The sequence below is a fragment of the Bradyrhizobium sp. LB14.3 genome (assembly GCF_040547985.1).
GTDB lineage: Bacteria > Pseudomonadota > Alphaproteobacteria > Rhizobiales > Xanthobacteraceae > Bradyrhizobium.
On sequence record NZ_JBEPQT010000002.1, the window covers coordinates 110,752 to 224,650 of the forward strand.

Below are 113,899 nucleotides of genomic sequence, written 5' to 3' on the forward strand. Positions count from 1 at the left end.
CGCACGCTGCCGGAGACGGTGTCGATGCCGATCGCGGCAATGGCAAAACCGATCGCGAGCGCCACGATGGTCTTGATCGGCGCCGCGCCGCCCATGCCGACGAAGCTCGCGAAGGCGAGGAAGTAGACCGCAAAATATTCCGCCGGCCCGAAGGCAAGCGCGACCTGCGCCACCCAGGATGCGAGGAAGGTGATCAGGATGACGCCGATCAGCGCACCGAACGCCGCCGAGCCGAAGGCGGTCGCGAGCGCCGTGGTCGGCCGGCCGTCGCGGGCCATCGGATAGCCGTCGAAGGTGGTCGCGACCGACGACGGCTCGCCCGGAATGTTGAACAGGATCGAGGTGACCGAGCCGCCGAACAGCGCGCCCCAGTACATGCTGGAGAGCAGGATAATCGCCGACACCGGCTGCATGCCGAAGGTCAGCGGCAGCAGCAGCGACACCCCATTCGGCGCACCAAGCCCTGGCAGCACGCCGACGAGAATACCGAGCAGCACGCCGACAACCATCAGCACCAGATGCGGCACTGTGATCGCGATGCTGAAGCCGTGAAGGAGTTCCCCAAAATTGTCCATCGGCCTCTCCGTCAGAAGCCAAGCGCCGCGGCGAGCGCGCCGTGCGGCAAGCTCACCTGGAACATGCGCTCGAACACGGCATAGAGCGCGAGCGCCGTTGCCGCCGCCATGGCCAGAGCACGCGGCACGGATTGGTACTTGGGGATCGCAAGCACTGCGAAGACATAGAGCGACGAGGCGACGTACATCCCGGCCAAGGGGATCGCGGCAACGAAAATCGCGGCCGGCACGAACAGGCCGGCAAGCCGGCGCAGCTCGATCGGCGTGATCGCGATGGGAACATTTGCGAGCGCCGTGGCCGGCAGAACGCCTCGCACCAGATTGTAGAGGCTTCCGAGCACGATGATGATTCCGGTCAGGAACGGGAACGTCCCGGCATCCACGCCCGCGCTGGACCAGCCGATGCCGTTGTCGAGGCTGGAAACAACGACGGCCACACCAAAGCTGCCGGTGAGGATGGCGGTCGCAAGTTCAAGCGCACGGCGTGAGATCATCGAGGGCTCCGGTCCGTCACGAGATGTCAGAACATCATTGCGGTGTCACCGCCTTACTTGACCAACCAGCCCTGCTCGCTCGCAACCAGCCTGACGCGCTCGAGGTCCTCCTTGATGAAATTGTCGAACTCGGTGCCGGTCAGGAACGTGTCGATCTGGGAGCTCTTCTCGATGTAGTCCTTCCAATCCAGCGTCGCCTGCACCTTCTTCATCAAGTCGATATAGAACGCGGCCTGGTCCGGAGTGACCTTGCCGGGCAACCACACCGTCCGCGGCTGCTCATATTGCTTGATGTCGAGGCCCTGTTCGACACAGGTCGGAACGTCGCCCCAGCCTTCGGTCGCGGTGATCTTCGCGCCCTGCGGCAGTCGCTTCGGACTGAAAACGCAAAGCGGGCGCTGCGTTCCACCGCGCCATTGCCCGAGGCTCTCGCTGGGATTGTTGACGTGGGAGTCGAGGTGTCCGCCGGCGAGCTGCACGGCAGCTTCGGCGCCGCTCTTGAACGGGATGTAGGTCATCTTGACATGACCTGCCTTCTCGATCATGCGGGTCAGCACCTCGTCGGTATCCTTCGACTGAGCGCCGCCCATCTTGAATTCGCCCGATGCGGCCGCCTTCAGATAGTCGCCCGTCGTCTTGAAAGGCGAGTCCTGCTTGACCCAGAGCAGGAACTCGTCCTGCGCCATCGCCGCGATCGGGGTGAGATCGGTGTAGTTGAAGGCGACCCTGGAGACGAGCGGCTGCTGCCAGGCATTCGACGTGCCGAAGATCACCTTGTAGGGATCGCCGGCGGACGCCTTGCCGTAGACATAGCCTTCCGCGCCGCTGCCACCGCCCTTGTTGACGACGACGATCGGCTGCTCCGTCAGCTTGTGCTTGGTGATGATGTTCTGCACGGCGCGCGCGAGATTGTCGGTGCCGCCGCCGGGCCCGGCGGTCGCCACGAACTCGATCGGCTTTTGCGGCTGCCAGGCCGAGAGCGCCGGCATCGTGCCGGCGAGCAGGGTTGCGGCTGCGGAGAGCAGAAATGTTGACGTCCGACCCATGATGTCCTCCAGCTGATTTTTGTCTTTTGTTCTTGTCGTTTTCGACGTCCGGTCAGGCGACGCGTTCCTCGCGTCTTCCTGCTGCCAGGACGATTGCGCCTTCTTGTTCGAGCGCTTCGATCTGCTTCTGGTCGAACCCGTGCTCGGCCAGCACCTCGCGCGTATGCTCACCGTAGACCGGCGCGCCCGTACGCACTTTGCCTGGGGTCTCCGAAAACTTGACGGGAAGACCGATCGTCATCACCGGACCGAGCGTGGAGTGCTCGACCTCGACGACCATCTCGCGCGCCAGCGTCTGCGGATCGCTGAGCGCCTCCAGCATGTCGTGCACGGGTCCGCACGGAACACCCTTCTCGTCCAGCGCCGCGAGCCAGTGCGCCCGCGTCTGGGTGCGGAAGCGCTCGCTCAGGACGGCTTCGAGTTCCTTCAAATGCGCCATGCGGTCGGCCCCGGTGACGAAGCGCGGATCGGCGGCGAGTTCACTCGCGCCGAGGGCCTCTAGCATCAACAGCCAGTGCTTCTTGTTGGCGCCGCCGACCACGAGCCAGCCGTCCGAGGCCTCGAACGCCTGATACGGCGCATTGAGCGGATGCGCAGAGCCCATCGCGCGCGGCGCGGTGCCCGCGGCCAGCGCAATGGTCGATTGCCAATAGGTCTGCACCAGCGCGGCCTCATAGAGCGAGGTCTCGACCCACTGCCCTTCGCCGGTCTTGAGGCGGTGCGTATACGCCGCGAGGATTCCCATGCTCGCGAGCAGGCCGGCGGTGATGTCGGACAGCGGCGGACCGCACTTCACGGGCGGACCGTCGGGACGTTCGCCGGTAAAGCTCATGATGCCGCTCATGGCCTGGGCGACCAGATCGAAGCCGCGGCGGTGCTTGTAAGGACCGGTACGGCCGAAGCCCGACAGCGAGCAATAGATCAGCGCCGGGAATTTTTCGTGCAGCGCCTCGTATCCGAAGCCGAGGCGCTCCATCGCGCCGGGCGCAAAGTTCTCGACCAGCACGTCGGCGTCCGCGATCAGCCGTCGCAGCACCGCTTTGCCGCCGTCGGTCTTGAGGTCCAGAACGATGCCGCGCTTGTTGCGGTTCATCATCAGGAAGGAGGCCGCCTCATCGCCGATCTTCGGCGGGACCGAATGGCGGGTATCGTCGCCGTTCGGCGATTTCTCGATCTTGATGACGTCGGCGCCCATGTCGGCCAGCATCAGGGTGCAGGTCGGCCCGGCCATGACATGGGTGAGATCGATGACCTTGAGGCCGGCAAGCGGCCCCGAACGGCGGGAATTGGATTGCGATCGATCGCTTTGCATCGGCCCGTCCTATTGGCCGCGCCATTGCGGCGCGCGCTTGGTGAGGAAAGCATCGAGCCCTTCGCGAAAATCCTGGCTCGTGTAGCACATCAGGATGAGGTCTTCGCCCTCGTCCCGCGTCAGCCGCCTTTGCAGGCGCGCCACGGCCTGCTTGGTCGCATTCAGCGTCAGCGGCGCATGACTGGCGACGAGCCGCGCGACCTCGTCGGCACGCCGGTCGAGCGCGGCAAGATCCTCGACGACCTCGCCGAGCAGCCCGACGCTTGCGGCCTCCGTGGCGTCAACGAGGCGCGCGGTGAAGATCAGATCCTTGACGCGCGCGGCGCCGATCAGCGCCGTGAGACGGCTGACATTGGACATCGACAGGCAATTGCCCAGTGTCCGGGCGATGGGAAAGCCGATTTTCGCGCTTCTGGTGCCGATGCGAAGGTCACAGGCCGCCGCAATGCCCGCACCGCCGCCGGTGCAGAACCCGTTGATCGCCGCGATCGTCGGCACCCGGCACGCCTCGAGCGTGGTCAGCACCCGATCGATCCGGTTCTCGTAGTCGATCGCGTCCTGCGGCGACTTGAACTCGCGGAACTGATTGATGTCGGTGCCCGAGGCAAACGCCTTGTCGCCGGCCCCGCGCAGCACCAGCACCTTGATCGCATGATCGTCATTGACCTCTTCGCAGATCGCGGCGAGCCGCTCGTACATCGCGAAGGTGAAGGCGTTGCGCGCCTGCGGTCGGTTGAAAGTGATCCGCCCGATGCCGTCCTGGCGCTCGAAAACGAGGTCTTCCGCCTCGACCTGCTGGTCCATTTCCTCATGTCCTTCTGTTTTTTACATTTTTGAATGCAAAATTATCGTTTTTCAAGCTAAAACTTGCAATACTGCGCATGTATCTTCGATTTTGCATTCAAATGGACCTGAGACCCATGCTTCATGAGGACGTCGTCGGCCGTATCCGCGCCATCCTGCTCGACGGCGAAATCCCGCCGGGCGCGCGGATTCCCGAGCGCGAGCTGTGCGAGCGGCTCGAGATTTCGCGCACACCGCTGCGCGAGGCGCTCAAGGTGCTCGCAGCCGAAGGGCTCGTGCAGCTCCTGCCCCATCGCGGCTCGCGCGCCGCGAAACTGACCGACAAGGACATGCGCGACCTGTTCGAGGTCTGCCAGGGTCTCGAGGCGCTCGCCGGCGAGCTCGCCTGCGAACGCATCACCGATGCCGAGATCGACGCGATCGCCGCCGCGCACGCGGACATGGTGCGGCATTATCGCGAGGGCGATTTGATCCAGTACTATCGCGGCAACCGCGCCATTCACGAAGGCATCGTCGCTGCGGCCGGAAACCCGGTGCTTGCGGGGCTGTATACGTCCGTGACCGCGCGCATCCGCCGCGCGCGCTATGTCACGCCGATGACGCCGCAGCGTTGGGCATTTGCCGTCAGCGAGCACGAGGCGATCCTGAACGCGCTGCAGCGGCGCGATGGCGCCGGCCTCTCGCACATCCTGCGTGCGCATCTGCGCCACAAGCGCGAAGAGGTCTTGCAGGCGGGCTTTGCAGAGACGGAAGGCAATGACCTCACGCTGAGAATAGCGTAAGACAGCGTTCGCGACCTAAAAAATCTTACCGTCCGATCGCATCGCGTGGTTAGACGACATAATCGCGACACAATCATTGATTGCATTGCGGCAGGCTTGACCGGATCGTGCTGACGACAAAAGTCAGCGACGAACGTCTTTTGTCGCGCGCCGGAATTGCACCGCCAACTGCGACAAGCCGCGATCATCCGCAAACCAATTCCACTTGCTAGCGTGTCTGAACCGGCGCAGCATCTCACCGCTGGCTTCAGGCCGACATAACGCGCGACAAATTCGCGCAGCTCAAAAGAATAAAGTGGAGGAAACGAATGACACTCAATGTCTCACGTCGATCCCTGCTGTCGCTTGGCGCCGGACTTGGCGCCAGCGCCATGTTCGGCAGCAGCGCGATGGCGCGCGCTCCCAAGCTCGGCACGCAAACGCCCTACTGGCACCGCTTCGTGCTCGGCGACGCAGAAGTCACCGTCGTCTCCGACGGACCGCTGCCGCTCGGCGATCCCTCCGGCACCTTCACCGGCGTTTCCAAGGAAGAGGTGAAGAAGATGCTGTCCGACAATTTCCTGTCGCCGGACAATGTCGTGCTGGAGCAGAACTCGCCGATCGTGAACACGGGCGACAAGCTCATCCTGTTCGATACCGGCATGGGCTCATCCAAGATGTTCGGCGCCACCACCGGCCGGCAGCAGAAGAGCATGACCGAGGCCGGCATCAAGCCTGGTGACATCGATGCGGTGGTCTGCTCGCATGCCCATATCGACCACATCGGGGGCATCGTGGACGACGGCGGCAAGCCGCTGTTTCCGAACGCGCAGATCTACATTTCGCAGACCGATTTCGACTTCTGGACCGACGAAAGCAAGCTGGGGAGTCCGGTCAAGGACTTCGTCGTTCACGCCCGCAAGAACCTGCTGCCGGTCCGTGACCGCATCGTGTTCTTCAAGGACGGCCAGGAATTCCTGCCCGGCATACAGGCGATCGCAGCGCCCGGTCACACCGTCGGCCACACCATCTTCATGGTCTCGTCGGCCGGCAAGTCCTTCGCCTTCCTCGGCGATCTCTCACATCATCCCGTGCTGCTGCTCGAGCGTCCCCGGATGGAATTTTCCTACGACACCGACCCGAAGCAGGCGGCCGAGTCGCGCGTGAAACTGCTGACTATGCTTGCGGCGAACAAGACGCCTGTGATGTCCTATCACTTCGCCTGGCCCGGCTATGGCCATGTCGCCAAGGCCGGTGAAGGCTTCCACTATTATCCCGAACCGATGCAGATGACGTTGTAGATCGTCGGATCAGGTTCGGGTGGCGCACGCGCCGCCCGGACCATCCGAACGATCACCGCCGTCCGGCCGACCGGCAAAGAACTGCAATTCGTGAGGCCTCCGGCGGCGTTGGCAAACGGGCATTTTGGGGCTGCTGAACTGCACTTACTAGTTGCAAATGAAGCTAATTTCACGCGGTTGTGTTTGGGAGCGTCAATGTCCCGCGAGAACGATGGTTTTGTCTTCCATCGTGACCTGCTCCAAGGGGTCCAGGACGTTGTCTATCGGGCCATCAACTTCTTTGTCACATGGGACAAACTGCCGACCCTGCTCGGAGCTGCCAATCTTTCGGCGTTCCGCGACCGGCTGCGGAAGCACAATCTGCACCATACCGGCTACGGCACGACATTGCCTGGCTGGAGCACGGGCAATGACCGGTGGCGCTCCGCCGACGGCTCCTTCAACAGCCTCGACCATCCGCGCATGGGGATGGCTGGTGCCCGGTTCGGACGCAATTTCGCGCTGCCGGAATGCGTGCCGGACAGCGTAGACGATCTGCTCGAACCCAATCCGCGCGTGATTTCGAAGGAATTGCTGGCGCGCGACGAATTTATTCCCGCGACCAGCCTCAATCTGCTGGCTGCGGCCTGGATCCAGTTCGAAACCCATAACTGGTTCAGCCACGGGGTGCCTGGGTCGGGAAGCGAGTTCAAAGTCCCGCTCAAGCCGGGCGACACTTGGCCCAAGGAGGAGCGGATCGACGGCTGCATGAAGATCCGTCGGACCGTTTGCGACGAGACGCCACGTGAACCATGGCTCGGCGCGATCCCCACGTTCCGCAACCTCAACTCGCACTGGTGGGACGCCGGACAGATCTACGGCAGCGACCGCGCGAGGCAGATGCAGATCCGTTCCGGGCTCGATGGAAAGATCACGGTCGGCGATGATGGGATGCTTCCAGCCGATCCAGTCCATCCGGGCGCCGATCTCACCGGCTTCAATGACAATTGGTGGGTCGGGCTCAGCCTGCTGCACAACCTCTTCGCACGCGAGCACAATATCATCTGCGACGGCTTGAAGACGCGGTATCCGACCTGGGATGACGAGGAGCTATTCCAGCGTGCGCGCCTGATCAACGCGGCCCTGATCGCCAAGATCCACACCGTCGAATGGACGCCAGGCATCCTCGGCCATCCTGCGCTGGACTTCAGCATGCACGCCAATTGGTCGGGGATACCGTATCGGGTGCTGCGCGCGGTGCTCGGCAAGAACAGCGAAGCCGCCTATGGCATCATCGGTTCTCCGACGGAGCAGCACAGCGCGCCCTACGCCATGACTGAGGAATTCACCGCCGTCTACCGCCTGCACCCGCTGATCCCGGACGACATGGATGTGCGGCGGCTCGAAGCCGCAGAGGTCGAACACTGCAAGCTGGTCGATATGCAGGGAGGCGTCTCCCGCAAGTTCATGGAGACGCACGGCTTCGCCAACCTGATGTACTCCTTCGGCACCGCTCATCCCGGCGCCATTCGCCTCCATAATTATCCCAACTTCCTGCGCCAGTTCACGAAAGACGGCCAGCCGTTGCTCGATGTGGCCGCGATCGATATCATGCGCGACCGCGAGCGCGGCGTGCCGCGCTACAACCGTTTCCGCGAGCTGGTCGGAAAGAAGCGGGTCAAGACATTCGAGGAAATCACCAGCATCCCCGGCGCGGCCAGGAAGATGCGCGCGATCTACAAGGGCGACGTCGATCGCGTTGATCTGATGGTCGGACTATTGGCCGAGGACCTGCCGGACGGTTTTGGCTTCAGCGATACCGCCTTCCGCATCTTCATACTGATGGCATCGCGGCGTCTCAAGAGCGACCGGTTTTTCACCGACGACTACCGGGCGGAAGTCTACACCAACTTCGGTCTGGACTGGATCCACAACAACGGAATGAAATCGGTCCTGCTGCGGCATGTGCCGCAACTCGGACCGGCGCTCGAGGGCGTAAACAACGCCTTTGCTCCCTGGCACGTGCTGCAAGGCTGAGCCATGGCCTTCATATTCAGCATCCGGGCCTCGTCCGCCTCGCATGGGTGTCAGCCGCCCTAGCACCCGAGCTTGTCGGCGATGCCGCCAAAATCCTTCGCGACGATGTCCCAATTGCCAGTCGCCTCGAAGTCGACTTTCTGGAGCGGACCGTATTCGGTCGGCCGCGCCACGAAGGCGGTCTTCAGACCATTCTTCTGCGCGGCGGCGAGATCGCCGTTGTGGGCGGCGACCATCATCACCTGCTCCGGCTTGAGGCACAGCAGGCACGCGGCGCCGAGATAGGCCTCAGAGTCGGGCTTGTAGTGCTCGAACAGTTCGGCCGACATGATGAGGTCCCAGGGAAGCCCTGCGAATTTCGCCATGTTGGTCAGCAGCGCGACATTGCCGTTCGACAGCGGCGAGATCACGAATTTCGACTTCAGCCGCGTCAGACCGGCGACGCTGTCGGGCCACGGGTGCAGGCGGTGCCAACCCTTGGTGAGGTGATCGAGATCGGCTTCGGTCAGGTCTTTGATCGAAAATTGCGCGACCAGCTTTTCGAGCGAGCGGCGATGCAGATCATCTAACATGACATAGCCGCGCTCGGGATGTTTGCGCACGTCGTCCATCGAGGCCATGTACATGCCGCGCCAGCCGTCGACCAACGCGGTCCAGTCGGCGGCGATGCCGCGGCCCTTCGCCCACCACATGAAATCGGTGATCAGGCTGGTGCGCCAGTCCACGACGGTGCCGAACACGTCGAACACCAGGGCTTTGACGGCGGTGAGGTCAGACATCGACGCTTCCCTGTGTATTGCTTGTTCTTGGTCATGCCGGGGCGCCGCGAGGCGCAGGCCCGGAATGACGGCCGCACGTTGTGACTTAGTCCAGGTGGAACTTCGCCAGCTCGCGGTGCTCGGCCTTGATGTAGCGCACGGTGCCGGTGACGGAGCGCATCACGACCGTCTCGGTCTCGATCACGCCATCCTTGCGGAATTTGACGCCCGAGAGCAGCGAGCCCGTGGTGACGCCGGTGGCGGCGAACAGGCAGTCGCCGCGGGCCATGTCCTCAATGCCGTAGATCATCTTGGGATCGTTGACGCCCATCTTGGCGGCACGCTCGCGCTTCTCGTCGGAGTCGAGGATGAGGCGGCACTGCATCTGGCCGCCGATGCAGCGCAGCGCCACGGCCGCGAGCACACCTTCCGGCGCACCGCCGGTGCCGAGATACATATCGACGCCGGTATTGTCGGGGTCGGCGCAATGGATCACGCCGGCGACATCGCCGTCCGTGATCAGACGCACGGCGGCACCCGTCGAGCGCACGCTCTCGATGATGCTGGCATGGCGCGGACGGTCGAGCACGAGAACGGTGATGCCGTCCGGCTGGACACCCTTGGCCTTGGCGAGGCGGCGGACGTTGTCAGCCGGCGTGGCATCGAGATCGACGACGCCCTTGGCGTAGCCGGGGCCGATCGCAAGCTTCTGCATGTAGACGTCGGGCGCGTGCAGCAGCGTGCCGCCGTCGGCCATTGCCATGGTGGCAATCGAGCCCGGCATGGCCTTGGCGCACAGCGTGGTGCCTTCGAGCGGGTCGACCGCGATGTCGACTTTCGGGCCGGCGTTCATGCCGACCTTCTCGCCGATGAAGAGCATCGGCGCCTCGTCGCGCTCACCCTCGCCGATCACGATGGTGCCTTCGATCGGCAGCTTGTTGAGCTCGCGCCGCATCGCGTCCACCGCGGCCTGGTCGGCAGCCTTCTCATTGCCGTGCCCGCGCAGACGCGCCGAAGACACCGCCGCCCGCTCCGTCACGCGCACGATCTCCAGCGTGAGAATCCGCTCGAGCAACGCTTGCGGCGGGACTGAAATATGGGTCGACATCGGCTAACTCCTTCGCAACAGTTTGGACGGAAATCTCCACCCGCATCAACTCGTAACACCCACAGTTCGTTCGAACCGTGTCATTGTTTAAGCATGCTCTTCCCGGAAAACCGCTTCACACTTTTCCGGAGCATGCCTAGTTCTTCTCGATCCGGATCACCTGCGGCCGTCCGCTGATCACCTTGTCGCGCTGCACGGCCGCGAGCGCGCGGCGCACGGCGTCCTCGTGCGTGGCATAGGTGATCAGGATGACGGGCACCGGGACCGCCTTGCCGTTTGCCGGCGCAGCGCCGCCATTGGGGTGGCGCTGCACGATCGACTCGATCGAAATCTTCTGCTCCGCGAGCCGGGTCGCGATCGCAGCCGCGGTGCCCGGGAAATCGCGTGCCAGAAGGCGGATGTAGTAGCCGCCCTCGTGGCGCTCCATCGGCGCCTTCTTGGTATCGCGCAGCTGCGAAATCGGCCGGCCGAACGGATTGGCGCGAATGCCGCGCGCGACATCGGCGACGTCGGCAACGACGGCGGATGCGGTCGCCGCGCCGCCGGCACCGGGGCCGACCAGCGTGATCGGCGGGATGCCCTCGCCGTCGATCGTGACCGCATTGGTGACACCCATCACTTGTGCGATCGAGGAGGATTTTGGAACCATGGTCGGATGCACGCGCTGTTCGATGCCCTTGGCGGTGCGAACCGCGACGCCGAGCAGCTTGAGCCGGTAACCGAGATCGTCAGCGGCACGGAGATCTTCCGGCGCGATGGAGGAGATGCCTTCGACATACACCGCGCTTTGAGCAACTTTCGTGCCGAAAGCGAGGCTGGCAAGAATAGCGAGTTTTTGCGCGGTGTCGTGGCCGTCGACATCGAAGGACGGATTGGCCTCGGCATAGCCGAGCCGCTGCGCATCCTTCAGGCATTCGGCGAACGACAGGCCCTCCTGCTCCATCCGGGTCAGGATGTAATTGCAGGTGCCGTTGAGGATGCCGTAGACGCGGTTGATGTCGGTTCCGGCAAGACCCTCGCGTAACGTTTTGATGACGGGGATCGCGGCGCCGACCGCTGCCTCGAAATTCAGCGCGCCGCCGTGCTTTTCAGCGGCTTTTGCCAGCTTGAGGCCGTGCTTGGCGAGCAGCGCCTTGTTGGCGGTGACGACGGACTTGCCGGCGCTGAGCGCGGCTTCGACCGCCGCCAGCGCGGGATCGCCGGAGCCGCCCATCAGCTCGACGAAGCAGTCGATGCCGGGATGCGTGGCGAGGGCAAGCGGATCCTTGACCCATTCGATGCCGCGCAGGTCGACGGCGCGCTTCTTGGCCTTCGAGCGCGCGGTGACGGCGACGACGCGGATGCCGCGTCCGCTGCGGCCCGCGAGCACGCGGGCCTGCGTTTCAATCAAACGGACAACTTCGGCGCCCACGGTGCCGAGCCCCGCTATGCCCACTTTCAGGGGTGCAACCATGATGCTTCAGAAAACCTGCGGAAGAGAACTTAACGCCGATTGGCGAGCGGAACGACGTTGTGCAACGTTTCGATGCCGCTTTCAAGGAAGCGGCGCACGCCGCGCGCGGCCTGCCTGATCCGTTGCTCGTTTTCCACCATGGCGATGCGGATATATCCTTCACCATGCTCGCCGAAGCCGACGCCGGGCGAGACCGCGACGCCGGATTTCTCCACCATCAGGGTCGCGAACTGCATGCTGCCGACGGTGCGGAAGGCTTCCGGCAGCGGCACCCAGGCGAACATCGAGGCCTCCGGCGGCGGGATCTCCCAGCCGGCACGGCCGAACGATTCCACCAGCGCGTCGCGCCGCTTGCGGTAAGTGTCGCGCATCTCCCTGATGCAATCGTCGGGGCCGTTCAGCGCGGCGGTCGCGGCGACCTGCACCGGCGTGAACGCGCCGTAGTCGAGATAGGATTTGACGCGCGCGAGCGCCGCGATCACGCGCTCATTGCCGACCGCAAAGCCCATGCGCCAGCCGGCCATCGAATAGGTCTTCGACATCGAGGTGAACTCGACGGTGACGTCCATCGCGCCGGGCACCTGCAGCACCGAGGGCGGTGGGTTGTTTTCGTCGAAATAGACCTCGGCGTAAGCAAGATCGGACAGGATCAGGATTTCGTGCTTCTTCGCAAACGCGACCAGGTCCTTGTAGAAGTCAAGGCTCGCGACATAGGCGGTCGGGTTCGACGGGTAACAGACGACCAGCGCCAGCGGCTTCGGAATCGAGTGGACGATCGCACGCTCCACCGCCTCGAAGAACTGCGGGGTTGGCTCCGAAGGCACCGAGCGGATCACGCCGCCCGCCATCAAAAAGCCGAAGGCGTGAATCGGATAGCTCGGGTTCGGGCAGAGGATGACGTCGCCGGGCGCAGTGATCGCCTGCGCCACGTTGGCAAAGCCCTCCTTGGAGCCGAGCGTCGCCACGACCTGGGTGTCGGGATTGAGCTTCACGCCAAAGCGGCGGGCGTAGTAGCCGGCCTGGGCCTTGCGCAAGCCGTTGATGCCACGAGAGGCCGAGTAGCGGTCGGTGCGCGGCTTGCCCAATGTCTCCTTCAGCTTCTCCAGCACGTGCGCTGGCGCCGGCAGGTCCGGATTGCCCATGCCGAGGTCGATGATGTCGGCGCCGGCATTCCGCGCGGCCGCCTTGGCCCGGTTCACCTGCTCGAACACGTAAGGCGGAAGGCGGCGGATGCGGTAAAATTCTTCCATGGCTCTCTCGGCTCCGGGCAACCGGTCAGGACAGAATCGACAGGCCATAACGACCATGCGAAAAGGCGCCCGCCTCGTTCACGAAAATCACTCAAAATCAAAAGCTTAGAGCAATCATCGACGGCGGTGGCTGAAGTCGTTCGCCCTGACTCTCGGCTGAACTGAGGTCTTTTAGCACGGCAAGGCGGAGGCGCCAGCGATTACCTTGCAGCGCCTTACTTCGCGTCCTTGCCGGCAACGGCCTGACGGTCGCGCGCGGCAGCGAGCTCGGCCTCGATCTTGGCGCGTTGGTCCGGCGGGATGACCGCCTGATCGCGATCCGGCGGCAGGTCGTGCACCGGCAGATAGCTGCCGGGCTCCCTGGGATGCGCTTGCGCATCGGCGGGCGTCATGTCCGCGAGCTGGCTCGAGCAGCCGCCCATGGCAAGCGCCGCCATCACCAGCGCGCCACAGATCAGCCGCGACTTTTGCAGGTCCCTCAACGCCAACACTTGGGAAATCCCCTACTCGTCCCAAAGCACGGCCCCGGCAACCTTACCGAGGTCCGCACCCAAGCTCAAACCATTGCTGCCCAAATGGCGCGAGCGAGAAAACAGCCCGGGACCACCAAGCCGAGCGGTGCGGCTCGATTGTGACGGAACCAAGAAAATTTGTCGCACTGCAACACATCTTCGAGAGTGTTTAACGCCAAACATGCGAGCTTCGCGGTGACGAATACGGAATGAATCGTTACTGTTCTGCTCATGAGCATGGCCACGACCGACACGCCCAAACCCGACACGAAGTTCGATGCGGAAGCCTTCGCGATGAATGTCGCGCGGGCGATGGAAAGCGGCGGCAAGGCGCTCGCTGCGTACCTCAAGCCCCGCGAGAGCGGCGAGGTGCAGGATCGTCCGCCGGCCGAGCTTACCGAGGTCGTCAAGACCTTCACCGCGGTCGCCGAATACTGGCTGTCGGATACATCACGCGCGTCCGATCTCCAGACCAGGCTCGCCAAGGACTATCTGGACCTCTGGGGCTCGGCGGCGCGCCGCATGGCTGGCCAGGACGTTCCGCCCGCGATCGCGCCCTCGCCGCGCGACAAGCGCTTTGCCGATCCGGAATGGAAGTCGAACCAGTTCTTCGATTTCGTGATGCAGCTCTATCTGCTCACGACCAAATTCGCGCATGAGCTGGTGCGCGACGCCGAGGGGCTCGATCCGCAGACCCGCCGCAAAGCGGAGTTCTACATCCAGCAGGTCACCAACGCGCTGTCGCCGTCCAACTTCGTGCTGACCAATCCGGAAGTGCTGCGCGCGACGGTGGCCAGCAACGGCGAAAATCTCGCGCGCGGCCTGAAGATGCTGGCCGAGGACATCGCAGCCGGCAAGGGCGTCCTGAAGATCCGACAGTCCAATCCGGACAATCTCGTCGTCGGCGTCAACATGGCGACGACGCCGGGCAAAGTGATCTACCAGAACGAGATGATGCAGCTGATCCAGTATTCTCCGACCACGGAGAATGTGCTGCGCACGCCGCTCCTGATCATCCCGCCCTGGATCAACAAGTTCTACATCCTCGATCTCAAGCCGGAGAAATCCTACATCAAGTGGTGCGTCGACCAGGGCGTCACCGTGTTCGTGATCTCATGGGTCAATCCCGACAAGCGGCTCGGCACCAAGAGCTGGGAAGACTACATGAAGGAAGGCCCGCTCACGGCGATGGACGTGATCGAGAAGGTCACTGGCGAGATGAAGGTGCACACCGCCGGCTATTGCGTCGGCGGCACCATGCTCGCGACGACGCTGGCCTGGCTCGCCGAGAAGCGCCGCCAGCGCGTGGCGTCCGCGACGTTCTTCGCGGCACAGGTCGACTTCACCCATGCGGGCGACCTTCTCGTGTTCGTCGACGAGGAGCAGATCGCTGCGCTGGAGCAGGACATGAAGGCGGCCGGCGTGCTCGAAGGGTCCAAGATGGCGATGGCCTTCAACATGCTGCGCTCCAACGATTTGATCTGGTCCTATGTCGTCAGCAATTACCTCAAAGGCCAGCAGCCGAGCGCGTTCGACCTGCTGCACTGGAATTCGGACGCCACGCGCATGACGGCGTCGAACCATTCCTACTATCTGCGCAATTGCTATCTGGAGAACCGGCTGTCGACCGGCACGATGGTGCTCGACAACACCCTGCTCGACCTCTCCAAGGTCATGGTGCCCGTCTACAATCTTGCCACCCGCGAAGACCACATCGCGCCGGCGGAATCGGTGCTGTACGGCTCGCAGTTCTTCGGCGGTCCGGTGAAATATGTGCTGTCCGGCTCGGGCCACATCGCCGGCGTCGTCAACCCGCCCGCCTCGAACAAGTACCAGTACTGGACCAACGACAACGTCAAGGACGTCAACGTCGCCGAGTGGATGAAAGGCGCGGTCGAGCACAAGGGCTCGTGGTGGCCGGACTGGCGCCAATGGCTTGGCACACTCGATCCCGCGGAGGTGCCGGCGCGCACGGTCGGCAGCGAAGCGCTGCCTCCGATCGAGGACGCCCCCGGCAGCTATGTCAGAGTTCGCGCATAGTGGAGAATTCTTTGCGCATGGCGCAATCTTGCGCGCTTGTATAAGCTCGCTCTCAACACAGCGACGACAGAGGGGACCGGGTTATGACGCGTGAACTGTTCTGGCTGACACTGACGGTGGTCCTGACCGGAATCCTCTGGATTCCCTACACCATCAACCGCTGCCAGATTCGCGGTCTCGGTGGCGCGATGGCCAATCCCTCGCGCGCCGACAAGCCGCAGTCGGAATGGGCGAACCGCCTGATGTTCGCGCATGACAATGCCGTCGAGAACCTCGTGCTGTTCGCACCGCTGGTGCTGATCCTGAACGCCATCGACTATTCCTCGAAATGGACGGTGCTTGCTTGCGCCGTCTATTTCTGGTCGCGCGTCGCGCATCTGATCGTCTATGCGCTCGGGATCCCGATCTTCCGCACGTTGGCCTTCACCGTCGGCTTCGTCGCACAGGCGGTGCTGGCGGTGGCGATCTTCAAGGCGGTTTGAGATCAGGCCCTGCTTTGAGATCAGGCCTTGCGAACGACGAGATGCAGCATGTTCGCCGGCGTCTCGTCAAAGCTCTGGATCACGTTCCTGTCCGACGACAGCGTGATCCATGGCCCCGCGGTGGCGTAGGCCGCCTCGAGCCATTCTGGCGACGCATAATTGTAATAGCGCCCCAGGCTGTCCCGGCCGTCGCCCTCGCCCATCTTGTAGCTGGCATAGAACACTCCTGACGGCCTGAGCGCGCGATGAATCCGCGCCAGGATGCCGGCGAGCTCGTCGCGCGGCACGTGCAGGAGACAGGCGCTGGCCCAGGCGCCGTCATAGGCCTCGTGCGCGTCAAGCTGGTCGAACCGCATCGCCTCGACGGGATGACCGAGCCGCCGCGACGCGATCTCGGCCATCTCAGGCGAGCCGTCGGTAGCGCGCACCGAAAAACCTTCGGCCAGCATCACCGCCGAATGATTGCCGGCACCACAGCCGAGTTCGAGGATCGAGCTACTGGGTTGCAGCAAAGCCAGAAAACCGCGCAGCCGCGTCGAGGGCGCCTTGGCCCATCCGGCATAAGACTCCGCGTTCTCCCGGTAGAACTGCAACGTTGTCTCATCCATGGCGTCACTCACTTCGGCAGGTCCTTAGCTAGACCAGCCTGCCTACTCTGCAAGCAGCCCCGGCATCAACCGGCGGTGTTGCGGAAGGGTGACATTGCGGCAAAAACAACCGGCGTCCCGGATTGCCTCTACAGGTTGTCACCCGTCCGCAGCTATATTCGCTCATCGCAATTGATTGATTCGGGGCAAACATGAACTGGAAGATGATATCCGCGCTCGGCGCGATCTCACTCGCAACCGTCGTGACCCAGGCCAACGCCGCTGATCTCGCCGCCCGCCCCTACACCAAGGCGCCGCCGATGATCGCTGCGGTCTACAATTGGAGCGGCTTCTACATTGGCGCCAACGGCGGCTATGGCACGTCGCACAAGTGCTGGGACCAGACGGTTGGTTTCTCCCCTGCAACTGCCGAGGGATGCCATGATGCGACGGGCGCCGTCGCTGGCGGCCAGATCGGCTATCGCTGGCAGAGCAGCGCCTTCGTGTTCGGTCTCGAAGCGCAGGGCGACTGGGCCGACCTCTCCGGCCGGAATACCAGCGCCGTGTTCGGCGTCGCGAACCGCACCCGCGTCGATGCCTTCGGCCTCTTCACCGGCCAGGTCGGCTACGCCTGGAACAACGCACTGCTTTACGCGAAGGGCGGCGCCGCCGTCACCCGCGATCGCTACCGCGGCATCGGTACGGGCGGTCTGGCCGGGGCCGAGTTCGACGGCGCCGACGAGACCCGCTGGGGCGGCACGGTCGGCGTCGGCATCGAATACGGCTTTGCGCCGAACTGGTCGGTCGGCCTCGAATACGACCATCTGTTCATGGGCCGGCGCGACGTTACCCTCACGGCCAACGGCGTGCTGGCGCCCGTCGGCACGTTCTCACGTACCGACCGCATCGGCCAGGACGTCGACTTGATCACCGCCCGCATCAACTACAGGTTCGGCGGACCGATCATCGCGAAGTACTGAGGCCTCCTGTCCCGGACGCGCGAAGCGCGAACCGGGACCCAGAAGCTGCAGCAAAGTAACAATGGGCCCCGGCTCTGCAGCGCACCGCCAAGAGGCGCTGCACTGCGTCCGGGGCACTACCGTGCCCTACTCCTCCGGCAGGCCCAGCATCAGCCGCATGTTCTGCACGGCGGCCCCCGAGGCGCCCTTGCCGAGATTGTCGAGCCGCGCGACCAGCACCGCCTGATGGTACTTGTCGCTGGCGAAGACGTAGAGCTCGAGCATGTTGGTCTCGTTGAGCGCTTCTGGCTCGAGTTTGCGGCCCTTGGTCGTCTCGTTCTGAAGCGGCATCACCGAAACATACTTCGAGCCGGCGTAACGCTTTGCCAGTGCGGCTTGCAGGTCCGCACCATCAGGCTTGCCGGGCAGCGTGTCGAGTTGAAGCGGCACCGAGACCAGCATGCCCTGCCGGTAGTTGCCGACCGACGGGATGAAGATCGGCCGTCGCGTCAGGTTCGAATAGAGCTGCATCTCCGGCAGATGTTTGTGCTCGAAGCCGAGGCCGTAGAGCTCGAAGGACGGCGCGCTGCCGTCTTCGAAGCTTGCGATCATCGACTTGCCGCCGCCGGAATAGCCGCTCACCGCATTGACGGTGACGGGATAATCCGAAGGCAACAGGCCGGCATCGACGATCGGCCGCAATAGCGCGATCGCGCCGGTCGGATAGCAACCGGGATTGGACACCTTCTTCGCCGCCTTGATCTTGCCGGCCTGGTCGGGTGTCAGCTCCGGAAAGCCATAGGCCCAGTCGGGCGCGACCCGATACGCGGTCGAGGCGTCCAGCACCTTCGGGCCCGACGGTCCCATGCTGTCGATGAGCGCGACGGTTTCCCTGGCGGCATCATCCGGCAGGCAGAGGATCACGAGATCCACCTCCTGCATCAGCGCCTTCTTCGCTGTGGGGTCCTTGCGCTTGTCGTCGGCGATCGTCTTCACCGCAACGTCGCTCTGGAGCTTCAGCCGCTCGTTGATGCCGAGGCCGGTGGTGCCCGAGCCGCCGTCGACGAAGACGGTGGCCGGCTTCTTCGTAGCGCCAGTGGTCGGTGCTTTCCTCGTTTCAGTCAGGCTCATGGCGCGCTCCTTTCGAGCATGTTCGTTTCGTTCGCGAAGGCTTCCGGCCTCACGTCCTGCATCAGTTGCGCGATCTCCCTGGCGTCGGCAGCGGGCTGCGCGCCGAGCGCATTGGCAATCGCCGCATAATCGGCGTCGGACTTGTGCTGGTTGAGCTTGAAGCTGCCTTCGACCACCTCAACCGTCATGACCAGCCCTACAATTCCCTTCTTCAACGCTTCCAGCCTGCCGGCCGTCATCTTGCCCGACGTCCACGGCGTCTTCGGCAACAGCCAGTTTTCGAACTTCTCACTGAGCGTGTCGATCTGCACCGCCAACTCGTCATCCGAAAGGAGCCGCACCGGCCCGCTCAGATGCACCGACTGGTAGAGCCAGGTTGGCACCTGATCCGGCGAGACGTACCAGTCCGGCGACACATAGGCATCGGGGCCGTTGACCGCGAGCAGCCAGGACGCCGCGTCGCCTGCCAGTTTTAGCATCGGATTGTGACGGGCGACATGAAAGGCGGCCTGCGGCGTGCCGTCAGCGGCATAAGTCAGGTAGAAAGGCAGCGGCGAGGCGACCGGCTTGTGGCCGTCGAAGGCGCACATGGTGCCGAAGCCGCGCTCGCCTGCGAATTTCAGGCTCGCGGTGCGGTCCTGCTTGAAAAAGGGTGGCGTGTACATCGTGGTCTCCTGCTGGCCTCCTTGGGGGCCGCCGGATCAGATCGCGCTGACAGGAGAAAGAATGCCGCGGATCGGATCCGGCGGCAAAGACGATGATCTCAAACGCGATCGACCGCCCAAACCGCAAGACTGCGGCGGCGGCGACGGGCGAACAGAATGGTCGCGGCGTTGATCATGGCGCGCGGCTATAAAGCCATATCCGGTTTTCGTCAAGGTTTTGGCGTCAGATCACCCGCCAGAGCCATTCCATGAACTTCGCAAGCACGTCGCCGAACAGAAGCAGCGCGGCCGACCAGACCAGCGCCGAGACGAAATTGGCGGCCTGGAAGCTCCAATAGGGCATCTCGAAGATGCCGGCTGCGAGCGGCACCGACGCACGCAACGGACCGAAGAAGCGGCCGATGAAGATGCTGGGCACGCCCCAGCTCCGCACGAAGGCCTCGCCCCTGGGCAGGAGTTCCGGATAGCGCGAGAGCGGCCACATCTGGGCGACCCGCTCCTTGTAGCGATAGCCGAACCAGTAGGAGACCCAGTCGCCCAGCGCCGCGCCGATGCCGCCGGCGATCCAGACTGGATAGAAGCTGATGCCGCTGGCGCCGATCAGCGCGCCGATCGCGACCAACGCGCCCCAGGCCGGGATCAAAAGCGAGATGAAGGCGAGCGACTCCCCGAAGGCCAGCAGGAACACGATCGGGGCCGCCCAGGCCTGGTGAGCACGCACGAAGTCGGCCAGTGCGTGCGCATAATGCTCCATTCCAGATCGCCTTCCCGCCCCACCTTGAGGTCTGCTCGATGAAAAAGACTGGTAAGCCAAGGGCTTGTGTGACATCAAGTCACAAATCCCGACCCAGATCGGGCGCAGACGTCAAATTGCCGGGAATTGGTGGGCCTGTGGCGTAAAATCGCTGGCATCGGCTGCCACGCGGACCGGCCAGCCGGCACGCGATGACCTTTTCAAACGAGCCGTGGCATAGTCGGCCTAACCGATTCGCCGCCTCCGCGGCCCTGAAAGCACATCAAGATTCATGTCCAAGCAGCTGAAACCGAAAGCCAAAGACGACTTTTTTGGCGGTGACGAGCCCAAATCCCGCGCGCCCGCCAAGGCAACCTCGCGTGCGAGCGGTGCGGAGGCCGACTACACCGCGGCCGATATCGAGGTGCTCGAAGGCCTGGAACCGGTGCGCCGGCGGCCCGGCATGTATATCGGCGGCACCGACGAGAAGGCGTTGCATCATCTCTTCGCCGAGGTCATCGACAATTCGATGGACGAGGCGCTGGCAGGGCATGCGACCTTCATCGGAGTCGATTTGAGCGCGGACGGCTTTTTGACCGTCATCGACAACGGGCGCGGCATCCCGATTGATCCGCATCCGAAGTTTCCGAAGAAGTCGGCGCTCGAAGTCATCATGTGCACGCTGCACTCGGGCGGCAAGTTCGACTCCAAGGTCTACGAGACCTCGGGCGGCCTGCACGGCGTCGGCATCTCCGTTGTGAACGCCCTCTCCTCGCTGCTCGAGGTCGAGGTCGCGCGCAGCCAGAAGCTCTATCGCATGACGTTCGAGCGCGGCCACCCGAAGGGCAAGCTCGAGGATCTCGGCAAGGTCAACAATCGCCGCGGCACGCGCGTGCGCTTCAAGCCCGACACCGACATCTTCGGCGCCAAGGCCGCGTTCAAGCCGCAGCGCCTGTTCAAGATGACGCGCTCGAAGGCGTATCTGTTCGGCGGCGTCGAGATCCGCTGGAACTGTGCGCCCGAACTGCTCAAGGGCGTCGAGGACGTGCCGGCGGAGGCGACGTTCCACTTCCCCGGTGGCCTCAAGGATTATCTGGCGGCTGCGATCCACGCCGACACGCTGGTGCATCCTGACGTCTTCTCCGGCAAATCGGGCCGCAACGGCGCGCATGGCGCCTGCGAATGGGCCGTGGCCTGGACCGCCGATGCCGACGGCTTCCTCTCCTCCTACACCAACACCGTGCCGACGCCGGACGGCGGCACGCACGAATCCGGCCTGCGCAGCGCGCTTCTGCGCGGCCTGAAGGATCACGCCGAGCGCGTCGGCCAGGGCAAGCGCGCGTCGTCCATTACGTCGGAAGACGTGATGGTGGGTGCAGCCGTGATGCTCTCGGTGTTCGTGCGCGAGCCTGAATTCCAGGGTCAGACCAAGGACCGTCTCGCCACAGCGGAAGCGCAGCGCATCGTCGAACAGGCGATGAAGGATCCGTTCGACCATTGGTTGTCGGGCAATCCGAATATGGCCAACAGGCTGCTCGACTTCGTGATCGACCGCGCCGAAGACCGGCTGCGGCGGCGCCAGGAAAAGGAAACCGCGCGCAAGACCGCCGGCAAGAAGCTTCGCCTGCCCGGCAAGCTCGCCGACTGCAGCGATGCGGGCTTGGACGGCTCAGAACTCTTCATCGTCGAGGGCGATTCGGCCGGCGGCAGCGCCAAGCAGGCGCGCGACCGCAAGACCCAGGCCGTGCTGCCGCTGCGCGGCAAGATCCTCAACGTCGCATCGGCCGGCAAGGACAAGCTGACGGCAAACACGCAGCTCGCCGATCTCGTGCAGGCGATCGGCTGCGGCATGCTTGCGCAGTATCGCGAAGAGGACCTGCGCTACCAGCGCATCATCATCATGACCGACGCCGACGTCGACGGCGCGCACATTGCCTCGCTGCTGATCACCTTCTTCTACCGGCAGATGCCGCGGCTGATCGACGAGGGCCACCTCTTCCTGGCCGTGCCGCCGCTCTACAAGCTGACCAACGGCACGAAGTCGATCTATGCCCGCGACGACGCGCACAAGGCGGCGTTGATCAAGAGCGAGTTCAGCGCCAACGCCAAAGTCGAGGTGAACCGCTTCAAAGGCCTCGGCGAGATGATGCCGGCGCAGCTCAAGGAAACAACCATGGATCCCGCCAAGCGCACCATGCTGAAGGTGGTCCTGCTTGCCGACGACCGCGACACCACGGCGGATTCGGTGGAGCGCCTGATGGGAACCAAGGCCGAGGCACGCTTCGCATTCATCTCGGACAAGGCCGAGTTCGCCAATGAGGAATTGCTGGACGTCTGACCCTCAGACGCTGCACGCTCCGCGTCCCCATCAAGAGCCCCGGCGTGATGCCGGGGCTCTTTTGCTTGTGGGGACGACAACCGCCCTTCCCCAACGATCCCGCCAACGATTCGCCTCGACTTCGTGATTCCGGCGCCGCAAGCCGACTCAGCCAACGACTCAGCGGGCCAAGGCTGATGCAGGATTGCCTCGATTTCGGACAAAGCCAGATTTGCTAACCAAAAGTTACCGGGATCAGAAACTCGGAAATTGACGTAACGCACTGGAAATGTAGCATTATTTCAAGCTTCAGCGACGGTGCTTGGATTCCCTGCCGTGAGGCGTTTCCCGGCGACTGTGCCTGTCCTGCAACAGCATTTCGACGGGAAGCGTCTATAGTCCGGGCATCAGATCACTCGGACTTCAGTGCGCTCGCGCCTGCCAGACAGACCAAAGCTTGGGGATTTAAAATGAAGAAGATTTTGCTCGCACTGACCGCGGTTGCCGCGATGACCGGTTCGGCCTCGGCCGCTGACCTTGCTGCCCGTCCCTACGTGAAGGCCCCGATGCCGGCGCCCGTCGCCAACTGGACCGGCTTCTACATCTTCGGCGGCGGCGGCGGCGGCATCTCGGCCTCCGACCAGCACGTGCAGACCACGGTTGGCGCAATTCCCCTGACGATCGATCAGCGCCAGGGTGGCTCGGGTTGGTTCGGCACCGTCGGTCTCGGCTACGACTGGCAGTTCAGCGGCACCTGGGTCGCCGGCGTGTTCGCTGACGGTCAGTTTGGCAGCATCCGCGCCACCATCCAGGATCCGATTCTTGGCGTCACCGGCAACCAGAAGCTGGAAGACTCCTGGGCCGCCGGTATCCGCCTCGGCTATCTGGTCGCTCCGAACGTTCTCTCCTACGTCAACGGCGGTTACTCCGGAGCTCACTTCGGCCAGACCAACTTCATGACGCTGGCCGGCGTTCCCGCTGGTGTCCATCTCAATAGCTACAACCGCAACGGCTGGTTCATCGGCGGTGGCGTCGAGAACAACCTGAACATCTTCGGCATCCAGTCGCCCGGCTGGTTCATGAAGACCGAGTATCGTTCGGCCTTCTACAATGCGAAGACCCAGGACACCCTCACCGACGTTGGTAATCTTCCGATCGGCACCAGCATCCGCGCCAACAGCTGGAACCAGACGATCTCGACCTCGCTGGTCTACCGCTTCAACTGGACCGGTCCGCTCGTCGCCAAGTACTGATCTGATCTAACCTTTCAGACGTCAAAGCCCCGGCATCGCCCGGGGCTTTTTCGTTTTGCGGTAGCTGCTGATGCCTGCTTTCAGCGATCGGTGCCCGTCTCGGGTTGTAGCCGCATCGCCCCTGGACAATCTTGCGTACGGACATGCATCCTCGCTGCGGCCTGCATCAACAGCCATTGTATCCGAACCACAGCTACGGCTAGTCTTCCGGCAAGTTTTCGGGCCGCGGCAATCGTTCATGCCGCGTCGCGACAGAAGCCGACCAACGGGGAGGAATGCATGCGCAGATTTCTGCTGATCGCAGGCCTGTTTGCTCTCGCCGTCGGGCTGCTCTGGATCGGACAGGGCACGGGCACCATCGCCTGGCCGCGATCGAGCTTCATGGTCAACCAGTTGCGATGGGCCGGCTATGGCGCAGCCATGGCCGGCTTCGGGCTGGTGCTGATCTGGCAGAGCAACCAATAGAAGAAACCAGGGAATAGCAGCATGACATCCAGTCGTTTCGATCTCCGCGGCAAGGTCGCGATTGTCACGGGAGGCAATGGCGGCATCGGGCTCGGCATGGCCCGCGGCCTCGCCGATGCCGGCGCCAACATCGCCGTGGTCGGACGCAACGAAACCAAATCCGCCGCCGCCGTCGCCGATCTCAGTCAGCGCGGCGTGAAGGCGATCTCGGTTCCCACCGACGTCACCGACAAGGCGGCAGTCGCGGCGATGATCGATCGCGTCGTCGGGGATCTCGGCCGCATCGACATCCTCATCAACAATGCCGGCATGAGCATCCGCAAGCCGCCGCACGAGCTCGAGCTCGACGAGTGGAACAAGGTGATCGACACCAACCTCACCAGCGCCTTCGTGTGCTCGAAGCTGGCCTATCCGGCGCTGAAGGCGTCCGGCAACGGCAAGGTGATCAACATCGGCTCGATGATGTCGATCTTCGGCGCGAGCTTCGCCGCGGCCTATGCAGCGAGCAAGGGCGGCATCGTGCAGTACACGCGCGCCTGCGCCAATGCATGGGCGCCCGACAACATCCAGGTCAACGCCATCCTGCCGGGCTGGATCGACACCGACCTGACCCGCGGTGCGCGGCAGCAGGTCTCGGGGTTGCACGAACGGGTGCTGGCACGCACGCCTGCGGGGCGTTGGGGCGACATCGACGACTTCGCCGGCATCACCGTGTTCCTGGCCTCCTCCGCCTCGAACTTCGTCACCGGCACCGCGATCCCCGTCGACGGCGGGTTCTCGGTGATGGCGTAGGCCTTACGCGAAAAACCTGCACACGAAAAAAGAAGCCCCGGACAATGCCGGGGCTTTTAAATTTGGGCAGTGATCGTCTTTTATAGTTGCTTGGTCGTTCGTTGACGCACTCAGTAACGCGCGATGACCGGCGCGTCGAACTTGTAGCTCGCGCGCACGACGGCCCACTGGATGTCGCGCGGCTTGGCGTCGAAGCTGTAATTGCCCGAGGTGCCGCCAAGTTGATAGGTCTGGCTGGCGAAGGCTGCGTAATTGTACTCGAGGCCGACGATCCAGTTGCGGGTGATGCCGTATTCCCAGCCGGCACCGACGGTCCAGCCATTGGCCCAGTGGGTCTGACCGCCGGAGCCGGTGGCCGGGCCGACCGTGTCGGTGACCGACAGACGGTTGTTCACGCCGGCATAGCCGCCCTTGATGTAGAACAAATTATTCTGCACGGCGAAGCCCGCACGGGCGACGACGGTCGCGAGCACGTTGGCGCGCCAGGAGAACACATCGTCACCCGCACCGAACGCGGTGTTCAAGAACGAGCCCTTGTTGTCCAGGCCGGAGATCGTGCCCTCCATGCCGAACACGTAGTTGTTGGCTTGCCAATTGTAGCCGATCTGGGCGCCGCCCAGGACGCCCGAGTTACGTTGACGGTAGCCCTGGCCCGGCACCAGATCGCCGAACGGCGCGCCGATTCCGTTGTTGACGAACTGCTCGTTGGTCCATGCGCCGCCGACGTGGCCGCCGACATAGAAGCCGGTCCAGTTGAACATCGACTCCATATAAGCCGGCGCCTTCGTGTAGCGCGCGCCGAGATCGGCGGCGGAAGCAGCACCGGTCGAAACCAGAGCGGTCGTGCAGGCGAAGGCGGCAATCAATTTGTTACGCATGGTACACCCCGTGTCCTTTGATGGGTGCACGCTCACACGCAGTTCTTACTCAAATTTGAATCAAGAAAGTTAAGACGCCGGATTGGCAAGCAGCGCGGCTTGAATCCGTTTTCGCTGTTGCACGCTGGCAACGCATCGGGCGCGATTTAACGCGACATTATCCCTACCGCGTCCTTGCTCTATGGTGCCGGCGCCGCCTTCGACCGGACGTGCTCGGGCCGGACGCCAAGCGCCAGCAGGCGCGCCGGAATGCCCTGGAGCCACGGCAGCGCGGTGATGAGGCGCACGATCAGCGGCACTTTCAGCGGCCGATCGCCGCCCTGCAAAGCGCCGCTGATGATGTTATTCTGCACGATCATCTGCATTTGCTGCGTCATCTTCACCGGGAATTCGCGGCGACGGCGCACGGCGTCGAGCTCGTCCTCCGACGGGCAGCCGTGCTGCATCTTGTCCGCCAGCAGGTTTGCGGTCGCGACTGCATCCTGCACGGCGAGATTGACGCCGACGCCGCCGACCGGCGACATCGCGTGCGCGGCATCGCCGATGAGAAGCAGGCCCGGTCGCGTCCAGCGCGTCAGGCGGTTGATCGCGACGGTGAGCAGCTTGAGATCGTCGAAGCTCTTGACGTCGGCAATGCCACTTTTCAGGATCGGCGCCATGCAAACGACATCGTCGCGCAGCGCCTGCAATCCCCTCGCCTTCACCGCGTCGTATTGTCCCTTGGCGATGACATAGGCACATTGCCAGTAGTCGCCCCGGTCAAAGGTGATCATCATCTTGCCGCGCTCGACGCGCGCGAACAGGTTCTCGCTCTCGTCCGCCTTGCGGCCGACGCGGAACCACAGCACATCCATTGGCGCGCCGATCTCCTCGACCTCGAGACCGGCCCGCTCGCGCACGGTCGAATGCCGGCCGTCACAGGCAATCGTGAGATCGGCTTCGATGTCCACGATGCCGTCCGGCGTCTTCGCCCGCACGCCGGTGATCGTCTCGCCGCGGCGGATCAGGTCGACGGCTTCCGTGTTCATCATCACCTTCAGCGAGCCGAAGCGCTTGCCGGCCTCGCGGAGGAAATTGAGAAAATCCCATTGCGGCATGAAGGCGATGAAGGGGTACTTGGTGCGGAGGCGGCTGAGATCGGCGATACGAACGGGCGTACCGCCGAACAGGCCGTCCATCTTCTGCAAGCGCTGGTGCGGTAACTTCAGGAAGCCGTCGATCAGGCCGAGTTCGTCCATCACCTGGAGCGTCGAGGGATGCACGGTGTCGCCGCGGAAGTCGCGGAAGAAATCCGCGTGCTTCTCCAGCACCACGACATCGATGCCGGCGCGCCCCAGGAGATAGCCGAGCATCATGCCGGCAGGGCCGCCGCCGACGATGCAACAGCGCACTTTTGCAGTGGAACCTTGCGGAGCCTGTGACGCATCTGGCTTCACGACGGGTCCCTCGTTTCTGACTTAAGTTTTCTGTGCGATGCAGCAAACAAGATTCATTTGCCGCAATTGCGAATGGCCGTTAGCGTCGCCACACATTACGATTGATTTCAGGAAAGTGCAGTGCGGACTATCCTTATCGTGCTCGGCGTCTGGATCTTGATCAACGCGCTCATCGTCCTGATCATGATTCCGCCGCGCAAGCCGCGGAAGTCGGGTCCGCGGCAGACGGGCGCGCTTGCGCCGGTGCCGATCGACCAGAACGGCCATCCGTTCGAGGAGCAGGAAAAGCCCCTGCTGCGGCACGTCATCATCTCGATTGCGATGGGCGCGTTCTTCTCGCTGGCTCCGCCCTTGATCGAAGCTGTCGATTCCGTCAAGCGCTTCATCAGGAAGCGCCGCGGGTAGCGTAAGCGGCGCCTACGCCCGCGTCATCAATTGTTGCTGCGGTTAGCACTGCGGAAGCTCTTGATCTCCGACACGCTGCCGTCGCGATAGGTCAGCTCCACCGAGATGAACTGCGTTGCCGGCGCGAGCTTCATGTAAAGCGGCATGCCGGCGCTGATCGCGCTGGGATCGCGCAGGTCGCAGCCCGGCATCTTCAACACCTGATTCGGAACGGCGGTGTCGATGCCGATGCGCACCTCGCGGATGGCGCAGCGGTAGGACACGAGGTGCGTGTAGTACACCAGCAGCCCGTTGAACTCGCGGAATGACAGCCAGCTCGTCGCGGTCATGTCGAGGATCTTGCGCTGGTCCCGGATCAGCGCGGCCTCGGGATCGAACCTGATCGGGAACGGCCCCTGCATGTCGCCGGACTGGTCGACATAGCGGATCTCGATGGTGCCGGCCACAGCGTCCGGCGGCAATTCGATCGACGGGTTCGGCATCCTCTTGCGCGTGCGCGGGTCGAGCGTATCGATGAAGCCGGTTTCGCGGAAATCGGCGTTGCCGGCCATGCGCCAGGAAATGCCGAGGGTCGGATCGGCGAAGGAGAACACGACGCTCCAGCCGCCATTGTGCCGCGAGAAGCTCGCGATCGGCGCGTTGGTGGTCTCCTCCTTCGGCACGCGCGGCACCGACACCGGTGGCAGCGCCGCGAGCTTCTGCGCCGGCGGATCGGGGCGCGCCGCAGCGGCGGCCGTGTCGTTGGCGACGCCGCTAAGGAAGACGTCGTCGACCATCTGATCGAAATAGACCGGTACCTGCCTGTGCTTGACGGTATCGGCCATCTCGCTGACCAGACGGCGCGTCCGCTGCGCCACCTGCACCAGGTTCTCGCCGGGCTGGAGCAGCTCCTTGGCGAAGGTGCGCGTGAACACCGAATTGGGATTGGCGTCGTCGTTGGAGAGGCGGTCGAGCGCGGTCTGGCGCGGGCCTGCGGAGAATACCGAGAACACGCCTTCGGGCAGCTGCACCATCGGGGCAAGCCCGCCACCACCGGAGACGGCGCGGGTGCCCTTGCGCTCGAACGGGTTGTTGCGGCAGGCGTCGAACACCAGGATCGAGGTTCGCGCCTTCTTGTTCTGGAGGCGCTCGACGATGCGGTCGGCCAGGATGGATGCGTCACGCACCAGCTCTTCCTGCCCTTCCGTCGCCGCCGGCACGTCGGTCGGCAGCAGATAGTTCTGGCCGGCGATCTCGAAGCCGTGGCCGGCATAGAAGAAGAACGCGGTGTCGCCGGGCTCGATCGCCCGATCGAACGCGAGCAGCGTCTCGGAAAATTGCTGCCGGCTCTGGTTCTCGGCGACCATCACCGAGAAGCCGAGTTGTTTCAGCGTGTCACCCATGGTGCGGGCGTCGTTGACCGCCTTGAGCAGCTTTGGAACGTTCCTGTAGTCGTTGTTGCCGACGACGAGCGCGACGCGCTTCTCGGCATAGGCGGGAAGCGCGAAGCCGCTGAGGCCGGCCGCGAGACCAAGCAATGCCAGAATTCTGAAAAGCTGACGCGTCATCGAAAATCCTTCAAGAACGGCCCACGCCGGCTCCCTCGAACGACGGTTCATTGGAACCCCGCCGTTGATGTGATAGTCGGCCCAGCCATACCACCGGTTCAACAGCCCTGAGGACTCAGGTTCCGTGTTCTGGCTATAGTCGACTCCGCCGAAATCTGCTTTTTCTTAGGCAATTCTTGTGGGCAATTCCGCTGGAAGCGAGGGGCAGCCGTGTATCACTGGTGCACCGACGAGGTCGAGCCGCACGACCGCTTCGACTATTGGCGCGAAGTGCGCGCCAAGGGCCTGTTCGGCGTCACCGCCGAACTCGAGCGCGAACGCCGCGCGGACTTCTTCGGCGAATTCTCGCTGCGCCAGCTTGGCGGCGGCGGTCTCGTCGAACTGAAGGCCTTGCACTACACGGTCGAGCGCAGCACGTCCGACATCGCCCACGCGCCCGGTGACAGCATCTGCGTCTATCAGCAGCTCGGCAGCGGCGGCTGGTTCGGCGGCATGCGTGGCAGCGACTTCGCGATCGCCAATGGCAGCTTCGCCACCAGCCATACCGACCTGCCCTATCGCACTGCGCCGCTGGGCGCAGGAGGCTTCCACCTGCGGATCCTGAAGATCCCTCTGAGCGGCCTCGCCAGGCAGGACAAGCGCATGCGCGAGCTTGCGCCCCGGACGTTCGACGATCGCAGCCTTGCGCCCCTGCTCGGCGCCTGCTTCGCAGATCTCGGCGAGGCCGCCGCTGACGATGATAGCGCCGCCGATGCGGCTTCCCTCGTCCAGGCTTTGGCCCATCTGGCGCTGATCGAGCGCGGCATCGTGCGGCCCGGCAGCCGCCTCGGGCAGGCCGCGCTGCGGACAGCCCGGCTCTCGCAGGCACGGCGCCTGATCGCGCGTCACCTGCAGGACCCGGATCTGACGCCGATGATGGTCGCCGACCTGCTCGGCATCTCCGTACGTCACCTGCACATGCTGTTCGAAAGCGCGACGAAGAGTTTTTCGCAAACCGTGACGGACGAGCGCCTGAAACACAGCCGCCGCCTGATGCGCGAAGCCCCGGACCGGCTCATCGCCGACATCGCGGCCTCCTGCGGCTTCGACAGCCTCGCGACCTATTATCGGGTCTTCAACGCCGCTTACGGGATGGCCCCCGGCGACTTCCGCGCCCAAGGTCCCGAGCGGCGCTAGCCGACGTTTGGACAGATCCGGCTGACCGCTGGATTGGGCGGAAAACCGCGGTCGCGCCCGCTATTTGGGCGAAAACCTCCGGTTTTTTAGGGCCTTCCCGCGGCTGCTCCATTGACTTTGGCTGATTCCCGCCTATGTTCCGGACGACGCGGCTCGGTATCGAAGAGCGATTCCTGAGCCTGGCGCTTTGTTCGCGTGAGTCAGCACCCCCAGCTTCTTTGAGAGCGCGCCGTTTCGGGGTGGAACGCGACAGCCTTAATCACCCTCGATTCCGAACGGCGGTTTCGACCAGAGGCTCAATGTCCTTTTCAGATCTCGGACTATCCGAAAAAGTCCTCGCCGCAGTCGCGGCTACCGGTTACACCACCCCGACCCCCATTCAGGAACAGGCGATCCCTCACGTCCTTGCTCGCAAGGACGTGCTCGGCATCGCCCAGACCGGCACCGGCAAGACCGCGGCGTTCGTGCTGCCGATGCTCACCATCCTCGAAAAGGGTCGCGCCCGGGCGCGCATGCCGCGCACCCTGATCCTTGAGCCAACCCGCGAGCTCGCGGCGCAGGTGAAGGAAAACTTCGACCGCTACGGCGCGGGCCAGAAACTCAACGTCGCCCTGCTGATCGGCGGCGTTTCCTTCGGCGACCAGGATGCCAAGTTGACGCGCGGCGTCGACGTGCTGATCGCCACTCCCGGCCGCCTGCTCGACCATACCGAGCGCGGTGGCCTGCTGCTCACCGGCGTCGAGCTGCTCGTCATCGACGAAGCCGACCGCATGCTGGACATGGGCTTCATTCCCGACATCGAGCGCGTCTGCAAGCTCGTCCCGTTCACGCGGCAGACCCTGTTCTTCACCGCGACCATGCCGCCGGAGATTCGGCGCATCACCGAAGCCTTCCTGCACAATCCGCAGAAGGTGGAGGTGTCGAAGCCCGCCACCACCGCCGTCACCGTTACGCAGTGTCAGGTCCCGGCCGGGCGCGAGGTGCATGAGAAGCGCGAGCTGCTTCGCCGACTGCTGCGCGAGGCCAAGGATCTCCAGAACGCGATCATCTTCTGCAATCGCAAGCGCGAGGTCGCCGTCGTTCACAAATCGCTGCAAAAGCACGGCTTCAGCGTCGGCGCGCTGCACGGCGACATGGACCAGTCGGCCCGCACGGCGGCGCTCGAACAGTTCCGCAAGGGCGAGCTGCCCCTCCTGGTCGCATCCGACGTCGCCGCCCGCGGCCTCGACATTCCAGAGGTCAGCCACGTCTTCAATTTCGACGTCCCCCACCATCCCGACGACTATGTTCACCGTGTCGGCCGCACCGGCCGCGCAGGCCGGTCCGGCATGGCGATCTCGCTCGTCACGCCGCTTGACCAGAAGTCGATGGTGGCGATCGAGAAGCTGATCGGCCAGAGCATTCCACGCGCCGAAGGCGATTACGAAGTCCGCACCGATGCTTCCGACGCGGGCGAGCGTCCGCGCGAGCAGCGCGGCCGTGAACGTTCACGCGGCGGACGCGGCAAGCCGCAGCGCGGTCGTGATCGTGAGCGCAGCCACGAGCCGCGCGAACCGCGTGGCGAGGCACAGCCTTCAGCCGAAGCACGGCCCGCTCCCGAGGCAAGGCCCGCTTCCGAAGCAAGGCCCGCACGCGAGGCAAGGCCTCCGCGTGAAGCAAGACTTCCGCGTGAAGCCAAGCCATCATCCGAGCCGCGTGACGGCGCGCGTCAGCAGGCCAATCCGTCGCATGTGCCGTCGATCGGCCGTCCCGAGCCGCGCCGCCAACGCGAGGCCGACAGCGAGCCGGGCGATCACTCGCATCTGCCGGCATTTCTGCTGCGGCCGGTTCGCTCCCCCGCCGGAGCCTGAAGCGCGATGCGCTCCAGGTTTCGGTTGAGATAAAGCTGGCGCGCAATTTTTTGGATGCATTCGGGGACGTATATTTACGGGGCCTTCACGATCGTCCGTTAGCCTACGAACATAATTTAAGAATTTCTGCGGTCGACGGCGCGCCGATCGCTGTGGGGTATGTTTCGTGGTCAAGGTGCTCGACGAACACGAACGCACGATGGCGTTCGCCGAGGTAGCGCTCGGTCAAATCCGATCGCTGCGGCAGACGGCAATTCCCCGCAATTACGAGATCTGGTACGTCTACGCCACCGGCTACAACGCGCCGCTCAACAAGATCATCAACGAGACGCTGGCGCGGAGCGGCAAGCTGACCGAAGCCGATCTCGAGCAGATCTACGAGACCTACCTCTCTCACATCAAGACCACCGACCGCATCGACAAGGTCGGCGCGCGCGTCATCGGCGAGATCGACGACGTCATGAAGGTTCTCGGCGACGCACTCGGGATGTCCGGCTCCTATGACGCCAGCCTGTCGGGCGCGACCGAACAGCTGTCATCGGCAAAGAGCCGCGAGCAGATCAAGTCGATCGTCGAGACGCTGTTGCGTTCGACCAGTGAAATGCGCGAGATCAACAAGGCGCTGGAAGGCCGGCTGACCCTGTCGAAGAGCGAGATCAGCAACCTCCAGCAGAGCCTGGAGGCGATCCGTGCCGAGAGCCTGACCGACCCGCTGACGGGGCTCGGCAACCGCAAATATTTCGATCGCATGATCGGCATGGCCGTGCAAAGCGCACTCGCCTCCGGCGAGCCGCTGTCGCTGCTGCTGGTCGACATCGATCATTTCAAGTCGTTCAACGATTCCTACGGACATCTCACCGGCGACCAGGTACTGCGGCTCGTCGGCCTGTCCCTGAAACAGACCATCAAGGGCCAGGACATCACCGCGCGCTATGGCGGCGAGGAATTTGCGGTCGTGCTGCCCAACACTGCGCTGCGCCAGGCCCTCACCGTGGCCGATCACATCCGCCGCGCGGTGATGGCGAAGGAATTGAAGAAGAAGTCCACCGGCGAAATCCTCGGCCGCGTCACCATCTCCGTCGGCGTCTCCATGCTCAAGCAGGGCGACGACACCGAGGCGCTGATCGAACGGGCGGATGCCTGCCTCTATGCCGCCAAGCGCAACGGCCGCAACCGCGTGATCTGCGAGGCCGATCCGGAATTCGCGGTCGAGACGCACAACCGGGTGGCGTGACGCCGAAGCCGCGCGCCGCCACCCGCGCTTGACATTCCGACCTGACCAACGACATTTTCCTCATCGCCTGACTGCGAGCACCGAGGATTTGTCGTATTGCCCAACCCGCATGATTTTCACACACCGCAGCCGTCCTACACGAAAGACGAACTGCTGAGATCGAGCGAAGGCGGCTATTTCGGCCCTGGCAACGCGCAATTGCCGGCACCGCCGATGCTGATGATGGATCGCATCACGGAGATCAGCCTAGACGGCGGCGGGTTTGGCAAAGGCCATATCGTCGGCGAACTCGACATCACGCCAGCCCATTGGTTCTTCGATTGCCACTTTCGCGGCGACGCCATGATGCCGGCTTCCCTGGGACTGGACGCAATGTGGCAGATGATCGGCTATTGGCTGGGATGGTCGGGCTCGGCGGGCAAGGGCCGCGCCATCGGCGTCGGCGAGGTGGAGTTCATGGGATCCATCACACCGGACACACGATGCGTGCGCTATGAGGTCACCATGCGCCAGGTGAGGCGCGGCAGGCTGGTTCTGGGATTTGCCGACGGTCGCGTGCTTGCCGACGGCGTCTGTGTCTTCACGGCCAAGGATATGAGGGTTGGCCTGACGAAGGCCGCGGATTGATCCTCAAGCCCTTCGCTTGGCGCGCTTGCGAACCGGGCTGTTCTTGCCCGCTTTCCTCGCCGCTTTCGCGGGCTTGGCGACCTTCTTCGCCGGCTGGTTCGCTGGCTTCTTGACCGCCTTCTTCGCCTTCGGCCGCTTCTTCACCTTGGCGCGCTGGGCGGCGGCGAGCGCCGCCTTCGCCCATTGCGCAAGCTCCGCGGAATCATCGAACAGGCGGGCCGGCAACTCCCAATAGGAGTTCACCAGCACGGTCTTGGCGCGGGTCGAATACTGGAACGGCTTTGAGCCTTCGGCCTCAAAGTCCGGGATGGTCATCTCGTCGGCGCGGAAAAAAAGGCCGGCGCGCAAGGCCAGTGCGAAGTTGATGCCGTCGGCGGAGATGCCGTAGCCGGAAAACATTCTTCGGATGGCGACGGGGCCGAAATCGGCGAACAGGTCGATCAGGAATTCGCGGTCCATGGCGGGCTCTCTCGTGCCCCGGACGCAGCGCAGCGTGAAACGGTGCGCTGCTGAGCCGGGGGCCCAGTCGTCTTGTACTGGTGACCATAGCGTGGGTCCCGGCTCTGCGCAGCAGCGCAAGCGCGCTGCAGCGCGTCCGGGACACGAGAGCAACGTGAGAAGACTACCCGTCGATCGTCGCCGGGCGCAGCTCGACCGATTCGCCGCAGCCGCAGGCGGAGATCTGGTTGGGGTTGTTGAAGACGAACTGGGCCTGCATCTTGTCGGCCTTGTAGTCCATCTCGGTGCCGAGCAGGAACAGCACGGCCTTGGGATCGACCAGGATCTTGACGCCCTTGTCCTCGACGACTTCGTCGGTCGGACGGACGTCATGGGCGTATTCGACCGTGTAGGACTGGCCGGCGCAGCCGCCGTTCTTGACGCCGACGCGCAGGCCCACGATCTCGGAATCGGCGCGCTGGGTCAGCTCGCTGATGCGCTGGGCGGCAGCGTCCGTCAGCCGCATCACCTGCGGGCGGGGCCGCCTCGGCTTTGGAGTGGATGCTGGTGTCGAGCCTGACGATATCTGTGTCATGTCAGTGATGTGGTCCGTTGCCGAGCGAATTCAATACCAAGGATCTAACAAGGATCTAAAGCCAAGGTTACGCGTCACCACATATTGAGCACGAGGCGGGCCTCGTCGCTCATACGTTCCGGCGTCCAGGCCGGCTCCCAGATCACCTTGACGTCGACCACGCCGACGCCGGGGACGCTGGCAACCGCGTTCTCGACCATGGTCGGCAGCTCGCCGGCGGCCGGACAGTTCGGCGTCGTCAGCGTCATCTGGACGTCGACCGAGCGATCGTCCTTGATCTCGACCTTGTAGATCAGGCCGAGTTCGTAGATGTCGGCCGGGATTTCCGGATCGAACACGGTCTTGAGCCCGGCGATGATCTCGGTGGTCAAACGTTCGGTCTCCTCAGGCGGCAGTGCCGACCGGGTTTCCATCGGATTGGCTTTGATTTCGGCCGTGTCACTCATGCGAACAAATCCCGCGCCTTCAACAGCGCCTGTGCCAGATGATCGACTTCTTCCCGCGTATTATACATGCCGAACGACGCCCGGCATGTGGCCGTGACGTTGAACCGCTCTAAAAGCGGCATCACGCAATGGGTGCCGGCGCGCACCGCGATGCCCTGGCGATCGATCACGGTGGCGACGTCATGGGCGTGCGCGCCTTTCATCTCGAAGGAGATCACCGGGCCCTTGTCGCGCGCGGTGCCGATCAGCCGCAGCGAGTTGATCTCGCGCAGCTTCTCCTGGGCGTAGGTGACGAGATCGTGCTCGTGCGCGGCGATGCGCTCCTTGCCGATCGAATTGACGTAGTCGATGGCGGTACCAAGTCCGACGGCCTCGACGATCGCGGGCGTGCCTGCCTCGAATTTGTGCGGGGGATCGCCGTAGGTGACGACGTCGCGCGAGACCTCGCGGATCATCTCGCCGCCGCCGTTAAACGGCCGCATCGCGACGAGGTGGTCGTACTTGGCCCAGAGCACGCCGATGCCGGTCGGACCATAGACCTTGTGGCCCGTGAAGACATAGAAGTCGCAGCCGATGTCCTGGACATCGACCGGCAGATGCACGGCGCCCTGGCTGCCGTCGACCAGCACGGGAATGCCGAGGGCGTGAGCGATCTTCACGACCTCCTTGACCGGGACGATGGTGCCGAGCGCGTTCGACATCTGCGTGATCGCGACCAGCTTGGTCTTCGCCGTCAAGAGCTTCTCGAACTCGTCGATGAGGAAATTGCCCTCGTCGTCGACCGGCGCCCATTTGATCACGGCACCATAGCGTTCCCTGAGGAAATGCCAGGGCACGATGTTGGAGTGGTGCTCCATGATCGAGATGACGATCTCGTCGCCGGCTTTGATATTGGGCTCGCCCCAGGACGAGGCGACGAGGTTGATCGCCTCGGTCGCATTGCGGGTGAAGATCACTTCCTCAGTCCGCGGCGCATTGATGAACTGCGCCACCTTGGTGCGGCCGCCCTCGTAAGCCTCGGTCGCGGCGTTGGCGAGGTAATGCAGGCCGCGATGCACGTTGGCGTATTCGGACGTATAGGCCTGCGTCATGCGGTCGAGCACGGCGCTCGGCTTCTGCGCCGAGGCGGCGTTGTCGAGATAGACCAGCGGCTTGCCATAGATCTGCATGGCCAGCGCCGGAAAATCCTGGCGCACGCGCGCAACGTCAAAGGCACCGTTCTTGACTGCGGGATGCGTGCTCATTGGCGCCGCTCCAGCCAGCGCTCGGCAATGCCGATCACATGCTCGCGCAGATTATCATCGGCGATCTGCTCGATCGCCTCGCCGACGAAAGCCTGGATCAGCAGCGCCTGGGCCTGCTTCTCCGGCAGGCCGCGCGCCTTCAGATAGAACAAGAGATTGTCGTCAAGCGCGCCGGCGGTGGCGCCGTGACCGCAGGAGACGTCGTCAGCGAAGATCTCGAGCTCGGGCTTGTTGTCGGCTTCCGCCTCGTCCGAGAGCAGCAGCGCACGGATCATCATTTTGCCGTCGGTCTTCTGCGCATCGGGACGGACGATGATACGCCCCTGGAACACCGAGTGCGCACGGTCGTCGATCACGGCGCGAAAAACTTCGCGGCTGAAGCAGTTCGGCACGGCATGGTCGACGACCAGCGTGGTGTCGCCATGTTCGGTCTTCTGCAACAGGTTCACGCCGTTGACCGAGAGCTCGCTGCCCTCGCCCGCCAGCGTGACGAAGCCCTGGAGCCGGCTGACCGCAGCACCGGTGGTCATGTTGAAGAAATTGAGCTTTGTATTCGCACCAACAGTGACGAATTGCGAGGTGATGTTCACCGCATCCGGCGAATCGTCCATCAGGCGGATATGCGCGAGGTCGGTGTTGTCGCCGACCGAGAGGATGACGGCATCGTTGATCTGGTAGGCCTTGGCGCCGGCCGCGACAAAGCTCTCGATGATGGTGGCGCGAGCGCCCTTCCCGACCGCGACCTGCGAGCGGGTGAATACCGATGCCGAAGCAGCGGTCGCGATGTGAATGATCTGGATCGGCGCGGACAGCTGCGCGCCGTCGGCGATATCAAGCACGACACCGTCGGTCGCCATCGCCGCGTTCAGCGCGATCACCGCATCGGTGACCGCGGTCTTCAACAGACCGGAATCCTTCTCCAGCGTCTCCCGCAATGTCTTGAAGCCCGCCTCGGAGGCGAGCGCCTTGACGTCGGAGAGATCGGGCGCGAACACGCCGTCGACCAGCACCAGCTTGCGGGCGCCGGCGATCGCATGCGCTTTCACCGCGTCCGCGGCGCGCTTCAACGCAGCCGCATCGGGCGGAGCCGCAAGCGGAAGCACCTCGCCGACCAGCGCACGCAGATCGGTGTACTTCCATTCCTCGATTCGGCGGTGCGGCAGGCCGAGACGCTCATAGGTCTCGAACGCCTCGCGGCGCACCGCGATCACAGAAGGCGAACCCGGCAGGCGGCCTTCGGCGCGGGCGAACAGATCGCTCACCGCGCGGCCGTTTCCGGTCTTTGCCACAGCAACGTTCATCTCAAACAATCCTTACGCGGCGTCCTCGAACTGGGCGTAGCCGGACGCTTCCAGCTCCAGCGCCAGTTCCTTGCCGCCGCTCTTCACGACACGGCCCTTCGACATCACATGCACGATATCGGGCACGATGTAGTTGAGCAGCCGCTGATAATGGGTGATGACGACCATCGCGCGCTTGGGCGAGTGCAGCGCGTTGACGCCGTCGGCTGCGATGCGCAGCGCGTCGATGTCGAGGCCTGAATCCATCTCGTCGAGGATGCACAGGCTCGGCTCGAACAGCGCCATCTGCAGCACCTCGTTGCGCTTCTTCTCGCCGCCGGAGAAGCCGACATTGACGCCGCGCTTGAGCATGTCCTGCGGGATGTTGAGCGACTTCGAGACCTCGCGGACTTTCTTGAGAAAGTCAGGCGTCGAATATTCGCTCTCGCCGCGCGCCTTGCGTTGCGCATTCAGCGCCGTGCGCAGGAAATTCATGGTGGCGACGCCGGGAATCTCGACCGGATACTGGAACGCCAGGAACACGCCCTTGGCGGCGCGCTCGTTGGGGGCCATCGCGAGCAGGTCTTCGCCCTTGAACAGTATCTCGCCGTCGGTGACCTCGTAACCGGGCTTGCCGGCGATGACGTGGGACAGCGTCGACTTGCCGGAGCCGTTCGGCCCCATGATCGCGTGGATCTCGCCCTCGTTCACGGTCAGCGTCAGCCCGTGGAGGATCTCACGCTCCTCGACACGAACCTTGAGGTCTTTCACTTCAAGCAAAGCCATCTTGGTGTCCAGTTTATTCAAATGATGCAAAGGGCGCGCGATGCGCACCGCGAGGGTCGGAGTTAGCCGACCGATCCTTCGAGCGAGATCGAGATCAGCTTCTGCGCTTCCACCGCGAATTCCATCGGCAGCTGCTGAAGCACGTCCTTGACGAAACCGTTGACGACGAGGCCAACCGCCTCCTCCTGCGTGAGGCCGCGCTGGATGCAATAGAACAGCACGTCCTCGGAGATCTTCGATGTGGTGGCCTCGTGCTCGAACGTCGCCGACGAGTTCTTGGCTTCGATGTACGGCACGGTGTGCGCGCCGCATTTGTCGCCGATCAACAGGGAATCGCAGGCGGTGAAGTTGCGCGCGCCGGTCGCCTTGCGATGCGCGGTAACGAGGCCGCGATAGGTGTTCTGCGACTTGCCGGCCGCGATGCCCTTGGAGATGATGCGGCTCGACGTGTTCTTGCCGAGATGGATCATCTTGGTGCCGCTGTCGACCTGCTGATAGCCGTTCGAGATCGCGATCGAATAGAATTCACCACGGGAGTTGTCGCCGCGCAGGATGCAGCTCGGGTACTTCCAGGTGATCGCCGAACCGGTCTCGACCTGGGTCCACGAGATCTTGGAATTGTTGCCGCGGCAGTCACCACGCTTGGTGACGAAATTGTAGATGCCGCCCTTGCCTTCCGAATTGCCCGGGTACCAGTTCTGCACCGTCGAATATTTGATCTCGGCGTCGTCATGCGTGACGAGCTCGACCACGGCCGCGTGAAGCTGGTTCTCGTCGCGCTGCGGCGCAGTGCAGCCTTCGAGATAGGAGACGTAGGAGCCCTTGTCGGCGATGATCAGCGTGCGCTCGAACTGGCCGGTGTTGCGCTCGTTGATGCGGAAGTAAGTGGATAGCTCCATCGGGCAACGGACGCCCGGCGGCACATAGACGAACGAGCCGTCCGAAAACACCGCCGAGTTCAGCGTCGCGTAGAAATTGTCCGACGTCGGCACCACGGAGCCGAGATATTTCTGCACCAGCCCGGGATGCTCGCGGATCGCCTCCGAGATCGGCATGAAGATCACGCCGGCCTTCTTCAGCTCAGCCTGGAACGTAGTCGCAACCGACACCGAATCGAAGACCGCGTCGACCGCGATCTTGCGCCTGTTAGGATCCTGATCGCCGGGCTTGGGCTCGACGCCTTCGAGCATCGCGACTTCACGCAGGGGAATGCCGAGCTTCTCGTAGGTCTTCAGAATCTCCGGATCGATCTCGTCGAGCGAACTGATCGTCTTCTTCGGCTTCGGCGCCGAATAGTAATAGAGGTCCTGGAAGTCGATCTTGGGATAGTCGACGCGCGCCCAGGTCGGCTCGGTCATGGTCAGCCAGCGCCGATAGGCCTCAAGCCGCCACTGGAGCATCCAGGCGGGTTCGTTCTTCTTCTCGGAGATGAACTTGACGGTCTCTTCCGACAGCCCCTTTGGGGCCTTGTCGGACTCGATCAGGGTCTCAAACCCATAACGATACTGATCGACGTCGATGCGCTTCACGCGCTCGACCGTCTCTTGCACGGCTGGCATTCTATCCTCCGCTCGCGGTTTCAAGGACCGCGGTGGATCATCAAACTCGGACGACTATTACGATGTTTCTTGGCGAGACGCACGCGCTTAGAACCGTTCAAGCTGTGTTTCGTCGCTTATCCCTTAAGTAGGGTATTACCGAGCTTTCGCCAAGCCTCTAACGCCCTGTTGATGTCATCCGGTCCCGTAGACCAGCCCAGACTGAGACGCACCGCTCCCTGGGCGATGGCAGCATCATACCCCATTGCCGACAGCACGTGAGACGGCTGCACCTTGCCCGAGGAACAGGCTGAGCCCGAGGATACCGCCACGCCTTCCAGGTCGAAGCCGATCACCGCGGTCTCGGCCTTCAGGCCGGGGGCCGTGAAGAGAACGGTATTTGGCAGCCGCTCAACGTCGTTTGAGAAGACGATCGCGCCCGTGACCCTGCGGATGCCATTTTCCAAGCGATCCCTGAGGGTTACCATCCGCTCCGCATCCTCCGGCAAAGCCTGAAGGGCGATCCTCACCGCTGCTCCGAAGCCGGCAATGCCGGCGACATTCTCGGTTCCCGCGCGCCGGTTGAGCTCCTGCCCGCCACCCCGCAGCACCGGTTCCAGTCCGGCCACTCCGTCGGCCACGACCAGCGCGCCGACGCCCTTGGGGCCGCCGATCTTGTGCGCAGAAAAGGTCGCAAGATCCGTACCGATAGCCTTGATATCAAAAGGGATTTTTCCAAGGGCCTGGATTGCATCGACATGCAGGAGACCCCTCGCCTCGTGAACGATCGCCGCGGCCTCCGCGACCGGCTGGAGCGCGCCCGTCTCGTTGTTGGCCGCCATGATGGAAACCAGCGCTGGCGGGCCGTCGCTGAGCAGCCCCTTCAAATGGTCGAGGTCGATCACGCCGGACCGCATGACCGGGATCTGACCGATCTCACCGGCCGGGAACCGTCCGCCTGCCAGCACCGAAGCATGTTCTATGGCCGAGACCAGCAGGCGCTCGACGGGCCGGCCAGACGGCCCCCGCAGGCCCGGCGACAGCGCCAGCGCGTTGGCTTCGGTTCCCGCGGAGGTGAAGACGACGTTCCGCGGCAGCGCACCTACGGCAGCCGCAAGCGTGGCACGCGCATCCTCGACCAACCGCCGCGCCTCCCGCCCCTCGGCATGGACCGAAGATGGATTGCCGATCAGTTCGTAGGCTGCGAGCATTGCGCTTCGCGCCTCTGCGCGGAGCGGCGTGGTCGCATTCCAGTCGAGGTAAATACGGCTCGGCATGAAGTATTATATTACCATGCGGGTGGGTTGCTTCGCCCGCGCTGGTACCCGACATGGGGCCCCATGGCGCACTTGGCAATCTCGATTCCGAATCCCCATCGCGCGATGGCTCCGCCATGACGCGCTAACACCTTGAGCTCATTGGGCGATGTTCAAGATGCTTGCTTTTTGACCCTCGCCTCATGCTAGAACGCGCGCGTCAGTTCACCGCGCGCCGCTCGCGCATCATCCGAGGGCGCCCCGCTCCATACTTCCATTCGCGCTTCCGTCGGCGTCGCTGCCGATGAGGCTACAATCGGTTGATTGCTGAAGAGCGTCTTCAAGAGATCAATCAAGAGATCATCCATGCCCGAAGTTATTTTCACCGGCCCTGCTGGCCGTCTCGAAGGCCGCTATCACCCGGCCAAGCAGAAGAACGCACCGATCGCGATGGTCCTGCATCCGCACCCGCAGTTTCACGGCACGATGAATCATCAGATCATCTACCAGTGCTACTACGCGTTCGCGCATCGCGGCTTCTCGGTGCTGCGCTTCAACTTCCGTGGCGTCGGCCGCAGCCAGGGCTCGTTCGACCACGGCACCGGCGAGTTGTCGGATGCGGCCGCCGCGCTCGACTGGGCGCAGACCATCAATCCCGAAGCGCGCGCCTGCTGGGTTGCCGGCTTCTCCTTCGGCGCCTGGATCGGCATGCAGCTCCTGATGCGCCGCCCCGAGGTCGAGGGCTTCATCTCGATCGCGCCGCCCGCCAACCTCTATGACTTCTCGTTCCTCGCGCCCTGCCCGTCCTCGGGCCTGATCGTGCATGGCGAGAAGGACGCGGTGGTTCCGCCCAAGGACGTCAACACGCTGGTTGAGAAGCTGAAGACGCAGAAGGGCATCGTGATCGACCAACAGGTCATCCCCGGCGCCAACCATTTCTTCGACGCCAAGCTCGAGCCGCTGATGGAAACCATCACCGCCTATCTCGACATGCGCCTCGCCAACGTCCGCTAAGGCGCGCGGCTCAAGCCAGCTTGAGCGCGACGATTCCCATCAAGACGAGCGCGATGCCCGCAAGCTTCATCGCGCTCAAGGTCTCGCCGAACAGCACGACGCCCATGATAACGGTGCCGGATGCGCCGATGCCGGTCCAGACCGAATAGGCGACGCCGACCTCGAGCACCTTCAGGGCGCGCCCGAGCAGGACAACGAAGGCTGCGAGCAGCACGAGCGAGACGATGCTCCAGCCAACGCGCGTGTAGCCCTCCGCATATTTCATCGAGATCGCCCAGCCGACGTCCAGCACGCCGGCGATTACCAGCATGAGCCATGCCAATGACGATGACATAGGCGTGCGCTCAGGCCGCAAGCTTGAGCAGATGCGCGTCATGACGCACAAGGAAGGCGCGCAGCAATTGCGGATAGTCGGCGCCGACCGCGGTGCGAACGCTCGGACGGCTCGCCAGCGCGGCGCGCCACGCCCTCACCTTCGGCAGATCCTTGAAGATGCCGAGTTCGGTCAGCTCATCGAACACGTCGAAATAACGGAAGACGGGTGCGAACACCGCATCGACGAGGCTGAACGCATTGCCGGCGAAGAACGGGCCTGCGCCTAGCGCGGCCTCGACACGCGCGAACTTTGTCACGAGCGCCCGGCGTTTGGCTTCGAATGTTGCCGGATCGGTCGTCGTCTCCAGACCCCAGAGGTCACCGAGGGTCGCTGAACCGAACTCCATCCACGCACGATGCTCAGCGCGCGTCAGTGCCTCCGCCGGATGCAACGCGACGCCGCCTTGCGTCTCCTCGATGTACTCGCAGATCACATTGCTTTCGAACAGCGCGACCTCGCCCTTGTCGGTCGTCACGACCAGCACCGGCACCTTGCCGAGCGGCGACAGCTTCAAGAACCAGTCGGGCTTGTTGGCGAGATCGATATCGACCCGCTCGAACGGCACGCCCTTCTCTTTCAGCGCAATCACCGCGCGCTGCACGTAGGGACAAAGCGTGTGGCTGATCAGTTTGAGCGAAGCGGTCATGGCAACGATCCCGGCAGTTGAATGCAATGGCATCCAAGATAGATGCATTTGCATGCACCCGTCAAGTTCAATGCATTTGCATCAACGGGCGCTGATCTCAGGCTTGGGGATCAGGGCCGCGCGATCACCCCGCCGGTCATCGGCATCGGCACACCGGTGGTAGCCGGATAGGACAGCGGCAAGCCCTTCAAACCGCGCGCGGCGAGGAAGCCGAAGGCCTGCGCCTCGATGGCGTCGGAAGCCCAGCCGAGCGTCTCGGCGGCCTCGACAGTCGCGGACCCGACACGCTCCCGCAGCATCTGGAGCATGGTCCGGTTGCGGGCGCCGCCGCCGCAGACGATCCAGCTCCGCGGCCTGCGTGGCAGCAGGGGGATGACGCGGGCGATCGCCGCGGCGGTGAAAGCGGTCAGCGTCGCCGCGCCGTCGGCCGGCACCACCTCGCCGAGCTTCAGCGCGGCAAAGGCGTTACGGTCGAGCGATTTCGGCGGCGGGCTTGCGAAGAACGGCAGCTCCAGCGCCCGCGCGATCCAGGCTTCATCCACCTTGCCGAGCGCGGCGAACTTTCCTTCGGCGTCGAACGCCTGGTTCATGGTGCGGTACATGAAATCGTCGAGCAGCGCGTTGCCGGGCCCGGTATCGCAGGCCATCAACGTATCGTTGCCGTCGATATAGGTGATGTTGGAGACGCCGCCGATATTGACCACCACGATCGGCCCCTCACGGTCCAGCGAGTTGGCGAGCGCCCGGTGATAGACCGGCACGAATGGCGCGCCCTGGCCGCCGGCCTCGACATCGGCGGCGCGGAAATCATGCATCACGGGAATATGGATTGCCCTGGCCAGCGCCGGCGCATCGCCGATCTGCACCGTCAGCCGCTTCTCGGGGCGGTGCAGCACGGTCTGGCCGTGGAATCCGACGATGTCGATGTCTTCCGGTTTCATCCGGTTCTGGGCGATAAAGGCGGCCACTGCCTCGGCGTGCACGAGCGTCACCGCGCGCTCGGCCTCGGCCAGAATTCCCGGCCGGGCATCGCGTTGCGCCAGGTGCACGGCCTCGCTCAGCGCCTGGCGCAGCAAATTGCGCTCCGCCGGGCTATAGGGCCGGTAGCCGGACGGCCCGAACGCCTTCACTTGCTTTCCGTCGGTTTCGATCAGCGCAACATCCACCCCGTCCAGCGAGGTGCCGCTCATCAAACCAAGTGCCGTCAACATCATGGATCAGCGTCCTCAAGAGAACCCCTCCGGCATGCCGATCTTGTGCCTGAGGGACACATCTTATAATGCCACAGGCCAAAGTGGCGGGCGGCAATCGAGTTCCCAAGTAGATCCTTAAATTGCCCCCAAAACAGTAAACCAAGAATCGTCAGGCACGCCGACAAATGACTGCATTCAAATCGGATTTCCTCAATACCCTGCAGGAACGTGGATTCATCCACCAGTGCTCCGATTTTGAGGGGCTGGACGCGCTCGCGGCCAAGGGCGAGGCGACGGCTTATGTCGGCTACGATTGCACCGCCCCCTCCCTGCACATCGGCAACTACCTGACCATGATGATGCTGCACTGGCTGCAGCAGTCCGGCAACAAGCCGATCACGCTGATGGGCGGCGGCACCACCATGGTCGGCGACCCCTCCGGCAAGGACGAGACGCGTGCGATCCGCACCGTCGCCGAGATCGAGGCCAACAAAGCCTCGATCCGCGGCGTGTTCGCAAAGGTGCTGCGCTATGGCGACGGCAAGAGCGACGCCATCATGCTCGACAACGCCGAGTGGCTGACCAAGCTCAACTGGATCGAGATGCTGCGCGACGTTGGCCGGCACTTCTCGGTCAACCGTATGCTGACGATGGACTCCGTGCGGCTCCGCCTCGAGCGCGAGCAGGAGATGAGCTTCATCGAATTCAACTACATGATCTGCCAGGCTTACGATTACGTCGAGCTCGCCAGACGCACCGGCTGCAGCTTGCAGATGGGCGGCTCGGACCAGTGGGGCAACATCATCATGGGCGTCGATCTCGGCCGCCGGATGGGCACCCACCAACTGTACGCGCTGACGACGCCGCTGCTCACGACGGCGTCGGGCGCCAAGATGGGCAAGACCGCGCAAGGCGCGGTCTGGCTCAACGCCGACCAGTTCTCGCCGTATGATTTCTGGCAGTACTGGCGCAACACCGAGGATGCCGACGTCGGCAAATTCCTGAAACTGTTCACGACGCTGCCGATCAGCGAGATCAGGAAGCTCGAGGCGCTCGGCGGCTCCGAGATCAACGAGGCCAAGAAGGTGCTCGCCACCGAGGCGACCGCGCTCTTGCATGGCCGCGACGCAGCGAACGAGGCGGCTGAGACCGCGCGCCGCACCTTCGAGGAAGGCGCGCTGTCCGAGAGCCTGCCGACCGTGGAAATTCCGCGCGGCGAGTTCGATGCCGGCCTCGGCGTGCTCAACGCCTTCGTCAAGGCGGGCCTCGTTGCCTCCAACGGCGAAGCACGGCGCCAGATCAAGGGCGGCGGCCTGCGCGTGAATGACGAGCCCGTCACCGACGAAAAGATGGCGCTCTCAGTGGCCAACCTGACGCCGGAGGGCGTGGTCAAGCTGTCGTTCGGCAAGAAGAAGCACATCCTCATCAGGCCTGCATAGGCGTATGAGCTTTTCGCTGCTTGTCAGGGCGCGCCGAAGCGCGCTCCCTGATCGGCAATGAACCAGAACACGCCCAGGGAACGGTCCAAGGAACAGTCCAAGGAACAGTCCAAGCAAGCGACCAGGGAACGCGTCACAGCGACGCCGCAGGGCGTCGCGCGCACCGCGCTGGTGGTGCTCGCGCTCTGCTTCACGCTCGCCGTGCTCGGCCGCGGCCTCAGCGAAAGCTTTACCGTCTTCCTGAAGCCGATCTCGGAAAACTTCGGCTGGGATCGCGCCCAAGTCGTCTCGATCTATTCGCTGACCTGGCTCGTCAGCGGACTGACTGCACCGCTGGTCGGGCGCCTGTTCGATCATTCCGGACCGCGCATCGTCTATGCACTCGGTCTCTTGCTGCTCGGCTCGGCCTTCCTGATCGCAAGCCATGCGCAGTCGCTCTGGCAATTCCAGCTCTCGATTGGATTGTGCGTCGGCATCGGCGTCGCCTTCATCGGCAACGTGCCGAACTCGATTCTGCTGGGCCGCTGGTTCGGCCCAAAACTGCCGACCGCGATGGCGGTCGTCTATTCGGCCATGGGTGGCGGCGTGCTGGCGCTGCTGCCGGCTTCGCAGCTTTTGATCGATCATCTCGGCTGGCGCGAAACCTACCAGCTGTTCGGCTTCGTCACGCTCGGCCTGCTGGTGCCGCTCATGCTGCTGCCATGGCGGCTGTTCGCCTCAGGCTCGCCGCATATCGCGAAGAAGACCGATCCGGATTTCGTCGATCACGGCTGGACGCTTCCGAGCGCAATGCGCCATCACGCCTTCTGGGCGCTGTTCTCGACATTCTTCTTCACTGCCGTCGGCATGTATGCGATCGCCGCGCAGATCGTGGCCTATCTGATCGATGCCGGCTTTCCGCCGCTCCAGGCCGCGACCGCCTGGGGCTTTTCCGGCGTCGTGCTGGTGTTCGGCATGCTCGGCGTCTCCGCGCTCGACGGGCTGATCGGGCGTAGGCCGTCGGTGCTGCTGAGCTACGCGATCTCGATCCTCGGCATCTTCCTGTTGTGGCTGTTGCAGTACACCCCCAACATCATTGTGCTCTCCGGTTTCGTCGTCTGCTTCGGCAGCATGATGGGCTCGCGTGGACCGCTGATCACGGCAACCGCGATGAAGATTTTTCGGGGTAAGCGTGTCGGCACCATCTTCGGCACGATCTCGATCGGCAGCGGCCTCGGTTCGGCGTTCGGCTCCTGGAGCGGCGGCCTGATCCATGACGTTACCCATGGCTACAACGCGCTGCTCGCTTTCGCACTTGCGAGCGTGGTGCTCGGGATGATCCCGTTCCTGGTCGTACCCGCCTTGCGGCGGTAGGTCTCCTCGACGTAACCTGCATCCCTCGATGTCACCGGGAAATTACGTACGACTCACGAGGCCACGCGTGAAAAAAAATTCGGCGCAACCGGAGTGAAGCGGCAAACTGCGGTGTTTTGTCCTACATGACGAAAATGTCAGCGCGGAATCGATCCCGGGTGGCTTGCGAGGCGGAACTGAATCCGCTCCAAGTCGCGCATTGGATGGAGGGACAAACCCATGAACTTTCCCTATCTCACTCGCTTTCAACCGGTTCTCTTGAGCCTGTTTCGCTTCGTCACCGGTCTCTTGCTGTTCCAGTACGGGATCGCCAAACTGTTCAAGTTTCCGGTGCTGCCCTACTTCGCGAACATCCCGCCGATCATCTACGCGGCCGGTACGATCGAGCTCGTGCTTGGCGCGCTCTTGATGCTCGGCCTGTTCACCCGCCTCGCGGCATTCATTCTCTCGGGTGAAATGGCGTTCGCCTACTTCATGGGCCACATGCTCAAGGGCGAAACGCCGGTGTTCCTGCCGCTGCTCAATGGCGGCACCGCGGCGATCCTGTTCTGCTTCGCCTGCCTCTACCTCTCGGCAGCCGGCGGCGGATCGGTCAGCGTCGATGCGGCAATAGGCAAGGAAAGCGATTCGACCAGCGGCGCATTCGCACGGCGCTAAGGCTCCTAGTTATCTCGCAAGCAAGTCGGTACCGGCGGATTTGCCGGTGCCGGCTCAGCGCGTCCCCAGCACGTTCCAGATGAGAACGAGGGCCGCCACGAGCAGTAAGGACATGATGATGCGGTGAACGAATCGATTCATCGGCCGTCCTGCCAAGCTCGATCACCACCAAAGTCTGAGAACGATATCCTTCCGCAAAAATACGGGTGCACGGCGATGCATGGCGTTTTGCCTGCACGCTTGCGCATAAGGTTGCGCAGCGGCTGTCCCGCAGCGGGTCGAGGCATAGCTATGTTCATGAATGGTAAGAACTTCATGCTACTGATGCGAGCAATAACAACCATTTCGTAGAGGCTGCGATGAAGCTGCTGAGCCATCTGAAGATCCGCACCAAGCTTACCAGCATGGTCTGCCTCGCGGCTCTCACAATCACGGCCATCATCGCGGTATCGGCCTTCCTCAGCAAGAGCCGCATGATGGAAGACCGGGTCCAGCAGATGAAGACAGCGGTCGACATCCTCTACACCCTTGCCCAGTCGGTCCAGGACGACGTCACCGCCGGCAAGCTGACGCAGGCCGAAGCGAAGGCCCAGTTCCACATGCGCGGACGGCGCATGACATTCAACGGTAACCAGGGCTACCCGGTGGTCTATAACGCCGATACCTCGATCCTGGTGAACGGCGCGAACCAGCAGCTCGAAGGCAAGATCACGGGTGCAAAGGACTCCAACGGTGTCCTCATCGCAGATGCGATCATAAGTGCCGGCAACCAGACTGCTCAGGGCGGCGTAACCTCATATCTCTACCCCCGCCCCGGCCAGACGGAGCCCGTCCGCAAGACCGTTTTCACGCGCAAGTTTGCGCCCTGGAACGCGACGATCAGCTACGGCCTCTATGTCGACGACATCGACGCCGACGTCCGCGCGCTGACGCTCGAGCTTGCCGGGATCGGCGTTGGCCTGATGCTGCTGATGGCGACCCTGTCCTGGCTGATCGCCCGCGACGTGCTGAGCGCGCTCGACCGCCAGAAGACCCGCATGCAGGAGATTTCCGAAGGCGCCATCGACAAGCCAGTCGAGGAAACCGGTCGCGGCGACGAGATCGGCCGCATGGCCGAGACCCTCGAAGTGCTCAGGCAGACCGCGCTGACAGCGCGTAACCTGGAGGCCGAGCAGGTCGCCACCAAGACCCGCAGCGAGCAGGAGAAGCGCGATGCGCTGATCTCGCTTGCCGACCGGTTCGATGCCTCCGTCGGCCAGCTCGTCGGCCTGATGGCCTCGGGCTCCGGCGAACTGGAGGTCACCGCCAAGTCGATGTCATCGACCGCGGAAGGCACCAACCGCCGCGCCGCCGTGGTCGGCTCGGCCGCCACCGAAGCCAGCCAGCGCGTTCAGACGGTCGCGGCCGCCGCCGAAGAACTCTCCTCCTCCATCACCGAGATCAGCCGTCAGGTCGCGCAATCCGCCGAGGTCACCGGCCGCGCCGTGGACAGCGCACGCCGCACCGACACCATCGTGCGCGCCCTCTCCGATGGTGCCCAGCAAATCGAGCATGTCGCCGAGCTGATCTCCAGCATCGCGGCGCAGACCAATCTGCTCGCGCTCAACGCCACCATCGAGGCCGCGCGCGCCGGTGAAGCCGGCCGCGGCTTTGCCGTCGTCGCCTCCGAGGTGAAATCGCTGGCGAGCCAGACCGCGGAAGCGACCCGCGAGATCGGTGACAAGATCGCGCAGATCCAGGGCGCGACCAAGGAGGCCGTGGACGCCATCGGCGGCATCACCGCCACCATCGAGGAAGTCAGCCGGATCGCGACCTCGATCGGGGCCGCGATCGAGGAGCAAGGCGCCGCCACCGCCGAGATCGCCCGCAGCGTTTCGCAGACCGCGGAGGCGACCCAGGAAGTCACCACCAATATCGGCGGCGTCAGCACGGCAGCGAACGAGACCGGCAATGCCGCAGGCATGGTGCTCGCAGCCGCCTCGAACCTCTCCAAGCAGGCCGAGCAGCTCTCCGGCGAAGTCGGGACGTTCCTGGCCGGCGTGCGCGCGGCGTAGGCTGACTCGGCGGTGGCCCGACCTGATCGCACTCGGCGAATCAGCCCAGCGCGCTATCGCCGCGCGATGCTGCAGCCGCTCGATAGTTGACGCGGCGATCCGGTCGAACCATCGTGCGACTGCGAGGGGAATTCCTCGAACGGCGTGTTCTGCTTGCCGGTGTTGAACTCGAATATCTTGCGGAACACGCCCGGCACCATGGCCGAGACCGGATTGACGCGCATCACGGGCGCCGCCGGCGTGCCGACGACCTCGTAGGTCACGCCGATCAGTCCCTCTTTATCGCCACCACCCAGGAACAGCCCGAGTACCGGAATCTGTCCGAACATGTTGTTCAACCCGTACATCGGCACGAAGGTGCCGCTCATACACACCTGGTTGCCGGGAAAGTCGATCGAGCCCTCGATGGTGGCGCCGACCATCGGACCCTTGACCACGCCGTCGCGGATCGTGAGCGCGCCGCTCTGCCGCGTGAACTCCGCGCGCAACGCCGTGAAGGCCACGCCGCTCTGCGCGCCGTTGGCAGCGCCCGCCGCGACGCGATCGAGCTGTTCCATTCCCTTGACCGTGAAGTCGCGCACGTTGATCAGGCCTTCCCTTGTCGTAGGCTCTGACGTCGGCGGCTCCATCGCCACCACCATCTGGCCGCCGAAGACCTTGTTGGTGGTGTCGGTGAAGCGCAGGAAGCTGCCGGCATCGTTGGTCTGGAGATAGATCACCTCACGGTTGCCCTGGGCGCGGCCGCCGCGCAAATCGGCCGCCACGGGCGTGTCTTTTCCGATCCTGCCGCTCAGCGTGAAGGCTTTGACCGCGCCGCTGCGGCGCGACATCTTGGCGTCGACGCTGCGCATCGCCTCGCCGTTGAAACCCATGACGGCGCCGAGCTTCACGTCGATGTCGAAATCGACGTTCTTTGTCTTGCTCTTGGCATCGTCCTTGGAATTGCCTGAGATCGCCGACTTCAGGAAGCCGCGGCCGTCGAATACGTCGCCGCGCATCGTGCCCTTGATCACGCCGTCCTGGCCTCGCTCCACCTTCAGCGACGCCTTGTCGCCGTCGGACGGGGCGTAGGTCGGGAAGTTCGCGTTCATGAGGTCGCCGCTGGCATCGACCTCAAGCGCCCCCTTGATCGAGGCGCCGCCGCCTTCGACGACGATGTCCTCCAGACGCGTCGATTGCGCCGTCGGCACCACCTTGAAGCTGGCCTTTCCCGATTTGCCCGGCAACTTGACCCAGCCGGGCAGGATGTTGTCGAGCCTGACCGAGGTCAGGTCGGCCTCGACGCCGAGCTTCGTCGTCTGGTCGGGCCCTCCTGCGATCTTGCCCGACAGCTTGATCGGCAGCGATCCGCTGACGGCGGGGCTCAGATCGAATCCGAGGCGCGCGCGGCCCGCATCGTCGAGCGTGGCCTGCAATTTGACGTCCGCATCGCCCTCAGCCGGCTTGCGGTAGTCGAGCGAGGCCGCCTGTCCGTTGATCTTGACGTCGCCCTTGACCTGATAGCCCTGGTTGTTCGCGACGATCTTGAGGTTGTTGGCTTCCAGCTTCTGGTTCATGACCAGCTTGTCGGCAGCAAAACCGTTGAGATCGGCGGTGACGGTATAGGTGGTGTCGGCCTTGGTCAGCTCGCCCTTGACCGGCAGGCCCAGCTGGATGTTCGCCGAGAACGTCCCTTTGCTGGTGTTGGGATCGATGGCGGTCGACGACAGATCGCTCAGGCGATCATTGGAAAGCATTTCGGCGGCCGCAGGCACCGGGCCATCGGCACGGAACCTGGTCCGCGACGGCGACGGCTTGGGAACCATATCAGGCACCTCGAACACGAAGTCGGAAATCGTGATCTTGCGGCCCGCCGGGGTATCGGCAATGCCCTGCCCGATATTCACGGTCGCGGTGCGCCCGGTCACGCGCGCCTTCAAATCGGCATCGTGCACCACCGGCATGCCATCCACGGGGCGAACCGCGACACCGCTTGCAACGATATTGACCGACAGGCCGTCGTCGGGAATGGGTGGACCCCTGCGCGGAAGATTCTTGACCGGCGAATTGACGCCGATCTCGATGCGCTGCAGCGTGCCACGCTCGATCCGCTCGACCACCCATTCGCGCAATTCGGGAACGACAAGCGTCGGCCACATCCGCTTGAGCGCGGAGGCCGACATCGGCGTTCCCGCAAAACCCAATGTCAGCCTTGGCTCGCCCGAATAGTCGATCGCACCGGTGCCGGCGACGCCGATCTCTCCGTTGGAGATATCGGCCTGCGTCAACAGCAGCCTTTTGTGGTCGGTGTCGAAGCGGAAGCCGATCGCAATCCGGTTGAAGACCAGCGGCGGCTCGTTGTCGATGCCGCCCAGCAGGATCGAACCGCCGCTGAAGCCGAGCTGCCAGTCATTGATGGTGCCGTTGGGCGGCTCGAGATGGGCCAGAAGGGTCAGGCGGTTCGCGCCCGACAGAATCTTGAACGGCGCGACCAGCACCCGCCGGTTCGAATCCCACTCGACATTGATCTCGGCCGAGTCGATCGCCATCGGATAGTCGGGCGTGTCGGTGTCGATGATGTTGCCCGCGCCGATCGCAATCTTGCCGCGGAAGAATGTCGGCACGCCGTCGCGGCCGAGCTCGCCCTTGAGCTCGCCGGTCAGCGGCAGGTCGGCGGTATAGGTGAGGTCCTTCACCCGCAACGCCAGCAGGATGTTGGCGGTCGAGACCTTGTCGGCGCGGATATCGACCGAGCGCACGCCATTCTCGGCGGGGCCGATCGTGGCACGCAGCGACCACGGACGCGCGCCCTCCTCGCCGAGGCTGAGCGCGACGCCGCCACGGCTCGGCCGGCGCAGGCTGAGCGTGATGTTCTCAAACGTCCATTTGCTGCCGCGCTGCTGATCGTCAACGACCAGATTGCCGTTCTTCAGGCCGATCTCGTTGAGGTTCTGGCCGTCGAGGCCGGTCATGCTCAGACTGTCGAGCCAGTCGAGACCCTGAAGAATCCCACTCGGGGGCGTGGCCTGGGCAACGGCTTGCGATGCGTCCGGGCTCGCAGGCACTGTTGCGAATGGCGGCGGTGGGCCACCGTTGCGCGGGAATGTCGGTGGCAGGCCCGCGTCCTTCTTGGAGGCGACGCCGGTTGCGAGCGGCTTTGCCGTGTCGCCGGCCGACACTGTGACGGTGCCGTCGGGCGCGATCCGGATCGCGAGCTCGGCATCGACGAGGTTGAGGCTTTCGGCGCGCAGGCGTCCCATCAGCAGACCCGCACCCGACAGCCTCACCTCAGCCTTCGGCGCGGTGGCGACAATGGCGTGATCCTGGTCGCGCACGACGATGTCACGGATACGCACGGCGATGCGGATCCGCCCGGTCCGCTCGATCTGCGTGCCGCCGACCTCAACCGTGTTGCCGTGGCCTATATTGTCCTCGATCGCCGCGGCGAGCCACGGCGTCGCAATGTCCAGATTGATGGGACCGGCGCCGAGCCGCCACCACAGCGCGCCGAAACAGCCGACGAAGATGACGGCCAGGGCACCGACGACCACGGCCGTACGCTTTAGCCAGCGCCCACCACCCAGCCAGCGGCGCAACCTCCCAAACCCGTCACCGAAACGATGGAAGCCCGAACTGGAACGCGACAACAGCCGGCGCGCCCGATGGCCCGCCGCCGCTTCCTGATCAGAATCCCAATCGGCGTCGTCCCATTGCTGCGACTCTTGTTGGCCGCCGCGCCGATCCAAATCCCGATTGTAGTCCTGGGGCGACGTATTCCTTGCCATTGCCTCTCGATACAGGCGCCCGTCGTGGGATTGAGCGCCGCCAGGACCGCAGCCGTCGACCGGAAGCGAAGCTCCCTGCGCCGGCATTGCCGCCATACCTCGAATGTTCCTGCTGTTCGTCATTTCGCCCCGGGAGCGCGTTCAACGAGCAGTGGGGTGGTGCGTGTAATTCCTTGTAACCAGACTCCGGCGTCGTCAAACTCGCCTACCTGAGGGCGCGATTCCGGCACACCGGACGAAGGCTGTAATACCGCTTTGGTTGACCCGCCGAAAGCGACGAAAGGAAGGCGTATGTCCCAGAAATCCCGAAAGAAATCGTCCAAAACGCCCTCCGGCAGTTCGACGGCTAAAAAGGCGCCCCTGAAAACGCGGGCCGCGACTCAAACAAAGTCCGCGAAAACACAGCGGACACCGGCGAGCAAATCAACTGGAACGATAGCAAAAGCAGCATCGCATAAGGCCGCATCGAAGCGGTTAAATTCTTCTAAATCCGCCTCCGCGCCCGGAACGGCGGCAAAGGCCGCCTTGGCCGAGGGCCAGAAGGCTCCCGCCTTCCGCCTGCCCCGCGACGGCGGCGGTGTCGTTGCGCTATCGGATTATGCCGGCCAGAAGCTCGTCCTGTTCTTCTATCCCCGCGCCGACACGCCGGGCTGCACCAGGGAGGCCATCGACTTCACCCGGCTGACCGGCGCCTTCGCCACGGCTGGCACGGCGGTGCTTGGTATCTCCGCCGATCCGTTAAAGGCCCAGGAGAAGTTTCGCGACAAGCACGGTCTCGACGTCCCCCTTATCTCGGATGAGAAGCATGAGATGTTGGAGGCCTACGGCGTCTGGGGCGAAAAATCGATGTATGGCAAGACCTTCCTGGGAGTTCTTCGCACCACGATATTGCTCGGCGCCGACGGCAAGGTCGCCAAGGTCTGGCGTAATGTCCGGGTCGACGGCCACGCCGACGAGGTGCTGGAAGCGGCAAGAAGCCTTTAACCAATCCTTTAAATTCAAGGGGTTCCATTTCCGGAAAATTAACCATGACCGGCCCAGATTGCTGCGGCAATTAAGCCGTACGGACTCATCCGACCGGCGCGGGAGTGCCGATGTCGAAAAGTTCTGCCCAATATTCGCAGTACACCCAACATCACCCGCACGACCACGGACGGTCTTTCAACCGCCGTCCTGCCGCGACGGCGGCGGCCGCGATTCCCCTTCCGGACACTGACGACGCCTACACCATCGTGCATCACGGCAAGCAGGTTCGCCTGGGGCCTGTGGTGTTCTGGATCGTGGTCGGCACCGTCGTGCTGCTCGGGCTCTGGTCGGCCGCAACCGCGACCTATTTCGCCTTCCGCGACGACGTCCTCACCCGGCTGATCGCCCGGCAAGCCGAGATGCAATACGCCTATGAGGACCGCATCACCGAGCTGCGCGCCAAGGTCGACCGCACCACCAGCCGGCAGCTGCTCGACCAGGAGCAGTTCGACCAGAAGCTCGACCAGATCATGAAGCGCCAGACGGCGCTGGAGTCCCGGGCGACGGCGCTTGGCGCCATGCCCGACGTGACGGGATCGATTCCCCGGTCCACCCCGCAGCGTGGCGAGGCGAGCCAGGCGACGCAGGCCACGCCAAAGCCCTCGCCGATCAGCGACACCGTGATCTTCGTGGCGCCGCCGGATCGCGAAGCGCGGCTCGAATCGCGCGCGCCGACCCTCGCGGCTCCGCCGGTCAATCAATTCGCCAAGAACCAGGGGTTCGACAACGTCGTCGTCCGGCTCACGACCTCGCTTGACCAGGTCGAGCGTCGCCAGATGGCGGCGCTCAGCGCCGTCGAGGAGGGCATGGATTCACGCATGCGGCGGATGCGCGGCGTCGTCAGCGACCTCGGCCTGAACCTCGCAAATCTCGAAGCCGCCGTGCCGCGCACGGCGATGGGCGGGCCTTTTGTACCCGTAAAACTCACGGCCAGTTCAGGGCCGTTCGAGAAGCAGCTCTCTCGCATCAACATCACTCGCGCCGAGATGGACCGGCTCAATCGCACGCTCGCCCTCGTGCCCTATCGCAAGCCCGTCATCGGCGAGGTCGAGTTCACCTCCGGCTTCGGCGTGCGCAGCGATCCGTTTCTCGGCCGGCCCGCGATGCACACCGGGCTCGACTTCCGTGCCGCGACCGGCGATCCCGTTCGCGTCACCGCCAACGGCAAGGTCGTCTCGGCCGGCTGGTCCGGCGGCTACGGCCGCATGATCGAGGTCGATCACGGCAATGGACTTGCGACCCGCTACGGCCATCTCTCGGAGATCAACGTCAGGGTCGGCGAGATCGTGAAGATCGGTCAGGTCGTCGGTCTCGTCGGATCGACCGGCCGTTCCACCGGCCCGCATTTGCACTACGAAACCCGTATCGACGGCGAAGCGGTCGATCCGCAGAAGTTTTTGCGCGCCGGTGTGCGGCTGAGCGCCGGCTAGACCTGCGCTTCTCGCTTTGGGCGCACGCGCTTAGCTCTGGCCGCCAGCCCTGACTATTGACTGCGCTCGTGGCCGACTTCGCCAGTGATGACGTCGCCGAACAACTCCCAAGCCTGCCCGTTGAAGCGCATCAGCTGCATCTGCTCGATCGGGAAATAGTCATCGGCCGAGGTGTTGACCAGGATGCCGGGCAGCATCAGATCGGTGTGAAAATCCTTCAGGCTGGTGGCCTGCTTCATGACGTTGTCACGTGTGAGGTTGTCGCCGCACTGCTTCAGCACCTGCGCCATCGCCTCGGCCTGGACGTAGCCGTAAACGTTGTTGGCATTGGCCTTGTCGCCGTCAGGGTAATATTTGTCCATGAACTCGCGCCATTTGACCACCGCAGGATCCTTGTCCCAGGTCGGATCGGTCGGGTCCTTGAGATAGACGGTCGAGATGATGTCCTTGGAATAGTCGAGCCCGGCGGGCTTGAGCACCGAGGCGACCGAGGTCGCGGTGTTGGCGAGGAAGAATTTTGGCTTCCAGCCAAGTTCGCCGACCTTGCGGATCGCCTGCGCGGAGCCTTTGGGCGCAGCCCAGGAAAAGAAGATGTCGGCGCCTGAATCATGCAAGGCGACGATCTGCGAGTCGATCGAGGGATCGCTGACCTCATAGGATTTGTCTGCGATGATCATGTTGGCCTTGTCGCCAAGCCCGTCCTTCAGGCCCTTGAACTGGTCCTTGCCGGCATCGTCGTTCTGCCAGAACACCGCAATCTTGCTGTTGGGGAATTTGTCGCGGATGTACTTTGCGTAGATCCGCCCTTCGCTTTGGTAGTTCGGCTGGAATCCCATGGTCCACGGGAAATTCTTGGGATCGCCGAACTTGGTGCCTCCGGAGGCGACGAAGAGCTGCGGCACTTTCTTGGAATTCATATATTTCATGATCGCGGAGTTCGAAGGCGTGCCAAGCGGCTGGAAGATCAGCAACACCTCGTCGCTCTCGACCAGCTTGCGCGCCTGCTCGATCGCCTTCGGCGGCGAATAGGCGTCGTCATAGCTGATGAAATTGATCTTGCGGCCGTTGATGCCGCCCTGGTCGTTGACCATCTTGAAGAATGCGGCCTCGGTCTTGCCGATCACGCCATAGGATGACGCCGGCCCGCTATAGGGCATGATGTTGCCGAGCTTGATTTCGGTGTCGGTGGCGCCGGGATCGTATTTCTTCTGCGCCAGCGCCGGTGTCGTGACCAACACTCCGGCAGCAAAAATGGCGAGGGCAACAAGGTTTTCGCGACGACCCGGCATCGTTCTCTCCCCTATTTTGTAGTCTTGTTTTGCCGGGAGTGTCGCAAGCGGACTTGCCGCTGGCAAGCGCTTCGATTTTCCGCGACGTGAAACGACGATCCGGAACTTACGTGACGCGCCGCAGTAGATTTAGAACGCGTCCGTCGATCACCAGCAACGCGCTGCCGATGACGATGGCGCCCGCGATCTCACGCATGGAGATCGGCTCGCCCAGCACAAGCCATCCCAGAAGGACGGCGGTGACGGGAATGAGCAGCGTCACCAGCATCACATTGGTCGCGCCCGAGCGCCGCAGGATCTGGAAGAAGACGATATAGGCGAGCGCCGTCGACAGGCCGGCAAGGCCAAGCACCGCGAGCCAAATCGTCACGCCCGGCATCGGGAGACGCCACGGCTGCTCCATTGCGCCGGCGACGATCGCCATCATCACCGTGGAAGCCATCAGCTGAAATGCTGCCGTCCCCAGCGGGGCTGCGTCCTTCAACAACCGCCGCGCCGCCAGCGCCGCAAAGCCATAGCTGAAGGCGCCGCCGAGGCAGAGCAGGATGCCGAGCCCCTGCCCTGCCCGTGTTTCAACGCCCCATCCGCGCAGGATGATCACGCCGGAGAGGCCCAGCGCCACGCCGGCGACGCGGCGCAGCTGTAAGGCCTCTTCGCCTGCCGCCGCCATCACGATCACCGTGAACAGCGGCGTGGTGGCATTCAGGATCGACGCCAGGCCGCTCGGGATGAAAGTCTGTCCGATCACGATCAACGAGAACGGGATGACGTTATTGAGGAATCCAATCGCAACGAACGGCTTCCAGCCCGCCATGCCCTTGGGAAAACGGATTCCCTGGAGGCGCAGCAGCGGCAGCAGAATGGCCGCGCCCAGCCCGACACGCAAAAACACCAATGTCAGCGGCGGCAACTCCCGCAACGCCGCACCGTTGAAGAAGAACGAGCCGCCCCAGAGGACCGAGAGAAGCGCGAGCAGCGACCAGTCCCGCGCGTCGATCCGGTTGTCGTTTGGGGGCATGGCGTCTCATCTCGGCGGCCGAGCTTGCCGCCTAGGACAGCACATCGAACAGCGCCACCCGATTTCCGATGAAGCACCGGTTTACGAAGCCGATGCTCTAACGGAGCGAACGTGCCTACCGATGTCGATGTGATCCGCTATGACGGCTTCTTCGGCCGCGACACCAGCTCGATCATCTTGCCTTCATCGTCATCCGGCATCGCAGCTTTTGCCTGCGCGTAGGACTCGACCGCAGCGCGCGAGACCAGTGGCTTGTCGGCCAGCAGGCTCTCGGCGAGCTTCACGGCGTAGGCGGCGTCCTTGTGCCGCAGCGCCGCCGTGAACGTCGCGCCGCTGAAATCGCGGGCGACCATGCGCTTGGAGTGGCGCTGCACCTGCGGGCTTGCGGCGACGCCGGCCTGGATCGATTCCAGCACCAGATTCATGTCGAGCCCCGCCTGCTCGGCGATGGCGAGGCCTTCGGCGAGACCGACGATCTGGATGGCCCCCATCAGATTATTGACGAGCTTGTAGACGGTGCCGGTGCCGACCGCGCCGAAATGGCGGATGGTCGAGCCGATCGGTTCGAGATAGGGCCGCGCGCGTTCGAGATCGGCAGCGTCAGCGCCAACCAGCAGCGTCAGCTTTCCGCTCGCTGCGGCATCCGGCAACCCCGTCACGGGGCAGTCGATATAGATGAGCCCGCGCGCGTTGAGTTCGCGGCCCATCTCGCGGGCGTGGTCATAGGAAACGGTGGAGCATTCGATCGCGATGGTGCCGGCCTTCGCGGTCTTGGCCGCGCCCTTCGGGCCGAGCCAGACTGCGCGCGAGGCTTCGTCGTCGGCGACCATGGTCACCACCGCGTCCGCATCGATCGCGGCGTCCTCAGGCGAGGTCGCCCAGAGCGCGCCGCGCGCGATCAGGTCTTCCGCCTTCGCCTTGCTGCGATTCCACAGCGTCACCGTAAAACCGGCATCGAGATAGCGGCCGGCCATGCCGTGGCCCATCCGTCCAAGCCCGATGAAAGCGATCCGGGGCATCAGTCGACGTCCTCGATGTCAGCGCCCGTGGTGCCGAAGGCGCGCTGCGCCAGCGTCGCGGCCATGAAGTCGTCGAGATCGCCGCCGAGCACGCCGGAGGTGTCGGAGGTCTGCACACCCGTGCGCAGATCCTTCACCATCTGGTAGGGCTGCAGCACATAGGAGCGGATCTGGTGGCCCCAGCCGATATCGGTTTTGGCGGCCTGGTCGGCGGCGGCTTTCTCTTCGCGCCTCTTCAGCTCGATCTGGTAAAGCCGTGCGCGCAACATGTCCCAGGCCTGCGCCTTGTTCTTGTGCTGGGAGCGGCCGGCCTGACAGACCACCGCAACGCCGGTCGGAATATGCGTCAACCGCACCGCGGATTCGGTCTTGTTGACGTGCTGGCCGCCGGCGCCGCCCGAGCGCATGGTGTCGACGCGGACGTCGGATTCCTTGATGTCGATCTTGATGCTGTCGTCGATCACCGGAAACACAGCGACCGACGAGAACGAGGTGTGCCGCCGCGCGTTGGAATCGAATGGCGAGATGCGCACCAGGCGATGCACGCCGGCCTCGGTCTTGAGCCAGCCATAGGCATTGCGGCCGGAGACCTGGATCGTTGCCGACTTGATGCCGGCCTCTTCGCCGTCGGACTCTTCCATGACCTCGACCTTGAAGCCGTGGGTCTCCGCCCAGCGCGTGTACATGCGCAGCAGCATCTGCGCCCAGTCCTGGCTCTCGGTGCCGCCGGCGCCGGCATGAACCTCGAGATAGGAATCGAAGCCGTCGGCTTCGCCCGACAGCAGCGCCTCGAGCTCGCGCCGCGCCACTTCCTTCTTGAGGTTCTTCAGCGCAGCTTCGGCTTCCTTGACGACGCCCTCATCGCCCTCGGCTTCGCCGAGCTCGATCATGCCGATGTCGTCTTCGAGTTCCTGCATGACCTTGCCGATGCCCGAGAGCGAATCCTCAAGCGAGGTCCGCTCCTGCATCAGCTTCTGGGCCTTCTGGGGATCGTTCCAGAGATTGGGATCTTCTGCGAGCTTGTTCAGCTCAGCGAGGCGCGCCGTCGATTTCTCGACGTCAAAGATGCCTCCTCAGCAGCCCGACTGACTGCTTGATCTCTTCTACCAACCGTTCGATTTCGGCGCGCATATGGTTCTCTGGTCTCGCGGAATTAGTCCCGCGCGTAATTGAGATCGGGATGTAGCGGCGGCGGCTGCAAAGCGCAACCGCCGCCGCGAAGAACGTCCGTCTTGTCCTAAGTCTTAGTACAGTCCGCCGGTGCCCGGCCGCATGAAGAAGCCGGAATCCGGCTGCTGCTGCTGCGACGCCGGCATGCGGCCGTCGGCATCGGCCACGCCGATGACCGAGTAGTTGTCCGGCGGCGCCGTACCCGGCTTGAAGGCTTCGAGGATGGTTCCGCCGGTCTCGCCCGGGCCGGCGCGCATGCCGGTCTTGGAGACGACGCGCACCAGCTTGATGCCGGCCGGCACCTTGAACGGAACTGCGGGCTTGTCGGCGAGCGCGAGCTGGAGGAAGTCGCGCGCGATAGGGGCTGCGAGATGGCCGCCGGTCGCGGCGTTACCCTTGCCGAGCGGACGCGGCTTGTCGTAGCCCATGTAGATCGCGACGGCGACGTCGGGCGAGAAGCCGACGAACCACGCGTCCTTGGCCTCGTTGGTGGTGCCGGTCTTTCCGGCGATCGGCTTGCCGACCGCCTTGACCACGGTCGCGGTACCGGCCTGGACCACACCTTCCATCAGTTCGGTGATTTGATAGGCGGTCATGGAATCCAGCACCTGCTCGCGCCGGTCGATCAGTTGCGGCTCGTTCTGGTTCTTCCAGCCGCCCGGCGCGTCGCAGCCACGGCATTCGCGCTGGTCGTGCTTGAAGATGGTGTGGCCATAGCGGTCCTGGATGCGGTCGATCAGGGTCGGCTTCACCCGGCGGCCACCATTGGCGAGCATCGAATAGGCCGTGACCATGCGCATCGCCGTGGTCTCGCCGGCGCCGAGCGCGTAGGACAGATAATTCGGCAGCTCGTCATAGACGCCGAAGCGCCGGGCATATTCGCCGATCAGGGGCATGCCGATGTCCTGCGCGAGGCGCACCGTCACCGTGTTGAGCGACTGCCGCAACGCGTTGCGCAGCGTCACCGGTCCCTGGAACTTGCCCGAGGAGAAGTTTTCAGGCCGCCAGACGCCGGCGCCCTGGCCCTGGTCGATTTCGATGGGCGCGTCGAGCACGACAGTCGAGGGCGTGTAGCCGTTGTCGAGCGCGGCCGAATAGACGATCGGCTTGAACGACGAACCGGGCTGCCGATAGGCCTGCGTGGCGCGGTTGAACTGGCTCTGGTCGAACGAGAAGCCGCCGACCATCGCCAGCACGCGTCCGGTCCAGGGGTCCATCACCACCATCGCGCCGGACACTTCGGGAATCTGACGCAGCCGGTACTGGCCCTCGACGGGCTGGCCGTCCTTGTACAGTGGATCGGCATAGATCACGTCGCCGGACTGGAGCACCTGCGACACCGCGCTCGCCGCCCTGCCCTTCGCAGCCCCGGTGGCCGCCTTTGCCCATTTGATGCCGTCGAGCGTGATGAGGCCGGTCTCGCGCTGCTTGCTCACAGCGCCGCCGAGCTCACGGCTCGGCTGGAAGCCAATGCGCGCCGACTGGTCGCTGGTCTCCAGCACCACCGCCATGCGCCATGGCGAGATGTCGGAGAGCGATTTGATCTCGGCGAGCTTCACGCCCCAATCGCCCGAAATATCGAGCTTGCTCATGGCGCCGCGATAGCCCTGCTGTTCGTCATAGTTCACGAGGCCGGAGACCATGGTCTTGCGCGCCATGACTTGAATCTTTGGATCGAGCGTGGTCCGAACAGAGAGGCCGCCCTCGTAGAGCTTCTTCTCGCCATAGCGCTCGAAAATGTCGCGGCGGACTTCCTCGGCGAAATATTCGCCGGCGAAGGTGTGGGCACCGTTGGAACGATTGGTGACGGCCAGCGGCTCCTTGCGGGCCTTCTCGGCGTCGGCCTGCTTGATCCAGCCGTTTTCCAGCAGACGGTCGATCACGTAGTTGCGGCGCTCGATGGCGCGGTCGCGGTTGCGAACCGGATGCAGCGTCGCGGGCATCTTCGGCAGCGCCGCGAGATAGGACGCTTCCGCCACCGTCAGCTCGTTCACCGACTTGTCGAAATAGACCAGCGACGCGGCCGCGATGCCGTAGGCGCCGAGGCCGAGATAGATCTCATTCAGATACAGTTCGAGGATCTTGTCCTTCGAGTAGGTCTTCTCGATCCGCATCGCCAGCAAGGCTTCCTTGATCTTGCGGGCAAAGGAGACCTCGTTGGTCAGAAGGAAGTTCTTGGCGACCTGCTGGGTAATCGTGGAAGCGCCCTGCGGACGGCGGTTGGAGCCGTAGTTCTGGATGTAGGCCACGCCGGCGCGCGCCATGCCGGTGTAGTCGATGCCGCCATGCTCGTAGAAATTCTTGTCCTCGGCCGCGAGGAACGCGTTGATCACGAGCTTCGGCACCGCCTGGATCGGCAGATAAAGCCGCCGCTCCTTGGCGTATTCGCCGAGCAGCGAGCCGTCGGTCGCGTGCACGCGGGTCATCACCGGCGGCTCGTAGTCCTGGAGCTGAGAGTAGTCCGGCAAGTCCTTGGAGAAATGCCAGATCAGGCCTGCGACGGCACCGACACCGACCAGGAACAACACCGTTCCCGCGGCGAACAGGAAGCCCATGAACCGCACCAGCAAGCGCATTATCTGTTTATCCGTTCAAACTCTGGATCAGCCCAGTATCAGCCCCTTGGCACCCAAAACTGGCGCCAACCTCACGTCGCGAATTCACCGGCCTTACTCGATACTATCCGTGCCGGATCCAAGACGCTTGCCGAGCGGGATTCTCGCCGATTCCGGAACCCCCTGCGGCGTTTTTATAAAGCGCCCGCTGTGGCCAAACTAGGGCTTTTGCGGCGGGACGGAAAATCCCCTCTCAATTCGACGACCCCCGGGTCGTCAATTTGACGATCCCGCGATGGCCATGCGCTTGGCCAGGAACCCGTCGATCGCCTGCGCCATCGAGCCCACGGCGCGCGACCGCCATCCCTCGGAGACCAGATGCTCGAGGTCGCCCTTGTTGGAGACGTAACCGATCTCGACCAGCACCGACGGCACATCGGGCGCCTTCAGCACGCGGAAGCCGGCCGACTTCAGGGGGTGCTTGTGCATCCGCACCGTCGACTTCATTTCGCCCATCAAGAGGCGGGCAAAGCGGCTTGAAAATGTACGCGTTTCCCGCTGGGTAAGATCAATCAGGATGTCGGCAACATCGGTCGGCTCCTCCGCAAGGTTGAAGCCGGCGATGGCGTCCGCCCGGTTTTCCGCGTCCGCCAGCCGCTGCGCCTCGGCGTCGGAGGCCTTGTCCGACAGCGTGTAGATCGTGGCGCCCTGCGCATCGCCTTCGGCACGCGGCAGCGCGTCCGCATGGATAGAGACGAACAGCGCCGCCTTGAGAGCGCGGGCGACTTTGACCCGGTCGTTAAGCGGGATGAAGGTGTCGTCGTCCCGCGTCATCACCACGCGATATTTGCCGGTCTTTTCCAGCCGCTCGCGCAGCGCCAGCCCAAACGCCAGCACCAGGTTCTTCTCGCTCTCGCCGCTCGACTGCGTGCCGTTGTCGATGCCGCCATGGCCGGGATCGATCACGACCACCGCACGGCCATCGGCCTTCTGCTGCCCTGACTCAGGGGGGATGGATCCGGGAACCGTTGCGGGCGGCGGATCGGCAATTGCGGGCCGCAACTCGGGACGGTTTTCCGGAGCGAGCGACGGCACGAAGGCGGCGCGATCGACCTCCTCCAGTTCGAGCACCAGCCGGGCTGGTTGACCGTTGGCGGCCTCCACCACATAGGAATTGGCGATCTTGGCCGGGCCCGCCAGGTCGAACACGATTCGCGAGCCGCCGGGCATTACCAGCCCGTAGCGGAAAGCCTTGACCAGTCCCCGTCCCCCGGCCCCGGTGCCCGCGGGGAGTTGAAAATTGACCTGGGGGACGTCGACCACCACCCGATACGGGTCAGCCAACGTGATGGCGCGGAAGGTAACGGTCTGGTCGATGTCGAGGATAAAGCGAGTCTGCTTGCCGTCACCGGCCAGCCGGGCGGCCGAGGCGATTGGGAAATTCGCTGATGCAACAGAGGATTGGGGCTGGCTTTCCGCCGCCTTCAGGCGCGAGGAATCAGCACACGGCAATGCCGCGGCGCAGAGCAGCGCGCATCCCAGCAAAAACCTTTGATTTGCGCGGCTCGCCACCGATTCCGTGCCTCCGAGCAGCCTCTTTAACGCAATAGAACCACAGGGTTAAACGATCCTTAATGACGGGCACGCGAAACTCGCTGACTGTGACCGCCGTGCGACGCTCCTTGCACGGATGACCCAATCCACGTATGTACGGAATGCTGACGGCCGATATTTCCGGTTGTGTCGCATTCAGCCTCCCGGTGCAGCGCCGGAACTCTCAAGGTTTGGGAATTCCAGCGTTTTTCCGTTCCCCTCAAGTCCAGCGCGGTGCGCGGCAGCGAGGTGGGGCGGGGCAAGCCCCGGCGGCGGACGGTCCCCGGTTACCACCACGTTTCCGGGACGGTTCTGACAGCGGCGCAACCCGTTACCCGGTCCCTTAATCTCAAGGGAGCGGTTCGTATACCCCAAGGCGAGCGCGCTCGCGCCATGCCTGGCCAGCAGCAACTGATTGAGGGGCGGCCCCGCCGCCCAATGTTTCATACGGGCCGACGCTTGATGCGCCAGACTGTGCCGACCAATTCTGAAGGACCATTCGCGACGCTGCGGAGTAACAATCCCGCGCGCCGCTTCGGTCCTTCGGCTTCCGGTTCGGCAAGGCGCGAGAGACGGCGTTTCGGCCTTCCCCTCACCCCCGAATCAGGTGGACCGTCGCGTCACCCGGCAGCGCTGATGGCGCCCACGGTGAATCGCGCCCGCCGCCGCCGAGAGTTAAGACATGCCCAACAAGATGTTGATCGATGCCACCCACCCGGAAGAGACCCGGGTCGTCGTGGTCCGCGGCAATCGCGTCGAAGAGTTTGATTTTGAGACCGCACAACGCAAGCAACTGCGCGGGAACATCTACCTCGCCAAGGTCACGAGGGTCGAACCCTCGCTCCAGGCCGCCTTCATCGAATATGGCGGCAACCGCCACGGCTTCCTCGCCTTCAGCGAAATCCATCCCGATTACTACCAGATCCCGGTTGCCGACCGGCAGGCGCTGATCGAAGCCGAGGAGCAGGCCCACCGCGAGGCCGAGGAAGAGAGCGAGAACCGTTCCCACGGCCGCCGCCGCTCGCGCCACCGCAACTCCCGCCGCCGGAGCCAGGGCGAACGCGTCCGCAGCGACGTCGTCGAAGGCGCCGATCCCGCAGCCCAGCCGCTCCAGGGCGAGGCCCTGCCCGAGGGCGCTTCGCACGAGGGCGAGCACCTGCACGCCGGCGCGGAGCATCACGGCGAGCACGAAGGCCACGATCATCACGATCATGACCACGAAGGGCATGATCACGACCACGATCATCATGCCCATGGTGACGATCATCACGCCCATGACCATGACGACCATGGTCATCACGGCGAACACGATCATCACGACCATGATCATGACGACGAGACGCCGGCGCCTGTTGCGGCGATCGGCGCCGAGCCCGTGGTCGCCACCGAGGCCGTTGCCGAGCAGCAGGCGGCTGCCTTCGAAGCACACGCCGACAATCTCGCCGAGGCCGTAACGTCAGCCGCCGAACCGGCCGACGCCGTGTACGCCGCCGGCGCGAGCACCGAGGCTCCGCATCGCCAATCCGAAGCGATGGACGACGACGAAGACGAAGACGACGAGGAAGCCGAAGAGGACGTCGTTGAATCCGTCGGCGGCGACGATGTGCTGGAGGAAGTGCCGGAGCGCACCTTCCGTCCGCGCCGCCAGTACAAGATCCAGGAAGTCATCAAGCGCCGCCAGGTGATGCTGGTGCAGGTCGTCAAGGAAGAGCGCGGCAACAAGGGCGCGGCGCTGACGACCTACCTCTCGCTCGCCGGCCGCTACGCCGTATTGATGCCGAACACCGCGCGCGGCGGCGGCATCAGCCGCAAGATCACCAGCGCGCAGGACCGTTCGCGCCTGAAGGAAGTGGTGCAGGATCTCGACGTGCCCGAGGGCATGGGAATCATTCTGCGCACGGCGGGTGCCGCCCGCACCAAGCCCGAGATCAAGCGCGATTTCGAGTACCTGATCCGGATGTGGGAGACGGTGCGCGACATGACGCTGAAGTCGCAGGCCCCCACCCTCGTCTACGAGGAAGGCTCGCTGATCAAGCGCTCGCTGCGCGACCTCTACAACAAGGAGATCGACGAGATCTCAGTTGCCGGTGAATCCGGTTACCGCGAAGCGCGCGACTTCATGAAGATGCTGATGCCCGCCAATGTGAGCGCGGTGAGGCAGTATCGCGACGGCCAGCCGTTGTTCTCGCGCATGGGCGTCGAAAGCCAGCTCGACGCGATGTTCTCGCCGACCGTGCAGCTGCGCTCCGGCGGCTACATCGTGATCAACCAGACCGAAGCGCTGGTTTCGATCGACGTCAACTCCGGACGCTCGACGCGCGAGCATCATATTGAGGACACCGCGCTCAAGACCAATCTCGAGGCCTCCGAAGAGGTCGCGCGTCAGCTTCGGCTGCGCGACCTCGCCGGCCTGATCGTCATCGACTTCATCGACATGGACGAGAAGCGCAACAATCGCGCGGTCGAACGCAAGCTGTCCGATTGCCTCCGGCAGGACCGCGCGCGCATCCAGGTCGGACGCATCTCGCATTTCGGCCTGCTCGAGATGTCGCGCCAGCGCATCCGCGCCAGCGTGCTGGAATCCTCGACCGATCCCTGCACGCATTGCGGTGGCACGGGCCATGTGCGCTCGGTGTCCTCGGTTGCGCTCCAGTTGCTGCGCGGCCTCGAAGAGATCCTGATGAAGGGCGCGACCCACAATCTCGTGGTCCGTACCCGCACCGACGTCGCGCTCTACGTGCTGAACCACAAGCGCGGCCATCTGCGCGACCTCGAGAACGGCTTCAAGGTCACGTTATCGGTCATCGCCGACGCGAGCGTCAGCGGGCCACAGGCCTATGTCATCGACCGCGGCGAGCAGGTGCATACGCTGGAAGCGGCCAAGGCTCTGCTGGCGGCGCAGGCGGCCGCAAGCCCGCCGCCCCTGGTCGAAGAGGCCTATGACGACGAGGAGTTCGATCCGGAGACCGAATCCGAGGTCGAGACCGAGGAGACCGAAGGTCTCGTCGAAGAGCAAACCGCAGGCGACGCCGCGTCCGAGCAGGACAGCCAGCGCCGCAAGCGTCGCCGTCGCCGCCGCGGCCGCGGTGGCCAGCGCGACGAGGAGACGCGCGAGGATGGCGCTCCCGCTGTTGCCGAGACGGCCGTAGCGGCCGGCGAAGGCGAAGAGGAAGTCGAGGCCGAGCAGGACGGCGAGGAAGGCGAGGAGCAGGCAGCCCGTGGCGAGCAACAGGCCAGCGCCGACCGCCGCCGCCGGCGTGGTCGCCGTGGCGGACGACGCCGGCGCGGTCCTGGCGAGGAAGGTCTCGCCGGCTCCATTGGCGACGAACTCGCCGCCAATGCGCCGTCGGAAGCGACCGACGCGGTTGCGGATTTCGACGGTTTTGGCGGCGAGGCTGCGCCCTCGATCGCGCAGGCCGAGCACACCTCGGAGCCGCAGGTCACCCAGCCAGAGCCGCGCGCCGAGGCACGGATCGCCCAGCCTGAGCCGGCTCCTGCTGCCGCGGACGAAGAGCACGCCGACGACAAGGCCGCACGACGCCGTTCTACGGTTCGGGAAAAAGTGAGCTTCGGGTCAAGCAGCCCGAGTGAGCCGGCACCGGTTGCGCAGGCGGCCGAGCCGGTTGCCCCGCCGGCTCCGGAGCCCGCGCCGGAAGCAGAAAGTCAAACATCGTCCGCACCGCGTCGCGCCGGTTGGTGGTCGCGCCGCTTCGGCGGCGGCGAATAAAGCGAACAAAACTGTTGAAACCGCCCGGCCAAACCGGGCGGTTTCGATTTGGCGAGGTCATTCCGATGCAAAGCGCGATCGTACTTGGCGGCGGCATGATCGGCGTTAGCGCGGCACTGCGCCTCCAGCAGCGCGGCTGGTCCGTTACGCTGGTGGATCGCAGGGAGCCGGGCCGCGAAACCAGCTACGGCAATGCCGGGATGATCCAGGCGGAAGCGGTCCGCCCCTATCCGATGCCGCGCGACATCGCCTCGCTCCTGAAGATCGCCACGGGCCGCACCAACGACGTGCGCTACAGCTTGTCGTCGCTTCATCTCCATATCGAGCCCCTGCTCCGTTACTGGTGGCATTCGGCGCCGAAGCGGCATCGCGAGGCGACCGACGCCTGGGCGCGGCTGATCGCCTACGCGACGGTGGAGCACGACATCCTCATCCGCGAAGCCCATGCCGACAATCTGATCCGCCGGGCGGGATACCGCCATCTGCATCGCGACGCTGCATCGTTCGATCTCGCCGTCAAATCGGCGGAAGAAGACCAGCGCGAATTCGGCGTGAGGTTTCGTGCGCTCTCGGGCGCCGAGCTCGCCAAGGCCGAACCGGTCCTGCGCGACGATTTGCCCGGTGCGATCCATTGGCTCGACACCTGGACCGTGTCAGATCCCGGCGCGCTGGTCACGGCCTATGCCGAACTGTTCGAGCGCCTCGGCGGCAGCATCGTGCTCGGTGATGCCCAGAGCTTGCAGCAGACCGCCACCGGCTGGTCGGTCGATACGGATCAGGGACGCATCGATGCCGCCCACGCCGTCGTGACGCTCGGGCCGTGGTCGCCCGATCTGCTGCACAAATTCGGTTATCGCATTCCGCTGGTCCGCAAGCGCGGCTACCACATGCATTACAGCGGCGGCGCGTCGCTCGATCTGCCGCTGGTCGACAAGGCCGGTGGCTACGCCATGGGTCCGATGGCCAAGGGCATCCGCATCACCACCGGCGCGGAGCTGACCGGCCTGGACGCGCTCGCAACGCCCGTGCAGCTCGCCAGCGCCGAAGCCTCCGCGCGCGAGCTGATCGACCTCGGCAGGCGCGTCGAGCCCGATCCGTGGTTCGGCACCCGCCCCTGCACGCCCGACATGCTGCCGGTGCTCGGGCCTGCCCCACGCCATCCCGGCCTCTGGATGAACTTTGGCCACGGCCACCAGGGTTTTACGCTGGGCCCCGCAACCGGACGATTGCTCGCCGAAATGATGAGCGGCGAAACGCCGGCGATTGATCCGACGCCTTACCGGCCGGAGCGGTTCTAACCTTCGGTGCTCGCGGCGAGGACCGCGAGCCGGCCGTCCCATTCGCGTGGGACGCGCTGACGGAACAGCCGCATGGTCGGATACCAGGGGCTGTCCTCGTCAGTCGACGTGCCCCGCGAGCAGCTTTTTGATCCGCTCGGCATCTTCGGGTGCCGCCGGGTTGTAGACGATCATGCTGAGATCGGAGCGGCCCTCGACATTGAAGCTCGAATATTCGAACGACATGGTGCCGTGAACGGGGTGCCGCAGCCGCTTGGTGCCGTCGCCATGATGGCGTACGTCGTTGTCGCGCCACAGCGCCGCGAATTCCGGACTGGTGCGGCAGAGCTCATCGACGAAATCGGCGACATGCGAGACCGCGCCCGCCCGCGCGGCATCGGCCCTGAACGCTGCCACCACGAACCGCGCCACGCTGTCCCAGTCATGATTGGCTGCGCGCACCCGAGGATCGCAGAAGATGAAGCGCAGGATGTTGCGCTGTCCCGGCGGGATCGCGCCGTAGTCGGTCAGCACCACGCTTGCGGCACGATTCCATGCGACGACATCCCAGGTCGCGGTCCGCACCAGCGCCGGGCTGACTTCGAGTGCATCGAGCACGCGCTGCAGCCGCGGCGAGACGCCTTCGCGCGCCTGGTAACGCACCTCAGGCGGTCGGCCGAGGCCGATCAGGAACAGATGCTCGCGCTCGACATCGGTCAGCATCAGAGCACGCGCGATGCGGTCGAGCACGTCGGCTGACGGCGCGCCGCCGCGGCCCTGCTCCAGCCATGTGTACCAGGTCGGGCTGATATTGGCGCGCTGAGCCACCTCCTCGCGGCGCAGCCCGGGCGTACGCCTGCGGCTGCCGGCGAACCCGAACGCGGCGGCATCGAGCCGGGTGCGGCGGTCTTTGAGGTAGGTCCCCAAAAGGTTCTCAGCTGTCGCGGTCTCGCTCATCCTGTTAGCTCTTATACCCTGATAATCTCACTACTTTACCCGGATAATCCTAACGCAGATGGTCGTCTCCACCAACCTCTCAAAGGCTTCTGGAGATTTACTCATGCGTGTTTTCGTCACCGGCGCCACCGGCTTCGTCGGCTCCGCCGCGGTTCGGGACCTGATCGCCGCCGGCCATCGCGTTACCGGCCTTGCCCGCAGCGACACCGGCGCAGCCGCCCTCGCCGCGATGGGCGCCGAGGTCCATCGCGGGTCGCTGGAGGACCATGCGTCCCTGCGCAGCGGCGCCGCTGCTTCGGACGGCGTCCTGCACCTCGGCTTCAACCACGACTTCTCGAAGTTTCTGGACAATTGCGAGCTCGACCGCCGCGCGATCCTGGCGATCGGCGAGGAGCTCAAGGGCTCTGATCGTCCGCTCATCGTCACCTCCGGCGTCGCGCTGCTCGCCCCCGGCCGCCTCGCGACCGAGGACGACGAGTCCGCGCACGGCTTTCCACGCCGGTCGGAATCGACTGCGTTGTCGCTGGCCGGCGTCCGCGCAGCCGTGGTTCGTCTTCCGCCGTCCACCCATGGCGAGGGCGATCACGGCTTCGTCCCGATCCTGATCAACCTTGCGCGCCAGAAAGGCGTGTCAGCCTATGTCGGCGACGGTAGCAACCGCTGGCCCGCCGCGCATCGCTTCGATGCCGCGCGCGTCTATCGGCTGGCGCTGGAGCAAGGCGCAACCACGAAGCACTATCACGCGATCGCGGAGGAAGGCGTGCCGTTCAAGGCGATTGCGGAGGTGATCGGCCGACGGCTCGGCGTGCCCGTCGTGTCCAAATCGCCGGAGGAAGCGGCCGCGCATTTCGGCTGGTTCGCACAGTTCGTGGGCGTCGACGTTCCGACCTCGAGCGCGAAGACGCGTGCTGCTCTCGGCTGGATGCCGAAAGAAAAAGGGCTGATCGAGGATCTCGACCAGCCCTCTTATTTCGCGGCCTGACGGCGCAGCTAGCGCCGTCACAGGCAACCAGCAAATCAGTCCGTCGTGACAGCCGTTTCCATGTCGGTCGGATCGATCTGCCTGGCGAGGTTGGCGTTGAGCTTGTCGCGATCGAGTTCGCCCTCCCACCAGGCGACGATCACGCAGGCCACGCCGTTGCCGCACAGATTGGTCAGCGCGCGGCACTCGCTCATGAACTTGTCGATGCCGAGCACGATCGCCATGCCCGGCACGAGGCGCGGATCGACCACGGCGAGCGTTGCCGCCAGCGTGATGAAGCCCGCGCCGGTGATACCGGAGGCCCCCTTCGAGGTCAGCATCGCCACCACCAGGATGGTCAGCTGCTGGCCGAAGGTGAGATCGAAGCCCAGCGCCTGCGCGATGAACAGCGTCGCCAGCGTCATGTAGATGTTGGTGCCGTCGAGATTGAACGAATAGCCCGTGGGCACCACGAGGCCGACCACCGACTTCGAGCAGCCGAGGCGCTCGAGCTTTTCCATCAAGGACGGCAACGCGCTTTCCGAGGACGAGGTGCCGAGCACAATCAGCAGCTCGTCCTTGATGTAGGCGAGGAACTTGAAGATGGAGAAGCCGGCGAAGCGCGCGATGGTACCGAGCACGACGAACACGAACAGCGCCGCGGTCAGGTAGAACGTCGCGATCAGGCCGAGCAGGTTGAGGATCGCCCCGGTGCCGAACTTGCCGATGGTGTAGGCCATCGCGCCGAAGGCACCGATCGGCGCCGCGCGCATCACGATGGAGATGACTCCGAACACCGCATGCGCGGCGTCGTCGATGAAGCTGCGGATGGTGTGACCGCGCTCGCCGAGCCCCATGATGGCGAAGCCGAACAGCACCGAGAACAGCAGCACCTGCAGGATCTCGCCTTGCGCGAAGGCGCCGACGACGGTGTCCGGAATGATATGCAGCACGAAGTCGACCGACCTCTGGCCTTCGGCCTGCTTGGCGTAGTTGGCGACGGCCTGCGCGTTGGCCGCGGCGCTGCCGAAGCCCGCACCCGGCTTCACCAGATTGCCGATGATAAGTCCGATCACCAGCGCGAAGGTCGAGACGATCTCGAAATAGACCAGCGCCTTGACGCCGATGCGGCCGACCTTCTTGGCGTCCTGGATATGCGCGATGCCCGAGACAACGGTGCAGAAGATGATCGGCGCGATCACCATCTTGATCAGTTTGATGAAGCCGTCGCCGAGCGCCTTGACCCATTCGTTGGTGGCGATTGACGGCCAAAGCCAGCCGACGAGGGCGCCGAGCACGATCGCGATCAGCACCTGGACATAGAGAACCTTGTACCACGGCTTGGCGGCGGGCGGCACGACCGGCGCCCCCGCCATCGTTGTCGTCGTCATGTTTCACTCCCCCTCAACTCAGAGCCAGCCAAGATCAACTTGGCCGGCCCTGTCAATTGGAACTGCTCGCTATTGCGCGTATTACCGGCGATCGACGACCCGGCGTATCGCCGGCATCAACGTCGCGCCAAGCGCGTTCTTGACCAGCGAGGCCGCAACGAACGGCAGCAGGCCGACCTGCCACGCCTTCGCGGCGCCCAGGCCGAGGCCGAAGGCCAGCCAGCCAAAGCCCGCGGCCAGAATGAGGATGTGGCCCACGGCCATGGCCGCAAACAGCAGCACCACGCTGCGGTCCCAACCGCGCTCGGCGAGCCAGCCGGTGACGAAGGCAGCGCCAATGAAGCCGAACAAATAGCCCGCGGTCGGGCCGACCAGCGGTGCAATTCCACCGACCGGACCGGCGAATACCGGCAGGCCCATCGCCCCCTCAGCGAGGTAGGCAACCATGGTTGCGCTGCCAAGCCGCCAGCCATAGGCGGCACCGATCATCAACACGACCAGCGTCTGCAATGTCATGGGCACGTAAGGCAGCGGCAGGTTCACCTTGGCGGACAGCGCCATCAAGCCGGTGCCGAGCGCAATCAGCACGAGCGCGCGAAGTGCGCCGACGGCTTCACCCGGCCGGGTCGGCCACATCAATGCGGCGAGAGAAGAATGAGAAGTGGCGGTGGACGGGACGGAACGGTCAGACAAAATTGAACTCCGGAGGCTGTCGAAGAAGGCTGTCGAAAACTCGCGGCTATTTAAGCCAGTGAGCGATCCGGTCAACTGCTTCCCGCATCTCCTCTGCCGAACGCGCATAAGAGAGGCGTATGAATGAACGACCGTGGATGGGATCGAAGTCGAGGCCTGGCGTGACCGCGACGTGCGCCTGCTCCAGCATCTGCTTGGCGAACTCGAAACTGTCGGAGGTGAAGTCCGAGACGTTCGCATAGAGATAGAATGCGCCGTCGGCCGGCAGAAACCTGGTCAGGCCGGCCTTGGGCAATCCCTCGATCAGGATGCGCCGGTTTTCCTGATAGCCGTGCTTGATCTCCTCCATCTCGGCCGCGCCGTCGAAGGCAGCCTCGGCCGCGATCTGCGACAGCGACGGCACCGAGATCGACAAGTTCTGCTGGAGACGCTCGATCGGCCGCACCAGAATTTCGGGCACGACCATCCAGCCAACGCGCCAGCCCGTCATGCAAAAATACTTCGAGAACGAGTTGATCACGAGTGCGTGGTCCGACAGCGCTGCCGCCGTCACCGCGGGAAACGCATAGTCGAGCCCGTGATAGATCTCATCCGAGATGAAACGGATGCCCGCGTCTTGCGCCGCCGCGATCAGGCCAGCGAGCGCCTCGCGGGACATCATCGTCCCGGTCGGTTTGGCGGGGCTGCCGACCAGCACACCCTTCAGCGGCGCCTTGCGGTGGGCGGCCAGCAACGCCTCGCCGGTCAGCGCATGGCGCGTCTCGTTCGTGGTCTCGATCAGCACCGGCTCGCAGCCGAGCGCGGTGAGGATATGACGGTATGGCGGATAGCCCGGCACCGTCACGGCGACGCGGTCGCCGGGCTCGAACATCGCCAGGAAAGCCAGAATGAACCCGCCGGAGGAGCCAGTGGTCACCACGACCCGCTCGGGGCTGACGTCACAGCCATAGGCGTCGCGATAGTGTCGCGCGATGCGCTCGCGCAGGCTGGGGATGCCGAGCGCGGAGGTATAATCGATCCGACCCGCCTCGAGCGCCGCATGGGCGGCCGCAATCGCGGTCTTCGGCGCGCCGGCGGCGGGCTGGCCGACCTCCATGTGGATGACGTGGCCCCCGGCCGCCTCGATTCGGGCCGCCGCGGCCATGACGTCCATGACCATGAACGGGGGAACATCGCTGCGGCGGGAGGGCTCGAGCCACTGCCCCAACCGGTTCCTCAATGTCGCATCGTTCATCGATTTCTGCTATTCGCTGGCGGACTGGTCCGTCCGGTCCGGGAACGGGGCGCTTGCGCCCCAGACTGGCCGCATTGTACGGCTCATAAGGGGTAAGGCGCACAAGGGCATATCGCGTATCCGGTCCGCCGCCAATCGACAAAACCAATCACGAAGCTCCTTGACCAAGAATGCTTGACCAAGACTGCTTGACCGAGACTGCTTGACCGAGACTGCTTGACCAAGACTGCTTGAACAAGTCCGTTTGACCCAGACCGCTTGATGTTGCTCCAGATCGCATTGCGCAAGAAAGCCACCGTTCTCACCGCCCTCGTCACGGCGGCTGCGATTGCGCTGCTGCCGTTGCCGGCCGCGCAGGCGCAGATGAAGGGGCCGCCGGTGCTGCGCGACACCGAGACCGAGCAGCTCCTGCGCGAATACACGCGCCCGATCCTGCGCGTCGCCGGTCTGGAGAAGCAGAACATCCAGATGGTGATCGTCAACGAGGGCTCGTTCAACGCGTTCGTCGCCGATGGTCGCCGCATCTTCGTCAATTACGGTGCGATCCTTCAGTCGGAGACGCCGAACCAGATCATCGGCGTGCTCGCGCATGAGACCGGGCATCTGGCCGGCGGCCATCTGTCCAAGCTGCGCGAGCAGCTCGCCAACGCCCAGACCCAGATGATCATCGCGATGCTGCTCGGCGCCGGTGCGATGGTCGCAGGCAGCACACGCGGCAGCGGTAGCGCCGGCAACAATGGGCTGGCCAATGCCGGCGCGGCGGCGATCGCCGGACCGCAGGAGATGATCCGCCGTACGCTGCTGTCCTATCAGCGTCAGCAGGAGGAGAACGCCGACCGCGCCGGCGTGAAATTCCTGACTGCGACCCAGCAGTCGCCGAAGGGCATGTACGAGACCTTCAAGCGCTTCACCAGCGAGAGCCTGTTCGCGGCACGCGGCACCGATCCCTATCTCCAGTCGCACCCGATGCCCGCCGAGCGAGTCGCTGCACTCCAGCAATTCGCCAGCGCCAGCCCCTATTGGGACAAGAAGGACGATCCCGCGCTCCAGCTCCGCCACGACATGGTGCGCGCCAAGATCTCCGCCTTCATGGAGCGGCCCGAGACGGTCTACCGCCGCTATCCCCAGACGAACGACAGCATGCCGGCGCGCTATGCCCGCGCCATCAGCACCTATCTCCACGGGGATTTGCGCAGCGCGCTCGCCCAGATCGACGCATTGATCCAGGTCCAGCCCAACAATGCGTATTTTTACGAGGTGCGCGGCCAGGCCCTGCTGGAGGGTGGCAAGCCGGCCGAGGCGATCCCCGCCCTGCGCAAGGCTGTCGCACTCTCGAACAACGCGCCCCTCATCGAGATGTTACTTGGGCAGGCGCTGGTTGGGTCCGATAATAAGGCCTACACCGATGACGCCGTTCGGATTCTCAGGAGCGCGGTGGCACGGGAACCGGAGGCCCAGCTCGGCTACATGCAGCTCGCGATGGCCTATGGCCGGAAGGGAGACTATGCCGAGGCGGATCTCGCGTCGGCACAGGCCGCTTATCTGCGCGGCGACAACAAGACCGCCCGCGAGCTTGCGACGCGCGCGAAAACCCGTTTCGCCGTCGGCACGCCCGGATGGGTCAAGGCCGACGACATCGTGGCGTCAAAACCGTCGCGCAACTAAATCGACCAAGCTACGCCTTGCACCACCACGACACGACACCGAGCTTAAGTCAGCCGGGACGTTTTCCGAAACCTGCTTTGGATAAGAGGATTTACCTATGCCTTCGCTGCGCCTGCTTGCTCCCGCGCTGTTCGCGCTCGCCCTGTTCGGCGCGGCCGCGCCCGCGTCGGCCGACAGCTTCTCCGATGCCCAGCGCGCCGACATCGAGGCGATCATCAAGAACTACCTCGTCACTCATCCCGAGGTGCTCGAGGAGGCGATGACCGAGCTCACCAAGCGCCAGGCCACGGCCGAGACGCAGAAGCACGAGGCCAGCATCGCGCAGAATTCCGATGCGATTTTCAACTCGCCGCGCCAGGTCGTGCTCGGCAACAAGGACGGCGACGTCACCTTCGTCGAATTCTTCGACTACAATTGCGGCTACTGCAAGCGCGCCATGGGCGACATGCTCGACCTCATGAAGGCCGATCCGAAGCTGAAGGTCGTGCTGAAGGAGTTTCCGGTGCTGAGCCAGGGCTCGGTCGAAGCAGCCCAGGTCGCGGTCGCGGTGCGCATGCAGGATCCCTCCGGCAAGAAATATCTCGATTTCCATCAGAAGCTGCTCGGCGGCCGTGGCGCGGCCGACAAGGCGCGCGCGCTTCAGGCGGCCAAGGAAGCCGGTCTCGACACCGCCAAGATCGAGAAGGACATCGGCAGCGCCGAGGTGCGCACCACCATCGAGGAGAACTTCAAGCTCGCGGAAGCGATGGGCATGAACGGCACGCCGAGCTATGTGATCGGCAAGCAGATCGTGGTCGGCGCCATCGGTGTCGAGGGCCTCAAGGAAAAGATCGGCATTGCCCGCTGCGGCAAGGCGACTTGCTGAGCGCGCATTTACAACGACACGATGAGAAAAGGCCGGCTGATGAGCCGGCCTTTTTTTGTTTGCACTGCTTTCATCGCGAACGTGGCGCGAATCCGACGTACGCATTCATCTCGCGTTTAGGAAACAATTGCCGCGGAACCCCCGATGTTCCGGAACAACTCAAATCTCCTTTCGTTGTCGGCGCGGGCAATGACGCAAAGAGACACGTGAGGAGAATTCCATGTCTAACCGCTTTATGATCTCGGTTGCCGCGCTCGCGCTGGTCGCGGGCACCGGTCTGGCAAACGCACAGGGCACCACGAACCGCGACAGCGGTGGCGGCGCCGGTGGTGCGCAGATGCAGCATTCGCAGCCTTCCGGCGGCGCCGCCGAGCGCGGCGGTTCGATGGGCCGCGAGTCGACCCAGGAGAAGGGCACCGTTGGCCAGACCGGCGGCTCCAGCAGCATGAAGTCCGGCACGTCCGCGGAGGAGAAGTCCTCGGGTGCGACCAAGGACGAGCATTCGGGCCGCGAGATGAACAAGAACGCGGCTGAGGACAAGGCCGGCGCTACCAAGGGCCAGCGCACCGACGAACGCGCGCAGGACAAGTCCCAGCAGGACAAGTCCAAGAGCACGATGGACAAATCGCAGACCGACAAATCCCAGATGGACAAGTCCAAGAGCACGGAGACGGACACCAAGAGCGGCAACATGAACGCCCAGACCAAGGGCGCGGAGACCAAGGGCGCGGACAGCAAGTCGCAGACCACGACCGGTAACGCCTCCGCCACCGCCTCCGCACCGCCTCCCGAGAAGCGGAGCCAGATCTCGACGGCGATCAAGTCGACCAAGATCGAAGAGACCACGAACGTCAACTTCAATATTTCGGTCGGCACGGCCGTCCCGGCGTCCGTCCGATTCCACCCGCTGCCGCCCCAGATCGTGGAAATCTATCCGGAATGGCGCGGCTATGATGTGATCTTCGTGCACGGCCAATACGTCATCGTCCGTCCCCAGACGCGCGAGATCGTGTACATCATCGAAGGCTAAGCCACTTCGCTGAAGCCCAAAATGAGCCCTTGCCGAGCGATCGGCAGGGGCTTCTGCTCTATTGGGTGGCTTCTGCCCATGGGCCCTCCCGGCAGCCATGCTTTGGACTGGTTAACAAGCAATTTCCGTAGCTTCCGCACAGGTTTTTGCACCCCGGATGAGGTATCTGAAGCCCCCTGGGAGGTCCTTCAAGGCTTCCCCTCACGCGCTTTGTTACCTATAACCCCCGCCACGCCGAAGCACCTCTTGCGGGATTGGAATGGCCGAACCAGCAATCGACACGATCCTTGTTCTGAACGGGCCGAACCTCAACATGTTGGGGACGCGGGAGCCCGAGAAGTATGGCCATGCGACGCTGGCCGACGTCGAGGCGCTGTGCCGGGAGACGGCGGCGACGTTCGGCCTCAAGGCCGACTGCCGGCAGTCCAACCGCGAAGGTGAGCTGATCGACTTCATCCACGAGGCGCATGGGCGCAAGATGAAGGGTATCATCATCAATGCCGGCGGCTATTCACACACCTCGATCGCGCTGCACGACGCGCTGCTCGCGGTGCAGATCCCGACGGTCGAAGTGCACGTGACCAACATCCACGCCCGCGAGAGCTTCCGTCACCACTCCTACACCGCGCGCGCGGCCTTCGCCTCGCTCTGCGGTTTCGGCATCGAGGGCTACCGCCTCGCCATCCAGGGCCTTGCCGCCAAGCTCGGCATCACGCCCAAAGCCTGACGCTCCCTCTTCACACAGAACATTCGGATCAAACAACATGGCGCGCCAGCCAGACGACAAAGCAGCCGCAAAGTTTTCCAGCGAGGATTCCGCCCTCGTCCGCGAGCTCGCTTTGCTGCTCGATGAGACCAGCCTCACCGAAATCGAGATCGAGCGTTCCGGCCTGCGCCTGCGCGTCGCCCGCAACGTCAGCGTTGCTGCGACCATGCCGATGCAGATGGCAGCCGCCCCCGCCGCCCTCCAGGCGGCCGCAGCTGTCGCCGCGCCAGCCGCTGCCGACCTGTCGAAGCATCCCGGCGCCGTGACCTCGCCGATGGTCGGCACCGCCTATTGGGCGCCGGAGCCCGGCGCCAAGCCGTTCATCGAGGTCGGCAGCAAGGTCGCGGTCGGCCAGACGCTGCTGATCATCGAAGCCATGAAGACCATGAACCAGATCCCCTCGCCGCGCGCCGGCACGGTGACGCAGATCGTGATCGAAGACGGCCAGCCGGTCGAGTACGGCGAGCCGCTCGTCATCATTGAGTGACGGTCGAGGCCAACAGAGCCCTCGCCGCTTCCCGCGCGCCAGTCCCTTAAGGACACCATGTTCGACAAGATCCTCATAGCCAATCGCGGCGAGATCGCCCTTCGCATCCTGCGCGCCTGCAAGGAGCTCGGGATCGCGACCGTCGCCGTGCACTCCACCGCCGATGCCGATGCCATGCATGTGCGCCTGTCGGACGAGAGCGTGTGCATCGGGCCACCGGCGTCCAAGGACAGCTACCTCAACGTGCCCGCACTGCTCGCGGCCTGCGAGATCACCGGCGCCGATGCCGTGCATCCCGGCTACGGTTTCCTCTCGGAGAACGCGCGCTTCGCGGAGATCCTCTCCGAGCATAATCTGCATTTCATCGGCCCGAAGGCCGAGCACATCCGCCTGATGGGCGACAAGATCGAAGCCAAGAGGACTGCCAGGAAGCTCGGCATTCCCGTGGTGCCCGGTTCCGACGGAGGCGTCGGCCCCAACGACGACGCGATGGCAATCGCCAGGAAGATCGGCTTCCCGGTGCTCGTGAAGGCCGCAGCCGGCGGCGGCGGCCGCGGCATGAAGGTGGCGCAGAGCGAGGGCGACCTTCAGATGGCGCTGTCGACGGCCGCCAACGAGGCCAAATCCGCCTTTGGCGATGCCTCCGTCTACCTCGAAAAATATCTCCAGAAGCCGCGTCACATCGAAATCCAGATCCTCGGCGACGGCCGCGGCGGCGCGATTCATCTCGGCGAACGCGACTGCTCGCTGCAGCGGCGCCACCAGAAGGTCTGGGAGGAAGGCCCCTCGCCCGTGCTGGCCGCGGCCGCGCGCGCCAAGATCGGCGAGACCTGCGCCAAGGCGATGCGCGAGATGAAATATCTCGGCGTCGGCACCATCGAATTCCTGTTCGAGGACGGCGAGTTCTACTTCATCGAGATGAACACCCGCATCCAGGTCGAGCATCCCGTCACCGAGAGCATTACCGACATCGACCTCGTGCTCGAGCAGATCCGCATCGCCGCCGGCGGCGACCTGCCGGCGAGGCAGGAAGAGGTCCAGGTCATCGGCCACGCGATCGAGTGCCGCATCAACGCCGAGAATCCGCAGACCTTCCGTCCTTCGCCCGGCCGCATCACGCAATATCACCCACCCGGGGGGCTCGGTGTGCGCATCGATTCCGCGGTCTATCAGGGCTACACGATCCCGCCTTATTACGACTCGCTCGTCGGCAAGCTGATCGTGCACGGCAAGACCCGCGGCGAGTGCCTGATGCGACTGCGCCGGGCGCTGGACGAGATGGTGGTCGAGGGCATCGAGACCACCCTGCCGCTGTTCCGCGCGCTGGTCCGCGAAGACGACATCATCAACGGCGACTACCACATCCATTGGCTGGAACAGTATCTCGCCGGCAAGACGGAACCCGGCCGGCAATAATCCGCCTCCCATGGAACCCTTTCCCCCCGATCGCGTTCTGGTCGGCGGGGACAGTTCCGAGGGGGCGTTTTGAATTCCGCTAAACCTGATCAGGCGAGACCGTCGTGATCGCTGAAGCGCAGCGACGGCGTGCATTTTGGCAGATCCTGCTGTTCTCGGCGGGCCTTGTGGTGCTGACCGTGATCAGCGCCGGCTCGGTCTACCTCGTCAACAAGGCGAGAGACGACAGCAAATGGGTGGTTCACACCATCGAGGCGGAGAACCAGATCAACACGCTCCTGCTGGAAATCCGGCGCGCCGAGAGCGCAGCCCGTGGCTACCTTCTGACGCAAGCGGCGGATTTCCAGGCCGACCATGACAAGGCCGTGGCAGCAATCATCCCGGCGCTCGACAAGCTCACGCGCCTGACGGGCGACAATCCGGCGCAACGCGAAAGCATCGAGAGGCTGAGCGCGGCGATCGAGACCCGGCTCGGCCAGTTCGTGCAGGAGATGGATTTCGTCCGCCAGGGTGAGCCCGAGAAGGCCGCAGCGCTGGTCCGCAAGCTCGCCTCCACCGACGCCACGGCCGCGATCGCCAACGTCGCGTCGGAAATGATTTTGGAAGAAGAACGGCTGTTCCGGCTCCGAACGGTCAACTCGGACCGCAGCCAGTCCCTCGCCGCGTCGATGACCGGCATTGGCTCCGGCCTCGTCGTGCTGCTGGCCCTGATCTCGATCTGGCTGGTGCGGCGCTCGGCCCGCGCCCGTGACGACGCCGAGGCGCGCCTGCGCGATGCCAATGTCAATCTGGAGACCATCGTCGACGAACGCACGGCCGATCTGCGCGAAGCCAACAACGAGATCCAGCGCTTTGCCTATATCGTCAGCCACGATCTGCGCTCGCCACTCGTCAACATCATGGGCTTCACCAGCGAACTCGAAGAACTCGGCGGCGACATTTTCCGCCGTATCGGCGGCCTCACCCATGTTCCGGCCAACGGGCCGCCGCTGACTGGTGGCGAGATCGCGCTCGAAGGCCCCGACAAGCAGCTTTCAGCGGATTTCTCCGAAGCGCTGAGCTTCATCAAGTCGTCGATCGCCAAGATGGACCGCCTGATCTCGGCGATCCTCAATCTCACCCGCGAGGGCCGGCGTGAGTTCCAGCCGGAAAAGATCGACACGCGCAGGCTGATCGAAGCGATCGTGTCGACGCTGGCGCATCAGGCCGCCGAAGCACAGGCCGAGATCCACATCGCGTCCCTGCCGGATCTGGTCAGCGACCGCCTCGCGCTGGAGCAGATCTTCTCCAATCTGATCGACAACGCCATCAAATATCTCAAGCCCGGCGTCCCCGGCGAGATCAGAATCCGCGGGCGTACCAAGCTCGGCTACGCTATCTTCGAGATCAGCGATAACGGCCGCGGGATTGATCCGAAGGATCACCAGCGGATATTCGACCTGTTTCGCCGCGCGGGAACCCAGGACAAGCCCGGTCAGGGCATCGGTCTCGCGCATGTGCGTGCACTTGTGCGTCGCCTTGGCGGCACCATGTCGGTATCATCGGAACTGAATACGGGCAGTAGCTTCACCATCACGCTGCCCATCTCCTGGAACGCCAGCAACCGGAACGCGGATCAATGACTCAACCCGTCAGCATCATCATGATCGAGGACGACGAGGGACATGCGCGACTGATCGAGCGGAACATCCGCCGCTCCGGCGTCAACAACGAGATCATCTCCTTCGCCAACGGTACGGACGCGGTGAAGCACCTATTCGGGGCCGACGGCAGCGGGCTCGTGCAGAAGGGCAATGCACTCCTGATCTTGCTCGATCTCAACCTCCCCGACATGACCGGGATCGACATCCTGAAGCAGATCAAGGAGAACAAATATCTGAAGGCCTCGCCCGTGGTGGTGCTGACCACCACCGACGATTCCCAGGAAATCAAGCGCTGCTACGAGCTCGGCTGCAACGTTTACATCACCAAGCCCGTGAACTACGAGAATTTCGCCAATGCCATCCGGCAGCTCGGCTTGTTCTTCTCGGTCATCCAGGTCCCGTCCGCCGCCTCATGAACCAGCGCACGCCAACACTGCTCTACATCGACGACGACGGCGCGCTGGCGCGCCTGGTCGATCGCGGCCTGACACGGCGCGGCTACAAGGTCCTTCATGCCGCAAGCGGTGAGGAAGGCCTCGAGCTCATCCGCCGCGCGGGGACGACCGGCGGCATCGACGTCGTCGCGCTCGACCAGTACATGCCCGGCCTCGACGGGCTGGAGACGCTGGAGCAGATCATGGCGATCCCCGGCGCACCCCCCGTGGTGTTCGTCACGGCCTCGCAGGATTCCAGCATCGCGGTGACGGCGCTGAAGGCGGGCGCGGCCGATTATCTCGTCAAGGACGTCAAGGGCGACTTCATCCCCCTGCTTCACGTCGCGGCCGAGGGCGCGCTGCGCCAGGCCGAATTGCAGAAGGCGCGCGAGGAGGCCGAAGCCGAGATCCATGCCTCGCGCGACCGCTACGCAGCGCTGGCCGCCGAACGCGAACTGCTGCTGCGCGAGGTCAACCACCGCGTCGGCAACTCGCTCCAGATCATCGCCTCGCTGCTGCATCTACAGGCAAGCTCCGCCGCGCAGGACGAGGTCAAGGCGGCGTTGACCAATGCGATGGGCCGCGTCGCCGCGGTCGCGCAGGTGCACCGCCGCCTCTACACCTCGCAAGACCTGAAGAGCGTGGTGCTGAACCAGTATCTGGACTCGCTGCTCGAGGATCTCCGCCGCTCGGCCGAAGGCGACCGGATGTCGCGCCTGACGCTGAAGGCCGAACCGGTCGAGATCGATCCGGACCGTGCGGTCGCCGTCGGCATCATCGTCAACGAGCTGGTGATGAACGCGGTGAAATACGCCTATCCTGACGGCGCCGGCCCGATCCATGTCGAGCTGACCTCGCAGGGCGACGATCTGCTGCTGGCGATCAGGGATGACGGCGTCGGCGACAACGTCAAGGCCGATCCGCGCTCCACCGGCATGGGCCAGCGCATCGTCGCAGCCATGGCCACCAAGCTCGACGCTTCGGTCGAGCGCGACCCCACCCATTCCGGAACCCGCATCATGTTGAGGTTCCGCCGTGTGCCCGCGGGCCCCGTCAAGCCCAATACTGCCGCAGCGAGCTGACCCGCACCGCCCATCGCAACCGCATTGCGATCCTGCTATTGTCGCGAGCCATGACTTCGCGCGACTCTGCCCCGTCTGAAATCACGCCAGCCGTACTGCTGCGCGCCTATGCCTGCGGCATCTTTCCGATGGCCGAAAGCGCCGACGATCCGACCCTGTTCTGGGTCGAGCCGGAGTTGCGCGGCGTCATCCCGCTCGAGGGATTTCGCGTGGCCTCGCGGCTCGCGCGCACCGTGCGTTCGGATTCGTTCCGCGTGACCGTCAACGCTGCGTTCAAGGCCACGATCGCGGGCTGCGCCGCGCCGCAGGCCGGGCGCGAGGACACCTGGATCAACAAGCGCATCCGCGACCTCTATGGCGGCCTGTACGAGCTCGGCCACTGCCACAGCGTCGAGGCCTGGCAGGGCGAAGACCTCGTCGGCGGGCTTTACGGCGTCAGCCTGGGCCGGGCCTTTTTCGGTGAGAGCATGTTCCACACCGCGCGCGATGCCTCGAAGGTCGCGCTGGTGCATCTGGTCGCGCGGCTGATCCATGGCGGCTTCGAGCTGCTCGACACCCAATACGTCACCGAGCATTTGAAGAGTTTTGGTGCGGCCGAGATTTCGCGGCGGCGCTACACCGCGCTGCTCGACAAGGCGCTCGCGGGCGAGCCCGGCGATTTCCTGAAGCTCTCCGCCGGTGAAGCGATCCCGGGCGCACGCGCGCTCGAGATCATCGCCTCACGGCAATAATCAGGGATATCACCGGCCGAATCCGGGGGATTTGGCCTAGCGGCCAAACCCCGGGATACCGAACAGACCCGGCCGCTGCTCGGGCGGCGGAGGTGGCGGCGGTGCCGGTTGCTGCTGCTGAATCGGCGGCAACGGCTGCGGCGGACGCTGCTGCACCTGCTTGGGCGCGGACTTCTTCTGCGCGGGCGGCGGCGGCGCAGCCGGCTTGGTGCCGGGATCCGGCGCCGCGGTCGCGATGGTCTGCTGCGGCTCTTTGCAGTCGGTGAGCCAGATGTCGTAGATCGGGTGCTCGACGCCGTGCAGGCCCGGACTTGCCGCGTACATCCAGCCCGAGAAGATGCGCTTCACCTCGCCCTGCAAGGTGATCTCGTCGACCTCGACGAAGGCGTCGGTGTTGGCGGCCTCCGTCGCCGGCCGCGTGTAGCAGGCGTCGGTTTTGACGCGCAGCGCGCCGAACTGCACGGTCTCGCCGATATCCTCGTCGAAATTGATGATACGGCCGGTGATTTTGTCCAGGCCGGAGAAAGTCGCTTTCTTGTTCACGATCTTCTGGGCCGGCGGTTCGGTGACGACCTCGTCGCCCGGCTGCAGGGTCGCCGGTGTCTGCGGCACAGTACCACCCGGTCCGCCCTTCTGCTGCGGCTGGCGCTGACCGGGCGCGCCCGGCTGCGGGGCGCCTTGCGGATTGGGCGGAGCGACCGCAACGGACGGCGGCTGGTTTGGCGGAGCGGCGGCCGAGCCAGGGGGCGGCGCCAGAGGTTGGGTCTCGACCGGCCCCGGCATCACATTACCCTGCCGGCCCGGCGGCGGGGGCATCGGGCGCGACGGCAGCACACGGCCCTGCGGCGGCAGCTCCGGCACCTCTTCGTCGTCATCGGGGATCTGCTGCTGCGGCTGAGGCTGGCCACGCGGAATGTTGCCGGGTGGCCGCAGCGGCGGCGGATCGGAAAAGATCGTGCCGATTTGCGCCTGAGCCGGCGTCGCAGCCGTCAGTGCGGTGGCGGCCAGAAGCGCCGCAAGACCTGTCAGGGTAAAGGTTCGAAACATCTCGCGCGGCTTCAACAGCGAATCGGGCTTGCTGGACATTCTACAGGGGATACCGCCGCTCGCAGGCCATCCGGTTAACACGGCGAATACGGCGGGGGAAGGGCGGCATCCCTGCCCTTCCCGGCCCGGTCTGGCCAGACCGGCTCCCGGATGGGATAGTCCGAACGCCCCTCGCCCGGGCCAAGGCGGCGGCGTCCCCGAAGAGGCGGCGCCGCCCCCGAAAACGACATCCAACGATCGCTGGAAACCCGTAAGGTCGCTTCCCCATGCCTGTTGTGCTCGATCCCGACGCCGCCGCCGTCTACACGGCCTTTCAGGAGGCGGGCCGCCCCGCCTACGAGACCCTGACCGTTCCGGAAGCGCGCGCCTATTACACGCAGGCGCGCTTTGCGACCAATCCCGAGCCACCGGAACTTGCGCGCGTCACGCCGCTGGCGATCCCGGCACCGCACGGAACGATCCCGGCCCGCATCTACGTTCCGAAAGACCGGCGCCGGCATGACGGCTTGTCCCCGGCGCTGGTGTTCTTCCATGGCGGCGGCTGGGTGATCGGCGATCTCGACTCCCACGACGTCGTCTGCCGCCAGCTCGCGGTCGAAGCCGCGCTGATCGTGATCTCGGTCGACTACCGCCTCGCGCCCGAACACAAATTTCCCGCCGCAGCCGATGACGCGATCGCCGCGACCAAATGGGTCGCCGCCAACGCCCGCGAGCTCGGCGTCGACGCCGCGCGCCTGTCGATCGGCGGCGACAGCGCCGGCGGCAATCTCGCCGCAGTCGTCGCGCTTGCTGCGAGAGACGGCAACGGCCCCGCGATCGCGGGCCAGGTGTTGATTTACCCCGCCGTCGATTTCGCCATGACGCACGGCTCGCACGGCGAGCCCGAGACCAGTGTGCTGCTGACGCATTCGGTAATCCGCTGGTTCCGCGACCATTATCTCAACGGCGCCGCCGACGTCGACGATTGGCGCGCCTCGCCGGCGCGCGCGCAAAACCTTGGCGGCCTGCCGCCGACCTATGTGCTGACCGCCGGCGCCGATCCGCTGCGCGACGAAGGCGACGAATATGCCGAGCGACTCAGGCAAGCCGGCGTGCCCGTCGCCACCAAGCACTATCCCGGCCAATTCCACGGCTTCTTCACGATGGGCAAATTGCTGCGCGAGGCCAATGTCGCCGTGAGCGAGATCGGCGCGTGGCTGAAGGGATTGGGCTGACGCCGCCTCCCGCATGCCATCCTTCTTTCAAAACCTCTTCGTCCTCCCGCTGCGCGGGCTGACATGGCTCGGCGGCCAGGGCACCCGCGCTGTGGCTGCCGTCGTGTTCATCGCGCTCGCGGTGCCGCCGCTCGGGGCGTTGCTGCGCCCTTACGTCACCGAGGCGATCTTCGTTCTGCTCTGCATCTCCTTCATGCGGGTCGATCTCGCCGCGCTCTCCGGCCATTTGCGCCGGCCGGCGCTGGTTGCGACCGCGACCGCCTGGACCGTGATCGGCGTGCCTGTGATCGTCGGGCTGATCGTCCATCTCACCGGTCTCACCGCGCGCTCGCCCGGCCTTGCGCTGGCCATGATGCTCCAGAGCATGGCTTCGCCGATGATGGCCTCGCCGGCGCTGGCAGCACTGATGGGCCTCGATGCCACGCTCGTTCTGGTAACGCTGGTGACCGCGACCGCGCTGGTGCCGTTCACCGCGTCGCTGTTCGCGAGCCTGTTCCTCGGCGACATGCTCAGCGTCACGCCGGCCACGCTCGGCCTGAAACTGATCGGCATCCTCGCGGCATCGCTGCTTGCAGCGACCGTGATCCGCTGGGTCTTCGGCGCGGCCGCGATCCAGCGCCACAGGCGGCCGATCGACGGCTTCAACATCGTCATCCTGCTGATTTTCGCGGCCGCGATCATGGGCGACGTTGCGAGCGACCTGGTGGCCCAGCCGGTGTTCACGATCGGCTTGGCGCTGCTGTCCTTCACGATCTATTTCACGCTGCTCGCGATCACCACGCTGCTGTTCCGCCGCATCGGCTATGAGCGCGCGCTGGCGCTCGGGCTGATGGTGTCACAGCGCAATCTGGGCCTGATGCTGGCCGCGACCGCCGGCGCGCTGCCGCCCACCACCTGGCTCTACTTCGCGATGACGCAGTTTCCAATTCACCTGGCGCCATACATGTTGACGCCGATCGCGCGGCGGCTGACCGCGCGGGCGACTCTTGCAACCGCAAAAAAGAGACCACGACCTGGCGATGAGATGAAAATTATCAGCTGATGCACGGCCGCACGGCGTTGCCAGAGAATATGGAAACTGCCGGTGCCCGTGACACCGAGCGCGGCGCGTTACTGATGTGTCACTGCGACCTTACTCGTGTGTTGGCGGGACTTGGTTGAGGAGTTGTGAGATCGCCGTCACGACCTGTGCCGGGGCGAAGGGTTTTTGCAGGAGCATACTCTGAGGAACGCCAAGGGACGGCCAATCATCGGCGGCGGCACCGGTCATGTAGACCACGGGAATGTGGGGATTGAGTTCTCTTGCGCGCCTGGCAACGTCCCAGCCCGTGAGAGCACCGCTGAGGTTCACGTCGGTGATCAGGGCCAGATATTTGCTTTCTTCGTTTTGGAGAAGTGTGAGCGCTCCCTCCCCGGATGAAGCAACCTCTGGGTGGAAGCCACCCTCGGCTAATGACTCTTCTACGATTGTCTGAATAAGCGGATCGTCTTCCACAACCATGATGACGAGCAACTCAGTATTCACCGCTTACCTCCATCCACTTCGGGTGGCGCACATCAAGCCGAAGCGGGAGCTTTGGTTCCCTGATTTGTGCAAAAATGCACACAAGGTGCTGCCGGGATGGGGCGCAGCCGCCCGCCATGAACTACAGCTTCCGGCGAAACCTAGTTGGCCCTTGCCGCACGCCGCAGCGCCTGCGGCGGTTGGCCGAAGGCGCGGATGAAGGCGCGCCGCATACGCTCGGGGTCGCGGAAGCCGGTCGCCTCTGCGACGAGCTCGATCGCCTCGCGCGAGGACTGCACGCGTTCGCGCGCCACCTCGATCCGCAAGCGCTCGATCGCCTTGGAGGGTGTCGTGCCGGTCTCGGCGGCAAAGGCGCGGGCAAAATGCCGCGCGCTCATGCCGGCGCGGTCGGCGAGATCTTCGACCGTCAAACGGGCGTCGAGGTTCTCGCGCGCCCAGGACAGCAATGCGCCGAACCGGCCGTTCGGCGTCTTCAACTCCAGCAGCGAGGAGAATTGCGACTGGCCGCCGCTGCGGCGATGATACAGCACGAGCTGCCGCGCGGTTGCCTGCGCGATCTCCTCGCCATGGTCTTCGGTCACCATCGCGAGCGCGAGATCGATACCTGCGGTGATGCCGGCGGACGTCCACACATTGCCGTCACGGGTGAAAATCTGGTCCGGCTCGAACTTCACCTTGGGATAGCGCCCGACGAAATCCCGCGTGCGGCCCCAATGCGTGGTGGCGCGGCGGCCGTCGAGCAGGCCCGCCTCGGCCAGCACATAGGCGCCCGAGCAGACGCTGGCGACCCGCACGCCGCGCCGTGCCAGCCGCTGCACGAAGGCGCGCATGACCTCGCAGCGCGCCGCATCCGTGACGCCTGCGCCGCCCGCCACAACCAGGGTCGTGATCGCATTCGCCGACTTGAAATCGCGCGCCATCATTTCAACGCCGGACGAGCTGCGCACAGGCCCTGGGTTCAACGCGAGCACCCGGATCGCGGGCGCCTTGCCGGTGGCACGTGCCGCGATCTCGAACACCGAGATCGGGCCGGCCGCATCGAGCAACTGGAACTCCGGGAAGATCAGGATGCCGATCATCGGTGATGTCCGAAAGTGAGGGAAAATTGCCATTTTGGACAGGATGGCATCATGCCAGTTTGCCGGCGTCAAGCACATAGTTGGAGGCTCTCATGTCGACACCGCTCCAGATCGGACTTCTGGTGTTCCCGCGCGTCACTCAGCTCGACTTCACCGGCCCCTTGCAGGTGTTCTCGTCGGTCCCAGGCGTAAAACTGCATTTGATCTGGAAGCGGATCGAGCCGGTGCCGAGCGATTCCGTGCTGACGCTGACGCCAACCACGACCTTCGCCGATTGCCCGCAGCTCGACGTGATCTGCGTGCCCGGCGGCGGCGGCACCAACGATCTGCTCAATGACGAGGAGGTGCTGGATTTCCTGCGCCGGCAGGCCGAAGGCGCCAAATACGTCACCTCGGTCTGCACGGGATCGCTGGCGCTCGGCGCCGCAGGCCTCTTGAAGGGCTACCGCGCCGCCACCCATTGGAGCGCGATGGAGATGCTTGGCCAGTTCGGCGCAACGCCGACCAGGACGCGCGTCTGCATCGACCGCAACCGCATCACCGGCGGCGGCGTCACCGCGGGAATCGATTTCGCGCTGACCCTGGTGTCGATCCTGGTCGATCGCACCACGGCGGAAGCGATCCAGCTTCAGCTCGAATACAATCCCGCTCCGCCGTTCAATGCAGGCTCGCCCGACACCGCGCCCGCCGAAGTGCTGGCCTTGCTGAAAGAGCGCGGCGCCCCAAACCAGGCCCGCCGCCTGGAAGCGGTGAAGCGCGCCGCCGAACGGGTGATGTAGCCCCTCTCGTGTCCCGGACGCGGTGCGGCATGCAGTGACGCTCCGCAGAGCCGGGCCCCAGGAAACCACACGTGTCGCTGCTACATGGGTCCAGGCTCAGCGCTGCAGCGTTACACGCTGCAGCGCGTCCGGGACACGCAACTCGTCACACCAGAAAAAGGCCGCTCGGTTTCCCAAGCGGCCTTTCCTGCCTTACGGCGGCTGCACATTTCATCGGGCGATTTCGGAGCTTCCAGACCGGGGGCCTATCTCCCGATCGAGTCCTGGTCGGCGGCCGCTGCATCTCGGGACAGTCGCGAACTGTTGCCCGAACCGAACGCGATGGTCTCCCATCTCCGTAAGATGCGCCATTGAGCCGCATCGCTTGCATGGCTGCAACGAGCGCGCAGGAATCATCCCCGCTGTTCGCGTTGTCCACAGCAGGGTGAGGCGGATGCGGGTGCATCCACTCCCACGAAGGAATCGGACGGGAATCGGAAGCCTAGCCAGGCGTCCAGGGCTGATAGTCGCCGGTCGCCTTCGGCCGCTTGCCGCTGGCGAGCGTCGAACCCGAGGGGCGGTAGGCGTTGGCCGTGCCGGTGAGATTCGGCTGGTGCGGCTTTTCCCACTCGCGCGGCTGATAGTTCTCCTGCGTCGGCGGCACGTCGACGGTATGATGCATCCAGCCGTGCCAGGACGGCGGGATCCGGCTTGCTTCGGCATAACCGTTGTAGATCACCCAGCGCCGCTCGAAGCCGAGCGTCGGGTCGATCACCCCGCCGCGGGTGCGATAATAGAGGTTGCCCTGCTCGTCCTGGCCGACCAGCTCCCCGTACCGCCTGGTCCAGAGTTGGGTGCCAAAAGTCTGGCCATTCCACCAGGTGAAGAACTTGAGGAAGAATTGTTTCATACGGCAAGGGCCCTGCTTCGTCGGGTCCTGATGCCATCCGGACGGCGAAATGTCCAGTTCGGCGGGTGCGGCGGCGCCCCCCGCTGCGGGATGCGGCTCCGGGCACGGACGCTGCCGCAAATCGGACGCGATCCGTTCATGCCGGATACAGCGTTCCCATGAGACCCTTGCCGCGCACGCAAACCGCCGTGATCCCAGGAACTACAGCCCCTTCATTGGGTTTGCTTCCGGGAAAAGGAGTTTTGATCATGAAAAGTCTGAAAGTCTTGAGCGCCGCTGCGGCAGTGGCATTGGTTATCCCGTTGGCGACGCCGAGCTTTGCACAAAGTCGGGCTGCGGTGGTCGGAGGCGGCGCACACATCGGTGGCGGCGGTGGCGGCGCACACTTTGGTGGCGGCGGCGGCGGCGCGCGAATGGGCGGCGGCAGCTTTGGCGGCGCGCGGATCGGCGGCGGCGGCGGTAACTTCGCGGCGGGTACAACTGTGCGTCCGGGTGGCGGCGCTGCTTTCACCGGCGGCGGCCGCGGCTTCGCAGCAGCCGGGGGCCACAACTGGAATGGCGGCGGCGGCCGTTGGCATGGCGGCGGCTGGCGCCATCGCGGCGGCGGCTTCTGGCCCGGTGTCGCGGCGGGTGCTGCGATCGGCGGCCTTGGCTCGTACGCCTATTACGGCGGCGGCTATTACAACGATCCCTACTACTATGGCGACGACAGCTATTATGATGAGCCGTCAGTGGCGGTGGTCCCCGACAGCGGCGGCGACTCCGCAGCCTATTGCGCACAGCGCTACAAATCCTACGATCCGGCGTCCGGCACCTATCTCGGCTATGACGGCCAGCGTCATCCCTGCCCGTAAGCACACCGACAACGCTTGAAGAGAGGCGCCGCAGCGATGCGGCGCCTTTTTCGCGCATGTCGAGCACCTCAACTGTTTCGAGCGCATCGTGGTCGCTGTCCGCCACGATGAGGCGCGCGGACCTTTAATCACCGCACCGTGCATACCTACCCTGACCCAATCCAAAATTGACCCGACGCGCGATTCACCTGTATCAATTTGGCTATGGGGATTTCGATTACTGGAAAATGTCATGCCGCGTATTCTCGTGGTCGATGACGATCCGATGGTCGGCGCGACCATCGAGGTCCTCCTCCAACGTCAGGGCTTCGACGTCACGTTGACCGACGGCGGAGAGACGGGTTTGGCTGCGCTCGAAACACAGAATTTCGACGTGATGCTGGTTGACATCTTCATGCCGCACATGCGCGGCTTCGAGTCCGTCCGCATCTTTCACGAGCGCGCGCCGGCGGTACCGCTGATCGCGATGTCCGGCTACGCCTTCGCGTCATCCGCGTCGCCCTCTCCTGATTTCCTCCGCATGGCGCTGGAGCTCGGCGCAACACGCTGCCTGCGCAAGCCGTTCACGCCGGACGCGCTGCTGACCACCATCCGGGAATGCCTCGGGGGCGAAAGTGCACAGCCGAAGGACAAGAAAGAAGCCCCTTGATCCCAACGCAGCGCATCATTCTCGGTACTGGACTTGCCATCCTCCTGATCATCACCGCAGCCTCGATCGGCCTCGACGTCAAGTCACGGTCCGATGCGGCCTGGGTCAATCACACCATCGAGGTGCTGAAGAAGATCTCCGATCTGCGCCTGCTGATGCGCCGCGCCGAGAGTGCCGCACGCGGCTACGAAATCTACGGCAGCCCGAGCTTCAGCGAGGAGTTCCAGGCGGCACACGCCCAGATCGCGCCGGCACTTGCCGATCTCAAGCGCGGCGTGCGCGACAATCCCGATCAGGTCATGCTGCTGGAGGGCACCGAGCCGCTGGCGCTGCGCCGGATGGAGATCGCCGCCGAGGCCATGCGCCTGCGCGCCGGCAACGACCAATCCGGCATTGCCACGCTCCAGGGCAAGGGCGAGGGCCGCGGCCTCATGGACACGGTGATGGGCAACCTCGATCGTCTGAGCGCGGGCGAAGAGCAATTGCTCGCCGCGCGCTCGCAGGATTCGCGCCGCACCGGCATCGTGCTGCTCGGCATCGATATCGCCGGCGCGCTCGTGATCATGCTGCTGGTCGTGATGGTGATGCGCGAGAGCCAGCGCACCCAGGGCGCGCTCAAGAGCACGCTATTGGAGACCACGGCCGCCAATCAGCAACTCGAGGCCGCGGTGGCCGAGCGCACCGAGCATCTGGTCACCGCGCATGACGAGCTGCGCCTGTCGGTCAACGTGCTTCAGAGCACCTTTCGCAGCATGGCAGAGGCGGTGCTGGTCATCGATGCGGAGGGCAATGTCCTTCTGTCCAATCCGGCCGCGGAGCGCATATTGCTGCACCGGACCGGCATGAACCTGCGCAATCTGCGCACGCTGTCCGACGTATTTCAGGGCGACGGCGTCACCCCGCTCAAGCCCGACGAGCTGCCGTCGGCGCGCGTGCTGCGCGGCGAGCAGTTCGAAGACATGGAGATGATCGTCCGCCCGCACAGCAGCAATTCACCCCGCCATCTCATGATCAGCGGCCGGCCGATGCTGGACGGTCAAGGCAGGATTTCCGGCGCGGTGCTGGTCTATCACGACGCGACCATGTCGCGCGAGACCGAGCGGCAGCTGTATCAGTCGCAGAAGCTGGATGCCATCGGCAAGCTGACCGGCGGCGTCGCGCACGACTTCAACAACATGCTGACCGTGATCTCCGGCAACACCGAGACGCTGGTGGCGAGCCTGAAGACGCAGCCCGAGCTCCAACGCACGGCGCGGCTGATCGACGAGGCCGCCGAGCGCTGCGCCGAGCTGATCCAGCATCTGCTCGCCTTTGCGCGCAGGCAGCCGCTCCAGCCGCGCAACGTCGAGATCAACGCTGCGGTCGCGGATATCGCAAAACTCCTGCGCCCCACCCTCGGCGAGCAGATCCAGATCGAGACCGTGCTGGAGCAGGGGCCGATGACCTCGCACATCGATCCGTCCCGGCTCACCAATGCCGTGCTCAACATGGCGATCAACGCCCGCGATGCCATGCCGAACGGCGGCAAGCTGCTGTTCGAGGCCCATCGGGTCGTGCTCGACGAGGCCTATGCCCAGAACAATCCGGATGTGCGCCCCGGCCCTTACGTGATGCTCGCCGTCAGCGACACCGGCACCGGCATGCCGGCCGAGGTCCAGCAGCAGGCGTTCGAGCCGTTCTTCACCACCAAGGAGGTCGGCAAGGGAAGCGGCCTCGGCCTCTCCATGGTCTACGGCTTCGTCAAGCAGTCCGGCGGCCACATCAAGATCTACAGCGAGGAAGGCCACGGCACCACGATCAAGCTCTATCTGCCGCCGGGCGAAGGCATGACGGATGTGGTCGCCGCCGCGACGCCGCAAGCCGAAGGCGGCGCCGAGACCATTTTCGTGGTCGAGGACGATCCGCTGGTGCGCAACTTCGTCACAGCGCAACTTCAGAGCCTGGGCTACAAGACGGTGGCGGCGTCCGACAGCAAGACGGCGCTGGAGCTGATCGAGACCGGCCAGCCGTTCGATCTCTTGTTCACCGATGTCGTCATCCCCGGCGGCATGAGCGGGCGCGTGCTCGCCGAGGAAGTGGCAAAACGGCGCCCCGGCCTGAAGGTGCTGTACACCTCCGGCTATACCGACAACGCCATCGTCCACCACGGCAAGCTCGACGACGGCGTGATACTGCTGACAAAACCCTACCGCCGCAACCAGCTCGCCGAGATGATCCGGAAGGCGCTGAACGGCGGAGGGATGACTGCAAGCTAGCTAGCGCGTCGCCAGCACCACGGCTGCCAGCGTGAAGATCAGCGCGGCGATCTGGCCCGGGCCCAGCGGCTCCCCCAGCGCCAGCGCCGACGCCACCACGCCGATGACAGGCACCGCCATCGTCCCGACCGCGGCGACGGAGGCCGGCAGGCGCGCGAGCGCTGCGAACCAGCTGACATAGGCGATGCAGAACTGCACCACGGTCGAATAGACCAGCAGCCACCAGCCGACCGGCGTCACCTGCTCCAGATGCGTGGTCTCGATGGCGAGGCCGATGATCGAAATCGGCAGGCAGCCGATCCCGATCTGCCAGGCCGCGGCCGTGATCGGCGGCAGATGGATGGGGTACCTTTTGGAAAACACTGTCCCGACGGCGAAGCCGATCGCGCCGCACAGCGCCATGATGATGCCCGGCAGCTTTTCCGCGCTGGCGGCAATGCCGTTGCCGCCCATGATCGAGGCAAGCCCGGCAAAGGCCATCACCAGGCCGATGGTGCGCAACAAGGTCGGCCGCTCGCCCAGCACCGGCCAGGCGATCAGCGAGGCCCAGACCGGCATGGTGTAGGCGATCAGCGCCGCCTCGCTGGCCGGCAGCCAGAGCAGCGCCAGGCCCATCAGCACCATCCAGCCGGTGACGTTGAGCACGGCGGCGGTCACCAGGCGCGGCCAGATCGCAGGCTCGACCCTGAGGCTCTGCCGGCGGATCAGCGCGAGGGCGGCGAGCAGCACTGCGCCCAGCACCCCCGTCACCCCGCGCAGCGTCAGCGGCGGCAGCTCGGAAAGCAGGAATTTCGTCACCGGCCAGTTGAAGCCCCAGCCCACCGAGGTGATGGCGAGGAACATCAGGCCGGCCGGGGCGATGCGTGGTCGCAAGCCCGGTCGCGTCGAATCAAGCATGTGGGTATCCGGCAAAATCGAGGTCAGCTTGGCGCGGATTCGCGCGCCCCACCACCACCCCGGCGGGCATGCCTGCCCTCACCGTCCGTAGCCCCACGTGAGTCCCGTGGAGGCAAGCCCGGTCCTCAAAAATATACCTGCCCTGTGAACAGCGGGGTGAAGCCTCCGCAGCACCACGGGATGCAAATTTTTTCGGTTGGGAATCCCTGAGGACTCACCGATACTTGGCTCAAGAACAGGTGTGGGCTTGCCCCCTGTTATCCCCGACAATCCACCATATTTAGTATTTGATTCAGGAACCCGCACTAGTTCTTGACGGGCGCAATGGAGAGTCCTAGTTTTCGATCCGTTCGGCGCGAGTGTGTTTGCGTCCCGCCGGCACTCCCCGAAGGGTCTGCAAAACAGCACTCCGCCAAGCCAGCCAAAGGCAGCGGGATGAGGGCTTGTCTGCCCGCGACAGCGGTCTCCCAGGGCGCCAGAACGGGCCGGCAACAGGCTCGCATGGCAATTGGTTGAAGTGGCGTTGTGGGGCGTTGAACGCATGTCGGGCTCATCCCCTTGGGGGCGGATGGATCCGGACATGCCGGCCGGTGAGAGGTGCACGCACCTCACCATCGCCGGGAGAAAAAGGGCCGGGTCCACCGGCTGAACTGCGAAGCCTTGGGGCGGAAACGCCTTCGGGGATTCGCGAAATGAAATATCGATCCGGTCGCCTTGCGGAGGCGGTCCGGCTGAAAATAGGACGGGGCAAGACCATGCGGATTGAGCGGCGCCACACCACGGTAGGACAGTCACCTTACGCGGGAATCGAATTCCGGCAGACCACGTCGGAGATCAGGAATCCCGACGGCTCGGTCGTGTTTAAATTGGACGGCGTCGAGGTTCCGACCGACTGGTCGCAGGTCGCCTCCGACGTCCTCGCCCAGAAGTATTTTCGCAAGGCCGGCGTTGCCGCGCGCCTGAAGAAGGTCGAGGAAGAGTCCGTCCCCTCGTTCCTGTGGCGCTCCGTGCCCGACACCGAGGCGCTCGCCCTCCTGCCCGAGAAAGAGCGCTTCGTCAGCGAGCTCTCGGCCAAGCAGGTGTTCGACCGTCTCGCCGGCTGCTGGACCTATTGGGGCTGGAAGGGCAATTACTTCTCCTCCGACGCCGACGCCCAGACCTTCTACGACGAGCTCCGCTACATGCTGACCATGCAGATGGTCGCGCCGAACTCGCCGCAATGGTTCAACACCGGGCTTCATTGGGCCTATGGCATCGACGGCCCCGGCCAGGGCCATTATTACGTCGACCCCTTCACCGGCAAGCTGACCCGGTCGAAATCCTCCTACGAGCATCCGCAGCCGCACGCCTGCTTCATCCAGGGCGTCGGTGACGACCTCGTCAACGAGGGCGGCATCATGGACCTCTGGGTCCGCGAGGCGCGCCTGTTCAAATACGGCTCCGGCACCGGCTCCAACTTCTCGCGCCTGCGCGGCGAAGGCGAACGCCTCTCCGGCGGCGGCCGCTCGTCCGGCCTGATGAGCTTCCTCAAGATCGGCGACCGCGCGGCGGGCGCGATCAAGTCGGGCGGCACCACGCGCCGCGCGGCCAAGATGGTCGTGGTCGATGCCGATCACCCGGACATCGAGACCTATATCGACTGGAAAGTGAAGGAGGAGCAGAAGGTCGCAGCTCTCGTCACCGGATCCAAGATCAACCAGAAGCACCTCAAGCTGGTGCTCAAGGCCTGCGTGAACTGCGAAGGTTCGGGCGACGATTGCTTCGACCCTGAGAAGAACCCTGCCCTGCGCCGCGAGATCAAGCTCGCGCGCCGCTCGCTGGTGCCTGACAATTACATCAAGCGCGTCATCCAGTTCGCCAAGCAGGGCTACAAGGACATCCAGTTCGACGTCTACGACACCGACTGGGATTCGGAAGCCTATCTCACGGTGTCCGGCCAGAACTCCAACAATTCGGTCTCGCTCAAGGACGATTTCCTGCGCGCGGTCGAAACCGACGGCGACTGGAATCTCATCGGCCGCACCACCAAGAAGGTGACCAAGACCCTGAAGGCGCGCGACCTCTGGGAAAAGATCGGCTACGCCGCCTGGGCGTCGGCCGACCCGGGCCTGCACTTCAACACCACCATGAATGACTGGCACACCTGCAAGGCGTCCGGCGACATCCGCGCCTCCAATCCGTGCTCGGAATACATGTTCCTGGACGACACCGCGTGCAACCTGGCGTCCGCCAACCTGCTGACGTTCTACGACGCCACCACGAAGCGGTTCGACGTCGAGGGTTACGAGCACCTCTGCCGGCTCTGGACCGTCGTGCTCGAAATCTCCGTGATGATGGCGCAGTTCCCGTCGAAGGCGATCGCCGAGCTCTCCTATGAGTTCCGCACGCTCGGTCTCGGCTTCGCCAATATCGGCGGCCTGCTGATGACCATGGGTCTCTCCTATGACAGCAAGGAAGGCCGCGCGCTCTGCGGCGCGCTGACCGCCGTGATGACCGGCATCACCTACAAGACTTCTGCGGAGATGGCGGCCGAGCTCGGCACCTTTCCCGGCTACAAGAAGAACGCCGCGCACATGCTGCGCGTGATCCGCAACCACCGCCGCGCCGCGCATGGCGAGACCTCCGGCTACGAGGCGCTCAGCGTCAACCCGGTGCCGATGGACCTGGTCTCCTGCCCGCAGGCCGACCTGGTCACGCATGCGCAGGCGGCCTGGGATGGGGCGCTCGAGCTCGGCGAGAAGCACGGCTATCGCAACGCCCAGACCACGGTAGTCGCGCCGACCGGCACGATCGGCCTGGTCATGGATTGCGACACCACCGGCATCGAGCCCGACTTCGCGCTGGTCAAGTTCAAGAAGCTCGCCGGCGGCGGCTACTTCAAGATCATCAACCGCGCGGTCCCCGCGGCGCTGCGCACGCTCGGCTATCGCGAAGCTGATATCGCCGAGATCGAGGCCTACGCCGTCGGCCACGGCTCGCTCTCCAACGCGCCGGGCATCAACGTCTCGACGCTGAAGTCCAAGGGTTTTACGGATGAGGCCATCGCCAAGGTCGAAAAGGCCCTGCCGACCGCCTTTGACATCAAGTTCGCCTTCAACAAATGGACCTTTGGCGAGGACTTCATCCGCGACCAGCTCGGCATCGGTGCCGAGGCAATCGCAGCTCCCGGCTTCGACCTGCTCCAGGCCGTGGGCTTCACCAAGCGCGAGATCGAGGCGGCCAACGTCCACATCTGCGGCGCGATGACAGTGGAAGGTGCTCCGCACCTCAAGGCCGAGCATTACGCGGTGTTCGACTGCGCCAATCCCTGCGGCAAGGTCGGCAAGCGCTATCTCTCGGTCGAGAGCCACATCCGCATGATGGCGGCGGCGCAGCCCTTCATCTCGGGTGCGATCTCGAAAACCATCAACATGCCGAACGACGCCACGGTGGAGGATTGCAAGTCCGCCTACATGCTATCGTGGAAACTGGCGCTGAAGGCCAACGCGCTCTATCGCGACGGCTCGAAGCTCTCCCAGCCGCTCAACTCCCAGCTCATCAGCGACGATGAGGACGAGGACGATGCGGTCGAGAATCTCTACGACAAGCCGATGGCGGCGCGGACCGCCCAGGTCTCGGAAAAGATCGTCGAGAAGCTGGTCGAGCGCATCATCGTGATGCGCGAGCGCGAGAAGATGCCGGATCGCCGCAAGGGCTACACCCAGAAGGCGGTCGTCGGCGGCCACAAGGTCTATCTCCGTACCGGCGAATATGACGACGGCCGGATCGGCGAGATCTTCATCGACATGCACAAGGAAGGCGCGGCCTTGCGCTCCTTCATCAACAACTTCGCCATCGCGGTGTCGCTGGGCCTGCAATACGGCGTGCCGCTCGAAGAATATGTCGACGCCTTCACCTTCACCCGCTTCGAGCCCGCGGGCCCCGTGCAGGGCAACGACAGCATCAAGTACGCGACCTCGATCCTCGACTATGTCTTCCGCGAACTGGCGGTGAGCTACATGTCGCGCTTCGACCTCGCCCATGTCGATCCGACCGAGTCGAACTTCGACGCGCTGGGCAAGGGCGTCGAGGAAGGCAAGGAGCCGGAGGAAGCGAACCAGCAGGCGACCAGGCTGGTCTCGCGCGGCCTCACCCGCTCCCGCACCGACAATTTGTTCGTGATGCGCAGCGGCTCCGCCGCGGTCGCATCCGGCAATGACAGCGCGCCCGCCGGCGGCAGCAAGGTCACCTCGCTCGCCTCCCACGGCGCCACCGCCCGCGATGCCCTGGAAGGCGCGGTCGCGCTGAAGCAGGAAGCCAGCCACGATTTGTCTCCCACGGAGAAGCTCGAAGCCCTCCAGTGGAGCAAGTCCGGCAGCGCGCAAGTCGCAGTCCCCAGCAAGGCCGAGCGCCGCGCGGAAGCCAAGGCCAAGGGCTACGAAGGCGAGATGTGCGGCGAGTGCGGCAACTTCACGCTGGTGCGGAATGGGACGTGTATGAAGTGCGATACTTGCGGCAGCACGACGGGGTGTTCGTGAGGGGGTAGCCCGTCGCGACCATCGTCATGCCCGGGCTTGTCCGGGCATGACAAACTCTAGAGGAAACTCCAATGACCGACGACAAAACGAAGAGAGACTATCGTGATCGGTCGCGCATCAACACGAACGAGCCTTACGAAATGGACTACTGGAAGAAAAAATTTGATGTATCGGGCCAACAACTCGCGGGCGCGGTTCGAGCGGTCGGCTCCTCTGTAAAAAAAGTGACTGAATACCTGAAGAACAAATAGGCCAAAGAAAACAGCGAGTAGCCCGACGAGCTAATTGTGGGTACGGCACACGGCGCTGCATGAGGTGCGATATGTGTGGCAGCACGACGGAGTGTAACTGAGCTAAGGAGCGCTATGACAATCTCGGCCGAGAAGATCGCGGATCTTCGGGTCAAGCATCTCGAAATGCTGCAGAGCCTCATAACGAGGATGGCGGGTTACGGCGCGTCGTTCAAATCATACTGCATCACGGTGACTACTACAGTTGTCGGCTTCGGCTTTACTCTGCACCGCCCCCTCGTCTCAGCACTCGCTATTCTTCCGATCCTCGCCTTTGCCTTCGCCGACGCACAATATCTCCGTGTGGAACGCAGATTTCGTGGGGCATTTAACCTTATCCGCGCAGAGGGCTGGGAGCAAATTCCAAGCTTTGAAATCAACCTAGATCATGCCCCAGCGCAACCATATTGGAGCGCTGTTACAAGTTGGTCGATCCTGGGATTCTATGGACCACTGGGGATCGTCGCTATTCTCATCTCGGTATTATTCGGAGCATGGTCCAGTGGCTGAAAACCCGTTTGGCTTGAAAAACCTCGGCCTCCTGGCTGCAATCGGCGCTGAGTCGCGTCGCAACTCGCTCGCAGACTACGTTACGCCACCGACGCCAAAGTTCGAGGTCAGCCCCGTGACCCGCGCCATCGCCGATCTGTTGCTGGACAAATCGAAACCGGCGCTGCCCGTCGATCCATACCCATTCGGTTCTGGCCTTGCAGGTCAGTTCGGAAGCTTTGCTCCTGCAACACCGGCACAACCCACATTCAACGCCTTTGCGGATTTGACGACGTCGCCGCCACCATTGTTCGCGTCACAGTCATCGTCCCACGCTTTTGGCTCGCTGTTCGATCCAGTAGCGCCGTCCCCTGCAGCAAGTCCGTTCCACGCCCTTTGTCCTCCGCCGGAACCCAAGCCCGTCGCTCCCGAGACGAAGCGAAAGGCGTTTTTCAGCTTTCACTTCGACGATATCATGCGCGTGAACAACGTACGTAACGCTTGGAAGATCACCCATCCCGATAGCACGTTGAACCGCAGCTTCTACGACAGCAGCCTATGGGAAGCCCGGAAACTAGTGAGCCATGAGGCTATCAAGGAACTTATCCGTTCAGGCGTGATCCGCACGTCTGCCGTTTGTGTTCTGGCCGGTTCAATGACTTGGGATCGACGCTGGGTGAAGTACGAGATTGCGAGAGCAGTCATCGACGGCCGCGGCCTTTTGACCATTCACATCAATAATATCAACCATCATAAAACGAAAGAACCCCATCCGTGTGGCCTCAACCCCTTGGCTCATATGGGAGTAGCAAAGCTGCAACCGAACATGCGCGTCCCACCTCGGTATTACCTCTTCGAAATGAAAATCGTGCCAGACAGCCATGGTGCATTGGTTAAGCGTTGGAGCCGCTACGGTGACTACACCCTGCCGATAAGGAAGCCAGCTTGGCTGGACGATCCTGATGTAGACTACGTTATGCCGCTAGCAACGAACGCAGCCGAATACGACTACAAACTCGACTACGGCCATCGCAACGTCGGAAGCTGGATCGATGCGGCAGCAACGCAAGCCGGCCGTTAGCTCGTAGGATGGGTAGAGCATATGCGAAACCCATCATTCGATCGAGGCAATCGATGGTCGCTGCGCTCAACCCATCCTACGAGCTCAGAAAGCGTCACGAGATCAATCAGAAAGTCCTCGACAATATCGTCCGCACTCGAACCTAGGCATCTGCTACCGTACCTTGCGAAAGGGGCCAATTCAGCGCCAACGAGGATGCGGCTACCTACCAAGACTTTTCGGAATGCCACATAATAAGAACCAGCATTATGTCCCGCGATGCCTTCTCCGACCTTTCACTCTTGGAGGCGACGGCGTCGCCATAAACGTTTTCAATGTCTCACGCGACCGACCAATATGGAATGCTCCGGTAAAGAGCCAGTGTTCTCGCGACTATTTCTACGGCCACGATGGACAGATGGAATCAATCCTAGCTTCGCTCGAAGGCAAGTTCGCTGCGATTCTGAAAACAATGCAGATGGGCCGCATGCCAGACGACGAGGAAAAACGTTGGCTGATGCTCTTTGTGCTCATCCAATGGAGGCGTACCGCAGCCACGATTGAGCAGATGAAGCTACAGCAGGAGGACTTCAAGGACAAAGTCCTGGCGGAACATAAAGAGCAGCGTCACGAACTCGACTTAACCCACGACGAAGTCGTCGCGATTTCGATGAAGATGGGCTTTAGGATGCGGAAGTACACCGACGATCTGAAAATATCGATCATCCTCAATACTTCTAATACCGACTTCATAATTTCCGACAATCCGGCGATCCTTACAAATCGACTGCATCTGCAACGATGGAACGATCGAAACTTTGGTGCATCGAATTCAGGAACGATATTTTCGTTACCGCTCAGTCCAAAGCTTTCATTTGTCGCCTATGATCGCGCCGCCTATACAATGTCAGGCTCTTCAAATTTCATAGAGATGAAAAAACGATCCGATGTGTCGACGCTAAATGAGCTACAAGCCCTCTCCGCAGCGCATAATATTTACTTTTCTCAGCAGAGTTCGTTAGATGAGGTTAGCGAACTGCTACACGTCACCGCGGGCGAGCGGCAGGAAGCCACCTTTCGCAATACAATGCTGATTGTGCATAGCGAAACTAAGGACGGCAAAACTTATCGAGTTGCTAAGCCGGACGAACAGGGAGCGGCAAACCTCACTCATACGCAGATGCTGGCTCGGAAACCGAGACGTTGGCCGTCACAGCTAGGTTTTCGATCGAAGATAAAGACCTTTAGCAATGGAAGTAGTGTCGGCCATGTGAGGAAGGAAGAATGGCTCTCAAGTGACGAACCCAGCCGTCCCTTTCGGTTTAACTCGAACACGGATTGTCCCTCTACGCGCAGTATGGGTTAGCGCAGAATTCTATTCGCGATTGCCGCCCAGCGGGGTGAACATTATGATGACAGTGCACTTAACTGTCGATATAGCTTCGCCCGTCGCCACAATCCGCGATATGGTCGGGCCGGCGTAACCGCACGCGCCCCCGCCCGACTACCCTAACTGCCTCAACACTCCACCAGATCAGTGTGGCCAAATCCCTTGGGGACTATGGTGACAGTGCACCTAATTCCCTCGCTCCGATCTGCGGCTTCGGCTCGCGTTTGGTGCGCGGCGGCGATGGAGTTCACCATCACCGTTATCGCAGTTGGCTCCGGCTTCGATGCTCATCAATCCGCCGCCGAAATTACCTTTGCGGTCGAGCCCTTCCCTCCTAAACTCCCAACCCAACCGGCGTGGGTTCCGACGGGCCTGGTAGAAGCGGAGTCAGATTATGCCCAAACCGGAAAGCTTCCCGATCGAGAAGATCTTCGTTCCCACGAAGCAGAAGAAAGCGATCAAGCCCGAGACCGTCGGGGAGATCGCGGAAAGCATTCTGGACATCGGACAACAGGCCCCCATTTCCGTTCGGCTCGACGGAGACCGCCTCGTTCTGGTCGAGGGACTGCACCGGCTGGAAGCCTGCAAGGCGCTCGGCGAGACGACCATTCTCGGTGTCCTGGTCCCGGCCGAGCTTGCTCAACATAAGCCAGGGCTCGCCGAACGACCCGAAGTCGAGGCAGAGCGCATCAAGATGGCGCGGTTGAAACAGTTGCGTCTGGAGAAGGAAGCCGCGGAGGCATCGACGGCTGCCTTGAAGAGCGTCAACGCAGCGGAGGCGCCGGGCGCCCGTCCGGCGAAAGGCGTCCGCGACAATTCAAGGGCGTCACCGGGCCGGACTGCTGGGTCGACACGGAAAACATTGTCGGACTGGATCACGCAGCAAAAGGGCAGCGGCGGCCGCTATTGATGGCCGCCTCCACAATTACGATCGCGGCAGAGCCGGCCCTCCGACCTATGAGCCGCCATAATTTCTCCTTCGCACGCGCGTTGTGTTGGACAGTGGCGAGGCCTATCCTTCCAACGATCGGACTGCCGCATTCCCATTGACGCCCGACTGGATCGAGAGCGCATCGGTGCCCGAAGCGAACGACCCCAAACCTGATGATCAGAAGCCTGATCACCAGAAGCCTGATGCCCCCAAGCCGGACGCGGTGCGCGCCGATGGCGGGCTGGCGCGGGCCTACACCCAGATCAAGAGCGCGGAGCAAGACCTTGCGCGGCTGGACCGGCTGGTTTCCGGAATGGAACGCGGCAGCGAAGGCCCGCGGGCCTCGCAAGCAAGCGCCGGTGCGAAGGCGGCCGAGACTCCCAGGGACAAGGCGCCGGCACCAGCTAGCAAGGTTCGCGATCAAGGCCTGAAGGGAGATCGGACCATGATGCGCGCTTTGATTGGCCTCGTGCTCGCGATCGGCCTTCTCGGTGCCGCCTTCGCTTCGCAATATCGCGATGAGGCCAAGTCGTTCAGCAAGTCGATCATGGCGCGATGGGCTCCGCCGGCCACGAGCCAGCCCCCGCAAGCGTCCGCGGTTGAAAGTCCGGCGCAGCCGCGGGCCATGCAACTGGCTGCTGCGGATGGGCCTGGTCCGGTGCCCGCGCCAACAGTCAGCAAGGAAACGGAAAGCGCTCCAAAACCTGATACTCCAAGAACCGGCGCCCCGGCGCCTGACCCATCATCGTCCGATCTCGCGCAATCGCTCAAGACCATCACCAACGAGCTTGCGAGCATCAACGGAAAGCTCGAGCAACTGAAAAGCCGGAACGAGCAGACGCTGCGCGAGCAGGCCGACACCATTCAACAGCTCAAGGCGGCGCAGGAGAAGGATGCGGCGGACAATGCGCGCCTCGCCGCACAGGTCCAGGCGCTGCAAACGCAACTGACGACGTCATCCGCATCTGTACCCGCGAAACCCGTCGCGCGGAGCGTGATGAACAACGATACGGCTGCGCCTGCACGGCCGCACGCGCAAGCGGCCGCACCTCGGCGGCCCAGGCCGTCGCGAGGGCCCTGGATGCCTCCGCCCTATATGGTCGATCCCTATTACGGCGATCAGGATTGGTGAGCCCGCAGGATTGGTCGAGCGAAGCGCTACCCATCGCTAGCTAATCGACAGAAGCGATGGGTTTCGCAAGGGCTCAACCCATCCTACGAGCTGCTCGGTTCGATCCCATCTTCGGGGATCAGATTCCGAATTTCCACCAGCGCCTCCAGAGCAATTTCGCAAGCTCCGTCGATGAACTCCTCGCCCCGCGGCGTCGCATTGATCACGTTTCTCATCTCAGCTTGATACTGGCGCTTCGCGAGATTCAACCGATTCAGGGCGGACGATACGACATGATGGGTGATTGCCGGAGATTGCGCGATCTCGCGGAGCGCCGAACGATCATGCAAATGGATCGCGGCAAGATCGAAGGCGTCGCGCGGCGTGTATGTCGATGCGCGATAGACCAGTTTCTTGGTCGCGATTTCCGCGGACCGCTCCGCTGCAATGGCACGCTCGCCAAATTTAAGTTGATGGGTCGGATTGGCGATGTAGGACGGGGCGTTCAGGAAATCGATCTCGCCGACGTCGCGCACGATGAGTTTCAGATACTTGCCCGGCCATTGCCAACTATCACACAGCGACTTCGTCACCGGGTTCGTATTCGGCGCGAGGTTCTTCAGGGCGGCGCTTGAATCCAGGAAGATATCGACGTCGTAACTGATCCGATGATTCAGGATCTGCGCCAGGGCGGTGCCGCCGCCGAACGTCCACGGTCCGGCGCCCCCCTCCAGACTATCGAGTGCGATCAGCGCCTTCTGCAGGAGATCTTCCCACCTCGAAGGAAGCCATCTCCCTGACCCATCTTTCATTCGCGGACTCCGTGACCTGCCAGGCGTCGATTGCTTTCAATAACTCGTCGAACGTCACGATATGATCAACGACGAGATTGTGGATGACGGAAACATCGACCTCGTCGAACAACGCTTGCACGTACACGCGCCATTTTCGCTCGGAGATCTCCCCCTTCAGACACGCCAGCAGAGTCCCTTCGTCGATGCTGGCAGGCATCGGCGTGTTGATCGTCGTCACGGCCGCAGTCAGGTTCTCGATCGCATTTTTCAACATCCCCGCAATATGGTGCCATTCGCAGAAAGCCTCAACCGGCGCCCGTTCTTCATCGTGACCGGGGTCACGAGCAATTGGATAGGTTATTGAAAATATTCAGCTTTTAGCGCGTACCTCAACAAAGAGCCATGCCAGGAAAGCGCAGGCCCTTCCTCCGCAGCTTTTGCACCGTGACGATCACGCCCGAATTGCTGGCCGCGCTGGCGCAGCAGCCAGTAGGATGGGTAGAGCACTTGCGAAACCCATCGTGCCATGACGGCTATTGATGGGTTTCGCTTCCGCCTTCGCTCTTCGAGCTACGGCGGACAAGCCGCTCTACCCATCCTTACGGGCTTCAGACCATAGCTTCCGTATCTGGGATTGAACGTTTCCCGCCGTCGGAATCTCCAGAGCGAAGCGTCCGGCTTCCGGCCGCGAAAATGTCGTGCACGAGGCCGAGCTTCCCGAGCCCGAGAATAATCAGACCGTTGATGTCGATCTCGTACCAGGCGTGCGAGAGATAGGCGTCGCGCGGAAACCGGTGATGGTTGTTGTGCAGGCCTTCACCGAAGGTAAGAATCGTGGTCACGAACTCGTTGGTCGTGCCGTCCTCGAGCGCGAAGCGGCGGTAGCCGTAGCGGCCGTCGCTGTGGCAGACCGAGTTGACCAGCGAGGTGGCCATGGTCATGAGGTAGCTGCGGAACAGACCTGAGAACAGGATGCAGCCGGTCATCGCGTGCACGCCGCCGAAGGCGTAGCCGATCGCGCCCGGAATGATCACCGCCGAGAGCGCGTACCAGTACCAGCGTGTCCTGGTGAAGAACATGGCGATCGGGTCGGCCAGAATATCCTTGGCATAGTATCCGGCGTCGGTAGTGGCCTGGTCCCACACCCAGCCGCCTTGCGCATGCATCATCCCCTTGGCGAAGGTGACATAGCGGTTGCCGTCGCCGTCATAGTAAGGGCTGTGGACGTCGCCGGGCTTGTCGGAGTGAAGATGATGTCGGCGATGATTGCTCACCCATTTCAGGATCGAGCCCTGCACCGCCATCGTGGCGATGGCCGCGAATAACGTCCGCATCACCGGACCGCAGCGGAAGCTGCGGTGGACGAAGTAGCGATGCATGAAGCCGATCCCGACCGTGGACAGCGCGAACGTGCCGGCGAAGACCGCAATCTCCACCCGGCCGATGCCTTGCCAGAAGGCCCAGACCAGCGCCGCGATCGAACCTCCGATCATGATGACGAACGAGATGTAGGAATCGCGAAACTTGGCGTCGACCACCGGGCCTTCGACAAGCACGCCCGCTGGCATTTTCCGGTCCGCGCTTTCCGCCGACACCACGCTTTCAATTACGGTCATTCCAGCCGATCCATTCACACAAAATTAACCCTGCTGCGGCGCACCGTACAACCTCGGGTTACTTCCATCAAGGATTCGAGCTGCCGTAGGAGACGGAGCCGACATCTGAAAAGACGCGATCAGAAGGAAAAGAAGCCGGATTTCAAGGCCTGGTGACAGCGTTAACCAGGTACACAGTCTCCGCAATGCACTCCCACGAGACCGATGCCCAGAAAAAGCAAGCGCCTCCTCCCTCGCCATCGCAAGTTCCGGCGCGGCGCGCGGTGGGCAGGAAAGACATTCGCGCGCGCACCGCGAATGGTTCGGATCGCGGGCGGCGTGGCGATGCTGCTTGCGGTCGTCGTGCTGGTGAACATCGCCTATCAAACAATGCGCAAGCCGACCGAGCTATTCGTCCTTGTCGGCAATGCCCTCGACAAGGATCCATCAGAGACCTGGCGGCAATACGGGCCGCTGTTCCGCAAGCATTCCACGGCGACGATCACGCCCGAATTGCTGGCCGCGCTGGCGCAGGTCGAGAGTTCAGGCAATCCGCTTGTGCGCACCTACTGGCGCTGGCGATGGAGTTTTAATCCCCTCGCGATTTACCGGCCCGCCTCCAGCGCCGTCGGCCTTTTCCAGATGACCGATCCAGCTTACGCCGACGCCGCGCGGTTCTGTATCCGCGGCAACGCGGTCACGGAGACTGCTTGCGGGTTCACCAGCTTCTATGTCCGCGCGATCCCGAGCCACGCCATCGAGCTGGCATCGGTGTATCTGGATCGCAATGTCGCTGAAATTCTCGCCCGCGCGGGCGATGTGAAGGCGAGCACGCGCGCGAGGCAGGATCTGGCCGCCTTCATCCATCTCTGCGGCGCAGGTCCCGCCACGGCGTACGCGCGCCGCAAGTTTCAGTTGATCGCCGACGAGCGCTGCGGCGATCACCTCGTCGCGGGCTATATTGCCAAGGTCAACGCGATGAAGCGGCAGTTTCTGCGGCTTGCGGTGGATGACGGCGGTTAGCGCGCAGTCCGTAGGATGGGTAGAGCACTTGCGAAACCCATCGTGCCATAACGGCCGTTGATGGGCTTCGCAAGTGCTCTATCCATCTTACGAGCTTTCAGCGATCGATAGTCACCACCAGTACGGCCACCGCCAGCCTTCATAGCGGACCCACGACGACACCAAAGGCGGGCCGTAGGGGTCGACCCGGTCGTCTTCAGGACGATAGCGATACCGCGGAACGATATTGTAATCCCACGGCGTCGGCCTAAGCACGGGCGCCGTGACGATGAGCCTCTGCTGCGGTTCACGAATGATCTGGGCTTTCCGCGCCCTGGCTTCGGCACCTGATATCCCAAGGTTACACAGCACCAGGGCCATTCCGAGAGCACACGCGGCGGTCATTGTTTTCATACGACTGGCCTCCTACCCAAAGAGTGCAAAAGGACGCAAAGCAACGCAAGCCCAATTTGATCCAGACTTGCTTGAATGACCGCTGATGGCCCCGGCGCCCTGTCGGAATGATGGGTTCGTGAAACGCGAAACCCATCTTGCAAGCCACAGGCTGATGCCGGCTTGCCGGCGACAACGAAGCGCGCAACTCAATCGACCGGTCCCGCGTTCCCCAGGGTTGCAGTCGGCAATTCAACACGCTAGACGTTTGGCCATTAAAGCAAGTCGATTCGGAACTCCGGGGGATATATGAACAAGCTGATGACGGCTTTCGTCGTGATGTTTTTGTCGCTGGGCATCTCTATGGCCAAGGCTGCCCCCCTTTACGAGTGTGGCGGCGACGCTGCCTGCCAAGCCAAGCGCGATCGTATGTCCCATGATACTTATGCGCGCAACATCAACCGGTGCCTGGCCGCAGCCGGCGCCACGATGGAGCAGTGGCGCGCCCATGCCGTGCCGCGCGCGCAGGCAGACAAGGTTCGCGCCTGCCTTCAGGCGCACGGCTGACTCCGCCAATCGACCTCTGCATCGAAGCCGGCCGTCACCCAGGCCTTGCTCTGGGAATGCGTGAATGTCTCGGGGTCTTCGTGACGCTACCACGTGCCATGATCGGACATCTCGCTCCTCCTTGAATCGGTCCCGGCGGCCCCTATTCCCGCGCGCGCCGCACCGCCTCCGCCAGCTTCATCCTCTGCTTGTCCCAGCGCGTCGCCTCCGCCTCGGCGCGTTCATCGAGCGCGGCGCGCTCGGCTCCGATCGCCTCCGTCCGCGTGTCGTGCTCCCGCCTCGCCTTGTCCAGCGCCGCCTGCGCGCTCGCGACCGCCTTGTCCCGGCGGGCGCGCTGCTTGGCGCGGGCGGCCTCTTCCTTCCGGCGTTTGGCTTCTCGCCGCCGCTCTTCCTGCTCGAACGCCGCGGCGGCCTTGCGGGCTTGTTGATCGTCGATCTTGCGGGATGATTTCCCTGTAGCCTTGGCCGCAGCCTTTTTCGGCTTGGCTTTGGATTTGGCTCTGGATTTTGGCCTTGCCTCGTCGTCAATGAGATCGGTCGGCAGCTTGGCCTGCTCGGTGAACGGGCCGTCCGATCCGACCGGGCGCCTGAGCACGACACCGGGGCTTGCCATGGTCGCGGCGACGATGTCGGGGTCGTCGGTCTCCTTCGCGGCGCCCTGATGGAAGAGATTGGATTTGGCGCCCCAGGCGTCCAGTGCCGCCTTCATCGATGGCGCGGCGACCGCCTGGTCGTAGAAGCCGAGCGAGGTCTGGTAGGTCTTCAGTTTTCTTGTTGGTTTTGTTTTCAGGTCTTTTGGCATGTCGCCCCGTGCCTTGCGACGCATCAGCTTCAGCCGTCGCACCGGCGCCACGATGCCATACTGCCCCTGTTTTGCCCGACAAGTCAAATTCGATTCGGTATCGCCGAAGTCGATCCGGACAATGCGGAGCCCACCATCAACAATTTTTCGGATTTGCAAAACGTTGAAATCCTTACGAATTTCTACTGTGCATGGGGTTGTTTTCGACGTTTTTGTTGGACGGGTGCCAACTACGCCGCGTCGACGTCCTCAGGCGCCGGCCCCGCCACGAGCCCGTCGAGACCCACCATCAAGAGATCTGCGATATGCATCAGCTGATACAGCGGAATGTCCGCCTCGCCCATCTCGGCCAGCGACACGAAACCGGGCGTGGCACCGATCAGCTCGGCGAGCTGCGCTTCCGTGTAGCCGCGCCTCTCGCGCGCAGTTTTGACGCGCGCACCGATCCCGAGCCTGTGCCGGGACTGCTCGTCCGCGGTCATCATGACGGCCTGCTCGTCCGTGCTCGCATAGCCATCGGCGAATGCGCTGCCGATCAATCTGCCTTTGCGCCAAGCAACCCGGCAGTCCTTGCGCAGGCCGCTGCTGAAGACCAGCGTGAATTGCTCCGCGACCCATAACGAGGCGTTGAGGCCCAGGCGGGCGCCGGTGCCGGAGACGTCGCGGATCGTGCAGGGCGCGCTGATGATCTTGCCGGTGCCGTTGTCGAATTCGACAATGCCGGTCCGCAACGTGTGATGTCTGACGGCGGCACGATGCTCGCTCATGACGGGACGTTCCTCCTGGACGCTCCTCCCGCGGCGACGTCGAACGGACGCCGCCGGTAAGCCCGGACCTCAATACCGCAGACTTTTTCCTGAACTCCTAAGTTTCCCCGGGTTCGACCGGGACTGGAAGCCATGGTAAAGGATTCGCTCCCAATCCATCTTTTCCGGCGGAAGGCGTGCGGCGCGCCCGTGACGGGCGACGAGGCGAACGATGACCGACACGATGAAATGCCCGACCTGCAATTCCGAGCACGCCTACGAGGATCGTGGTCTCTGGGTCTGCCCGGAATGCGGCCATGAATGGAGCGGCACGGCGGAAGCGGCCGCCGACGCCGCGCAGGATTCCGGCGTGCGGGATGCCAACGGCAATGTGCTCGCCGACGGCGACAGCGTCATCGTGATCAAGGACCTCAAGATCAAGGGCTCCTCCTCCGTCGTCAAAGGCGGCACCAAGGTCCGCAACATCCGCCTGCAGGAGGCCAGCGACGGCCACGACATCGCCTGCAAGATCGACGGCATCGGCGCGATGAATCTGAAATCGGAGTTCGTGAGGAAGGCGTAGCAAGGCGATGCGCTCGCCCTGAACTTTTCGGGCGGTCGGCCGTTCTCTGAAACCCGCGTTTCTGCGATCTATCGCTGCCGCTGCGCCAGATAAAAGCCGCACAGCACCGTCACCAGGCCCGCGGCCTGCAACATCGTCGGCTGCTCGCCGAGCAGAAGCCAGCCGGTGAGCAGCGTCAGAGCCGGCACGCAGGCCGGGATCACGGAGGCGCGGGCGACGCCGAGGCGTTGGACCGAAACAGCGTAAAGATAGAGCGCGGCGGGGCCGGCAAGCACGCCCTGCGCCAGCGCCTGGATGGCGTTCTCGGTGACACCGATCGCGGCGACCCGGGCGAGCCCGCCGGTCATCAGGTAGATCGGCAAGAGCAGCAACGACAGCACGTTGATAACGAGCGCGGCCGACACCGCGGAGACACGCCAGTGGCGCAGCAGCGCGCCAAAACCTGCGAACATAAATCCGGTCAGCACGAAGGTCAGATCACCCAGCACGCCGTCGGCGCCGATATGGCCGATCGATTCCGCGCCGATCACGCCGAGGCCGCCGACGATCACGAAGGCGCCGACAAGGCGCGATGCAGAGATATGTTCCTTCAGGAACAACGCCGCGAGCAGCAGGCCGCCGAGTGTCGCGCAGGAGGGCTGGATCACGCTGCCATGGCCGAGCGGCACGAACAGAAAACCAGTGTAGGAGATCAGCGACATCACGGGGCCGCCGAGCACCATCAGCACAAGGCCCCTGCCCCAGCCGATGCCACAGAGATCGCCGACGCCTGCGCGCATCACCAGCGGCAGAAACGCGATGCCAGACCAGACATAGCGATGCACCAGCAGATCGACCGGCGTAAAGCCGACCTTGAGGCCATGCCGCGTGCCGGCAAAGCCAAGCGCCCAGAACAGCGCCGCGGCGAGGCCGCAGACGACGCCAAGCAGCGCCGGC

Annotated in this window: 102 protein-coding genes (2 of these 102 running past the window's edge); 51 read left to right on the top strand and 51 right to left on the bottom strand. The window is 63.9% G+C overall.

Features of this window, described 5'->3' with window-relative positions; all coding sequences use genetic code 11:
• The 5 genes in view from ABIB00_RS04205 to ABIB00_RS04225 are tightly spaced (at most 53 nt apart) and all read right to left on the bottom strand, a layout consistent with a single transcriptional unit that may run on beyond the window.
• Positions 1–575: the beginning of a tripartite tricarboxylate transporter permease gene (locus tag ABIB00_RS04205; protein ID WP_354103497.1), read on the bottom strand. It extends 1,000 nt beyond the left edge of the window; 575 of the gene's 1,575 nt are visible here — the first part of the coding sequence; the start codon lies at positions 573–575; its stop codon lies beyond the left edge, outside the window.
• Between the two features lie 11 nt (positions 576–586).
• Positions 587–1,069 (bottom strand): tripartite tricarboxylate transporter TctB family protein, encoded by a 483-nt coding sequence (locus ABIB00_RS04210; protein ID WP_247347080.1) that lies wholly within the window; start codon positions 1,067–1,069, stop codon positions 587–589.
• Positions 1,070–1,122: 53 nt separating this feature from the next.
• Positions 1,123–2,115: a Bug family tripartite tricarboxylate transporter substrate binding protein gene (locus tag ABIB00_RS04215; RefSeq protein WP_354103498.1), complete on the bottom strand. Its 993-nt coding sequence runs from the start codon at positions 2,113–2,115 to the stop codon at positions 1,123–1,125.
• 52 nt (positions 2,116–2,167) lie between these two features.
• On the bottom strand, positions 2,168–3,427 hold the full coding sequence (locus ABIB00_RS04220; protein ID WP_354103499.1) for a CaiB/BaiF CoA transferase family protein: 1,260 nt from the start codon (positions 3,425–3,427) through the stop codon (positions 2,168–2,170).
• A gap of 9 nt (positions 3,428–3,436) precedes the next feature.
• Complete coding sequence (locus ABIB00_RS04225; protein ID WP_354048613.1) at positions 3,437–4,231, bottom strand: enoyl-CoA hydratase/isomerase family protein; 795 nt, start codon at positions 4,229–4,231, stop codon at positions 3,437–3,439.
• Between the two features lie 116 nt (positions 4,232–4,347).
• Between ABIB00_RS04225 and ABIB00_RS04230 the strand changes: the two genes are divergently transcribed.
• The 3 genes from ABIB00_RS04230 to ABIB00_RS04240 all read left to right on the top strand — a co-directional run bounded on the left by ABIB00_RS04230 (position 4,348) and on the right by ABIB00_RS04240 (position 8,309).
• Positions 4,348–5,013 carry a GntR family transcriptional regulator gene (locus tag ABIB00_RS04230; protein WP_247347086.1) on the top strand — a complete coding sequence of 222 codons (666 nt, stop codon included), beginning with the start codon at positions 4,348–4,350 and terminating at the stop codon, positions 5,011–5,013.
• A gap of 308 nt (positions 5,014–5,321) precedes the next feature.
• A complete protein-coding gene (locus ABIB00_RS04235) occupies positions 5,322–6,293 on the top strand; it encodes an MBL fold metallo-hydrolase (RefSeq protein WP_354103500.1) in 972 nt (323 codons plus the stop codon).
• A gap of 195 nt (positions 6,294–6,488) precedes the next feature.
• Positions 6,489–8,309 (top strand): peroxidase family protein, encoded by a 1,821-nt coding sequence (locus tag ABIB00_RS04240; RefSeq protein ID WP_354103501.1) that lies wholly within the window; start codon positions 6,489–6,491, stop codon positions 8,307–8,309.
• Positions 8,310–8,368: 59 nt separating this feature from the next.
• On the opposite strand, the gene ABIB00_RS04245 is transcribed toward ABIB00_RS04240, so the two are convergent.
• From ABIB00_RS04245 to ABIB00_RS04265, 5 genes are all read right to left on the bottom strand, one after another.
• On the bottom strand, positions 8,369–9,088 hold the full coding sequence (locus ABIB00_RS04245; protein ID WP_354103502.1) for a haloacid dehalogenase type II: 720 nt from the start codon (positions 9,086–9,088) through the stop codon (positions 8,369–8,371).
• Between the two features lie 85 nt (positions 9,089–9,173).
• Positions 9,174–10,175 (bottom strand): class II fructose-bisphosphatase, encoded by a 1,002-nt coding sequence (gene glpX, locus ABIB00_RS04250; protein ID WP_247347093.1) that lies wholly within the window; start codon positions 10,173–10,175, stop codon positions 9,174–9,176.
• Between the two features lie 136 nt (positions 10,176–10,311).
• Positions 10,312–11,628: a homoserine dehydrogenase gene (locus tag ABIB00_RS04255; protein WP_354103503.1), complete on the bottom strand. Its 1,317-nt coding sequence runs from the start codon at positions 11,626–11,628 to the stop codon at positions 10,312–10,314.
• Between the two features lie 29 nt (positions 11,629–11,657).
• Positions 11,658–12,878 (bottom strand): LL-diaminopimelate aminotransferase, encoded by a 1,221-nt coding sequence (locus ABIB00_RS04260; RefSeq protein WP_354048621.1) that lies wholly within the window; start codon positions 12,876–12,878, stop codon positions 11,658–11,660.
• Between the two features lie 215 nt (positions 12,879–13,093).
• Positions 13,094–13,369 (bottom strand): hypothetical protein, encoded by a 276-nt coding sequence (locus ABIB00_RS04265; protein ID WP_354103504.1) that lies wholly within the window; start codon positions 13,367–13,369, stop codon positions 13,094–13,096.
• Between the two features lie 252 nt (positions 13,370–13,621).
• Between ABIB00_RS04265 and ABIB00_RS04270 the strand changes: the two genes are divergently transcribed.
• Positions 13,622–15,430: a PHA/PHB synthase family protein gene (locus tag ABIB00_RS04270; RefSeq protein WP_354103505.1), complete on the top strand. Its 1,809-nt coding sequence runs from the start codon at positions 13,622–13,624 to the stop codon at positions 15,428–15,430.
• Between the two features lie 83 nt (positions 15,431–15,513).
• Complete coding sequence (locus ABIB00_RS04275) at positions 15,514–15,912, top strand: MAPEG family protein (RefSeq protein WP_247347103.1); 399 nt, start codon at positions 15,514–15,516, stop codon at positions 15,910–15,912.
• A gap of 20 nt (positions 15,913–15,932) precedes the next feature.
• Here the strand turns inward: ABIB00_RS04275 and ABIB00_RS04280 are convergent, their stop codons facing one another.
• Positions 15,933–16,520 carry a class I SAM-dependent DNA methyltransferase gene (locus tag ABIB00_RS04280; protein ID WP_247445536.1) on the bottom strand — a complete coding sequence of 196 codons (588 nt, stop codon included), beginning with the start codon at positions 16,518–16,520 and terminating at the stop codon, positions 15,933–15,935.
• Positions 16,521–16,711: 191 nt separating this feature from the next.
• Between ABIB00_RS04280 and ABIB00_RS04285 the strand changes: the two genes are divergently transcribed.
• Positions 16,712–17,479 (top strand): outer membrane protein, encoded by a 768-nt coding sequence (locus tag ABIB00_RS04285; RefSeq protein WP_354048626.1) that lies wholly within the window; start codon positions 16,712–16,714, stop codon positions 17,477–17,479.
• Positions 17,480–17,605: 126 nt separating this feature from the next.
• Here ABIB00_RS04285 and argC read toward each other — a convergent pair whose 3' ends face one another.
• From argC to ABIB00_RS04300, 3 genes are all read right to left on the bottom strand, one after another.
• Positions 17,606–18,589, bottom strand: coding sequence for an N-acetyl-gamma-glutamyl-phosphate reductase (gene argC / locus ABIB00_RS04290; protein WP_354103506.1), 984 nt, complete (start codon positions 18,587–18,589; stop codon positions 17,606–17,608).
• Positions 18,586–19,254 (bottom strand): FMN-binding negative transcriptional regulator, encoded by a 669-nt coding sequence (locus ABIB00_RS04295; RefSeq protein WP_354103507.1) that lies wholly within the window; start codon positions 19,252–19,254, stop codon positions 18,586–18,588. Before ABIB00_RS04295 ends, argC begins: the two co-directional genes overlap by 4 nt.
• Positions 19,255–19,477: 223 nt before the next feature.
• The gene (locus tag ABIB00_RS04300) at positions 19,478–20,008 is read right to left on the bottom strand and encodes a DedA family protein (protein ID WP_247445531.1); all 531 of its coding nucleotides are present in this window, start codon (positions 20,006–20,008) and stop codon (positions 19,478–19,480) included.
• 271 nt (positions 20,009–20,279) lie between these two features.
• On the opposite strand from ABIB00_RS04300, the gene parE reads away from it, so the two are divergent.
• The 4 genes from parE (at position 20,280) to ABIB00_RS04320 (ending at position 24,814) form a co-directional block, all read left to right on the top strand.
• Entirely contained in the window at positions 20,280–22,325 is a 2,046-nt protein-coding gene (gene parE / locus ABIB00_RS04305) for a DNA topoisomerase IV subunit B (protein WP_247347110.1), read from the top strand.
• Positions 22,326–22,774: 449 nt separating this feature from the next.
• Positions 22,775–23,557, top strand: a complete 783-nt coding sequence (locus ABIB00_RS04310; RefSeq protein ID WP_354103508.1) for an outer membrane protein — start codon at positions 22,775–22,777, stop codon at positions 23,555–23,557.
• A gap of 279 nt (positions 23,558–23,836) precedes the next feature.
• Positions 23,837–24,022, top strand: a complete 186-nt coding sequence (locus ABIB00_RS04315) for a hypothetical protein (RefSeq protein WP_354048634.1) — start codon at positions 23,837–23,839, stop codon at positions 24,020–24,022.
• 21 nt (positions 24,023–24,043) lie between these two features.
• Positions 24,044–24,814: an SDR family NAD(P)-dependent oxidoreductase gene (locus tag ABIB00_RS04320; RefSeq protein ID WP_247347113.1), complete on the top strand. Its 771-nt coding sequence runs from the start codon at positions 24,044–24,046 to the stop codon at positions 24,812–24,814.
• Positions 24,815–24,924: 110 nt separating this feature from the next.
• Here the strand turns inward: ABIB00_RS04320 and ABIB00_RS04325 are convergent, their stop codons facing one another.
• Both ABIB00_RS04325 and ABIB00_RS04330 read right to left on the bottom strand, forming a co-directional pair.
• Entirely contained in the window at positions 24,925–25,692 is a 768-nt protein-coding gene (locus ABIB00_RS04325) for an outer membrane protein (protein ID WP_354103509.1), read from the bottom strand.
• Positions 25,693–25,871: 179 nt separating this feature from the next.
• On the bottom strand, positions 25,872–27,128 hold the full coding sequence (locus ABIB00_RS04330) for an FAD-dependent oxidoreductase (RefSeq protein ID WP_354103510.1): 1,257 nt from the start codon (positions 27,126–27,128) through the stop codon (positions 25,872–25,874).
• A 120-nt stretch (positions 27,129–27,248) separates the two neighbouring features.
• Here ABIB00_RS04330 and ABIB00_RS04335 point away from each other — a divergent pair, with 120 nt between their 5' ends.
• On the top strand, positions 27,249–27,533 hold the full coding sequence (locus ABIB00_RS04335) for a hypothetical protein (RefSeq protein WP_354103511.1): 285 nt from the start codon (positions 27,249–27,251) through the stop codon (positions 27,531–27,533).
• Positions 27,534–27,559: 26 nt separating this feature from the next.
• On the opposite strand, the gene ABIB00_RS04340 is transcribed toward ABIB00_RS04335, so the two are convergent.
• Positions 27,560–29,080 (bottom strand): caspase family protein, encoded by a 1,521-nt coding sequence (locus ABIB00_RS04340; protein WP_354103512.1) that lies wholly within the window; start codon positions 29,078–29,080, stop codon positions 27,560–27,562.
• Positions 29,081–29,290: 210 nt separating this feature from the next.
• On the opposite strand from ABIB00_RS04340, the gene ABIB00_RS04345 reads away from it, so the two are divergent.
• The 4 genes from ABIB00_RS04345 to fabA all read left to right on the top strand — a co-directional run bounded on the left by ABIB00_RS04345 (position 29,291) and on the right by fabA (position 33,967).
• Positions 29,291–30,256, top strand: coding sequence for a helix-turn-helix transcriptional regulator (locus tag ABIB00_RS04345; RefSeq protein ID WP_354103513.1), 966 nt, complete (start codon positions 29,291–29,293; stop codon positions 30,254–30,256).
• Positions 30,257–30,555: 299 nt separating this feature from the next.
• Positions 30,556–32,106, top strand: coding sequence for a DEAD/DEAH box helicase (locus ABIB00_RS04350; RefSeq protein ID WP_354103514.1), 1,551 nt, complete (start codon positions 30,556–30,558; stop codon positions 32,104–32,106).
• Between the two features lie 166 nt (positions 32,107–32,272).
• Positions 32,273–33,340, top strand: a complete 1,068-nt coding sequence (locus ABIB00_RS04355) for a GGDEF domain-containing protein (RefSeq protein ID WP_354103515.1) — start codon at positions 32,273–32,275, stop codon at positions 33,338–33,340.
• A gap of 96 nt (positions 33,341–33,436) precedes the next feature.
• Complete coding sequence (gene fabA / locus ABIB00_RS04360; RefSeq protein ID WP_354103516.1) at positions 33,437–33,967, top strand: bifunctional 3-hydroxydecanoyl-ACP dehydratase/trans-2-decenoyl-ACP isomerase; 531 nt, start codon at positions 33,437–33,439, stop codon at positions 33,965–33,967.
• A gap of 3 nt (positions 33,968–33,970) precedes the next feature.
• Here fabA and ABIB00_RS04365 read toward each other — a convergent pair whose 3' ends face one another.
• From ABIB00_RS04365 to ABIB00_RS04400, 8 genes are all read right to left on the bottom strand, one after another.
• On the bottom strand, positions 33,971–34,426 hold the full coding sequence (locus ABIB00_RS04365; RefSeq protein WP_354103517.1) for a TfoX/Sxy family protein: 456 nt from the start codon (positions 34,424–34,426) through the stop codon (positions 33,971–33,973).
• Between the two features lie 163 nt (positions 34,427–34,589).
• Positions 34,590–34,931 (bottom strand): HesB/IscA family protein, encoded by a 342-nt coding sequence (locus tag ABIB00_RS04370; RefSeq protein WP_247440641.1) that lies wholly within the window; start codon positions 34,929–34,931, stop codon positions 34,590–34,592.
• Positions 34,932–35,074: 143 nt separating this feature from the next.
• Entirely contained in the window at positions 35,075–35,446 is a 372-nt protein-coding gene (locus ABIB00_RS04375; RefSeq protein WP_106950866.1) for an SUF system Fe-S cluster assembly protein, read from the bottom strand.
• Positions 35,443–36,690 carry a cysteine desulfurase gene (locus ABIB00_RS04380; RefSeq protein ID WP_354103518.1) on the bottom strand — a complete coding sequence of 416 codons (1,248 nt, stop codon included), beginning with the start codon at positions 36,688–36,690 and terminating at the stop codon, positions 35,443–35,445. The genes ABIB00_RS04375 and ABIB00_RS04380 overlap by 4 nt, the downstream gene beginning before the upstream one ends.
• Positions 36,687–37,991, bottom strand: coding sequence for a Fe-S cluster assembly protein SufD (gene sufD / locus ABIB00_RS04385; RefSeq protein ID WP_354103519.1), 1,305 nt, complete (start codon positions 37,989–37,991; stop codon positions 36,687–36,689). Before sufD ends, ABIB00_RS04380 begins: the two co-directional genes overlap by 4 nt.
• 12 nt (positions 37,992–38,003) lie before the next feature.
• Complete coding sequence (gene sufC / locus ABIB00_RS04390; RefSeq protein WP_354103520.1) at positions 38,004–38,756, bottom strand: Fe-S cluster assembly ATPase SufC; 753 nt, start codon at positions 38,754–38,756, stop codon at positions 38,004–38,006.
• A 62-nt stretch (positions 38,757–38,818) separates the two neighbouring features.
• Positions 38,819–40,315: a Fe-S cluster assembly protein SufB gene (sufB, locus tag ABIB00_RS04395; protein ID WP_354103521.1), complete on the bottom strand. Its 1,497-nt coding sequence runs from the start codon at positions 40,313–40,315 to the stop codon at positions 38,819–38,821.
• A 116-nt stretch (positions 40,316–40,431) separates the two neighbouring features.
• Positions 40,432–41,571, bottom strand: coding sequence for a cysteine desulfurase family protein (locus ABIB00_RS04400; protein WP_354103522.1), 1,140 nt, complete (start codon positions 41,569–41,571; stop codon positions 40,432–40,434).
• Between the two features lie 345 nt (positions 41,572–41,916).
• On the opposite strand from ABIB00_RS04400, the gene ABIB00_RS04405 reads away from it, so the two are divergent.
• Positions 41,917–42,564, top strand: coding sequence for an alpha/beta hydrolase (locus tag ABIB00_RS04405; protein ID WP_007591562.1), 648 nt, complete (start codon positions 41,917–41,919; stop codon positions 42,562–42,564).
• 10 nt (positions 42,565–42,574) lie between these two features.
• Here ABIB00_RS04405 and ABIB00_RS04410 read toward each other — a convergent pair whose 3' ends face one another.
• The 3 genes from ABIB00_RS04410 to ABIB00_RS04420 all read right to left on the bottom strand — a co-directional run bounded on the left by ABIB00_RS04410 (position 42,575) and on the right by ABIB00_RS04420 (position 44,800).
• Positions 42,575–42,898, bottom strand: coding sequence for a DMT family transporter (locus tag ABIB00_RS04410; protein WP_354103523.1), 324 nt, complete (start codon positions 42,896–42,898; stop codon positions 42,575–42,577).
• A 10-nt stretch (positions 42,899–42,908) separates the two neighbouring features.
• Entirely contained in the window at positions 42,909–43,586 is a 678-nt protein-coding gene (locus ABIB00_RS04415) for a glutathione S-transferase family protein (RefSeq protein ID WP_354103524.1), read from the bottom strand.
• 110 nt (positions 43,587–43,696) lie between these two features.
• Positions 43,697–44,800: an anhydro-N-acetylmuramic acid kinase gene (locus ABIB00_RS04420; protein ID WP_354103525.1), complete on the bottom strand. Its 1,104-nt coding sequence runs from the start codon at positions 44,798–44,800 to the stop codon at positions 43,697–43,699.
• 164 nt (positions 44,801–44,964) lie between these two features.
• On the opposite strand from ABIB00_RS04420, the gene tyrS reads away from it, so the two are divergent.
• The 4 genes from tyrS to ABIB00_RS04440 all read left to right on the top strand — a co-directional run bounded on the left by tyrS (position 44,965) and on the right by ABIB00_RS04440 (position 50,282).
• The gene (gene tyrS, locus ABIB00_RS04425) at positions 44,965–46,218 is read left to right on the top strand and encodes a tyrosine--tRNA ligase (RefSeq protein WP_354103526.1); all 1,254 of its coding nucleotides are present in this window, start codon (positions 44,965–44,967) and stop codon (positions 46,216–46,218) included.
• A 57-nt stretch (positions 46,219–46,275) separates the two neighbouring features.
• Positions 46,276–47,571, top strand: a complete 1,296-nt coding sequence (locus tag ABIB00_RS04430) for an MFS transporter (RefSeq protein WP_354048664.1) — start codon at positions 46,276–46,278, stop codon at positions 47,569–47,571.
• Positions 47,572–47,790: 219 nt separating this feature from the next.
• Entirely contained in the window at positions 47,791–48,228 is a 438-nt protein-coding gene (locus ABIB00_RS04435) for a DoxX family protein (RefSeq protein WP_247440582.1), read from the top strand.
• Positions 48,229–48,587: 359 nt separating this feature from the next.
• The gene (locus ABIB00_RS04440) at positions 48,588–50,282 is read left to right on the top strand and encodes a methyl-accepting chemotaxis protein (RefSeq protein ID WP_354048668.1); all 1,695 of its coding nucleotides are present in this window, start codon (positions 48,588–48,590) and stop codon (positions 50,280–50,282) included.
• Between the two features lie 53 nt (positions 50,283–50,335).
• Here the strand turns inward: ABIB00_RS04440 and ABIB00_RS04445 are convergent, their stop codons facing one another.
• Positions 50,336–54,133, bottom strand: a complete 3,798-nt coding sequence (locus tag ABIB00_RS04445; protein WP_354103847.1) for a YhdP family protein — start codon at positions 54,131–54,133, stop codon at positions 50,336–50,338.
• 204 nt (positions 54,134–54,337) lie between these two features.
• Between ABIB00_RS04445 and ABIB00_RS04450 the strand changes: the two genes are divergently transcribed.
• Both ABIB00_RS04450 and ABIB00_RS04455 read left to right on the top strand, forming a co-directional pair.
• The gene (locus ABIB00_RS04450) at positions 54,338–55,030 is read left to right on the top strand and encodes a peroxiredoxin (protein WP_354103848.1); all 693 of its coding nucleotides are present in this window, start codon (positions 54,338–54,340) and stop codon (positions 55,028–55,030) included.
• 110 nt (positions 55,031–55,140) lie between these two features.
• Entirely contained in the window at positions 55,141–56,502 is a 1,362-nt protein-coding gene (locus ABIB00_RS04455) for a M23 family metallopeptidase (protein WP_354103527.1), read from the top strand.
• 53 nt (positions 56,503–56,555) lie between these two features.
• On the opposite strand, the gene ABIB00_RS04460 is transcribed toward ABIB00_RS04455, so the two are convergent.
• The 6 genes from ABIB00_RS04460 to ABIB00_RS04485 form a co-directional block, all read right to left on the bottom strand.
• Positions 56,556–57,791 (bottom strand): ABC transporter substrate-binding protein, encoded by a 1,236-nt coding sequence (locus tag ABIB00_RS04460; RefSeq protein WP_354048672.1) that lies wholly within the window; start codon positions 57,789–57,791, stop codon positions 56,556–56,558.
• Between the two features lie 106 nt (positions 57,792–57,897).
• On the bottom strand, positions 57,898–58,809 hold the full coding sequence (locus ABIB00_RS04465) for a DMT family transporter (protein ID WP_354103528.1): 912 nt from the start codon (positions 58,807–58,809) through the stop codon (positions 57,898–57,900).
• Positions 58,810–58,946: 137 nt separating this feature from the next.
• On the bottom strand, positions 58,947–59,828 hold the full coding sequence (locus tag ABIB00_RS04470; RefSeq protein ID WP_354103529.1) for an NAD(P)-dependent oxidoreductase: 882 nt from the start codon (positions 59,826–59,828) through the stop codon (positions 58,947–58,949).
• A protein-coding gene (prfB, locus tag ABIB00_RS04475; RefSeq protein ID WP_247347172.1) for a peptide chain release factor 2 occupies positions 59,828–60,959 on the bottom strand; the annotation gives its coding sequence in 2 pieces (ribosomal slippage) (positions 59,828–60,889 and positions 60,891–60,959; 1,131 coding nt in all). The genes ABIB00_RS04470 and prfB overlap by 1 nt, the downstream gene beginning before the upstream one ends.
• A gap of 113 nt (positions 60,960–61,072) precedes the next feature.
• Positions 61,073–63,574 carry a penicillin-binding protein 1A gene (locus ABIB00_RS04480; protein WP_354103530.1) on the bottom strand — a complete coding sequence of 834 codons (2,502 nt, stop codon included), beginning with the start codon at positions 63,572–63,574 and terminating at the stop codon, positions 61,073–61,075.
• Positions 63,575–63,829: 255 nt separating this feature from the next.
• Complete coding sequence (locus ABIB00_RS04485; protein WP_247440570.1) at positions 63,830–65,125, bottom strand: N-acetylmuramoyl-L-alanine amidase; 1,296 nt, start codon at positions 65,123–65,125, stop codon at positions 63,830–63,832.
• 703 nt (positions 65,126–65,828) lie between these two features.
• Between ABIB00_RS04485 and ABIB00_RS04490 the strand changes: the two genes are divergently transcribed.
• Positions 65,829–68,873 carry an Rne/Rng family ribonuclease gene (locus ABIB00_RS04490; protein WP_354103531.1) on the top strand — a complete coding sequence of 1,015 codons (3,045 nt, stop codon included), beginning with the start codon at positions 65,829–65,831 and terminating at the stop codon, positions 68,871–68,873.
• A gap of 65 nt (positions 68,874–68,938) precedes the next feature.
• Positions 68,939–70,171, top strand: a complete 1,233-nt coding sequence (locus ABIB00_RS04495; protein WP_354103532.1) for an NAD(P)/FAD-dependent oxidoreductase — start codon at positions 68,939–68,941, stop codon at positions 70,169–70,171.
• A 99-nt stretch (positions 70,172–70,270) separates the two neighbouring features.
• Here the strand turns inward: ABIB00_RS04495 and ABIB00_RS04500 are convergent, their stop codons facing one another.
• Positions 70,271–71,107: a helix-turn-helix transcriptional regulator gene (locus ABIB00_RS04500; protein ID WP_354103533.1), complete on the bottom strand. Its 837-nt coding sequence runs from the start codon at positions 71,105–71,107 to the stop codon at positions 70,271–70,273.
• 103 nt (positions 71,108–71,210) lie between these two features.
• Here ABIB00_RS04500 and ABIB00_RS04505 point away from each other — a divergent pair, with 103 nt between their 5' ends.
• On the top strand, positions 71,211–72,089 hold the full coding sequence (locus ABIB00_RS04505; RefSeq protein WP_354103534.1) for an SDR family oxidoreductase: 879 nt from the start codon (positions 71,211–71,213) through the stop codon (positions 72,087–72,089).
• A gap of 35 nt (positions 72,090–72,124) precedes the next feature.
• Here the strand turns inward: ABIB00_RS04505 and ABIB00_RS04510 are convergent, their stop codons facing one another.
• The 3 genes from ABIB00_RS04510 to ABIB00_RS04520 form a co-directional block, all read right to left on the bottom strand.
• Entirely contained in the window at positions 72,125–73,459 is a 1,335-nt protein-coding gene (locus ABIB00_RS04510; protein ID WP_354103535.1) for a dicarboxylate/amino acid:cation symporter, read from the bottom strand.
• A gap of 81 nt (positions 73,460–73,540) precedes the next feature.
• Complete coding sequence (locus ABIB00_RS04515) at positions 73,541–74,095, bottom strand: biotin transporter BioY (RefSeq protein ID WP_247440636.1); 555 nt, start codon at positions 74,093–74,095, stop codon at positions 73,541–73,543.
• Between the two features lie 103 nt (positions 74,096–74,198).
• Positions 74,199–75,386, bottom strand: a complete 1,188-nt coding sequence (locus tag ABIB00_RS04520; RefSeq protein ID WP_354103536.1) for a pyridoxal phosphate-dependent aminotransferase — start codon at positions 75,384–75,386, stop codon at positions 74,199–74,201.
• Between the two features lie 261 nt (positions 75,387–75,647).
• Here ABIB00_RS04520 and ABIB00_RS04525 point away from each other — a divergent pair, with 261 nt between their 5' ends.
• The 10 genes from ABIB00_RS04525 to aat all read left to right on the top strand — a co-directional run bounded on the left by ABIB00_RS04525 (position 75,648) and on the right by aat (position 85,505).
• Positions 75,648–77,051, top strand: coding sequence for a M48 family metalloprotease (locus tag ABIB00_RS04525; protein ID WP_247347191.1), 1,404 nt, complete (start codon positions 75,648–75,650; stop codon positions 77,049–77,051).
• Positions 77,052–77,148: 97 nt separating this feature from the next.
• Positions 77,149–77,916: a DsbA family protein gene (locus ABIB00_RS04530; protein WP_354103537.1), complete on the top strand. Its 768-nt coding sequence runs from the start codon at positions 77,149–77,151 to the stop codon at positions 77,914–77,916.
• Positions 77,917–78,136: 220 nt separating this feature from the next.
• The gene (locus tag ABIB00_RS04535) at positions 78,137–78,946 is read left to right on the top strand and encodes a DUF1236 domain-containing protein (protein WP_354103538.1); all 810 of its coding nucleotides are present in this window, start codon (positions 78,137–78,139) and stop codon (positions 78,944–78,946) included.
• A gap of 259 nt (positions 78,947–79,205) precedes the next feature.
• The gene (gene aroQ / locus ABIB00_RS04540) at positions 79,206–79,673 is read left to right on the top strand and encodes a type II 3-dehydroquinate dehydratase (RefSeq protein WP_354103539.1); all 468 of its coding nucleotides are present in this window, start codon (positions 79,206–79,208) and stop codon (positions 79,671–79,673) included.
• A gap of 37 nt (positions 79,674–79,710) precedes the next feature.
• Complete coding sequence (accB, locus tag ABIB00_RS04545) at positions 79,711–80,199, top strand: acetyl-CoA carboxylase biotin carboxyl carrier protein (RefSeq protein ID WP_354103540.1); 489 nt, start codon at positions 79,711–79,713, stop codon at positions 80,197–80,199.
• Between the two features lie 57 nt (positions 80,200–80,256).
• Positions 80,257–81,615, top strand: a complete 1,359-nt coding sequence (gene accC, locus ABIB00_RS04550) for an acetyl-CoA carboxylase biotin carboxylase subunit (protein WP_247347196.1) — start codon at positions 80,257–80,259, stop codon at positions 81,613–81,615.
• 104 nt (positions 81,616–81,719) lie between these two features.
• Positions 81,720–83,237 carry a sensor histidine kinase gene (locus ABIB00_RS04555; RefSeq protein ID WP_247347197.1) on the top strand — a complete coding sequence of 506 codons (1,518 nt, stop codon included), beginning with the start codon at positions 81,720–81,722 and terminating at the stop codon, positions 83,235–83,237.
• Positions 83,234–83,674, top strand: a complete 441-nt coding sequence (locus ABIB00_RS04560; protein WP_247347201.1) for a response regulator — start codon at positions 83,234–83,236, stop codon at positions 83,672–83,674. Before ABIB00_RS04555 ends, ABIB00_RS04560 begins: the two co-directional genes overlap by 4 nt.
• Positions 83,671–84,774: a sensor histidine kinase gene (locus ABIB00_RS04565; RefSeq protein ID WP_354048699.1), complete on the top strand. Its 1,104-nt coding sequence runs from the start codon at positions 83,671–83,673 to the stop codon at positions 84,772–84,774. The genes ABIB00_RS04560 and ABIB00_RS04565 overlap by 4 nt, the downstream gene beginning before the upstream one ends.
• A 50-nt stretch (positions 84,775–84,824) precedes the next feature.
• Positions 84,825–85,505 carry a leucyl/phenylalanyl-tRNA--protein transferase gene (gene aat / locus ABIB00_RS04570; protein ID WP_354103541.1) on the top strand — a complete coding sequence of 227 codons (681 nt, stop codon included), beginning with the start codon at positions 84,825–84,827 and terminating at the stop codon, positions 85,503–85,505.
• A 36-nt stretch (positions 85,506–85,541) separates the two neighbouring features.
• Here the strand turns inward: aat and ABIB00_RS04575 are convergent, their stop codons facing one another.
• On the bottom strand, positions 85,542–86,591 hold the full coding sequence (locus tag ABIB00_RS04575; RefSeq protein ID WP_354048701.1) for a DUF2155 domain-containing protein: 1,050 nt from the start codon (positions 86,589–86,591) through the stop codon (positions 85,542–85,544).
• Positions 86,592–86,818: 227 nt separating this feature from the next.
• Here ABIB00_RS04575 and lipP1 point away from each other — a divergent pair, with 227 nt between their 5' ends.
• Positions 86,819–87,766 carry a LipP1 family hormone-sensitive lipase gene (gene lipP1 / locus ABIB00_RS04580; RefSeq protein ID WP_354103542.1) on the top strand — a complete coding sequence of 316 codons (948 nt, stop codon included), beginning with the start codon at positions 86,819–86,821 and terminating at the stop codon, positions 87,764–87,766.
• A gap of 13 nt (positions 87,767–87,779) precedes the next feature.
• A complete protein-coding gene (locus tag ABIB00_RS04585; RefSeq protein ID WP_354103543.1) occupies positions 87,780–88,808 on the top strand; it encodes a Na+-dependent transporter in 1,029 nt (342 codons plus the stop codon).
• Between the two features lie 90 nt (positions 88,809–88,898).
• Here ABIB00_RS04585 and ABIB00_RS04590 read toward each other — a convergent pair whose 3' ends face one another.
• Both ABIB00_RS04590 and ABIB00_RS04595 read right to left on the bottom strand, forming a co-directional pair.
• A complete protein-coding gene (locus ABIB00_RS04590) occupies positions 88,899–89,291 on the bottom strand; it encodes a response regulator (RefSeq protein ID WP_354103544.1) in 393 nt (130 codons plus the stop codon).
• 140 nt (positions 89,292–89,431) lie between these two features.
• Positions 89,432–90,370: a GlxA family transcriptional regulator gene (locus ABIB00_RS04595; protein WP_354103545.1), complete on the bottom strand. Its 939-nt coding sequence runs from the start codon at positions 90,368–90,370 to the stop codon at positions 89,432–89,434.
• A gap of 92 nt (positions 90,371–90,462) precedes the next feature.
• On the opposite strand from ABIB00_RS04595, the gene ABIB00_RS04600 reads away from it, so the two are divergent.
• Positions 90,463–91,149 (top strand): DJ-1/PfpI family protein, encoded by a 687-nt coding sequence (locus tag ABIB00_RS04600; RefSeq protein ID WP_247347208.1) that lies wholly within the window; start codon positions 90,463–90,465, stop codon positions 91,147–91,149.
• A gap of 481 nt (positions 91,150–91,630) precedes the next feature.
• On the opposite strand, the gene ABIB00_RS04605 is transcribed toward ABIB00_RS04600, so the two are convergent.
• Complete coding sequence (locus ABIB00_RS04605) at positions 91,631–92,038, bottom strand: NADH:ubiquinone oxidoreductase subunit NDUFA12 (protein WP_247440546.1); 408 nt, start codon at positions 92,036–92,038, stop codon at positions 91,631–91,633.
• A 248-nt stretch (positions 92,039–92,286) separates the two neighbouring features.
• Between ABIB00_RS04605 and ABIB00_RS04610 the strand changes: the two genes are divergently transcribed.
• The 3 genes from ABIB00_RS04610 to ABIB00_RS04620 all read left to right on the top strand — a co-directional run bounded on the left by ABIB00_RS04610 (position 92,287) and on the right by ABIB00_RS04620 (position 95,796).
• The gene (locus ABIB00_RS04610) at positions 92,287–92,892 is read left to right on the top strand and encodes a BA14K family protein (protein WP_354103546.1); all 606 of its coding nucleotides are present in this window, start codon (positions 92,287–92,289) and stop codon (positions 92,890–92,892) included.
• A 232-nt stretch (positions 92,893–93,124) separates the two neighbouring features.
• Complete coding sequence (locus ABIB00_RS04615; protein ID WP_247440632.1) at positions 93,125–93,541, top strand: response regulator; 417 nt, start codon at positions 93,125–93,127, stop codon at positions 93,539–93,541.
• Positions 93,538–95,796: a CHASE3 domain-containing protein gene (locus ABIB00_RS04620; RefSeq protein WP_354103547.1), complete on the top strand. Its 2,259-nt coding sequence runs from the start codon at positions 93,538–93,540 to the stop codon at positions 95,794–95,796. Before ABIB00_RS04615 ends, ABIB00_RS04620 begins: the two co-directional genes overlap by 4 nt.
• Here the strand turns inward: ABIB00_RS04620 and ABIB00_RS04625 are convergent, their stop codons facing one another.
• A complete protein-coding gene (locus ABIB00_RS04625; protein WP_354103548.1) occupies positions 95,797–96,693 on the bottom strand; it encodes a DMT family transporter in 897 nt (298 codons plus the stop codon).
• A 755-nt stretch (positions 96,694–97,448) separates the two neighbouring features.
• Between ABIB00_RS04625 and ABIB00_RS04630 the strand changes: the two genes are divergently transcribed.
• From ABIB00_RS04630 to ABIB00_RS04660, 7 genes are all read left to right on the top strand, one after another.
• Positions 97,449–101,210, top strand: a complete 3,762-nt coding sequence (locus ABIB00_RS04630) for a vitamin B12-dependent ribonucleotide reductase (protein ID WP_354103849.1) — start codon at positions 97,449–97,451, stop codon at positions 101,208–101,210.
• Positions 101,211–101,281: 71 nt separating this feature from the next.
• Positions 101,282–101,461, top strand: coding sequence for a DUF3606 domain-containing protein (locus tag ABIB00_RS04635; protein WP_354103549.1), 180 nt, complete (start codon positions 101,282–101,284; stop codon positions 101,459–101,461).
• A gap of 114 nt (positions 101,462–101,575) precedes the next feature.
• On the top strand, positions 101,576–102,010 hold the full coding sequence (locus ABIB00_RS04640; RefSeq protein WP_354103550.1) for a hypothetical protein: 435 nt from the start codon (positions 101,576–101,578) through the stop codon (positions 102,008–102,010).
• Positions 102,003–103,070 (top strand): TIR domain-containing protein, encoded by a 1,068-nt coding sequence (locus ABIB00_RS04645; protein WP_354103551.1) that lies wholly within the window; start codon positions 102,003–102,005, stop codon positions 103,068–103,070. The genes ABIB00_RS04640 and ABIB00_RS04645 overlap by 8 nt, the downstream gene beginning before the upstream one ends.
• Before the next feature lie 223 nt (positions 103,071–103,293).
• Complete coding sequence (locus tag ABIB00_RS04650) at positions 103,294–104,415, top strand: DUF4238 domain-containing protein (protein ID WP_354103552.1); 1,122 nt, start codon at positions 103,294–103,296, stop codon at positions 104,413–104,415.
• A gap of 418 nt (positions 104,416–104,833) precedes the next feature.
• Entirely contained in the window at positions 104,834–105,349 is a 516-nt protein-coding gene (locus ABIB00_RS04655) for a ParB N-terminal domain-containing protein (protein ID WP_354103553.1), read from the top strand.
• A 166-nt stretch (positions 105,350–105,515) separates the two neighbouring features.
• Entirely contained in the window at positions 105,516–106,502 is a 987-nt protein-coding gene (locus tag ABIB00_RS04660) for a prolipoprotein diacylglyceryl transferase (RefSeq protein WP_354103554.1), read from the top strand.
• 83 nt (positions 106,503–106,585) lie between these two features.
• Here ABIB00_RS04660 and ABIB00_RS04665 read toward each other — a convergent pair whose 3' ends face one another.
• The 3 genes from ABIB00_RS04665 to ABIB00_RS04675 form a co-directional block, all read right to left on the bottom strand.
• The gene (locus ABIB00_RS04665) at positions 106,586–107,293 is read right to left on the bottom strand and encodes a nucleotidyl transferase AbiEii/AbiGii toxin family protein (protein ID WP_354103555.1); all 708 of its coding nucleotides are present in this window, start codon (positions 107,291–107,293) and stop codon (positions 106,586–106,588) included.
• A complete protein-coding gene (locus ABIB00_RS04670) occupies positions 107,217–107,549 on the bottom strand; it encodes a hypothetical protein (protein WP_354103556.1) in 333 nt (110 codons plus the stop codon). The genes ABIB00_RS04665 and ABIB00_RS04670 overlap by 77 nt, the downstream gene beginning before the upstream one ends.
• Before the next feature lie 334 nt (positions 107,550–107,883).
• Entirely contained in the window at positions 107,884–108,891 is a 1,008-nt protein-coding gene (locus tag ABIB00_RS04675; RefSeq protein WP_354103557.1) for an acyl-CoA desaturase, read from the bottom strand.
• Positions 108,892–109,095: 204 nt separating this feature from the next.
• Here ABIB00_RS04675 and ABIB00_RS04680 point away from each other — a divergent pair, with 204 nt between their 5' ends.
• The gene (locus ABIB00_RS04680; RefSeq protein WP_354103558.1) at positions 109,096–109,893 is read left to right on the top strand and encodes a transglycosylase SLT domain-containing protein; all 798 of its coding nucleotides are present in this window, start codon (positions 109,096–109,098) and stop codon (positions 109,891–109,893) included.
• 111 nt (positions 109,894–110,004) lie between these two features.
• Here ABIB00_RS04680 and ABIB00_RS04685 read toward each other — a convergent pair whose 3' ends face one another.
• On the bottom strand, positions 110,005–110,286 hold the full coding sequence (locus tag ABIB00_RS04685; RefSeq protein ID WP_354103559.1) for a hypothetical protein: 282 nt from the start codon (positions 110,284–110,286) through the stop codon (positions 110,005–110,007).
• Between the two features lie 288 nt (positions 110,287–110,574).
• Between ABIB00_RS04685 and ABIB00_RS04690 the strand changes: the two genes are divergently transcribed.
• Positions 110,575–110,832 carry a hypothetical protein gene (locus ABIB00_RS04690; RefSeq protein ID WP_247346760.1) on the top strand — a complete coding sequence of 86 codons (258 nt, stop codon included), beginning with the start codon at positions 110,575–110,577 and terminating at the stop codon, positions 110,830–110,832.
• A 142-nt stretch (positions 110,833–110,974) separates the two neighbouring features.
• Here the strand turns inward: ABIB00_RS04690 and ABIB00_RS04695 are convergent, their stop codons facing one another.
• Together ABIB00_RS04695 and ABIB00_RS04700 are read right to left on the bottom strand one after the other, a co-directional pair.
• Positions 110,975–111,634 (bottom strand): cell envelope biogenesis protein TolA, encoded by a 660-nt coding sequence (locus tag ABIB00_RS04695; RefSeq protein WP_354103560.1) that lies wholly within the window; start codon positions 111,632–111,634, stop codon positions 110,975–110,977.
• Between the two features lie 230 nt (positions 111,635–111,864).
• A complete protein-coding gene (locus ABIB00_RS04700) occupies positions 111,865–112,401 on the bottom strand; it encodes a helix-turn-helix domain-containing protein (RefSeq protein ID WP_354103561.1) in 537 nt (178 codons plus the stop codon).
• Between the two features lie 211 nt (positions 112,402–112,612).
• Here ABIB00_RS04700 and ABIB00_RS04705 point away from each other — a divergent pair, with 211 nt between their 5' ends.
• On the top strand, positions 112,613–112,963 hold the full coding sequence (locus tag ABIB00_RS04705) for a zinc ribbon domain-containing protein YjdM (RefSeq protein ID WP_354103562.1): 351 nt from the start codon (positions 112,613–112,615) through the stop codon (positions 112,961–112,963).
• A 68-nt stretch (positions 112,964–113,031) separates the two neighbouring features.
• Here ABIB00_RS04705 and ABIB00_RS04710 read toward each other — a convergent pair whose 3' ends face one another.
• Positions 113,032–113,899 carry the 3' portion of a DMT family transporter gene (locus ABIB00_RS04710; RefSeq protein WP_354103563.1) on the bottom strand. It continues 53 nt past the right edge of the window, so 868 of the gene's 921 nt are visible here — the last part of the coding sequence; its start codon lies off the right edge, out of view — the gene reads right to left on this strand; its stop codon occupies positions 113,032–113,034.

Coding starts and splice junctions, on each gene's coding strand:
- ABIB00_RS04210 (WP_247347080.1), bottom strand. CDS start 1,069: ATGATCTCACGCCGTGCGCTTGAACTTGCGACCGCCATCCTCACCGGC.
- ABIB00_RS04215 (WP_354103498.1), bottom strand. CDS start 2,115: ATGGGTCGGACGTCAACATTTCTGCTCTCCGCAGCCGCAACCCTGCTC.
- ABIB00_RS04220 (WP_354103499.1), bottom strand. CDS start 3,427: ATGCAAAGCGATCGATCGCAATCCAATTCCCGCCGTTCGGGGCCGCTT.
- ABIB00_RS04225 (WP_354048613.1), bottom strand. CDS start 4,231: ATGGACCAGCAGGTCGAGGCGGAAGACCTCGTTTTCGAGCGCCAGGAC.
- ABIB00_RS04230 (WP_247347086.1), top strand. CDS start 4,348: ATGCTTCATGAGGACGTCGTCGGCCGTATCCGCGCCATCCTGCTCGAC.
- ABIB00_RS04235 (WP_354103500.1), top strand. CDS start 5,322: ATGACACTCAATGTCTCACGTCGATCCCTGCTGTCGCTTGGCGCCGGA.
- ABIB00_RS04240 (WP_354103501.1), top strand. CDS start 6,489: ATGTCCCGCGAGAACGATGGTTTTGTCTTCCATCGTGACCTGCTCCAA.
- ABIB00_RS04245 (WP_354103502.1), bottom strand. CDS start 9,088: ATGTCTGACCTCACCGCCGTCAAAGCCCTGGTGTTCGACGTGTTCGGC.
- glpX (WP_247347093.1), bottom strand. CDS start 10,175: ATGTCGACCCATATTTCAGTCCCGCCGCAAGCGTTGCTCGAGCGGATT.
- ABIB00_RS04255 (WP_354103503.1), bottom strand. CDS start 11,628: ATGGTTGCACCCCTGAAAGTGGGCATAGCGGGGCTCGGCACCGTGGGC.
- ABIB00_RS04260 (WP_354048621.1), bottom strand. CDS start 12,878: ATGGAAGAATTTTACCGCATCCGCCGCCTTCCGCCTTACGTGTTCGAG.
- ABIB00_RS04270 (WP_354103505.1), top strand. CDS start 13,622: ATGAGCATGGCCACGACCGACACGCCCAAACCCGACACGAAGTTCGAT.
- ABIB00_RS04275 (WP_247347103.1), top strand. CDS start 15,514: ATGACGCGTGAACTGTTCTGGCTGACACTGACGGTGGTCCTGACCGGA.
- ABIB00_RS04280 (WP_247445536.1), bottom strand. CDS start 16,520: ATGGATGAGACAACGTTGCAGTTCTACCGGGAGAACGCGGAGTCTTAT.
- ABIB00_RS04285 (WP_354048626.1), top strand. CDS start 16,712: ATGAACTGGAAGATGATATCCGCGCTCGGCGCGATCTCACTCGCAACC.
- argC (WP_354103506.1), bottom strand. CDS start 18,589: ATGAGCCTGACTGAAACGAGGAAAGCACCGACCACTGGCGCTACGAAG.
- ABIB00_RS04295 (WP_354103507.1), bottom strand. CDS start 19,254: ATGTACACGCCACCCTTTTTCAAGCAGGACCGCACCGCGAGCCTGAAA.
- ABIB00_RS04300 (WP_247445531.1), bottom strand. CDS start 20,008: ATGGAGCATTATGCGCACGCACTGGCCGACTTCGTGCGTGCTCACCAG.
- parE (WP_247347110.1), top strand. CDS start 20,280: ATGTCCAAGCAGCTGAAACCGAAAGCCAAAGACGACTTTTTTGGCGGT.
- ABIB00_RS04310 (WP_354103508.1), top strand. CDS start 22,775: ATGAAGAAGATTTTGCTCGCACTGACCGCGGTTGCCGCGATGACCGGT.
- ABIB00_RS04315 (WP_354048634.1), top strand. CDS start 23,837: ATGCGCAGATTTCTGCTGATCGCAGGCCTGTTTGCTCTCGCCGTCGGG.
- ABIB00_RS04320 (WP_247347113.1), top strand. CDS start 24,044: ATGACATCCAGTCGTTTCGATCTCCGCGGCAAGGTCGCGATTGTCACG.
- ABIB00_RS04325 (WP_354103509.1), bottom strand. CDS start 25,692: ATGCGTAACAAATTGATTGCCGCCTTCGCCTGCACGACCGCTCTGGTT.
- ABIB00_RS04340 (WP_354103512.1), bottom strand. CDS start 29,080: ATGACGCGTCAGCTTTTCAGAATTCTGGCATTGCTTGGTCTCGCGGCC.
- ABIB00_RS04350 (WP_354103514.1), top strand. CDS start 30,556: ATGTCCTTTTCAGATCTCGGACTATCCGAAAAAGTCCTCGCCGCAGTC.
- ABIB00_RS04365 (WP_354103517.1), bottom strand. CDS start 34,426: ATGGACCGCGAATTCCTGATCGACCTGTTCGCCGATTTCGGCCCCGTC.
- ABIB00_RS04370 (WP_247440641.1), bottom strand. CDS start 34,931: ATGCGGCTGACGGACGCTGCCGCCCAGCGCATCAGCGAGCTGACCCAG.
- ABIB00_RS04375 (WP_106950866.1), bottom strand. CDS start 35,446: ATGAGTGACACGGCCGAAATCAAAGCCAATCCGATGGAAACCCGGTCG.
- ABIB00_RS04380 (WP_354103518.1), bottom strand. CDS start 36,690: ATGAGCACGCATCCCGCAGTCAAGAACGGTGCCTTTGACGTTGCGCGC.
- sufD (WP_354103519.1), bottom strand. CDS start 37,991: ATGAACGTTGCTGTGGCAAAGACCGGAAACGGCCGCGCGGTGAGCGAT.
- sufC (WP_354103520.1), bottom strand. CDS start 38,756: ATGGCTTTGCTTGAAGTGAAAGACCTCAAGGTTCGTGTCGAGGAGCGT.
- sufB (WP_354103521.1), bottom strand. CDS start 40,315: ATGCCAGCCGTGCAAGAGACGGTCGAGCGCGTGAAGCGCATCGACGTC.
- ABIB00_RS04400 (WP_354103522.1), bottom strand. CDS start 41,571: ATGCCGAGCCGTATTTACCTCGACTGGAATGCGACCACGCCGCTCCGC.
- ABIB00_RS04405 (WP_007591562.1), top strand. CDS start 41,917: ATGCCCGAAGTTATTTTCACCGGCCCTGCTGGCCGTCTCGAAGGCCGC.
- ABIB00_RS04410 (WP_354103523.1), bottom strand. CDS start 42,898: ATGTCATCGTCATTGGCATGGCTCATGCTGGTAATCGCCGGCGTGCTG.
- ABIB00_RS04415 (WP_354103524.1), bottom strand. CDS start 43,586: ATGACCGCTTCGCTCAAACTGATCAGCCACACGCTTTGTCCCTACGTG.
- ABIB00_RS04420 (WP_354103525.1), bottom strand. CDS start 44,800: ATGATGTTGACGGCACTTGGTTTGATGAGCGGCACCTCGCTGGACGGG.
- tyrS (WP_354103526.1), top strand. CDS start 44,965: ATGACTGCATTCAAATCGGATTTCCTCAATACCCTGCAGGAACGTGGA.
- ABIB00_RS04430 (WP_354048664.1), top strand. CDS start 46,276: ATGAACCAGAACACGCCCAGGGAACGGTCCAAGGAACAGTCCAAGGAA.
- ABIB00_RS04435 (WP_247440582.1), top strand. CDS start 47,791: ATGAACTTTCCCTATCTCACTCGCTTTCAACCGGTTCTCTTGAGCCTG.
- ABIB00_RS04440 (WP_354048668.1), top strand. CDS start 48,588: ATGAAGCTGCTGAGCCATCTGAAGATCCGCACCAAGCTTACCAGCATG.
- ABIB00_RS04445 (WP_354103847.1), bottom strand. CDS start 54,133: ATGCCGGCGCAGGGAGCTTCGCTTCCGGTCGACGGCTGCGGTCCTGGC.
- ABIB00_RS04450 (WP_354103848.1), top strand. CDS start 54,338: ATGTCCCAGAAATCCCGAAAGAAATCGTCCAAAACGCCCTCCGGCAGT.
- ABIB00_RS04455 (WP_354103527.1), top strand. CDS start 55,141: ATGTCGAAAAGTTCTGCCCAATATTCGCAGTACACCCAACATCACCCG.
- ABIB00_RS04460 (WP_354048672.1), bottom strand. CDS start 57,791: ATGCCGGGTCGTCGCGAAAACCTTGTTGCCCTCGCCATTTTTGCTGCC.
- ABIB00_RS04465 (WP_354103528.1), bottom strand. CDS start 58,809: ATGCCCCCAAACGACAACCGGATCGACGCGCGGGACTGGTCGCTGCTC.
- ABIB00_RS04470 (WP_354103529.1), bottom strand. CDS start 59,828: ATGCCCCGGATCGCTTTCATCGGGCTTGGACGGATGGGCCACGGCATG.
- ABIB00_RS04480 (WP_354103530.1), bottom strand. CDS start 63,574: ATGCGCTTGCTGGTGCGGTTCATGGGCTTCCTGTTCGCCGCGGGAACG.
- ABIB00_RS04490 (WP_354103531.1), top strand. CDS start 65,829: ATGCCCAACAAGATGTTGATCGATGCCACCCACCCGGAAGAGACCCGG.
- ABIB00_RS04495 (WP_354103532.1), top strand. CDS start 68,939: ATGCAAAGCGCGATCGTACTTGGCGGCGGCATGATCGGCGTTAGCGCG.
- ABIB00_RS04500 (WP_354103533.1), bottom strand. CDS start 71,107: ATGAGCGAGACCGCGACAGCTGAGAACCTTTTGGGGACCTACCTCAAA.
- ABIB00_RS04505 (WP_354103534.1), top strand. CDS start 71,211: ATGCGTGTTTTCGTCACCGGCGCCACCGGCTTCGTCGGCTCCGCCGCG.
- ABIB00_RS04510 (WP_354103535.1), bottom strand. CDS start 73,459: ATGACGACGACAACGATGGCGGGGGCGCCGGTCGTGCCGCCCGCCGCC.
- ABIB00_RS04515 (WP_247440636.1), bottom strand. CDS start 74,095: ATGTGGCCGACCCGGCCGGGTGAAGCCGTCGGCGCACTTCGCGCGCTC.
- ABIB00_RS04520 (WP_354103536.1), bottom strand. CDS start 75,386: ATGAACGATGCGACATTGAGGAACCGGTTGGGGCAGTGGCTCGAGCCC.
- ABIB00_RS04525 (WP_247347191.1), top strand. CDS start 75,648: ATGTTGCTCCAGATCGCATTGCGCAAGAAAGCCACCGTTCTCACCGCC.
- ABIB00_RS04530 (WP_354103537.1), top strand. CDS start 77,149: ATGCCTTCGCTGCGCCTGCTTGCTCCCGCGCTGTTCGCGCTCGCCCTG.
- ABIB00_RS04535 (WP_354103538.1), top strand. CDS start 78,137: ATGTCTAACCGCTTTATGATCTCGGTTGCCGCGCTCGCGCTGGTCGCG.
- aroQ (WP_354103539.1), top strand. CDS start 79,206: ATGGCCGAACCAGCAATCGACACGATCCTTGTTCTGAACGGGCCGAAC.
- accB (WP_354103540.1), top strand. CDS start 79,711: ATGGCGCGCCAGCCAGACGACAAAGCAGCCGCAAAGTTTTCCAGCGAG.
- accC (WP_247347196.1), top strand. CDS start 80,257: ATGTTCGACAAGATCCTCATAGCCAATCGCGGCGAGATCGCCCTTCGC.
- ABIB00_RS04560 (WP_247347201.1), top strand. CDS start 83,234: ATGACTCAACCCGTCAGCATCATCATGATCGAGGACGACGAGGGACAT.
- ABIB00_RS04565 (WP_354048699.1), top strand. CDS start 83,671: ATGAACCAGCGCACGCCAACACTGCTCTACATCGACGACGACGGCGCG.
- aat (WP_354103541.1), top strand. CDS start 84,825: ATGACTTCGCGCGACTCTGCCCCGTCTGAAATCACGCCAGCCGTACTG.
- ABIB00_RS04575 (WP_354048701.1), bottom strand. CDS start 86,591: ATGTCCAGCAAGCCCGATTCGCTGTTGAAGCCGCGCGAGATGTTTCGA.
- lipP1 (WP_354103542.1), top strand. CDS start 86,819: ATGCCTGTTGTGCTCGATCCCGACGCCGCCGCCGTCTACACGGCCTTT.
- ABIB00_RS04585 (WP_354103543.1), top strand. CDS start 87,780: ATGCCATCCTTCTTTCAAAACCTCTTCGTCCTCCCGCTGCGCGGGCTG.
- ABIB00_RS04595 (WP_354103545.1), bottom strand. CDS start 90,370: ATGATCGGCATCCTGATCTTCCCGGAGTTCCAGTTGCTCGATGCGGCC.
- ABIB00_RS04600 (WP_247347208.1), top strand. CDS start 90,463: ATGTCGACACCGCTCCAGATCGGACTTCTGGTGTTCCCGCGCGTCACT.
- ABIB00_RS04605 (WP_247440546.1), bottom strand. CDS start 92,038: ATGAAACAATTCTTCCTCAAGTTCTTCACCTGGTGGAATGGCCAGACT.
- ABIB00_RS04610 (WP_354103546.1), top strand. CDS start 92,287: ATGAAAAGTCTGAAAGTCTTGAGCGCCGCTGCGGCAGTGGCATTGGTT.
- ABIB00_RS04615 (WP_247440632.1), top strand. CDS start 93,125: ATGCCGCGTATTCTCGTGGTCGATGACGATCCGATGGTCGGCGCGACC.
- ABIB00_RS04625 (WP_354103548.1), bottom strand. CDS start 96,693: ATGCTTGATTCGACGCGACCGGGCTTGCGACCACGCATCGCCCCGGCC.
- ABIB00_RS04630 (WP_354103849.1), top strand. CDS start 97,449: ATGCGGATTGAGCGGCGCCACACCACGGTAGGACAGTCACCTTACGCG.
- ABIB00_RS04635 (WP_354103549.1), top strand. CDS start 101,282: ATGACCGACGACAAAACGAAGAGAGACTATCGTGATCGGTCGCGCATC.
- ABIB00_RS04640 (WP_354103550.1), top strand. CDS start 101,576: ATGACAATCTCGGCCGAGAAGATCGCGGATCTTCGGGTCAAGCATCTC.
- ABIB00_RS04650 (WP_354103552.1), top strand. CDS start 103,294: ATGCCACATAATAAGAACCAGCATTATGTCCCGCGATGCCTTCTCCGA.
- ABIB00_RS04655 (WP_354103553.1), top strand. CDS start 104,834: ATGCCCAAACCGGAAAGCTTCCCGATCGAGAAGATCTTCGTTCCCACG.
- ABIB00_RS04665 (WP_354103555.1), bottom strand. CDS start 107,293: ATGAAAGATGGGTCAGGGAGATGGCTTCCTTCGAGGTGGGAAGATCTC.
- ABIB00_RS04670 (WP_354103556.1), bottom strand. CDS start 107,549: ATGTTGAAAAATGCGATCGAGAACCTGACTGCGGCCGTGACGACGATC.
- ABIB00_RS04675 (WP_354103557.1), bottom strand. CDS start 108,891: ATGACCGTAATTGAAAGCGTGGTGTCGGCGGAAAGCGCGGACCGGAAA.
- ABIB00_RS04680 (WP_354103558.1), top strand. CDS start 109,096: ATGCCCAGAAAAAGCAAGCGCCTCCTCCCTCGCCATCGCAAGTTCCGG.
- ABIB00_RS04685 (WP_354103559.1), bottom strand. CDS start 110,286: ATGAAAACAATGACCGCCGCGTGTGCTCTCGGAATGGCCCTGGTGCTG.
- ABIB00_RS04690 (WP_247346760.1), top strand. CDS start 110,575: ATGAACAAGCTGATGACGGCTTTCGTCGTGATGTTTTTGTCGCTGGGC.
- ABIB00_RS04695 (WP_354103560.1), bottom strand. CDS start 111,634: ATGCCAAAAGACCTGAAAACAAAACCAACAAGAAAACTGAAGACCTAC.
- ABIB00_RS04700 (WP_354103561.1), bottom strand. CDS start 112,401: ATGAGCGAGCATCGTGCCGCCGTCAGACATCACACGTTGCGGACCGGC.
- ABIB00_RS04705 (WP_354103562.1), top strand. CDS start 112,613: ATGACCGACACGATGAAATGCCCGACCTGCAATTCCGAGCACGCCTAC.